This window comes from Pseudomonas sp. B19125, assembly GCF_044218855.1.
Lineage (GTDB): Bacteria > Pseudomonadota > Gammaproteobacteria > Pseudomonadales > Pseudomonadaceae > Aquipseudomonas > Aquipseudomonas edaphica.
On the sequence record NZ_CP162589.1, the window covers coordinates 170576 to 285918 of the forward strand.

Genomic DNA, 115343 nt, shown 5'->3' on the forward strand with positions numbered 1-115343 from the left:
ACCTGGGGAATTGCGGCTTGGAAGCGGCTTAAAGCCAAAAGAGCAAAGCAAACAAAGGGACGTGCGGCGCGGGGAGTTGTGAATGAGAGTGGCGATTAGCCATTTTGGGTGGGAAACGGCCGACAGTTACCGGCGAAAACGCTGGAATGGACGCATCAGGGCGACATGGGTATGATGTCGCCCGCACAAGCATCCGTAGCTCAGCTGGATAGAGTACTGCCCTCCGAAGGCAGGGGTCGTGGGTTCGAATCCCGCCGGGTGCACCAGATACAGATGAAAAAGCCCCAGGTCGAAAGACCTGGGGCTTTTTTGTGGGCGAATTTTTAAGGCTATGGCTTTAGTTATCCGGGGGGTTCGGAAGGTTGCGTTTGGCTGGGGGGCTTGGGTCCTAGAGCGACGGGGGGCTCTAGTGGCAGCCAGAAATTCTGTGAGAGGGATGGTAGTCAGGTAATGAGTTGGGTTCTGGTGTGAGTATAAATAAATCTGTCCCCATTTTTCAGAAAGAGTTGAAGAGCCCGATCTATCGAGCGCGCCGCCGTTCGGAGTTGAATGCAATGATTGAGCAACACACTCAAACGCAAACGTCCTGAATTCGATCCCACACACAGCATGCAAGCCGCCTTAGGGCGGCTTTTTCGTTTTCGATGAGATTCCCCACTAGCTCAATGGAAGTGCTGGCCATGGCGCCAGGTGAGCTGCTGAGAGCCAATTTCTGGCTGGTCCCACTGGTCGAGCTCCCGGCGCTGGATGGCGAGCCTCCACCCCGGCGCGCGCTGTTGTCCCCCCACCACACCTGCGGGCTAAATAGGCTGGATTTTCTACAGCCCTTCAAACCGTTCCAGGCCAACCCTTATCAGGGGCACAGGCTAATTTAAGCTACCGTGCAACCCCTTCAAAAACCTGCAGCCATGAGCGCTTAAGTGCAGACTTGACATAGTGCAGTTGCATGAGGCCATATTGCCAGCACAGATGATCATGCTCAGCCAGGCTTGAGCAATATTCAGAAGGCCTACTTCGCAGGGACGCATGATGATATTCAGCTTGCTATTAAGAAACTTCAAAACGTATCAGGGAATAAATTACATTGCCCTGTCGAATGGAAGTAAGTTTAGCGCTTTAGTCGGGGAGAACGGTGCGGGTAAGAGCTCAGTATTAGAGGCCTTGGACAGCTACTTCAACGGTTCGGAATGGAATTTTAACCATACGCTTTCCAAAGGATTTCAAGAGCGCGAACCATTTGTTTGCCCTGTTTTTTTGATAGAAAAATCAAATTTTCAAATACCCGTCCATCGGTGGCTGCTAGAAAAATTAAGTGAAACATCATGGAAAGCAAAACCTACAGACTTCAACCCTTCAGGCAAAATTCATGCAGAGCTTTTTTGCCAGCAGCGCCAAGAAGTAATTAAGCTAGGCTTTAAAGAAAATACTCACTATCTCTTTCCATTTGGGATTCAAAAAACGAGCAGAGCTGCGACTACAACGCCTTACTTTTCTATTTTTGAAACTTTAAAAGACTACGCAGCCTTTGAAAAATACGCTTCATATACTGATGCATTAATTGAGCTGCAGAAACTCATTCATAATTATTACAAATTTATATACCTCCCATCCGAGCTAGACTTCAAAGAACACACAAAACTTGAAAGCCGAACGATGCAGGCATTGCTCGGTCAAAAAATAGACAAAATAGTTCGACACTTTATTGACAAAAATATTGTCACCGATATCAATACAAAGCTAAGCGAGTTTTTAGACGGCCTTTCTGAAAGGCTAATAATTTATGAATACCGAAAACCAGCTTTAAAACAAAGCCTAGTCAATCTAACTCACTTCACAGAAACAATTATAGAGTCTTATTTCGGTTCAAAAGTATTAAATAAGAAAGTAGGAAAAGATACTGTACCTGTCGCGGACTTAAGCTCGGGAGAGAAAAGACAAGCGCTTATAGATGTCGCGCAAGCATTTCTCACATCTTCTGCGCACAACTCTAACCAGCAGCTTATATTAGCTATTGACGAGCCAGAGTTATCGCTACACGTATCGGCCTGCTTTAGCCAATTCGAAAAGTTAAGAGATGTAGCGGAAAGTGGTGTGCAGGTTATGGTGACCACTCATTGGTACGGTTTCATGCCGATAGTTTCAAATGGCGTGGCTGTGTACTGCCCCAAGACTGATGGTGGTCCGGTATTAATTGATCTCAGATGTTTTAGAGAGGACATTAAGAAGCTAAGGCAAATCACGAGCGGTAGACTTCCAACAGAACTTGAGTTAAAAGGCACAAATGACCTCGTGCAGTCCATAGTTGCGTCGATCACTGCCAGCGATTATAAATGGGTGATATGCGAAGGCTCAGCCGACAAAATCTATTTAGACCACTATTTGAAAGATGAAGGCTATCTGATCGTCGCAGTAGGAGGCAGCCCCGCATTAAAAAAAATCTACACTTACATAGAACTGGCGCTGATAGATGCGAGAGATGACATCAACGGCAGCGTTTTCATGCTGCTTGACACCGACAAAAAATACGAAAGATTCGACACAAAAGATTCAATAAAATCGATTCAGATCCGAAGGGTAAAAAACAATGAAGAAACACAACGAACAGAGTTAATTACCACGGGCAACAACGATTTTCATCCGGCCACAGTCATTGAAGACACTTTGATTCCTCGATTTTTCCTTAAAGCTCTCGAGAGTTTAAAGGACGAAGCCCCATATGCGGCATTAGTAAGTAAATTAGTAAAAGGTTTGAAATCTCAGGATGAGGAGATGCCTCCATCATTTGCATTGAATCTGCGTCGACTAGAAATAAAAACACTCGACGACTTATTCGAAATGGCTGGCTTTAAGGTTAAATTTGCTCTTCGATACATTGAGTTAGCAGATACCAAAGAGCGCCCTGCATGGATGAATGGGATTACGGACTTTTTATCACCAAAAACAATTAATTCCAAACCTGCGATTCGTAGAAAGAAAGCAACTAAGCGAGCTTAGCATCTTATTTCAGATCGCAATAGGCGTCACATTTTAAATTTCCTTCTGGGTAATTGTATGCTTCGCGTATTAGAAATAGAGCACGACGGAAAAAAAATTGAACTATTACCGGGTCATTTAAGCTTTTCTGAAAACAACACGTACACAGTCCTAGTAGGAAAGAACGGACTTGGCAAGAGCAGATTATTAACAAATATTGCAAAAGCACAAACTCGCGATTTTTATGACTTAAATTATTACAGCGAGTATGAATTATCTAGCTTAGCTAGTGGGCGACAGCCATTTGTCATTGCAGTATCCACAAGCCCATTTGATAAATTTCCAAGCCCTAGAAACAAGAGACATAGCACTCCCAATAATTACAAATACGTTGGAATGCGCGGTGAGGGAATGTTCTCTGCATCTTCCGCAGTTTCTCTTATTTCTTCGGCGTCCAAAGGGCTACTTAATAAATTATTAAACCAGCAAAACAACGCCAACTTAATTGATGTATTTGGCTCGCTTTCATTCTCACCCAATGTGAGCTTCATATTCAAGCCTGCTTTTCTGCGATATAACGAAAAATGGGAGTCCAAAACCAGGTTAAATCACTACACCCCGATAGAAACGGATGACTCTTCCGACATATTGATGCTGGATGAAAGGTACGCCAAAAACTTCCACTCTCTTGACACAGAGACAAGATCCACAGCAACGTATGCCATGAGTAATTTGGCGAATTACTTCACCGAACGCAAAGCACTGACGCTTGATGTCGACTTCATTACAAACGAGTGTTTTTTAAGTGGCGAACTCACATATCCGCACATAATCAACTCAATTCAAACCCTAATGGATCTTGGACTAGTAAGACTCATAGACCTCCAGCTTCACAAGGATGGTTATGGCGAGCTTAACCTAAGAAGAGCAAGCTCCGGCGAGCAATGTTTGCTTGTTCTTATGCTTGGAATCGCAGGCCATATAGAAGATGGCTCTCTGATCCTTATAGATGAACCTGAAATCAGCTTGCATCCACGGTGGCAGGAAGAGTTTATGCGCCTACTGACATCAGCATTTGAGGGATACAAACACTGCCATTTTATAATAGCCACCCACTCGCCCCAAATCATTTCTCGAATGAACAGTGTAGACTCCTATGTCTATTCTCTGAGCAAAGGAGAGCTCTATGAATCTAGTTATTTCAATAATAAATCCGCCGACTTCCAGCTAGCAGAGCTTTTTGATGCGCCAGGATTGATGAATGAATATATTTCAAGAGTTAGCTTCAACCTAATCGCGAAGCTGAGAACCAATAAGAAAGTAGATGCCATAATGTACGCCGAACTGCAGCGGCTAACTGAAACACAACTTCAACTGAGCCCACTCGACCCAACAGTTCAACTCATAGACTCTGTACGCGAGCTGTATAATTACTATGCCTGCAATTAATAACTCCGTCGTTTTTAACGAGCTAAACACCAAAAAAATTAAAGCGATTAAAAAAGAACCTGGTTACAGCCATGCTCGATGGAAAGACGACGATCTCGAAGAGATCAGGCGAGAGGTCAGAGATTTTTACAGGGTTGAGCAGCGCCTCAACTGTGTTTATTGCCTCAATGCTGTCACAGCACGGTCTGCACTAGGGGCCCATATAGAACATATAGTATCAAAGTCCCAATATCCCCAATTTATGTTTGAGCCCAAAAACCTGTGCGTAGCTTGCCCAGACTGTAACGAATATAAAAGTCAGCGCGAAGCGTTTGCAGACGCCGCCATGAGAACAAATCCTCGCAGAAAATATCCGACCGACATAAAACAGTACAGGATCTATCACCCTCACTTCGACGAATACGGAAAAAATATACTCAAAGCAGGACATCTTTATTTTGAGGTTAGTCCCGCTGGGGGATACACGATATATATATGTAACCTAAACCGATTCTCGCAGCAATTTGGTGTATCAGAAGAGCTCCTCAACATGCTAACCGTTATGGCTGAGGCACAGAGATTTCATCAAAGGTAAACGCCATGCAGTGGTGAGCATGTGGTGGATACTCGCGTTTGAGTTGAGAATTTGTATCCTTCCATGTATCCCCAAAGCCTCACAAGTTATTTAATTTCATATTTTTCAATTGGTTAACCAAAGCGTTCGAATCCCGCCGGGGCACCAGACACACACAAAAAAGCCCCAAGTCGAAAGACCTAGGGCTTGTTTGTAGGCAATTTTTTGCATGCCTCGCGTTTCAAGTATCCAAAACCTCCAAATAATCGACCTGCGGTGTAAATAAATCTCTGCCCATTTCCCCCCAGCGCCTTTCCAGGCAAACGATGCTCAAAATGTCGGAGCGGGCTTGCTCGCAAAGACGGAGTGTCACCCAATACATGTATGACTGATACACCGCCTTCGCGAGCAAGCCCGCTCCCACATTTTTGGCCAAGTTGCTTTCAAAACTCCATTAAAAAGCCCACCACCGAGTAGTCGGTGGCGGGCTTTCTTTGAAGGCATTTATCGCTTCTGCAACGCCTCCAAACGCGCCGGCAAGTCTTCCTCGGGGAAGCGCTCATGCAGCGTCAACAGCTTTTCATCCGCCGCTTTGGCTTGCCCCGCCAACCGCAGGCTCACAATCTCCCGCAGCCCTTCCTCCAGTGACGGCAAAGCCAGCGGTGCGCGCTTACTGAGTTTTTCTGCCGGCTGATCGGCAAACGCACCGAGGGCTTCAGCCTGAACCAGCGCGTGCTCAACTTTCGGCGCTGCTGCCATCCGCGCCATAGGTGCGGGCGCAGGCGCGGCATACATCTGTGGCGCCGGCGCCGCGGAAAACGTTGCGGTGGAGATCTCCGGCTGCGACACGGGCACGCGCATCACTACGCCGATCATCAGTGCTACACCGGCGACGGTGGCGAATGCCATTTGCCAGCGCGGTTGGCGGCAGGCTTGCAGCCAGCGTTGCCACAGGCTGGGTTGCGGCTTGGGGGCTTCGCGGCGGGCGGTGGCGAGGATGAAGGCGTCGAGGGACGCAGGCGGTTCGCCGGTGCTGTGTTGACGAAAGTGCTGGATCAGCTCGTCGTCAGGTGTGTGTGGGGAGTGGTTCATACGAGTATCTCCTCGGCCAGCAGGCGGCGCAGTTTCTGCTGGGCGTAACGCAGGCGGCTTTTTACGGTTTCCAGCGGGGCGCCGGTGAGGGCGGCGATTTGCGGCACTTCGAGGTCGCCGTGCAGGCGTAGCAGGAAGACTTCGCGCTGGTCTTCGGGCAGGTCTTGCAAAGCGGCGTCGAGGCGCGCCTGGTCGCGGCTCAGGCTCAGTTGCTGCTCAGGGCCGGCGCTGTCGTCGGCCTGGGCGTGCAGTTGTTCGTCGTAGCTGTCGTGCAGCGGGTTGTGGATGCCGTGCTTGCGCCAGTGGTCGATCAGGCGGTTGCGGGCAATCTGGAACAGCCATGTACGAAAACTCGCCCGGCCCTGTGGCTGGGTGGTGCTGCGGATCAGGCTGAGCCAGGTTTCCTGGTACACCTCTTCGGCCAGTTCGGCCTTGTTGCTCAGTGACACCAGGAACCGGTAAAGGCCTCGGCGGTGCCGCGCGTACAACACCTCGAACGCGGCAGCGTCGCCGGCTCGGTAGCGGCCCAGCAGCGATTCGTCGCTGGGTGAGTCATCTGGAACGGCCATGTAGGTAGCGAACTCCTTTTGATGGATCGATGCAAATTTACCGTGGGAGCTGGCTTGCCTGCGATGCAGGCGACTCGGTACATCCTGTACACCGAGTTGCTGCCATCGCAGGCAAGCCAGCTCCTACAGTTGGTTGTTGCCATGTTCGGGATCAGTGTTTGAGGCTCTGCGCCACTTCCACCAGTTGCACGAACTCGTTGCGCAACCCGAACGGGTCATCGCCACGGGCCGAGCGGGCCAGTGCGGCGGTGTCTTTTAAGCTCATGCTGCCAGTGTAGCGGCCATCGCCCTTGAGCTGTTGGGCGAAGGCGGCCACTGACGCCGCGAAGCGCAGGTCGGCGCTGGCCTGGGTGGTTTCGTTGCGGATGGGCCGTTCAATCAGTTGGCTGGCACCGCCCGCCGCCGGTTTGTAGCGTACGCGCAGCATGGCCAGCTCAGCGGAGGTGTTTTCGGCCGCAGGCGCGGCGGCGTAACGCAACGGCTCCAACCAGCCCTTCTCGCCCTTGGGCACAATTTCGTACAGCGCGGTCACGGTGTGCCCGGTGCCAATTTCACCGGCGTCGACCTTATCGTTGTTGAAATCCTCACGTTTGAGTGCGCGGTTTTCATAACCCAACAAGCGGTATTCGCTGACCTGGGCGGGGTTGAATTCCACCTGCAACTTTACATCCCGCGCCACCACCGCCAGGGTCGAGCTGAGCTGGTCTACCAACACTTTGCGGGCTTCGCGCAGGTTGTCGATGTAGGCGTAGTTGCCGTCGCCGGCGTCGGCAAGCTGCTCCATCAGGTGCTCGTTGTAGTTATCCACACCGAAACCCAGGGTGGTCAAGGACACGCCGCTTTTGCGCTGGTCGACGGCCATCTGCTTGAGGCTGTCGAAGTCGCTGACGCCCACATTGAAGTCACCGTCGGTGGCCAGCAGGATGCGGTTGATGCCCTTCTCTATAAAGCCGGCACGGGCCATCTGGTAAGCCAGCTCGATGCCGGAGGCGCCTGCCGTTGAGCCGCCGGCGGTGAGTTGGTCGATGGCGTTGCGGATCTTGGTTTTGTCGCGCCCGCTGGTGGGTTCAAGCACCACACGCGACTCACCGGCGTAGACCACCAGCGACACACGGTCTTGATCACGCAATTGGTCCACCAGCAATTTCAGCGTGCTTTTCACCAGCGGCAAGCCTTCACGGCGGTCCATGGAGCCCGACACATCCACCAGAAACACCAGGTTGGCTGGCGCAAGGTCTGCCACCGCGCGGTCGGACGCTTTGATGCCGATGCGCAGCAATCGCGTGTGCGGGTTCCACGGTGTGGCGGCGACTTCGGTGGTCACGCCAAAGGGCGAGCCATCAGTGGGCAGCGTGTAGTCATAGGGGAAATAATTGAGCATTTCCTCGAGTCGAACGGCGCCGTCAGGTGGCAGCCGCCCTTGGTTGAGGAAACGTCTCACATTGGCGTAGCTGCCGGTGTCGACGTCGGCGCTGAAGGTCGAGACCGGGGTTTGTGCAACGCTGTAGACCGGGTTGTCGGGCAGGTTCTGGTAGCGTTCGTGAGGCTCGGCCCGATAGGCCAAAGCCGCGGCGTCGCGCATGGGCATTGGCGCGGCCATCAATACAGGCATCGCTGCCTGCTTGCTCAAGGCACCCTCAGTCTGAGGCTCGGCGGGCGCGGGAGGCTTGGCCACCTCTCTGGACGATGAAAGCCCACAGCCGGCCAGCGAAGCCAGTACGGCAACCGCAACGCTGCAGACAAGGGGACGCAGCACTAAACGAGCATGTGACATGGCGCAGAACCTCAACAGTAAATAATCCGTTCATAGGTTCAGACGCAAAGCACTTCGGGTTCGGGTTAAATCCCGGAATTTACGCATACAACACGCTTACCCTACAGAGTACCAAGCCATCGGGCGTCAGCTGGAAGCATCGAGCCCTGTAGGTCACTCAACGATGCCGAGCCCGAAACAACTTACGATTACCGAGAAACTCCAGAATGCTCTTAACAAAAATACTCACACTGTAAGCAATTCTATATTTCCAGAAAAAACACGTTAAACACAAACGACATATCAGCTTTCAACAAGACGCGTAATGCTTGGGGAACCCGACTCTTTGACACGAAATTTAAAAACCGAATAAACATAACAGCCGTTGCAAACCATGTCATACCGGCCTGTTGACACACACTAGAAATAAATACTCTATTGGAAATTAACTTATAGGGTGCGAAGGTATTTCCAGCACACGGACATGCACTTCCCTACACAAGGAATAGGCCAACAACAAGAACATGGATTACTCTTATGAGAATCGACTTGCGCCCGTCTGTTTTCCAGCAACCCAACTACAGCCAACATTTTCTGCGCCCGCTTATTCAGCCTTTTGCCCAACCCTATCTCAACCACCCGGTCTTCAGACCTTTCGTGCAGCCATTTCTCAAACACCCCTTCGTGCGTAAGTTCGTACAGCCCTTTACTCAGCCACCCACTCGGCGGCCATTTAATCCAACCACAACAACCAACCCGACGACATTCGACACCGCCACCAAACGCTACTGGGACGGCAAAGATCCAACTCTGCGCGCCAACGACCCCTACGCGGCTAACCTCAATGTGCGCTCTTTCGATGAGCGCCAGGCAACCAACAATCTCACTCGGGAAAACCTTAAGTGGCATGACAAAAATGCCGATGGCAAGGTCTCTGTTTCCTACTCGTTCAACAGCGCCGCCTGGCAATTCGATGGTCGCCAGAGAGAAATGGCACGACGTGCCATGCAGTCATGGAGCGATGTGTCCAATCTCTCCTTTGAAGAGAATGGGCCACGCACAGAAGGCAAAATGTCATTTGGCATATCGAACGCCGTCGGCACCGCCGTAGGCTATTACCCAAGCAACCATTACCAAGGAGGCAACACCCTGTATAACCCCACCAGGGTCACGCGCCACGACTTGATTCATGAAACGGGTCACGCCCTGGGGTTGTCGCATACCGGCAACTACGATGGCGGCTATGACGAGAACCGAAGGAGTCACGTACAGGATTCCCAGGCTCATAGCGTCATGAGCTATTTCGGGGCGGCACTGAGCGGCAAAAGCCATGGCGGCGCCCAACCAGCATCAGCCATGATGGATGATATTTCCGCCATCCAGGCGCTTTATGGCGTCAATCGTCAAATCCGTCAGGACAACACCACCTACGGGTTCAATTCCAACAGCCAGCGCGACTACTACACCCTCAATTCCAACCGGGACACTGCCGTGTTCTGCATATGGGACGGCGGTGGCAACGATACCCTGGACGTTTCCGGCTACCGTTCCAACCAGACCATTAATCTCAAGGCCGGCTCGTACTCCGATGTCGGCGGGCTCAGGGGCAATGTTTCCATCGCTCGCGGTGTGGTCATGGAAAACGCCATCGGCGGCTCAGGCGATGACGCGCTGATCGGCAACGATGCCGATAACCGGCTCACCGGCGGCGCGGGTGGTGACCGGCTGCGCGGAGGCGGCGGCGCGGATACGTTTGACTACAACAGTGCCAGTGACTCCACGCCCGAAAACCCCGACACGCTTATGGATTTTGTCAGCGGCACCGACAAAATCAATGTAGCCGTGGCCATGAAAAACGCCAATGTCGCCGCCCTGGCCTTCGTCAGCGAGATGACAGGCAAGGCAGGTGAGACGGTGCTCACCTACGATGAACAAAGCGGCAAGGGCAACGTGGCGATTGACCTGACGGGCGACGGCAAAGCCGACTTGCTGATCCGCACCTATGGACGCGTCACAGCAGAAGACATTGTCGCCTCCAAAAACACCCCATCCCACCATCAACAGCCTGACGCCCCAACCACTCGATCCGCAATCACGCCACCCCGCCAATCCCATCGTTCAGTCACACACACTTACGAAAAGGCCAGTGATTCGAGCTATCACAACGCCGACTTGATCGAAGACTTTGTCAGCGGCAAAGACAAGATCAACCTCACCGACCTGGTAAAGAACACCGGCACACCGCTGCGGCTTGTCGATGCCTATACAGGCCGCATTGGCGATACCGTGGTTAAGCTCAACTCCCGCAGTGGCCGATATTTTGTGGGCGTGGACTTTACGGGTAATCGCCAGACCGACTTTCTGGTCAAAAGCACTCAACTAATAAAACCCGAGGACATTATGGGTTTGACTGCAAACTTCCAAAGCCAAGCCAGGGTATTTTCGCGCAGGTAGTCACCTCGAAGGTTTAACCCTATCAACCCCTGACACCATCGTGTTTTCCCATGAGCGTTAACGTTCACACCTCCGCTCGCCTATTAAAAGGATTCAAGTAGATGCTCTCTGTTGATAACAAGCCTTATACGGCGCTTGCATTATTTGAGCCTGCCCATCAACAACCGGGTGCTGTAAAGGACCAGCCATTGGCCTCCTACACCACCGACCGCGCCGCCAGGCACCTGCTGCGCACCAACCGGGAAATGGGATTGAAGTGGCAAGACCATAACCGCGACGGCGTCATTGATATTGCCTACGAGTTCTTCACGCCGGATGAGCCACACCGGGTCAGTCATGTACCCAAGGGTGCCAATGAATTAAATGAACAACAAAAGAAACGGGCGCTTATATCGATGCAAGCCTGGGCGGATGTCACCCGTATAAAGTTCTCACATAAAGGCGCGAGTACCGAGGGGCGACTGACCCTGGGTCTTTACGAGGGTAACGAGGAATCCTATGCGACCCTGCCCTTTCCCAAGAGCTTCAAAAAAGGAGGCGAGGCATGGCTGGACTCAGGGCATGCACAACCCAGGACTGACCGTTACGACCAACATGTCATGGCTCACGAAATTGGGCATACCCTGGGCCTTGACCATACCGGTGACTATACCCAGCAACCCGCCACGCGCGACTACTTGGAGGACACTCAAGCCTACAGCGTGATGAGTTACAACCCCGAGATCAGAAGTGGTCAGAACTTCTCAAAAAACGCACAGTGGACCCATTACTCGGTGGCGCCCCTGATGCATGACATTGCAGCTATACAGGCCGCCTACGGCGCCAACTACCAGACCCGTCGCGGCGATACCGTTTACGGTTTCAACTCCAATACCGAGCGTGATTATTTCAGCCTGAAGTCCGCGCGGGACGCACCGGTTTTTTGCATATGGGATGGTGGTGGCAACGATACGTTGGACTGTTCCGGTTTCAATCAGAAACAAACCATCAACTTGAACGCCGAAGCCTTCTCTGATGTGGGCGGTATGAAAGGCAACGTTTCCATTGCCAAGGGCGTGACCGTGGAAAATGCCATTGGCGGCAGCCATGACGATACGTTGATCGGCAACAACGCCAACAACCGCCTCAAGGGCGGGGGCGGCGCAGACACGTTGAGGGGCGGCGGCGGCGCGGATGTTTTTGTCTACGACAAGGCCAGCGATTCAACCGCTGCGGGTGCTGACCTGATCACCGATTTTGTCAGCGGCCGAGACAGGATCGACCTTACCGGGCTGAGCCAGAGCACCCGCACTCAGCTGCGACTGGTCCACACCTACTCCGGCCGCGCGGGCGACACGATGGTGAGGTTCAACGCCTACAGTAATCGGTACTTTGTCGCCATTGACCTGACCGGAAACGGCCAGACGGACTTCCTGCTGAAAAGCACGCGGTTGATAAGGCCCCAGGATATCAGTGGGCTGATGACCTCACGGCCTATCTTCGGATAACCGCACTGTCGCACCAGGGTTCAAAGTCGACCCTGAACACGTGTGAAAAACGGTCATTCGCGGTGGCCGTTTTTTCTGATGCAGGGCGAAAATTCAGCCCAGGACTGGGCATTGGCTTAACCCTGTGTAGGAACACTTTACCTGCAAGAAAAACGACTTACTCGGACACACATCGGGCTTTGGAAAGTGACGCCAACACTGGCAACTTCACACTTAGCAAAAGGGAACCTGCCTGCCTCACCAAGAAGGAAAAGTGCCAATACCCCGTGAGAATAACGACCTTGAGAATTAATCCTGTAACGCCGATGTACAAGCCTTATTCGAGCAGCGCTCAGTCAGCCCAAAGCCCTGCACACCGCCGCTGGGACGCCCCGGTGGCCCGTTCTCTCAGCGGCCATGGGGGCAACTATGACCCGACTCAACGCTCGGATGATCCCTACACAAGTAGAGCTGACAGGCCGTCATTTAATCAGCGTCAGGCCGTTGAGCAACTGACGGGGGGCAGGTTGAAATGGCAGGACCGAAACCAAAACAACAGGACCGAGATTTCCTACAACTTCACTTATGAACAGGGTCTTGGATTCAACGACTACGAGAAACAAGAAGCACGGCGCGCCATCCAGTCCTGGGGCGATGTGGCGAACCTGACGTTCACTGAAAACGCCGGCCCGGCAGAAGGACGGCTGGCCTTCCGTATTTCCAATAATGTGATAGTTGCCGACGGCTACTACCCCTATAGCAACGACAAAAACGGCATCGCTGGCGATACCCGCTATCAACCGGGCTTTGTGACACGCCCCACCATAACCCACGAAATCGGTCACACGCTCGGCCTGAATCACCCCGGTACTTACAACGGCCAAAAAGACGACGCCAAACGGTTTTATGCCCAAGACTCTAAAGCCCATACCGTCATGAGCTATTACCCTGCCCAAAGCAGTGGCAAACACTTCGAGGGCAGGCCGCTGGCTCCCATGATGGATGACATCAGCGCTATCCAGCACCAGTACGGCACCAACTATCAAACCCGCCGAGAAAACAACATCTACGGTTTCAACTCCAACACCGGCAGGGACCACTACTCCCTAAGAAGCCATCAGGACGCCGCTATTTTTTGCGTATGGGATGGCGCCGGCAATGACACGCTGGACTTCTCGGGTTACGGCAATAACCAAACGATCAATCTGAGAGATGGCTCGTTTTCCGACGTAGGTGGTTATCAGGGCAACGTCTCTATCGCCCGCAACTGCCTCATCGAAAACGCTATCGGTGGCTCAGGCCACGATGTGCTGATCGGCAACGCCGCCGATAACCGGCTCACCGGTGGGGCGGGTGCGGACCGCATGCGCGGCGGCGGCGGCGCCGACAGTTTCGTCTATAACCACGCCAGCGACTCCACGCCTGCAAACCCCGATGTCATCATGGATTTCACCAGCGGCACCGACAAGATTGACCTGCGCGGGCTGGAGCGAAGGTCCAACACGCGATTCAAGCACGTCCAGGCGTTCAGCGGGCGTATCGGCGACGCGATCGTGGGCTTCAACCCGCAGACCCAGCGCCACTTCATCGCCATCGACTTGACCGGCAACCGCACAGCAGACTTCGTGGTGACCAGTACGCAAGTGATCAGGCCACCGGATGTGCTTGTAAACTGACGACAACGCGTGACACCCAACCCGCGAAGCCTTTGCAGACCCGAGCGGTCAGCAAAGGCTGTTCACGGTTGAACAGGCACTTAGTCGGTGCCGTATTTCGGGTTACGCGGGCCATACAAAATGCCGGTGCGCTGCCCGGCCGACAGCAGGCGGACACTGGCAATACCGGCAATCGGGTGCGCCGCATCGGTGGAGCTGTTGATCACCTGCTTGACCGCTGCCGAGACCAGCATGCCCACCAGGCCGCCGCCATTGTTGTTGCCTTCCTCGCTGGAAGCGCGTGCCGAGCCGGTCCACAACGTGGTGCCGGTGCGCAGGTCCACCAGCTTGGCCGAGGCCGTCACGGAGGTGTCGCTGGAGATCAGCATGTACTTGGTGCCGTAGTCGCTGATGGTGATGTACAGCGCCGCGTCCGCACCAAAAATGTCATGCAGCTTGCCCGGCGCCACGCCCTGGATATCGTTGGCGGTGGTCAGGCCGTTCTGGCGGAAGGTCTCGTCCACCAGGGCAATCGGCAGCACGTAGTAACCGGCTTCGGCCAACGGGTAGGTGACCTGCGAAACCAGGCTGTAGGAGGCCTGCACTTCCGGCGACTCATTGATGGGTGGCAGTACCAGGATCGACTTCGGCCGAGCCTGTTTGAACGCTGTGTAATCAATGGTCTTGGGCGCCGCGCAGCCGCCGAGCAATGCCAGGGCCAGCAAGGCGCCGGTGAGTTTTAACAGGTTCATTTAGTGGCAACTCCAGCCTTGGCGTTTTTCAGCAAAAAGTCCATGTACGCAGCGGACTCAGGGAACAATGCCTTCTCGGTGCGGAACTCCTGCACCATCTGGTCATCCTTGCCCATGCTCAGGTACAGCATGCCCAGGTGCGCGTGGTAACCCGGCGGGGCCTTGCGGCCGCTGGCGTTGATCTTTTGCAGATCGCGTTCCAGGGCTTCCACCTGCGCTTCCTTGGGCTCGCCCTTGAAGTACTCGTAAACCTGCGGCTGGTAGCTTTCCCATTGATACAGGGGTTGGGGCGCCGTGTGGCACCCGGCGACCGTCGCGATTGCTGTCAGCATCAGCGCCAACTTAACTGCCTTGCTCATCCGTGTAGTGCTCCTTGGCGTTGTTGTTATTAGTTGCGCGGGTTCCAGGCGCCGGCGTTGATGCCGTCTACCAGGCGGTTGATCGCTTCGCGCATGGCCAGGTCCAGAACCTTGCCATTGAGCGTGGAGTCGTAGCTGGCAGTGCCGCCAAAACCGATGACTTCACGGTTGGAGAGCGCGTACTCACCGGCGCCCTGGGTGGAATACACCACTTCGGAGGTGCTGATGTTGACGATATTCAGCGCGACTTTGGCGTAAGCCACTTGGGTTTTGCCACGGCCGAGAATGCCGAACAACTGGCGGTCGCCGGTCTCTTTGCGGCCGAACTCGGTCACGTCGCCCGTCACCACGTAGTCAGCACCTTTAAGCTTTTGCACGGTGCCTTTGATCGCGGCTTCCTGGGAGATTTCGCCCATGTTGTCGCGGTCCAGCACGCTGAAGCGGTTGGTCTGCTGCAGGTGGGTGATCAGGATGGTCTTGGCCTGGCCGCCAAGGCGGTCAACGCCATCGGAGAAGATGCCGCGCATGTAGCTGGAGCGGTTATCGAACTTGCCCACGGCAATCGGTACACGTACGCCGGAATAGGCCACGCTGGCGCTGGCAACTTGCTCCACCGGCATCGCACGGTTGCTCTCGGTGGCGCAACCGGCCACGCTCAGCAGCGCTGCGGCGGTGAGGCCCGACAGCAGAATTTTGGACAGTGTTTTCACAGAGTGCTCCTAGAGGTGAAACCAGCGCAAAGGGCTGTTATGTAAGTTATCAACGAAGTCGCGGCAATCAGATTTTGCTGAAAACGCGCGCGCGTTTGCACGCAGCCTCAACATGGAAAGTGTCGAGCCCGCCAATAGCGGTATCAGGAAGAGTGACTGCCATGCAGCAGTGCGGTTGAAACATGCGGCCCGCGGTGAGGCGGGTGGCAGGGAGAAAAGCAGAGAGGCGCATTGCTTGATTCATCCTTGAAAAATGCCTTGTATCCAGTGCGCAGCATTTTACGGGGTTGCCCTGTGTACTCAAGCGGTTTCGCTGCTGCGGGGGCGTTCGCCGCTCAACGGCATTCTGTTACGCTGCGCGCCCGCCTCAAGTTACACAGCCATCGGTCGAGACATTGGCTTGGCTTGTTCATTAAATAGGGATATTGCGTGTTGAAAACCCTCCTTGGGGCTGCGGCCCTGCTCGCGACGCTGTCGATGACCGGCTGCGTCTCTTACACCGTCACCGGCCCCATCGGCGCCCCGCTCCACCCGGCCCCCGTCAGCAGCCCGCGCAGTGCGCAAGTCGCTGATGTGACAGTGAGCGCCGCCGACGTCAACGACGCCAATAAAACTGCGATCAGCCGTTCGCTCACGGCCCAACTCAACCAGTACGTGCGCACGGCGGGTTACTTCAAGCAGGTCACTGAGTACCCGGTGCGCCTTGGCGAAAACGATGTCGCGCTGAAATTCAACATGACCTCCCTCAAAGGCCACCGTGGCGTTCACCCCGCCTACGTGCCTGGTGCCCTGCTGACGCTGACGATCTGGATCTGGGTCAACGGCCCGATTTTCGTCGACACCTTCGACGTGGCCGGCGACCTGGTGATTGTCGACCGCGACGGCAAGGAACTGGCGAGCGCCAAGCAAGAGGTCAAGTTTGAACGCAACGTGGGCCTCTACGGCCGCGAATACTGGGCCCCGACCATGGGCGCCAAACAGTTGAACGAACTGGTCGCGCAACTGCTCGATACCGCCACTGCCAAACTGGCCAAACCGTAATTTCAGGGAGCAACACATGAAAGGGTTGATCAAACACAGCCTGGTCCTCGCCGCCGTCTTGTTGACCGGTTGCGTGTCCTACTCGCAACACGAATTGCCAGCCGTGCAAACCTGGCCGCCGACCGCCGCCACACCGGCACAGAAACCCACCGCCTACGTGCGCACCACGGCGCTGAGCCAAGTCAACGGCGGCCCCGGCAATACCACGGCCGGCGCACCGGCGGCGCTGTGGGAAAAAACCGTGGCCGATGGGTTCCGCCAGTCCAACCGCTTTGCACGGGTGAGCACCGACAAGGTCGACTCGGACATCTACGCCGACGCCACGCTGTACAACAACGAACAGTTCAGCATGGCCTCGGCGATTATTACCGGCGTCACGTTCTTCATCATCCCGTCCACCGCGAAGAACACCTTCACCCTGGAAACCGTGTTCAAGGACAAGGACGGCAAAGAACTGGGCCGGGTCAAGAAAAGCGAATCGGTGCGCACCTGGATGCACTTGGTGCTGATCGTAGGCATCCCGTTCCAGGCCAATACTGGAGAAGTGGTTGAAGCACTGACCCGCAGCACGCTGGATGAGGCCGTGCAGCGCAAGTTGTTCTGACAAACACAACACCAAATGTGGGAGCGGGCTTGCCCGCGATAGCAGTGTGTCAGTCACTGGATTTATTCACTGACCCACCGCCATCGCGGGCAAGCCCGCTCCCACAGAGTCAAGTGATGTTGGCTTGCAACGCATACCGCACTGGCGATAGCTGAACTGAAAGCAAACCCAAGCTACCTGAAACACCCACATCCAAATGTGGGAGCGGGCTTGCTCGCGAAGGCGGTGTGCCAGCCAGTGCATGTATCGACTGGACTACCGCTTTCGCGAGCAAGCCCGCTCCCACAGGGCTTAAAACGCGTAACGCGCTTTGAGCATCACGCCATCGGCGTCAAAGCCACTGCGCGCTTGGCGGGTGTAGCTGGCGCCCACGGTGAAGTCCGACACCTGGTAGTTCACGCCCACACTCGCCTCGTAGCTGTCACGCGCCACCGACGCGCCGGTGGTGGTGAACGCCGCACCACCCGCCACAAAGTTGGAGGTTTGCGCGACGCGATCACCCATCAGGTCGTGATACGCCATCAAGGTCGCTTCCGGTTGCAGGCTGCCTGCGCCCATCGGCAAGTTGCCGGCCAAACGCACACCGGCACCCAACTCACCCACTTCATAACGCTGCGAACGCGTGCTCAGCGCCGCCGAAGAACCCTTCTCGTCGTAGCCGTCCATGCGCACATTGGCATAACGCGCCGCTACGCGTGGCTCGATCACCACCGCCTGCGATGGCTTGAAGCTGTAGCCGCCGATTACGCTGGCTGCCAACACGTTGCTGTCGTAACTGCCCTTGGCCGTGGTGCCCGCCACATGGCGCTTGCTGTCGTTGTCGTTATGACCGTAGCTGAGGCTGCCATCCACAAACCAGTTTTGCAGCGCCCAGTTGCCATACAGCGACAGCGCGTGGCCCTCCACATCGGTCTTGTTGCCCAGGTCCGAATGGATGTTGGAATTAAGGTAGCTGTAAGCCACGCCCAGGGTGGTGGTGTCGTTCAAACGCCCGTCCACACCCACGGCCATGCCGCTGCTGTTGGCCGAGTAACCGTTGTTACCGCCGCGCCCATCCTGGTCCATGTTGCTGCTCAAACCCTGCACCCACACGCCGCCGGTTTGATGGCCTGCGCGCTGGTCGGTAAGGCGGTTGAAGATTGCGCCATTGATAACAGTCTGCCCCGACAACGCCACATCCAGCGCGCCACGGTTGACGTCCGGCTTGAGCTGCTCGCTCACTTGAGCAAGCTGTTGCGCAGTCCCGGCGTTGGCGAGGGACTGGAACACTGGGTCGTTCTGGTTGAGCCCGCCGAGCACATCGTTCTTGAACGTATTCACCGCCGTGGCCGCTGCGGCGCTGGCACCTGCACCGGCAAGTTCCTGCTGCACTTGCTGGTTGTCTTTAACTGCGACGACAGCCTTGACCGTTTGCGCATCCGCCGAGTAGCTCAGCACGTTGAGCAGCGATGACGAACTGGCAACCGACAGGCCGTTGTTCTGCACACTGGTGGCCTGCAACAGGGTGTATTGAGTGCCGTTATTGGTGCGCGCAAAGTCGCCTGGCTGCGCACTCACCGTGAGCTTCGACGCCTGGGCGAAATTAGCCGTACCGTTGACCGACAGATACGGCGTGGTCGGCACCACGCTGTCGGCCAGGTGCATATCAATGCCCGCACCGCTGGCGACGTTAAGGTTGCCGCTGATCGTGGTACCGGGCGCGGCCAGGTTCAACGAGCCGGAATTAATCGAGACCGGCGCGATGATGCGCTGGCCGGCAAAATCAGCTTGGCCGGCGACATTCACCGCACTCAGGTTGAGCAAGTCGCCGGTGATTTTGCCGCCCGTCCAGTTCAGCGTGGCAAGGTTGGCGGCGTCGATGGCCGTGCCGGATTTGCTGCGGATCTCGCCTGCTTGCTGGTTGATCTCGAAGGGCGAAGTCTGGTCGCGGGCATTGACCAGGATCGCGGTGCTGTCGGCACTGATCAGACCCCGGTTGATAACGCCGCGCGCGCCCGACTGCGGGTTCTGGGTAAAGGTTGCCCCAGTCAGATGCACAGCCACCGCATTGGCGCCGTTGGCTTCAATCGTGCCGGTGTTGAGCAAGTAATCGAAGGTGCCGGAGTTGAACTGTACGGCCCTGGCCATACCACCGTTGACCGTCACCACACCGCTGTTTTCTATACGCAGGTCACTAGTGTCGGTTTCAACTTCAATGCCCAACGCCTCTTCGCCCGTGACGCGGATGGTGCCGGAGTTGAGGATTTTGCCGCCGACGGTCACCGGCATATTGTTATGGGTGTCCAGGATCAGGCCGTAGCCGTAGATGGAAGTGACATCAATCAGGCCGGAGTTGATCACGTCACCACCGACGGTCGTGCCATTGAGGTACATGCCCTCGCCGTCACTGTCCGACCCCGGCACGTCAACGGTGACGATAGTTCCGGAGTTGATCACGCTGCCGCCGATGTTCGCGGCGCCCACCTCAAAACCTTCGGCCCAGGTCTGGTTGGTGAGCCTGATCGTACCGGCCTGGATGACATCACCGGTGATCGTGCCGCCACGGGCCCGCAGATCAGAGTCCAGCGCGCCATCCACTACAAAACCACGGATGTTGAGGCCACTGCCATCGATGTTGTAGTCGGCGCGGTTGATCAGCGAACCCTGAACATTGGTCTCGGCAACACTGGCCCCATCGACATTACGCTGGGTAGCCACCACATTGCGCGACCCGACCAAGGTGACAGGCTCGTTGAACACCTGGCCTTTCCACTTGTTCTGGCCGCTGCTCACGTCGAATTCCACCGCAGCAACATGCGCGGCGCCTGCGCTGACCATCAGGGCCAGCAGGGTTTTCTGGAACGGCTTACGCTTCATTTCAAACTCCATGAACTACAGTCAAAGCCGCCAATACGCCCGGCGGCTGTAGGTGTGCTGAGCGAGGGACCAGATGATCCGAATGTATTCCCCCAAGGCGCCCTGCTGAACCCCAGGCGCGAGCAATCGCACCGCAGCCGGTGGTGGCAGAAAAGGGATTGGGGAGGCGAAGTTCACATTAATCCTTAATGTCGTTTTAAAAACGCTGCAGTCCATGCAGCCCGACCGGTTGCGGGTGGGCGGGGTAAAGACCCGGACTTGAGGGAAATGGTTCCTTTTGCGGTAGGACGCTTCCCCAAACTACCGAGGGTTTGCCTGATATCCGTGAGCGGACGGCGGAATGCGTTGGGGGTGGTGGGGTTGGGGATCGGCGAAAGGGGGTTGAGTCAGGGCGTTGGTGCCTTGCGTGGGTTTGGGTGGGGGGCTTATAGTCCGGCCCGTCGCCCATATGGCGATCAGGTTTGGCGACCTGACAACAGAGTGCAAAAGCAACCCGCTTCTATGCAGGTGTTTTTGCACCCGCAAAGCTGTGCATGTTATGGCGGCTGTGCGCGGGAGACCCTCGGGTCTGCCGGTTACTCTGTTCCGGTTCGCCAACCTGCGTACAGCTGCCACCCATTCGTTTGGCGACGAATGCGTGGTGGCTTAATCCACCAACAGAGTACTGAAAATGAACCAATACATGCCCCTAACGGGCCACGACTGCACCGTCCCCGCTCTGCTTATCGACACCAGCGCACCCCTCGACGTACTCCACGACGCCGCCGCGTACCGGATTCGCGCCGTCACGCAACTGTTGGAAAACCTGGCCTTCCGCGAACAGCTCAGCAGCGATGCTGTGGTGCTTCAAGACTTCGCCCAACTACTGGCTATACCGCTGCGGGATGGGTGTGATTTGCTGGATGTCATTATTCGCAGGCTTAACAGCGTCAACTGACCGCGACAGGGCGGCTGACGAGTTGCCCTGTTAACGGTGAGGCAGTGAATAGGTGCGGGCCACGCTTGGGCAGTAAAAGTGGCCTGTCGCCTATGCAGCCTTGGCGCTGCGCGAAAAGCATGAACAGCTGCCGGCCCAGCCCGCCAGTTACCTTTATTTTCTCCCGCAACTATTCGACGGAACGTGTGCGATAGCACCCGGCGTCTCCAGACCAGAGAGCAGTCGAATCACGCCACCGCACTGCCAGTCTTGCCTCTGTAGGTACGCCTCATAATCTTTACCCGCCTCAGGAACAAATACACGGGCATCGGGCACACAAGACGCCTCGGCGGCAACCATCTTCATCACAACCACGGACGGCACACCCGCAGGGATCACAAACTCGGCATAAGACTCGCCATAGCTCAGGTGCTCGCTCCTCCAGGAAGCGGGCATTCCGACACTTCGCTTGGTGTGTTGCCCCAAGGTGGAATTGACCTTATCCGCAACCGTATAACCGTAGGCAAAAAGAGGTTCTTTACTCGACGCGCAGTCTTGTCCGGGGTTGATGGCGACAGGCAAGCCGTTATTCCCAAAAAGACGGATGCGTGCGGTGGTGGCCTGGTCGTAGGGGATAGGCTTCTCATAGCGCGCAGAGCCGCAGCCACTCAGCAATAGAGCTGAAAAAAGGGTCAACAAAAGTATTTTCAAGACGACTCCTAGGCTTACACATCAAGCGGTTATAGGCGAAAAGGGGGCAGATTTATTTAAGCAACAAAGGGCTCTGAAAATTAAATAAATCCTTCCCATTTCTCTACTGATTGTTTCCCCACTGTATAATATGCAACGGGATATCCGGCAGTAAAAACCTAGGACGGCGAGCCATATAAACCCCTAACTGGATAAGAGCTTACAGCTTAGCCGCCCTTCAACAGGCCAACAGAGTGGAATAATTACAAAAAATAAATCATGTTTTTAAAGAGCAACTCTGCTCAACTCTAAAAAAAAAAACCGTGGTCTGACCCCTATTTCACTCGGTTCTGACTGGTCTTAGTACCAGATCCGCCCCCCTCAACCCTGAAGTAAGCGACAGCTTCTGAAGGACCGCCTTTTGTACCTCTTAAACCGCTAAATAACATTAGCGTTCCGCACGTCGCTCAACCATAGATTTTATATATTTAAGCTGTTCTAAGATAAAGTCAGAAAAGCTTGATGCTAACACCTCGAACCCATCCAGCTCCGAACTAACCTCTACGACCTGCCAATTATTCTTTGCGTCAAAACCATATAGCACATCACTCGAATTCCCGCCAATTATGTAAATCCCTTCATAACCTTCAATTTCCCGACCGCATATAGTTGAATATTTTTCCGGACCATCATCAACATAAAATGCAGCGTCTAGCTCACCGAATCCAAAATCCGCAAGAAATTCAAGATAATCCGCAGGCACACTGTTTCGATCCGATTCTTCAACACCACTTAGTATGGCATCAACATTAGAAATACAGTCACCATAATCCCCCTCAAAAAGCTCAGCGGATGTTATTTCGTCTATAAACTTTCGAATTTCTACTGAATTTTTCATAGTCACTTACCCTTGAAAAGGGGACAGATTTATTTCCTTAACAACGGACTCGGAAAATCAAATAAATCTGTCCCCTTATTCCGGCCGTTTTTTTATAATCAACTGCTCAACCACCTCAACAGCAGTCCGCTTGTTCCCATTATCAAACAGATGCCCGCCTGCAATATCCCTGATCATTGATCCAGCCTTATTATAAAAACCATCATAATTGGCAGCATTTGCAATGGCCGTATCGACTTCTCTGAATGAAACTGAACCGCCAAACTGTGAATTTATAGCAGTAATGTCGTCTACACTTAAGCCGACCTTGAAACCACCAAGACCTGTTCCACTTGGAAGGTTTGGCGCTGAACTTAAGCCACCAGTCGCTAGATCATCTACTTTTCCGACAGCGCCACCAGTTGTTTTTGCACCTAATCAGTATTTATGGCTACTTTAAATTTACACCACATTGGAAACTCGCCAGAAAACACAAAAAAATCATCAACGTATTGCAAGCCTACCGCCTCTAAGCGCCGAGTAAGTTCATCCGTCGCCTCTCCTCCAAAACAGGGCCCAAAGGAAACCAAATCAGCACTCATATCAAGTGGCGCATCAAACTCAAGCACCGCTGACAGCCTATCAATATCTATAAATTTAGATAACAACGCTTGCCGACGAATAACGATCCCATATTCAACAATATTAATAAAATTCATGGTGTCACCCCTGGAATTTTTATGCCATCAGGCACATTAATCTTAACGTTATAAATAGGTGAACTCTTGAAAATAGGGGTCAGACCACTATTCTTCTCAAAAAATAAATTACATTTTTAAGGAATAACTCAGCTAAACTCTAAAAAATGAATGACCCCTATTTTATCTTTTCTCTACTCAACGGCAAATTAGATACAGCTTAGAGCGCAACTCATCAAATCTGTCATTCTTTGCCTTTAGAAGTTTACCATCGTGATAAAGCACAATATCGCTTAAAGAACCACAACCACCATACATCCTTAGTACCGCACTATATAAAACAGTCGCTTCAGACTCACTATAGCTACCGACTCGCCGCAGGCCTTCGGCCCAGCCCCGAATTCCCGCCATATCGAGCAAGGTAGCCATCTCCTCAAGAACCAGTACAGCACTCTCATAGTTATTCATTTTACGGCCTCGCGTCCAAAACCTTTACTCCTTCAATCGCCCCCTATTTCCTCCCGGCGCAAATCTGCTCCCAGCCTTTCACGATGGTGCCGGTGTACTTGCCACAGGTCGCCCCTTCCAAATTCGCGTCGAGCGCGTCGCGCTCAGGCGCAAGCCATACCGTGTCGGCCAAGTACACCGCGCCCGCTGCCAGCAGCAGAACCACGCCCACGCGCGTCGCCATGTAGCGCGCAGTGGCCCGAGGCGTGCGCAAGCGCTCGAACACAAACGCGAACAGCAGCCCAATGCCACACATCAGGAAACCACCCAGCGCCGCTCCGAAAGCGCCGGCGGTGGAGCTGTCGAAGGAGCGCCACGCCAACATACAAACGCTGGCACTGACGAACATCAGCAGCAGGCACAACCCCTGTACCAACCGCCATCCGACTACCGCTAAATCTGCCATCTGAACCTCACGTGTCATGGGAACTCGTACCGATATGCGCCGGCTCATTCAAAAAACGTGGTCTGACCCCAATATCTTTCTTAAAGGTGGCTTGTCACTACTCCTTTACACCATCAAACCGAAAATGGCCTGCCCCTATTTCACGCTCGATCTTATATACCTGTCACAGATTTCAGAGTACTTAATGGTCATAGAATTAACATCATCAACAACACAATTCCATTTTTTACCAAACTCGTACGCCAACCATAAATACATCTCTATCGACCCTTTTGAGTGTCCCAACTGTATTTCAATCATTGTCCTCGGCGTGGCACCCAACAAAGATTCCCAATCGAGAATATCTTGCGCATCATAAAAACCTATGAGCTTTTCGGAGGTAAGTAATGACACATACAAAGTGGCCTCATCCCAGCTCAATACTCCACGACTACGTTTACCCGCGCTGACGATTCCACCTACAGCGTGGAGAAAATCAGCGAAAGTGTCTTCGTCAATTGCCACATCCGATATAATTGATGCTGAGTTGCTCACAACCATAACCCCGCTTTTTTTGGTTCCATACTCGAATAACTCTTCGACGCGAATGAAAAGGGCGGAAAAGTGGACAGATTTATTTAAGTAAAAAAGCACTCGAAAAAGTAAATAAATCTGTCCCCTTTTTCCAATAACCGCAAACAGCCTGCCCCTCAACTTTGAGAGTCATAGCCGCCCCTTGGTTTTTTCCAGCAATATAAGCTTGCTGTATAACTCCAACTTCAGCATGTGCAGTTGCCATATTTGCATTTGGCAAAGGTTTACTAGATGACTCTATTTTTGTATTTACACGATCAGCTATGAGTGTCGGCTGATCAGCTTTTGCTTGAGAGCCGGGCCTCGCCGTCTGGTTAACATCAGTGAACGCCTGACCACCAATCTTACCTTCCGCCGTTACTTTCGGAGCAGTAGCTTTTGGACCTAGCCTTTCTCAACCTTTTTTTAAACGCAGAATCATTATTCAACTGAAAGAAATTATTCTTTTTTCTAAGAAATCGATAAAGTTCTTCGCATACAAACTAGAAGTTTTATCAGAAAGTTCAAGCCTATAAACAGGATACTCCCCATCATTAAGACCATCGTCCGTGGCAAAATAAAATGATTCCCCTGCACCCGGCGGTTCGCAGATAAATAGCCTCTCCTTCCCACACAACCCATTTCGACCGTTAACGATTGACATATAAACGATATCACCCCCCCTTACACTATCAAAATCCATTTCGTAGATACTATAAATCTCCTCCCCAGATATTTCCCCGCCAGAATAACACTTCAGCCACCATTTATAGCTATCAGGCAACTTCAACCCAATACGAGCTTCAGCTTTATAAATCCACTCATCAGCAATCCCGTCACCATAATCAGCAAACTCAACGAAATCCGACTCTTTAATAAGATTAATGATTCTCGAATAATCCACGCCTAATTACTCCCCGCTCCGAGCCCGCAACTTCCAATACTCCGACTGATAAGAATTAAACTCTTTAGCCTGCTTTGTCAATGTTTTTGCATTCAAATCCGTAGAGGAAAATAGGGGTCAGACCACTATTCTTCTATTCTCTTAACTCATACTTTTTTGGGCGTCCTGACACACCCTGCGAAACTCTTTTACCTAATGCGTGCGCGATCTCGGACGCAAACTTCTGATCGCCCAAAACATAATTACCGTTTGTAGAAGATCGGATTTGTTCTATCAGCCCAGGTGAAAGTCGATCATTGAATAAAGACCGGTAAGCTTCGGCTCGTTGCGCGCTGCCGCTACCTAATTCGCTATAAGCCGCATGCGGGCTTATAAAGCCTGACAGCTCGCCCTGTGCGTTTGCCCTATAGCTGGTCCAGCGATAGTCGCCCGGATGAATAACCATACCGGCTCTAACCGGGTTCATTTCGATATATCGATAGCAAGCTAAAACATAGTTTTCTTGTTGAACCAAACATGAACGGAAACGGCCTTCCCACAACGTACCCGTTCGTTGATATGTTCGATTGACATATTGAACGTAGCGCTGCCCAAGCCCCTTCATAAGCAGCCCAGCCCCTGCGCAGCAGGTGGGAGTCAACAACAAATGAACATGATTTGTCATCAAGCACAATGCGTGAACTTTACAGCCATAAAATTCAGCAAGCATGGCTAATGTATCAATGTAAAAAATATAGTCTTCATCTGAGTAAAAACACGCAGACCGATTGTTTCCCCGTTGAATAATATGCAACGGGATATCCGGCAGTAAAACCCTAGGACGGCGAGCCATATAAACCCCTAACTGGATAAGAGCTTACAGCTTAGCCGCCCTTCAACAGGCCAACAGAGTGGAATAATTACAAAAAATAAATCATGTTTTTAAAGAGCAACTCTGCTCAACTCTAAAAAACAAAACCGTGGTCTGACCCCTATTTCATGCTGCTCAACTCTAAAAAACAAAACCGTGGTCTGACCCCTATTTCATGCGTAAAAAATTAACTTTTGCTTCGCAAGCTCTAGCGGTATGGAATGCATTACTCAGCTCCTTTTTTCGAAGGGTATGCCGGGAGAGCTGACCTAGGACCGCCCGGATTATATCTAAATCCTCCTGGCATATGCGCGTCCAAATGCCGTGGGATCCCTCAGGGTCTGCCCCCTATTTCCCTTCAAACTCGCCGCTTAATTATCAAGGATAAACAAAGTCTATACTAATTTTAACTTCAACTAAATCCAAGGTCACCTCACAGCCACTCCACGCTGGCAGCCCTCCTGTAAGTTTATTCTCAACATACCAACTACGCAGCTCTGTTAAAAGAGCTAAAATATCTGTATTGGCTCGCCCGCCTGCCGTGAACCAGGCAACGTTACCTTGTTTATCAATGTAGTCATACTCATACTCACAGCTATCTAGCTCTTGGGAGAGCTGTGCACGCATTATAATTTTACATGCTCCATCGGGAGCAATCTGAAATAAAATGCTCCCAATGTCATTGTAGATATCATCATCACTACGCATCAATTTCCACCCGGTGAGTTTTTAAATACAATCTCTTTTGGACGAGCACCGCCTATTGAATACTCCACATTAAAGCTATCTGGCCGAACACTTTTACCAGAATACACAGGCTCAATCTTCAGAATCCCTCAGGGTCAGACCACTATTTCCTCTATTTATTTTTTTTAGCTATCATCAGTGCTCTATCAATCATATCGGAGGTAATGTAAGGCACAAATCCGAGCCTGTCGCCCTTCCCAAAGCTCTGTTTATATTCATCCAGACGTACCGTATCACCAGCCAGTGCTAGAGCCGCCAAATGGCGAACTGGCATTGCACCTTTAGCATCTGTTGGTAGCACTCTATAAGCGCTCAACCCCTCGTCAATACTCTGAGAGCGAGCCCAAGACAACGCCTTCTCAGACAGCCTAATAACATCATCTTCAGAAAAACTAGACAATTTCTCCGGAGCTTCATTACTAACTATGATCGGAGCATTACTACCGCCATCACCCATTATAAAAGAAGCGGCCTCCGAGAATTCCTTTGAGGAGATGGAGGGCATAAGCGAAACCCGGAAATGGTCCGAGCGCTTACCAACAGATGGGATGACCTGAAGCTGAGCCTCTCCGACGTCAGTGACGCAAAAATAATCACCAACTTCATCTTTGCTACAAGTCCATCCCAGTTCCTTCAAGATTGAAACCACATCTTTTTCTTTCATTACTTAGCACCAGGGAACTTCATAAGTTCAATAGGAATGCCATTAGGATACCCTCGCTCCTTTAACGGCACACCCGGTTTCAGGCCAAAGCTTTCAGCCACTTTACCCCTAGTGGAAATAGGGGTCAGACCACTATTCTTAAATTTTTAACACCCAACTTTTCGGGCGTCCTGACACACTCGGTGAAACTCTTTTACCTAATATCTGCGCAATCTCTGACGCAAACTTCTGATCGCCCAAAACATAATTGCCGTTTGTAGAAGAGCGAATTTGTTCTATCAACTCAGGTGAAAGCCGATCCATGAATATTGACCGGTAAGCTTCGGCTCGTTGCGCGGCGCCGCTACCTAAGTCGCTATAAACTGTATGAGGGCTTATAAAGCCTGATAGCTCGCCCTGTGCGTTTGCCCTATAGCTGGTCCAACGGTTGTCGCCCGGATGAGCAACCATACCCGCTCTGACCGTGTTCATTTCAATATATCGATAGCAAGCTAAAACATAGTTGTCTTGTTGAACCAAACAGGAGCGGAAACGGCCTTCCCACAACGTACCCGTTCGTTGATATGTTCGATTGACATATTGAACGTAGCGCTGCCCCAGCCCCTTCATAAGTAGGCCAGCCCCCGCGCAGCAGGTGGGAGTCAACAACAAGTGAACATGGTTTGTCATCAAGCACAATGCGTGAACTTTACAGCCATACAATTCAGCAAGCACGGCTAATGTATCAATGTAAAAAATATAGTCTTCATCTGAGTGAAACCACGCAGGCCGATTGTTTCCCCGTTGAATAATATGCAACGGGATATCCGGCAGTAAAGCCCTAGGACGGCGAGCCATATAAACCCTTAACTGGATAAGAGCTTACAGCTTAGCCGCTCTTCAACAGGCCAACACAGTGGAATAATTACAAAAAATAAATCATGTTTTTAAAGAGCAACTCTGCTGAACTCTAAAAAATAAAACCGTGGTCTGCCCCCTATTTCCCCTTTATGCAACAGTAACCTTATCGCCATTAACCGACTCAAATACCGCCCCCACCACTCCTGCTGCCTCAAATCGAAGTTTCACATCTTCGCTCACTACAATCGCACCCAAATATTTTTTAATCCTAAAAATATGAAAAGCACCTACTTTTGACTCATCTATGGCCAAATTATAAAACGCGCGGTATTGACCAGCCATGTCTGGGCGCACAGGATCATTCACTGAAAACTTTGTAAACCTTGAAGACTCTTCATCTACACAATCTATTTGTGTTTCTATGATCATTAGAAAATAATTTTGCGAAACGTGTTTCCCTTCGATATCAACGGGCTCGAAGACCACATTTTGATAAGGTTGATCGACTTCAGACAAACCTATGAGTGAATTTCGAGCTCTCTCACTCAGAACAGGAACACTCGCATAGCCCGCTAGAGAATAATCAATTTCAACGCCGTCGAACCTGACATCGAGCGTATATCTGCCAGGCTCCATGAAATTAAGGGGTGGATTACTAAAGTTCCAATTATCCACATGCCTCACATCGCCGAGCACCCACTTTTCGGAAATAGAAAGATCCTGACGCAGCAAATAATATTTCATATCAATCCCTAGTCAGCCACTTATTAACTTCACTACCCACTATCACTGCTTCCTTTTTAATTCCATCCAACGTCTTTGTAACAGCCGATTTATAGGCTGGTGTTCCAGGCGCTAAGCCTTGAGTAGCCTGTTCCAAACTCCCATATACATACTGGTGATACTCTATGGGGTGCGGCCCTCTATGCCCTGGCACCGCAACTAAATTTTCAGTTGCTCGATTAATATTAAGATCTGCCCCATCAAAGAAGCGCTGATACTCCTTTGTCCAGGCGATCTGCCCATTCGCACCAGAAGTACATTTATTAGTACAAATATGATGTATCGGAATCGACTCATAGTTAACTGGTGCACTAACGTTGGTTCTTCCGCCCTCTAACGTGACATATCCCCCACTATTATCTCGGTACACGGGCTTACCATCGGCAGTATAACGCCCAGTTGAGTTGTACAAACCACCTCGGGGCCCTTCGACGGTGGCAGTGCCATCTGCGTTTCGAGTCAGGCGATATTCACTTGGTACCTTAAACTCAGGTGAAGGTAAAGCCAGCGGTCTGGTGGGCGATATTTCTCCTATCGTTTTTGCACCCTGAATCTCATTACTGGCGCTGCTAATCAGCTTCGATGCTTCGCTGATATCGCCCCTGTTCAGAGCTTTGCGTGCCATTTTCAAGGTGCCGGAAATAATCCGTTCACCTGGAATAAGTGATGCTGCTACCTCAAGGTAATCAAGTGCACTCTCAGCCTCCGCTACGCTTTTAACTGTGCCGACAACTGGTACAAAATTTGCGCCTTCTGACAGGGCATCTTTGAGCTCTTCACGCCGCTGAGTATACATCTTGACCGAGCACGCTTGCTCACTCATGCCAGCGCAGTTTTGCTCCTTGTAGTGTTGGTTTTCTGCTTTGACGCGGTCTTCAGCCTGCTGCTCAAGTGTCTTATGTGCGGCTAATGCTTCTGCAATATCACTGAGGGAGTTGTTCTCCACCGCATTGCTTCCCGCCTTTGCCCCAGTAACCGCACCGCCCAGATCACCACCAGCAATCCCCCCAGCCAACCCTGCTGCTAGACCCGAAAGTGCAACAACCGTCTCTCTCTCCTCCTCCGTCAACTCGATTGTCTTCCTGCCCGGATACAACTGATGGGCGATGAATTCACCCGTCGCCGCTCCCGCAGCCCCCGCTCCCGCAGAGTTGCCTTGCGCCTGCGCCACCACCGCACCCAATACGGCATGCGCCATGGTGTTGAGTACAGCGTTGTCTCCGGTGGTTTTCCTGATGACTTGCGCCATGTACGGCGCCGACGCGCCCGCAATAGCGGAACCGATATCGCCTCCCACCAACCCTTGCAATGCTGCTGTCACCGCCTGCGCTACACGTGGGTAATTGCCGCCGACCCCGTAGTCCGCCATGATCCGTTGATAAGCGTCAGTGGCAATCAGTTGTTTCTTGTAGGCATCGACGTCCTCTTTTTTGGCATCTTTTCCAGGGTCCTTGATGCCACGCTTATCAAGTTCAGCACGCGCCTCTTTATCAGCATCGATCTGGCCTTGGGTTCGAACGATGTCTACTGCCTGAGTACCAATATCCGCAATCAACTGCACCTGCCGCAGGCGCTTCTGCTCTTTTTCCTTATCAAAGATCGGGCTGATGCTGCCGTTGGCGTGTTCAACATCGTGGCTCAGCGTTGCAACGTCCTGCTGCTGTTTAGCAGGGTCGCGGATGTCGAGGGTACCGTTGGAAATGGCCGATGAGGTGGTGCCGCTGTCACTGTCGCCATGATTGAACGCGATCAAGCTGCCGGAGGGCAGGTTGCTGATGAAGGCGTTCGCTCCGCTTGCGCCACTGCTCACACTGGCGCTCTGCAACTGGCTTGTGTACTCAGCCTTGTTCTTTAAAACGCTCCATCCCAGCGTGCCGGTGCTCAGGCGGTTTTTGTCCGGCGTGGCTGTGCTGCCGATCACGCTGCCATCGAGTTGCGTGTGGTTGCCTACGTCAATCTGGTAGCCGCCCTTACCGCCGAACAGGCCGGTTTGCTCCTGCACACTCTGGTATTTGGAGTCGATCTTGCTTTTACTGATGCTCAGGTTTGCACTGCCGCCGGTGCCGATGATGGCGAAGCTGACGCCGCCACTCACATCCGTCTGCTTGGACTTGTAGTTATCGGTGTCTTGCAGACTTTGCAGCGTAAGGTCGCGCCCCACAGTAGCGGTAATTTTGTCTGCGCTGACCTGCGCGCCCTTCAGGGCGGTGTCTCGGCCGCTGATCAGGCTGACCTGTTTGCCCGCATCCAGGGTTGTTTCCGTCCAGGTGGTGCCAGTGCCCTTCTCGTTACCGGTGCCTTTGTTGGCATTGGCGAAAATGCTCAGGCCGCCGCCTTCGGAACCCACGCCTAGGCTGATACCTACCGCACCACCACTGCTGCTATTTTTGCCATCAAGTTTTTGGTTATTCGCCGCAGCTTCCAGGCGAATATCGCGCTCCGCCGCCAGCCGCATCTCATTACCGGCCTGAAGCTTGCTGCCTTGAACATGGATGTCACCTGCGGCCCCAGGCGTACCGTTGCCGTCCGCCACGATGGTGAGGTTGTTGCCGGCCGTCAGGCTGCTGCCCTGGCTGAGTGTCTGCTCCTGGGTCTGTTTGGAATCGGATTTTTGCGAACCCAGGGAGATGCTGATCCCCACAAATTGCGACGCGTTAGCGCCGGTCATGCCGCCATTCTGCTGCGCCGCTTGCCACGCTTGCACGCCAGTCAAACCCGCCTTCACACCCTGCAGCGCCGAGAGGCGGCCGTCGTCCTCGTTCTTGGCTTGCTTGGCGGTCTTATAAGCGGAGTCCACCGCGCTACCCACGGTGCCGGACAACGCCAGGGTCAAACCACTGGTTTTGCTTTTGGAGGTCTGCTCGCTGCGGTTGTTGTTCTCGGAAGCCAGGATGCTGACATTTTGCCCAACCAGGCTGATGTCCTTACCAGCAACCACGTCAGAGCCGCGAATGGTCAGGTCTTTGCCAGCCTGAATATCCACGCTGCCCAGCACACTGCCGATGTTGCTGGCCCGGGTGGTTTCGGTGCTGCTGGTGAAGGTGTTCTGGTTGCTGCTTGAGCCCAACGTCACGCCGATGCCGCCGCTGCTCATCAAGCCCGATTTTTTGGTCGAGGACGAATGGCTTTGTTCAAAGGTTTCCGTTGCCCCATCAATCACCACATTGCGACCGGCAATCAGGCTGGTGGCGTTGGTGGAAACCACGTCGCTGGCGGTAGTGCCGATGTCACGGCCAGCACGCACGACCACGGTATCAGCGCTGATGGAAGAGCCCTGCTGGCTGATCTGGTTACTGCTGTCGATGCGCGTTTTCTGGCTGCTGGACAGCAACCCTTTGCTGGTTTTGGTTTTGCGGTAATAGCTGTAGTCGCTGTCTTGCGCGGCGTTCAGCGCCAGGTCATTGCCTGCGTACAGGTAGGCTTCCTTGCCGGCACTCGCACGGCTGGCGCTGACCACGAGGTCGTTGCCGGCACTGAGGGAGAGGTTCTCACCGGCAACCAGCGAGGTGCCCACTTGCTGAACGTGGTCTTCCTGGCTGGTGACCTTCTTGGAATTAAACGCCGAATGCTGTTCATTCGCCGCCGACGCCAGGTTCACATTGCCCTTGGCTACCAGCGCCAGATCACGCGTGGCATTCAACTGGCTGCCAATGGCGCTGATGTCCCGCGCAGCCACCACCTGGAAGTCGCGACCGGCCTCGATCACGGTGCCGTACTGGTTTGCGCTGCTGCTGCGCATGTAGGTGCTGACGGCATTGGCGTTGCGTTGTTCGGCGGTGGCCAGGTTTACATCGCGCCCGGCTTGAACGCCCAGGTCGGCGCCGCTTTTGAAGGCGCCGCCGGTGCTGTTGACGTCGCGGCCGGCTTGCAGGGTCAGGCTGTTGGCGGCCTCGATGCGCGCAGCGTTGTCAACGAAGTCGGTGCGCTCGGTGCGGTAGCCGCTGCTGCTCTGGTGGCTGGTGACGGTGCGTTCGTTGAGCACATCGCCATTTACCGCGCGCACGCTGACGTCGCGCCCGGCGATGATGCCGCCGGCGCGGTTGGTGAGGGTGTTGCCGGCGAGCAGGTCGAGGCGGTTGCCCGCTTGCACGAGGCCGCCGTTGACCATGTTGCGCCCGGCGCTGGCCGCCAGGTTGTTGGTGGCGCGCAGGGTGCCGACGTTGTTGAGGTCGGTGCCGCTGACCAGGTTCAGGTCGCTGCCGGTGATGAGTGCGCCGTTGGGCGCCAGGCGGTTGTTGGCCTGGGCCAGGTAGAGCACGGGCACCAGCACTTGCTGGCCGGCGACGGTGGCGTTTTCCATCCACACGATGTCGTGGGTCAGGGCCGCCACTTGCTCGGCGGTGAGGCTCACGCCTACGGCCAGGTTTAGCGCCTGTTTGGTGCCGATGGCGTTGTCCATCAGGTACTTGAACATCGCTGTGTCGCTGGTCTGGCCATCGATGAAGCGCTGGCCGGTACGGGCGATCACGGCTTGCTGGATCAGGCGCTGTTCATACAGGCCGTCACCCAGGCGCTTTTGTGCCTGGTCCGGGTCGTAGCCCAGTTTGGACAGCATGTAATCGGAGCTTAAGAACTGGCTGAGGTTGGTCAGCAGCGGGTTGGTTTCGATCAGGTATTTCTGTGGGTTGGAGACGAACTGGCTGTCTGGCAGGCCTTGCACGCGGTTAATCACCACGCCGTCGGCCGAGGTGCCGCTGCCGGGCACGACCGGGCCGGTCACCGGCGTGCGGTCGACGCTGCCGCCGCCCAAGGTCCAGCCTTGCGGGCCGGTGCTGGCAGGCGCGCTGGCGCTCTGGCCACTGAGGCGGAACAGCCCGCCCTGGCCGGTGGGCAAGGTGAAGCCGGGCAGGCTCAGCGGGTTGATCTGCTGTTGGGCCAGGTCCGGCGGCAGTTGCTGGTTGAGGGTCACGCGGGTGGAGTAACCGGCTGCGCCACTGGCACCGGTGGCGTCGGTGGTGGTTTTGGCACCTGCGCCGATGTAGCTATAGCCCAGGCGTACCACGCTGTTGTCGATGCCGGCTTGCGCTTTGACGTCTACCGCGCCGCCTGCCTGAATCACGGCGGCGTAACGTTGGTCATCGCTGGCGATTTTGGTGACTTTGCCGAACTGGGTGCGCTCGATCTCCATCATGCCGATGAAGTTGGCCACGGTAGCTTCAAGGCCGCCGAGGTCATTGGGATTGTAACCGGCGCTTTTGTACCAGTATTTGTTGGTGAGTGCGGCGGCGGCACTGAACCAGCCTTCAGGGTGCTTGGTGCGCTTTGACGTGAAAAGACGATAGGTCTCGGTCTCGCCGGTTTCGATGCCGGTGTTGACCAGGTTGTTCAGGCGCGCGGTGAAGTTACCGCCGGCCGCGATCGAGCTGCTGCTGTTGAGCAGGTCGCCGCCCGCCAGGGTCATGTTACCGCCCGAGGTGATGCTCGAACCGGCACTGGCGGCGGTCACTTCCAGTTTGTCGCGTGTCACCAGTTCCCACACGTAGTTGCGCGGTGTGCCACCGGCGTGGCAGTCACCGGCGTTGACGTACTCGATGCACGTGCCTTGGGTGGCCGAGGCTGTGTAGACACCCGCATCGTTGACGTCGAGTACCGCCCGTTCGTTTTTGATCGAGTTGGCGGACAAGCTGAGGTTGCCGTCACTCTGGATCGTGGATGAGCTGTTGAGGATGCTGCTTGCCAGGCCGCCCTTGCCGTCGCGGTCGACGCTGAGGTTGCCCAGGCTGTAGACGTCGGCGTAGCTGTTGTTCAACGCGTCCACACGCAGGCTCATGTCGCCGCCGCTGAAGATCAGGCCGTGGTCATTGAGCAAGGCGCCGGTGGTGGCGACCAGTCGCTGGCCGCTGCCCAGGGTCGCGTAGTTGTTGAGTGTGCCGGCGTTGACCACCAGGTCGGTAGCGGCGGTGAGGCGCCCGCGGTTGTTGAGCGTGCCGGCGATGTTGGCGGTGGTGACGCCGCCGCCGGCAATGCTGGCCGTGTCGCTCAGGCTGGCTTGTGCGGCATTGAGGTTGAGGTTGCCCAGGCTGCTGATGCGCCCGCTGCTGTTGAGGGCGCCGCTCAAGGTCAGGTCGAGCGCGCCGTCGCTGGCGATCAGGCCGTGGGTGGTCCAGTTGGCGCCATTGCCGATAAAGCGTCGCGCGCCGAGCAGTTGGCCGGTGGCGGTCTGGTCGAGGCTGTCGACGTTAACGGTGAGTTGCCCGGCCTGGATCACGCTGCTGTTGGTCCAGTTGCCCTGGGTGATGGTCAGGTCGCCACGGGTGACCAGGCTGCCGCCCACGTCGTTGAGGTTGGCCGGGGCAATGCCGAAGTTGCCGGTGCCCACGTGCAGTACGTTGCCGCCCAGGTTCTGGAAGCTGCCGGCGTTGAGGGTCAGGTCGTTGTTGGCGGTTTCCAGCACGCCGTTGCGGTTGTCGAACAGACCGCCGATGGCGAATTCGGTGGTGCCCGCCGTGCCCAGCGCACGCAGGCGCCCGGTCTGGTTATCGAGGCTGGCCGCGCGCACCTTGAGGGTGCTTTCGCTTTCGATGATGCCCAGGCGGTTGTTGAGTGCGCCGCTGAGGTCCAGGTCGATCTGTTGGCCGGCGATCTGGCCGTCGTTGTCGCCGCTGTTATCGAAGTCATGCCCGACCACGCGCATCAGGCCTTTGGCATACAGCCCGCCGTTGCGGTTGTCGAAGTTGCCGGTGGTGACCAGTGCGTTGCCGCCCTGCGCCGCGATGCGCCCGCCATAGTTGTCCATGCTGCCGGCTTGCAGGTTGAGGCTTTGCCCCTGCATCACGCCGCCCTGGCGGTTGTTGTTGAGGTCGTAACCGTTGCGCAGCACGCCGACCACTTGGGTTTGCAGTGCGGCCTTGAGGCTGGCGAGGGTGCCGCCACGGTTGTCGAGGCTGGCCGCGTTGATATTCAGGTCACCGGCCTGGGCGATCAGTTTGCCGCTCTGGTTATCCAGCGTGTCGGCCACGTTGGCGGTCATGCCACCCTGGCTTTGCACGGTGCCTTTGCCATTGTCCAAGCGGCTGGCGGTGAGCAGGAGGTCGGCGTTCTGGCTGTAGATCAAGCCGTCGTTGCCGTTCTGTACCAGGCCGCTGGCGGTGAGGCTCAAGCGGTCGTTGGCGGCCAGGGTGCCACGGTTGCGGTTATCCAGGCCGACAGTCAGCAGGGTCAACAAACCTTGGCTGGCGATCTGGCCGCCCTGGTTGTTGATCTGCGCTGCGCGGCTGATCAGCAGCGGGCCGCCGCTGGCCAGTTTGCCGCTGGTGTTGGTCAGGGTCGCGAGCAGGTCAAGGGTGGTGGCGGTGCCGCCACTGATGCTGCCGGCGCTGTTGTCCAGGTTTTGCGTAGTCAGGCTCAGGGCCGCGCCGCTGTCGATCACGCCGCCCTGGGCGTTGTTCAGCAAGCCGCCGACGGTAAGCGTCTGCCCGGCCGCGCTGGAGAGTACGCCTTTGTTGCTGTTATCCAGTTCGCCGGCATTAACGGTCAGCGCTTTCTGGCTCACCAGTGCCCCGCCTGCGCTGTTGAGCAGGCTGGCGGTCAGCGTGGCATTAAGGTCGCCGTAACGGCTGGACAAGGTGCCGCCGTTGCGGTTGTCCAGGTTCGCGCCGCTGACCGTCAAACCCTGCCAGCCGGACATCAGGCCATTCTGGTTGATCAGGTTTTCGGCATTGAGCACCAGCAGGTTATTGCTGATCAGTTTGCCGTTGCTGTTGTTCAACGTGCGGCCGCTGAGGTTCAGAGTTTGCGCGCTGGAGAGTTCGCCTCCCTGGTTGCTGAGGTCACGCAGGTGGTTGATGGAGAGGTTGCCAGCGGTGGTGATCAGGCCACCCGCGTTGTTCAGGTCGCCGGTGGCGGTGCCGAAGTCCAGGGCAATCGCGCTGCCCAGCAGCGAGCCGTTCTGGTTGTCCAGCGCGGCGCTGTTGAGCGTCAGCGTATTGCTCGCGTTGAGCAGGCCCTGGTCGCGGTTGGTGAGGCGGCCAGCCACGTTGAGCAGCGTGTCGCCACGGCTGGTGAGGGTGCCGCCGCTGTTGTCGAGGTCGGTGGCGTGGGCGTCAACCGAGGCGGCGGCAATCATGCCTTTGACGTTGGCCAGGGCCTGGCCGATGCGCAGGGTCAGCGCGGCGTTGCTCAGCAGTTTGCCGCTGCTGTTGTCGAGGTTGTCGGCGGTGAGTGTGAACGCCTGGCTGCCGGAGATTTCGCCGCCCTGGTTATGCACGTTCTTGAGGTTGTTGAGCATCAACAGCGGCGCGTTGATCAGCCCGCCCTGGTTATTGAACTCGCCACGGTGCAGGTCCAGCGTCAGCGCCTCGGCGCTGGTGATCTGGCCGCCTTGCTGGTTGTTGAGGTCGGCAGTGCCAAGGGACAGGGCCTGGCGCGCACTCAGGGTGCCGTTCTGGCTGTTGTCGACGCTTGCGGCGTTGAGTATCAGGCTGCCATCGGTGACCAGCCGCCCGCCTCGGTTGTCCACCGCGCCGAGTGCGCTGAGGGTCAGCGGCCCGGCGCTGGAGAGCGTGCCGCCGCCGTTGGCCAGCGTGCGCGCGGTGATGCTCAGCAGCCCTTCGCTGCTGATCAAACCCTGGTTGCGGTTAAGCAGTTGGTCGACATTCAAACCTGCACCGGCGCCAGCAATCAGCAGCCCGCCGTCGCTGTTATCCAGTTGCGTAGCGGTCACCACAACGCCCGCACGGCTGGACAGCTCGCCGTTACGATTGTCGATGTTGGCGACATTGACCTGCACACCACCCACGCCTGCGACCAAGCCTTTTTGGCGGTTGTCGAGGCTATTACCGGCCACGCTCACCGTGCCTTGGCTGGTGACCAACCCGGCTTGGTTGTTGAGGCTGCCGACGTTGAGGCTGAGCGCATTGCCCGCCGTGATCAGGCCTGCGACGTTATCGAGGGTCGCGACCGTCAGCGCTGCAGTGTCGAGGCTTGAGAGCTCACCGCCCTGGTTATGCAGCTCACCGACGACGACGGTCAGCGGCCCGTTGCTGGTGACCAACCCACCTTGGGTGTTCTGCAGGCGATCAGCGGTGATGGCCAGGCCGCCGTTGCTGAGAATGCGGCCTTTGTTCTGGTTATCGACTGTGGCAGCGGTAATTTGGGTGTGTTGTTTGGCACCCAGTGTGCCGCCCTGGTTGTTCAACGCTTGGGCATCCACGCTCAACGCGCGGCTGGCAATCACACTGGCGCCGGTGTTGGTGACGGCCTTGCCGCGCAGGCTCACATCGCCTGTGGCGTTGCGAGTGTTGTCGGCGTTGACGCCGGCTTCGATGATGTCGCCATTGGTCAGCGTGCCGCCGCTGGACAGCGCAATGCGGTCACGGGCGGCCAGGCTCTGGCGGTTAGTGAGGTCGCCCTGGGTGTTCACGTTAAGGGCTGTACCGGCATACACCGGCCCTTTGGCGTCCAGGCTTGCGGCGTTGATGTTGACCGCGCCGCTGGCGGCGGTTTGCGCCATGCTCAAATGCCCATTGGCATCGAGCTGGATATCACCACCACTGGCCGCCAGCGTGCCGTCGAGCTTCACACCCACACCGGCTTCGGTGCCCACCAGTTTGATTGCGCCGGCGTACATGCCGCCCAAGGCGCTGGAGTCGATGGCCAGCTCGGGTTTGGTGCTGCCGTCGTCGGCACGGGCGGTGGCTTTCAGGCTTTTGGCGTCGACGTCGTTGCGCCCGGCGACCACGGCCAGTTCACGGGCGTTGATTTGCGCGTTGATCTTGGCCGAGCGGGTGATGATTTCGAAGCGGTCGACGTTGCTGGCGTTCAGGCCTTCGCCGTCGATCGTCACGGCGCCGCCGTCCACCTGGTAATGGTCCAGACGACCGACGTTGTCCATCACCGGTTTGCCGGTGGTCAGGGTCACGTTGGGCGTGTTGATAAACCCGCAGCCGCTGCACGTGATGCCGTAAGGGTTGGCGACGATGACTTTGGCCGACTGCCCCGCTACTTCGGTGTAACCACGCAGCTGGCTCGGGCTGCCGCCGTTGACTTCGTTGAGGATAACGTTGGCCGCGCCGCCCTTGAGGTTGGGGTTGCCGACGATGTAACCGCCCAGTTGGGTGTTCTGCAGCGCGCCAGTGGCGTTGTTGAGGATCACGCCGTTGGGGCCGACGTTGTAGTCCTTGAACTGGTTGTGGGACAAGCCACTGCCATTGGGGGTGGCGATGTTCACCACCGGCACGCCATTGCCGGCCTGGCCGACGCTGGTGGCCGGGTTGCTCACCACAATGCCTTCGGCCTGGGCCAGCAACGGCTGCCAGAACAGCGCGTTGACCAGGATCAGCACCAGGCCGCGCTTGGGCAGGCCGAAGAACGCGTCGTGGCGCTTCAAGGCAGCAGAAGGTTGGCGGGCCAGAAAGGCAAAGTGGCGAACATCCATGGTCAAATTCTCGTTGCAGCGGGGCGTTGAATTACAGGAAGAAATCCATGCGGAAGTAGATCGGCGCTTCACGCTCGGTCACCACTCCAGGTCTTTCTAACGAGTGGGCAAACGTCACGCTGGTGCTGACGTATTTGCCACGGGCGAACAGTTCCACGGAGTTGCTTGAAACGCGGCCGTGGTTGTCACCGTTGTAACGGTCGTTGCGGATCACGCCCTGGTCGTAACCGAGGCTGGTGCCGTATTCGGCGAAGGCCGGGCGCAGCCATTCCAGGGTGACCGGGCGCGCCCAGCGCACTTCGTTGCGCCAGTAGCCGCCGCTGTCGCCGGACAGTTGCTGGTCCTTCAAACCGCGCACCGACGACGAGCCGCCGAGGCTGATGCGCTGCGGCGAGAACAGCACGTCTTCACTGCGTTGACCGGTGGCCAGGCTGGTGAAACTGAACGACTCGCCCCACAGGCGAAACGGCTGCAAATAGCTGACCGTGGCAGTGTATTTACGGTAATCCGGGGTGGGCGTGAGGTTGCCAAACTGATCGCGGTGCTGGTCGTCACGCTGGGCGTCAAAGGCGCCGATGCCGTTCTGTACGCCGAGGTCGATGTTGACGAAAGCATTGCCGATGCGCCGGCCGTGGTTGATACCAAACTGCAACTCACTGAGGCGGTTGCTGCTGATTTCGAGCTGGGCGTCGTTGACGTAGTTGTTGGTGCGCAGGTGAGCCACACCCACGTTGACCGAGGTTTTGCTTACGTCATCGCGGTGAATCACGCGCTCTGCGCGCAGTTGGTGGTTCTGGCTGTCGCCCGACTGCTTGAACTTGAAGGTGTCGGTGTAACCCAGCGCGCGGTAATCGCTCTCGCTGTAGGTGTAGGTGAAGTTCCACCAGCCCCACGGCACGTTGTAATAGAGCAGGGTGTTTTTCGAGGTTTTCTGGTGGTCGCTGATGGCGTCGTGGCCACCGCGCAGCACCAGTTGGTCAGCCAGGCCCAGCGGGCTGTCCCACTCCAGGCCCGCGCCCCATTGCTGCTCGCCGGTGCTGCGTTGCCCGTCGTTGTTGCGCGACAGGCTAGCGCGCCAGGGCTTTTGCGGGGTGTTCTTGACCACCACGTCGCTGCCGCCCACTTGCTTGCCGGGCGTCAGCTCCATTTGCGCCTGTTTGGACGGCAACCGGTTGAGCTGGTCCACCAGTTGCTCGACCTCGCGCAGGTTCAGCGCCTCACCGACCTTGCCGGGAAACGCCATGGCCAGTTCACGCTCGGTGACGTTGCTGCCTTCGGCGCTGCGCACCGCTTCGAGTTTGCCTTCGACCACCAACACCTGCAGATGGCCACTGGAGAGGTCTTGTTGCGGCAAGTAGGCGCGGCTGGTGACGCGGCCTTTGGCGATGTAATAGTCGGTGATGACCTTGAGCAGCTCATTGAGCTGCGAGACGCCCAGGCATTGGCCTACATAGGGTTTGAGCAGCAGCGTGCGGTCGCCGGCAGGCAGGCTGTCGGCGCCTTTGAGTTCGATGTCTTTGATCGGGAAGCAGCGGGTGTCGGCAGGCGTAGCCGGTGCCTGTGGCTTGGCTTCATTGCCGGGCAGGTCCTGAAGCTCTTGCAGGCGCCGGCTTTGCTCTTCCAGCAGGCGGTTCTGCCGATCGCGGATCAGGTCTTGATCCCCAGGCGTGGGGGCGGCGGTGGCCGTATTCAGGCTCAGGCAGGCGAGCATGAAAGTGCACAGCAAGTACCGAGTCCGTGGCGATAAAAAAGACATGTTCGATCCATCGAAAATCAAGGGGCGGCAAACTACCATCGAACTAGCGCTGGCCCAAGAAACCGGGACAGTTGCACATTCGTGCTTATTACATCCGCAACACATTGATTGTTAACAATAAAGAGTTATCACAAAGAGATAATGGCGGCCGTTAGAAGTTTTATTCCGACCAGCGGCAACTCTTTTGATATTAATTCGGCAAACAATTTAGCAAATGCCATTATTTAGCCATCAACTACTTGCCGAGTTAGGTTAGTGCAGGGGAATAGCGAAAAGTTCGCGGTGTTTTTGTGAATTGGATCCCATTTATCGGAATTCCAAGCGACGCAGATGGAATGTGGGAGCTGGCTTGCCTGCGATGGCGGCGTGTCAGGTATTGATTGGTTGCTGGCCCACCGCTATCGCAGGCAAGCCAGCTCCCACAGGGGTCTTTGGTGTCTTTCGGAATTTCTAGCCGGCGTCTTTGCCTTTTTCCGCGCCGGGCACCAGGGTCAGGCCGGGGCGCTCCACGTCGCGGGAGACGTGGGACTTCACATCCTCGACACCGCCGTCTTCGTCGTTGTGGATCACCAGCACGCCCGGCTTGCGAAACTGCTCCAGGTGGCCGTCGCCCAAATTGAAACTCTCACTCAGGTTTTTGTCGCTCAGCGCATTGGCTTCGGCGCGGCGCTGGGCGAACTTGCGCCCACGGCGTTGCTGATAGCGCGCCCAACTGATCAGGATCACCGCGTTGAACAAGGCGATCCACAGGTAGATCTGCAAGGTGTTGAGCGCGGCGAAAATCGGCGCCTCAATACGTGGGCCGCCGTGGGTTTCCAGCATGGCGCCGATACCACGCGCGAGCAGCCAGATCAGGCCGCCCCACGCCAGCAGCGTCAGCAGCACGTCGATGATCCACATCACGGTGTTTTGGCGAGTTCTGACCAGCTTCATGGTCACGCCTCCTCTTCACTGGGTTTGATGCCGCGGTCCGGGCTGACCCAGCGCGCGCGTTTCTGGTGCTGGTTGAACAGCACCTTGGGAAAGCTGACCAGGGTGGTGAGCAGGCTGACCAGCCAGAACACCATCGGGTACCACACGGTCCAGAACAGGGTTTTCCACAGGTCCTTTTCATAGCGCCGGTCGATCAGGATACTCACCGCGAACTGCAGCAGGCACACCATCGCCAGCACCAGCCCGGTAAAGGCCGGTGGCACCAGGGAATCCACGGCAATCGCCTGCGGCAGTACCACGAACTTGCCCACGCCCCAGAAGATCACCGAGAGCAGGAAGGTGAAGGCCCAGCCGGTGGACAGGCAGTACTCGAACAGCAGTGGCCACAGGTAGCGATGGCGCCATTGCCAGATGCCTCGGATGTTCTTGAACAGCACCTCGGCGCCGCCCTGGGCCCAACGCAGGCGCTGTTTCCACAGGCCGCCTACGGTTTCGGGCATGAGGATCCAGCACAGGGCACGAGGCTCGTAGAAGATCGCCCAGTGGTCCAGTTGCAGCTTCCAACTCACGTCGATGTCTTCGGTGATCATGTCGGTGGACCAGTAGTCGATGCGGTCCAGCGCCTTCTTGCGAAACGCCACCACCACACCCGACACCGTGAAGATCCGCCCGAACACGCGCTGGGTACGCTTGATCAAGCCGATAATCGAGGAGAACTCGCCCACCTGCACGCGGCCGATCAAGGTTGAACGCGTGCGGATGCGTGGGTTGCCGGTCACGGCGCCCAGGCGCGGGTTGTCGAGCATCGGCGCGACCATGTAGGCCGCTGCGTTTTTGTCGAGCAAGGCATCGCCGTCGATGCACACCAGGTACTCACTGCGCGCCGCCACGGCGCCCATGCGCAAGGCCACGGCCTTGCCCTGGTTTTGCGCCAGGTGCAGCACACGCAGGCGTGGGTGTTGCAAGGCCAGGGCGTCGAGCACGGCAGCGGTGTTGTCTTTGGAACCGTCGTTGACGGCGATGACTTCGATATTCGGGTACAGCTGGTTCAGGGCCGCATGAATGGTGTCGGCGGCGTTATCGCCCTCGTTGTAGCAAGGGATGATGATCGAGATCAGCGGGTTGCCGGCCAGGGTCGGCGCCGGCGTGTCTTCCTTCCACGGCCAATGCCGCTCCCAGTGCAGCCAGAAGTACAGCCCGCCGGCGATCCACAGCGCCGACATGAACAGCGGGTAGAAAAACACGAAGTCCATCAGGAACTGCCCGGTGACCAGGAAGATCAGGCCCAGGGGCACACCCAACACCAACGCCAACACGAATAAAGCCAGGATTCTGTCGAACATGATCAAGGGTTCCACTGGTTGGAAAGGGCCGGACGAACTGTCTTCAGGTCCGGCGAATTTTCCAGGAAGTTATCCGGGTAGTAGCCAAAGCTCTTGACCCCCTGGCGTTTGAGCACGCCCATCCATTCGGCCATCTGCGCGCCATTGATATCCGGCGCTTCTTTGGTCCGCCAGTCTTTGGCTTGCAGCTCGAACACGGTTTTTTCCAGCGCGCCGGGGCGCGCCTTGACCGTGGCGACGAGTTTTTCCAGCCAGGCGTTGGAGGTTTTCAGCTCCTGGCCTTCCATCAATGGCATGGCCATGGGCGCAGTCCAGTCGTAGGCCTGGAGGAAGTCGTCGAGGTTCTGCGCGAACCAGGCTTCGCTGGCCGGGTTGAGCATCGGCTCGGCAAAGATATTGCGTGCGGTCGCCACTTGTGGACCACCGATGGCGCGAACCTTGGCGGTCAGCTCGTTGGTGAAGTCGATCAGGTAGCGGCTCTTGAAGCGCGTCCAGCGTTGCATCACTGCAGGGTCTGCACGCAGCGCGGCAATGCTGCCCGGCAGGCCGTTGGCGGCATAAGCCTTGAGCGCAGCGGGGCTGGCGTCTTCGAAGTCGGAAAGCACGGCGTCGTCGTGGTACAGCACACCGTCGATGGCATTGTTGCGCGCCAGGTCTTCATAGATCTCGCCGATGATCTTGCGCACCTGCGGGTCGAACGGCGACAAGCGTTTGTATTGGTCCGGGTCGGTGCCGACCTGGCCGGTTTGCGGGTCCCAGCGGGTCACACGCGGCAGCTTGGGGTCGAGGGCGAAACTCAGCACCGGCATCCAGGCATACACAGCCGCGTGGGCACGGGTGTGCAACTGCCAGGAGACGCGGTTGAACAGGTCGGCGCGCACCGGCAAGTGGCGGTTAGGGAAGTACAGCGAGTGCACCAGGCCGTCGCCTTTGGGGTCGGCGAAGGCTTGCAGGAATACAGTGCCCGCGCCCATGTCCACCACACGTTGTACAAGCTGGTCGAGGTTGCGCGCTTGTTGGGCCGGGTCGGGGTCGTAAACGTTGTCGAGGTCCACGTGCAGCACCCGCAGCGGTGCCTGGGTTTGCACGGCCACCATGCTATTGGCGAAATGCTCGCCGTCCGGGTCCGAAGCCACCAGGAAGCGCGGGCTGTTCATCAGGTTGCCGAGGCTGTCGAGGCCGTCTTCCAGGGTCAGCGCCATCTGGTAGCCCTGCTCGCCGACAATCGCCAGCGAGGTGCCTTTGGCGGCGCCGTAAGGCCACACCCACACCCGAGGCGCCTTGCCGGTCACGCTGCGGATCTTGTTAGTGATCGCCGCGACATCAGCCCGCATGCGCGCATCGAATTTGGCTTGGTCTTCATAACGCCCGGTGGCCGGGTCAAAGCGCAGGCTGGTCGCCGCCGGCTCCAGGTTGCCCTGGGGGTTGGCCAAAATCCCTTTGTGGTTGTTGTCGGTGTGCGCGGCGATTTCCACCAGGCCCGACTGCGACACTTCACGAATCTGCTGCCAGGTGAGGAATTCCCCACGCGGGCGCGGCGAGCCGGCGAAGTCGACCGGTTGATTGAGCGGCGTATCGATCCAATACCCCACCGGCGCCAGCAAGGCTGGCCAGTGATAGGCACGCAGAATCGGCATCACGCGGGTGTAGAAGCTGGAATAGCCGTCATCGAAACTGAGCATGATGGCTTTGGGCGGCAACTCGGGGCCGCCGTTGCGTGCCGCCAGGATCTGGTCGACGCTGACCGCCTGGTAGCCGTTCTCGCGCAACCACGCCAGTTGTTCGATCAAACGCTCGGTGCGCACCGCCACCACCGCCTGGTCGGGGTCGCGATCCTCGACATCGTGGTAGGCGATGCCCAGGAAATGGTTTTTCGGCCACGGCGCTTCGTTGGCCAGTATCGGCCGCTCGGCGGGTGGAGTGAAAGGCGCGGGTTGCTGGGCACAGGCACTGGCCAGCATTACACCCAGGACCAACAAGCAACGGCAAAGGACGGTCATGGTCAGGCTCTTTTAGAAACGGTAAGTGAGGTCGACGAGCAAGCGCAGATCGCGTTCGCGATCACCGTCATAAGGTCGGCTGATCAGGCTCAGGTTGGCGCCCACGTCCAGTACATCGTTCCAGCGAAAACGTTGGCCATAGCCGATCAAACCGACGCCACCGGTGGAATAATCCCGTTGGCTGTACGTACCTGCACCGAGCTGGAACTGCTGACTCCACTGAGTCTCGTAGCGGTGATAGAGCACATGATTGACCGTGACCGTGGGCAACACGGTGAAGTCGGATTTGGGGTTGAAGTACACCGTGTCTTCTTTGGTGTTGTGGCTGGTGCCGACTTCCAGGCCCAGGTCTACCTGCACGCCGGGCGCGCTGTAGACGCCCTCGCGGCCAGTCAGTACGGCTTCGAAGCGGTTGTTGCCATCGCTGAAGTGGGACGGGCTCAGGGCCAGTTTCCACTCGCGGCTTTCATTCGCGCGCCAGCGAATAAAGCCACTGCCGCCGTTGGCGGTGACATCGGCATTCAACGCTCGCAGCGGCGTGGTAGTCAGCAGGTAGCCGAGGCTGCCGCCGTACTGCCAGTTGTCGTTGATGTCGCGGGCAATCGACACGGCCGCACCCTGCTTGGAGCCATAGCCGTAGGAGTGGTTGGACACTTCGGCTTCCAGGGTCATGTCGCGGGTGCGACGCTCCACACCGACGCGCTGCCAACGGTGTTGGCCGGTGCCTTCACTGAAATCGGCGGTGGCGTAGCCGGCACCGGCGAACAGGCGCCAGTCTTCATCGATAGGCGGCGTGTAGAGCACGCTTTCGATGCCCCAGTCACGGCTGCCGGCCACTGCGCCGGCGTTGTTGTTATTGCCGCCGCCGTAGCTTTTTCCGGTGTAGGCCTCCACGCGCAGCTCGGCCATGTCGTGTACATCCCGCAGACGGCTCAGGCGCTGCACTTGGCGGCTGTCCGGGTTGCGGGCCAGCACGTCATCGGTGAGCACGTCCATTTGCCGCCATTCCTGCAGGTCCATGGCAGTGTAGGCCTGGCTGACTTCCAGGCCGATATCCCGCGGGGTCTGGGCTTCGGTTTCCTTGAGGATGCCCTCGGCGCGGCGTGGCAGGTCGCGGGCGCGGTACATGTCGGCCTGGGCCAGGCGCAAGCCGACATTGCCGGGAGCTTTGGCCACCAACGCGTCCAGGCCGGCTTCGCTGCCCGGCAGGTCACCGCCGTAGACGCCGGCCTGGGCCGACAGCTGTTGCGCGTCCATCCAGGCGTCGTTGGGGTTACCAATGGGCAAGCCCTTGAGTTCGACTCGAGGTTTCTGGCTGGTGGCGAGGCTGTTGGCGACTTCGCGCGCGTCGGCGCCTTTGTCGCTTTCCTGCAAGGTGTAGAACAAGGCCGTGGTGTCTTCGACCCGATCATCGGGTTCGGCATCGGCAGCGCTGATCACCTCGCGGTACAACGGCTCGGCTTTTTCCGGCAAGCGCTGGTCGAGGTAAGACGCGGCGACCCAACGCAGGGCATAGGTCGGCAATTGCACGCCTTCGCTCTTGAGGGTTTCGTAGTCGCGGATCACATCGGCGGTGCGTGCCCGCGCCTTGAGGGCACCCAGGCGGTCGATGCGCCAGCGCACCACATCATCATGGGCACTTGGGTCCGGGGTCCAGCGCGCGAGCAGTTTGTCGTAGTCATTGAGGGCGCGGTCGGCAACCACGTAGCGTTCTTTTTCGGTGCGGGTGGCGAACTCGGCCATCCGCACGCGCTCGGCGGCGAGGTCACCTTCGAGGCGGCGCTGGGTCACCGCGTCGAGCAGGCCCGGATGTTTGGCCGACAGGCGCAGCGCCGGCTCCGGCAGGCGGGCCTTTTGCAGGGCGACGATGTATTCGCGGACCACTTCAGGCTTGTCACCGGCGCGAGTAAAGGCTTGGTCGAACTCGAACAAGGCGTCGTAGTTCAAGCCTGCGCGGGTCAGCGCATAACCCAGGGCCATGCGGCGGTTGGGGTCATTGGGTTGCGCCGCCACCAGTGCGCGCAAGCGCTGCACGGCCGTCGTGGCCTGGCCGCCGTCGGCCTGGGTCAGCGCCTGGCCCAGCTGCAGGTCGACATTGCCCGGTTCACGCACCAGCGCTTGCTGGTAAACCGCCAGAGCCTGCGGCCACTGCTTTTGGTTGCGATAAGTGCGCGCCACCGTGGCCAGCGCCTGGGTGGTGAGGTTGCGATTTTTGCCTTGGGCCTCGTAGACCTTCAACACTTCGGCGTCTTGCCCTGCCCAACCGGCAATCACCAGGTGATCGCTGATCTGGCCAGGTGTCTGGCGTTCAGGCGGCAGTTGGCGCAATTGGGTCAGCGCGGGAGTGAAGTTGCCGTTACGCGCCTGGATAATCAGCGCGTCATAGGCTGGGTCGGCGAAGGCAAGGCTGGGCGTCAGCAATTGGCTGCATAAGGCGGCCCCAACGAGCAGGCGCAACCGGCCTGAAGCACTGGTGGGTAGTGTTCGCAGCATATCGTGAGCTTCCTTACACACGGAAAGCTATAACGATAGGTGGTCCTGAGCAAAACGCATCAGGGTGCCGGCGTCTCGTGACCCGGCCTAGCTTTCCTGTAGGAACTATCTCTTAGGAAAGTAGAGAAATGCCCAAATCAGAACAATTGTTCAGAATTATCCAACCGCAGAAAAACCAATGGAGGCCAAGGCTTGCCTGAGCTAAGCAGCCACAGCCGGCCTGTATGCCGGTTGTTTGACTGCCGCTTCAGGTAAACCCGCGCCTCCAATATTTATTTCTTACCGATGTAAGAAATCTTACTGCGCGCCGCTGACCGCACCCGCTTTGGCCATCACAAAGCCAATGAATTGCTCCACGGTCATCTTCTGGCCATTAAACGTCACTTCGTTGTTGGCGTAGTGCAGCTTGGAAACCACGTCAGTACCCACCAGGGTTGCCAACTGAGTACCAACGGCCATGCCACTGACCATCTCGGCCGCCATCTGTGATTGCTGTTCGATGGCTTTAGGGTCGGTCACACCGCCCACTTCCGCTTGCAGGGCAGCGACGTCGCCGATCATTGGCTTGGACAGGGTCAGGTTGGCATCCAGCAGCGCGATAACCTGCTTGCCCAGCTCAACCGGTGGCAATTCCATCGAGGTGGGTTTGGTCAGGTCTACCACCAGGTTGAATTTGCTTTCACCGTGGGTGGTTTTCAGCGACAGGTTTTCCACTGCCACTTGCGGCTTGGCGGCCAGCACCTGGTTGACGTTGGCCTCGGCCAGGGTCTGCTCGGCTTCGGTCAGTTGCAGCTCAGGCACCGGTTGGCCGGCAGCCGCGGCGGCTTGCACCGGCTGCATCTTGTCCTGGTAGAGCTTGGTCAGCACCAGCATCGCCGGGATGTCGATGTTCTTCATGCTCAGGGCCATGGCGGCCGAACCTACAGGTTTACCCTGGTAGCCGATTTCGTCGATCTTGTAGTCAACGCGGCCTGCCAGGTTGTTGTCCTTGGTTTCGCTGGTGTCTTTTTGCTCGAAACCCTTGAGGGTCAGCACGGCTTTCTGCGGGCCGAAGGTGACTTTTGTGTCGGTCAGCTCAACGGTGTTTTGCCCGGTGTAGAAACCGAAGGTGGATTTTTCCAGGTTGCTGGCCACGGTCAGGCCGGACAGTTCGGCTTCAAGCGGCTGGCCATTGGCGTCGATCACGGCAACCTTGAGGCTGTTCATGTAGCCGCTGGCCTTGACCTTCTGGCCTTCGGCGCTGCTGTCGAAGTCCAGGTTGGCGCCCGAGAAGCTCACCGAAGACTTGTCGTCCTTGATGTCCAGTGGCAGCAATTCGACGTTGCCGTCGACCGAGCGGTTGTAGCCGATATTGGCCACGCCTTTGAGCGGCGACACGTCTTTGCTGGCGGCGAACCATTTTTCGGTGGTGGCGTTCTTTTCCAGCGCATAGTGACTGGTGGCCATGACCGGCAGCCACTTCAGCGTCACCAGGCGCGAGAACGGCAGCGGGCCGTGTTCGATATGGTCGACGAACAGCAGCTCAGGGTTCGGGTTTTCTTCACCGAACACGCTGCCTTGGCCTTTGAGGCGGTAGTGCGCGGTGCTGCTGAACAGGCCACGATCCAGGGACACCAGCTCCAGGTTCACCGTGCCATCGACGCCGGCCATAGAGGTCTGCAGTTCTTTGTTGGCGTTCTGGATGGCAGTTTGCAGCACCGGCTCCAGTTGCTTACCGGTGTACCAGGCGCCGCCTGCACTAATGGCGCCGACGGCGACAACGAAACCCAAGAAAACAACTGCTGGCTTATTCATGAAGTGACCTGATCAAATCCTGTGAGAAGTGGGCTGTCTTCCTTGAACCCCGAAGGGGTTGGCTCAAGCCCGCCGAAAACGGGGGAAGATTAGCACTGGCGGCCGATAACGGCCCAGCTTTTCAGAGAGGTCAGGTCAGCGGTTGGTTCACGAGTATTCCAATTCAACCTCATCGAGTTGGTGATCGAAACTCTTCAAGCGTGCGGTCCAGGTGTACACCAACACCTCAAACTCGCGGTGTATCACTGTGTTGCTGGGGGTATCGGCCTTGGGGTCGCAGAAGTCCAGCTGGTAGCGTTCCCGCGCCATTTGCGTAGCCACGTCGGACAATTCCCGGGCGTTATTGAGCCAATGCCTACCGTCGGCGACCTGTTGGTCGAGCAGCACACATTGTTTTTTCAGGGCCTCGAGGCTTTTTTCCAGCGGCGTGCCGGTGAGCTCGCCCATGACTTCCTGGAAAGTACGCCCGGGCTGCCAGTAGCTGCCCCAGAAATAGCGGTCGAATACGGTTTCGACGCGGCGCAGAGCAACCTTGGTGTCCCAGATCGCCACGCGGGTCTTGCCTTGTTGAAGCAGCTTTTTCTTCACCCGTTGATTTTGATAGGACGCCCAGGCCACCACGCCGATGGACAACGTGCCGATCACCAGACAGGCGCTATCGAGAAACACCATGGCCTTGTCGAGTTGGTGGGCAAGCATGACGCCGTAGAAATAGGCAGCCGATAGCAACACCAGTGCGAAAAGCACGCACCAGAAAGCGGGAGCATAAGGGTTTTTCATTATTGGAATCCCCATGAGCAAACGCGAACTTTGTCAGACGGGCCTCACGGTGGCCCGCCTGTCAAAGCATAGCTTTTCGCTCAGGGTTTGCCGGGTTGTGACGCCTGCGTTCGTCCGCTTTCCCAACCGCCGCCCAAGGCCAGGAACAGATCGATCTGGCTCATGGCAACTTGCGTGTTGGCCGCTGCCAGCTGTGCACGTACATCGGTGTAGGTGCGAGTGGCCTGCAGGTCGGCCAGGAACGAGGCACGGCCGGCCTGGAAGAAGCGGTGCGTCTGCTCCGAGGCTTCCTTGGCGGACGCACCGGCGTCGGCCAGGGCGTCGCGGCGTTGCAGTTGCGCGGTGTATTGCGCAAGGCCGGTCTGGGTTTCGCGGATGGCATTGAGCACCACGCCGTCAAAGTGCGCCAGGGCGCCCTGGGTCGCGGCTTCGGCTTCGTGGATACGTGCGCGGGCACCGTTGGTCGGCACTGTCCAACTGATCAGCGGGCCAAAGCCCCAGCGATTGGTCGCTGGCGTGCCGAGGTCGTCAAGAATGCCGACCGTGCCCACCGTGGCGCCGATGCTGATGTCCGGGTACAACGCACCGGTGGCCACGCCGATACGGGCGGTGGCAGCCGCCAGTTGGCGTTCGGCCTGGCGCACGTCGGGGCGGCGCTTGAGCAGTGCTGCGCCGTCGCCCACAGGCAGCAATTGGGCGATATGCGGCAGCTCGGCGCAGGTGCCGGTGCCTGCGGGCAGTTGGTCCACCGGTTTGGCCAGCAGCATCGACAAGCGGAACAAACCCGCCTGACGCGATGCTTGATAGCGCGGGATCTCGGCGCGCAAGGATTTGTATTGGGTCTGCGAGCGGGTCACCTGGGTTTCGTCACCGCGCCCGGCGTCGCGCAGGCGCTGGGTGAGCTTGGTGCTCTGGCCTTGCAGGTCGAGGGACTCATTGGCAATCGCCAGCTCTTCATTGGCCGCGCACACCTGGGTGTAGGAGCGCACCACATCTGCCACCAGGGTGATGCGCGCAATATCGGCGGCGGCCTGGGCCGCGTCGGTGCTGGCCTGGGCACTCTCGATGCCACGCTGCAAGGTGCCGAACAGGTCAAACTGGTAGGACGTGCTGATGCTGGCGCTGCCGATGTTGGCCACCGGGACTTTTTCCGTCAGCAAAAACGCTTCGCCCGATTCCTGTAGGCGCTGGGCTTCCGCCTTGGCGCCAGCACTCCAACCGCCTGCGGATTCAGCCTCTTGGGTCTGGAAACGCGCGCGTTGCAGGTTAGCGGCAGCCACGCGCAAATCGGTGTTGGAGGCCATGGCCTGGCGCACCAGCTCATCCAGGCGCGGGTCGTTGTACAGCTTCCACCAATCGGCCGGCACCGGCGTCGACACCACGTTGTTGCCCTCGCCCGCGATCTGCCCTTGCAGGTCGCCACGGTTGATGGCGGACGTTTCCGGCAGCTTGTAATCCGGGCCTACCACTTGGCAGGCCGACAGCAGCAAACCCAGCGCAGCGGTTGCCAGCAGCTGCTTCATGGTTTTTCTCCGTCTTTGACCTTATCGCCGATGATCGACACCGTGGCCGTGCGTCCGGCGATCATACGAAAGTCCGCCGGCACATCATCAAAGGCAATACGCACCGGAATCCGTTGGGCCAGGCGCACCCAGCTGAACGCCGGGTTGACGTTAGGCAGCAGGTTGGAGCCGCTGGTGCGGTCGCGGTCTTCGATACCGGCGACGATGCTCTGCACATGGCCACGCAGACGGGCGTTGTCGCCGATCACGCGGATATCCACGGCCATGCCGACGTGGATGCCGTCGAGCTTGGTCTCTTCGAAATAACCGTCGATGTGGAAGGAATTGCTGTCCACCACCGACAGCACCGGGCGCCCGGCGGTGACGAATTCCTGGTTGCGCGGTGCACGGTCGTTGACGTAACCGTCCACGGGGCTGCGGATCACCGAGCGGTCAAGGTTGAGCTGGGCGGCGTCCACGGCCACTTGCGCCTCGGCCAGGGCCGATTGGGCACGGGCCACGCGCGACTGGCTTTCTTCCAGTTGTTCGCTCGGCACCAGGTTGCCCAAACCACGGTTGCGCTTGTACTCGCGGTTGGCCTGGGCCAGGGTTTCCTGGCGGTCGGCCACGGCGGCCTGGGCTTGGCGCAGGGCCAGCTTGAAGCGGTCCTGGTCGACGGCGAACAGCACCTGGCCCTTGGTCACCAACTGGTTGTCGCGCACGTCGACTTGCTGGATCAGCCCGGACACGTCCGGGGCGATCTGCACGATGTCGGCACGGATATGCCCGTCACGGGTCCAGGGCGCAAACATGTAGTACATGACCATGCGCCACACAACGACGACAGCGAAGGTCACTATCAATAACGTCAGGACGACACGGCCGATGGTCAAAAAAGGTTTTTTCATGTCATGAGGTATCGACTGAGTGAGTCCACGGCGCCCAGTAACAGCGCGTAGAGCCCCACATTGAACAATGCCCGGTGCCAGACCAGGCGATAGAAGTGAATGCGCGTCAACAACCCGTGCACCACCAGAAACAACACATACGTAATGCCCATCAGCACCAGCAGCGTGGGCAGGAACACCCCGCTGATATCCAGATCACCGATCATAAAGGCGCTCCATCAGGCAGCGGCGCTTGCATTTCGGTGCCGCCAATAAATTCCACGCCGGGCAGCAACGACAGGCGCAGGCCGGCCAGTGCGTGCAGCAGATGCAGGCGGGTGTCATCTTCGTCTTGCAGGCCTTGCCCGTTGAGGGCGCGGCGCGTGCGGTCGAGGGTCATCAGCAGACCGCTGGGCGCGGGCAAGCGTTCACCGGCTTTAAGGCAGGCCTTGAAGTAACCGCCCACGCCTTCCACCACTTGGTTGAGCAGCACCCGTGGCACACCGTAGATGCGTGGCGCGTAGGCCAACAGGTCAAGCAGGTTCAGCGCCACGCGCAAATCGCGCAGGGCGCTGCCGGTGTCCTGGCCGATCAGGCCCAGGCGCGGCAGGTGCTGCATCAGGCGGTCGAGCATTTGCACAGCCATGTGGCGGTGTTCGGCCAGGGTTGCAGGCTCGGTGAGCGTTACGATGTCGCGCCAGCTGAAACGCGTCAGGCGCTTGGCCGCCAGTTCGGCGCCGAACGGCCGTGCGACCAGCGTCCACACAAAGGCGAACAGCAAGCCCACCGGCCCGGCCAGGTTGACGTTGGCGAAGTTGAGGAAGTCCGCGTCGTAGGCGCCCTGGATGCTGATAAACGAGGAGGTGTTCACCAGCGTCAGCAGCATGCCCAGGTAAAAACGCGGCTGCACCGTGAGCGTGCCGATGCAGATAAACGGCACGGCAAACGCCAACACCAGCATGGGGAAATCATGCAGGTTGGGCAGCACCAGAAACAGATACAGGCTGGCAAACAGCACCGACATGGCGGTCCAGAAAAAGAACCGGTAGATCTGCGGCGCCGGGTCATCCATCGAGGCAAAAAAGCTGCAGGCCACGGCAGCCAGAATCACTGCGCTGCCGCCGTCGGTCCAGCCCAGCAGAATCCACAGCACCGAGGCGACAATGATCGCGGTAACGGTGGAAAACGCCGAGTAGAACATCAGGCCACGGTCGAGGAACGGCGTGAGCCGGCCCAGGCGCCAATGGCGGTAGACGGCGCGCCAGGTGTCCTGGCTTTCGCACTGGATGGCGGCTTGCAGGCTGCGACAGTCTTGCCACAGGTCGACCCATTCGCCGAGGCGATACAGGGCGTTAGAGAACAGCAGCGTGTGGCGGTCGTCCAGTGCTTCGCCCTGTGGCTGCGCGGCGTCGATCTTGTCGCGCAACACGCGCCAGCGTTCCAGGGGCGCCTGCTCGGTGGTGCTCTCCAGCCAGGCGTTGGCGTCTTGCAGCAACGGCGTGAACCGGTCGAGAAACTCGGGGGCGCGGTGTTCGATCGCGTAGACCGCATCGTCCAGCGCGTCGATCACCGGCAGCAGGTGAATCATGCGCCCGCGCAGTTCCTTGGTGTTGCGCACCGTCTGTGGCCGAGCGCCTTCGTGGGGCAACTGGCCGATCATCAGTTCCAGGGTGTTGAAGGTGGCGACCATGCCGCCGCGCAAGGTGCTGATTTCTTCGGGCGCAACGTTACGGGTCAGAAAGCGCTGGCTATAGACCTGGGCGTCGGCAAACCACTTGGCCACCGAGCCATCAAACACCGGCATCAGGCGCCGCGGCCAGAACATTGCGCCTACTACGGCGGCCACAGCAATGCCGAGGAAAATCTCTTCGGTACGCGCTTCGGCCACATCCCACACCGCCAGCGGGTTATCCACTACCGGCAAGGCGATCAGCGGCAAGGTGTAGCCGGCCAACATCAGCGCGTAGCTGTTGGCGGTACGCAGGTGCAAAGACAAAAACAACAAGGTGCCGGTCCACAGCGCAATGATCACCACCAGCAGGTACGGCGTCTGAATAAACATCGGCACAAAAAACACCGCCGCCGCCGCGCCCATGAAGGTGCCGATGGCGCGGTACAACGCTTTGGAGCTGGTAGGGCCGACAAACGGGCTGGAGACGATATACACCGTGGCCATCGCCCAATACGGACGCGGCATTTGCATAAGCATGGCGATGTACAGGGCGATCATCGAAGCGGCGAAGGTGCGCACGCCGTAGAACCAGTCGCGGGCCGGCGGCATGCCGGTAAAAAATCCGTTCAAGAGGTCGCCTCAGCCGCCTCGAAGGCCTGCAGTACACGCAACGCCGCTTCAAGGTCGCCGTGGGCGATGTCCGCCAGCACTTCCTGGCGCAGGCGCACCAGTTGCACTTCCACCGCCTGCACCAACTCGCGGCCGCGCTCGGTGAGGCTCAAGGCCTTGGCGCGACGGTCATGGACGTCTTCGGTACGGCACACGTAACCGTCATGGCACAGACGATCAAGCAGGCGCACCAACGACGGGCTTTCCATGCCGGATGCCTGGGCTACTTTCACCTGGTGCACACCGTCGCCCAAGCGGCCGATCATCAACAGCGGCACGGCGCAGGCTTCGGAAATACCATAGCTCACCAGCGTGGTCTGGCAGATTTTGCGCCAGTTACGGGCGCCCACCACCATGCTGCTGCTGAGGTTCATATGGAGCTGTTCGAGGGTTTGGGACACTGGATTGTTCGCATACAGTTAGTTTGCTAACTATCAATATGGTGGATGGATCCAAAGCCGTCAAGTTTTGAAACACTTTTGTGATGGGTGGTGGGGTTGTGGGTAAGTAAAGCGCGTTTGAGCGAGAACGTTAGATTTGCGGCAGAACAAAACACTTGTGGGAGCTGGCTTGCCAGCTCCCACATTTAGTTCAGTGTTGTCTTCAGGCTGGCTGTTCGGCCTGAGCATCCAGGCGGCGCTGGATTTTGATCGTTCCCACGCTCTGCGTGGGAATGCAGCCCAGGACGCTCCGCGTCCGCTATTGAAGGGGTGACGCAGAGCGTCACAGGAGGCATTCCCACGCGGAGCGTGGGAACGATCGACCCTTACACCCCGCGCCCTTCCCGCAGTAACAGATTCAGCTCATCCACCACTTCAGCCCAATCCGCATCGTCGAGAATTTCTTCGCGTAAAAACGCCTTCTGGCCGGGCGTCCAAAAGAACGCATCCGCGAGGTGTAACTCGGGCTTCAGCGGCGAATGCACCGCCACAAACCTCTCGATACTTACCGGGTCATGCGGCAGGCCGAGCTGTTTGAACAGTGACGGCAAGCTATGCACAGGCGATTCCATGGCAGGCTCCTTGGAAGGTGGTTTTCCTGAGTCTAGCCCACGCGCCCGCCAGGCTGACGGCGAGGGGAACTCGCCGTCAGTGCCGCTCGCTTACTTGACGACCGCGCGTGGCACCGGCGTGGTGATGTTGCCGGCAGCCCACGCCGACTCGCGGCTGGCCAGGGCGGTGGCGATGGCTTGTACGCGGTCCGAATCCAGTTGTTCGGGCAGTGGGTCGAGCCCGGCGCTGGCGAAGATCTGGCCGTAGGCGTTGCGCAGGTCGGCATAGGCCAGGTCGCGGCGCAGGTCGGCTTGCAGGGTGTTGAGTTCGCCCTGGATCAGGTCGAGTTCGCCCAGGCCGGCAGCTTCGTGGCGATTACGCAGTTGGGTGAGGATTTGCCCGTCGATGTTGGCCAACTGGTCGTTGGTCTTGAACTGGCGCACGGCGTCCTGGTAGTTGGCGTTGGCTACGTAGATTTGCGCCAATACGGCGATGGACATCGCCTGGCGCCGGGCGGTGGCGACTTCTTCACCGGCCTTGGCGACGTCGATGGCGGCGGGTGCGGAGATCACGTTGAACAGGTTCCAGGTGATCTTGGCGCCGTAATCGGCCCAGCGGTTGTCGGTGAGGAACGAGTTGCTGTCGTAATGCCCACCGGCCGAGAACTCCAGGCCAGGCAGCAGGCGCAGCATGGCTTTGCGGGTTTCTGCGGCGCTGATGCGGGTTTGGTAGTCCTGCTCGCGCAGTTCGGGGCGGTTGGCCAGGGCTTCCTGCTCCAGGCTTGCCAGGTTGACCTTCAGCTCAGGCACGCTGTAGTTATCCGGCGTCGCCAGCTTGAGGTCGGTGCCCATGGGCAGGTTGATCAAGGTGGCCAGTTCAGTCTTGGCCAGGGAAAGAGCGCGGCGCTGTTCCTGCAATTGGCGCGTGGCTTCGATCAGCGAGCGCTGGTAACCGAGGGCCTGCACCGGATCGCCAATGCGCTGTTCGCTCATGCTCTGGCTGTTGCTCTGGGCTTGGTCGACGCGGGCCATCAAGCTGTCGATCTGGCCCAGCAACCGCTCGGCCGCCACGGCGCGCCAATACGCAGAGCGCACGTCCTGGACAATGGTGTTGATCACCTTGCGCCGGCGCTCCTGGATGATCAGGCGCTGGTCGCCTTGCTGCTTGGCGCTGATGTAGCTGACGCCGAAGTCGAGCACGTTCCACACCATGGTCAAATCGGCTACGCGACGGTCGCGGTCCTGGGAGGTCGAAGGTTCCAGGGACTGCGTGCCGGTGAGCACGCTCTGGCTGCTGGAGGCGTTGGTGTTGTTGCGCCCGGCATAGCCTGCCGACAACGCCATGCGCGGCAACATGTCAAAACTTGAGAGGTCCGATTGGCGTTTGGCCAGGGCCTCTTCCATCACTTTCAAACGGCCTTCGAGGTTGTATTTCACTGCACGGGCCATGGCCTGGTGCAGCGTCAACGGGCCACTCAACGGCTCCTGGTCCTTGTACATGCCTTGCAGATCGCTGCGGGCTCGCTGCTCGCTGACACTGCGTTCAATCGGCTCACTGGTGACCGCGCAACCGCTGATCGCCAGCGCCAGCAAGCTGGCGCCGAACAACTTATGACCTGTTTTCATCCGTGGACTGCCCCTGTTCCTGCGCCTTGATTTAGTGTGTTCAAGCCTGCATTTCGCTGATGCCGACTTGTTGCAGTGCGTGCGCCAGGTCAATCACCTGGCGTTGCTCGGTGTCTTTGATCTGCTGCAATTGCTGGCCGAGGGTTGGCGCGCCAAAGACGCCGCGCAGCCCATGCGCCGGATCGCCCTGGCCTTTGATCGATTGGCTGTCGAACGCCTTGAGTGAGCTGTCGTCACCGCCAGTTTCACGGTTGAACAGGCTCGACAAGGTGCTGGACCCGAACACCCCGCCATCGCCGCCGCCAAAGCCTAAAAAGCCTTTGCCGGAACCGTCGCCGACGTTATCGCTGCTGGTGAACACCTGCGCAATAAAACTCGGGCTGGTGGCGCCGCTGTTGATGAATATATCGCCCAGCGGGCGCATGCCGTCGCCCAGTACGCGCTGCTCAAACAGCGGCGCGAACGTCAGCGGTGAGCCGAGGTTGCCGGTGGGCGGGGTGAAGATGCCCGGTTGCAGCGGCAGGTACGTCGTGTTGAGCACAGGCCTTGTAACGCCGCCGGTCAAGGTCAGCGGATCGGCCGTGACCGTAACGCTGTTGATGGCATAGGCATTGGACTGGCTGATGCCCTCACCGGCGTTGCCAGCCAGGTCACGGATCGTGCTGTTGTCGACACTGATGACATTGCTGCTGTCATTGACGTTGTTGTTTGGTGTCAGGGTCGCGGTCCAGTAGTAGCCGCCCTCACCACTTTGCAGGTTGGACAGGCTACCGTTCTGCACCTTCAGGCTGGACAGGTCGAAGCCGCGCACGGGTTCGCTGAACCAGATGAACACCTGCGTGCCCTGCCCGGCCTTGAGCTGGGTATCCGACACTTCGATGTACACCTGCGGGCCTTGGGTATCGACGGCAAAATAGCTCGAGTAGGCATACGTGTTGGCTGACGAGTTGCCTGCCGCATCCGTTACCCCTTTGCCATCCAGTACCACCGTGTCATACCAGTTCTGCAGATGATCTTTGGGCGTCAGCGTGGCGGTCCAGGTGATGCCGCCATCGACACTTTTCAGGTTGCTCAACACGCCGCTGGCGACACTCAGGTTATCCAGCTTGAGGCCCGACACTGCCTCATTGAATGTGATCGTGACGTTGGCCGTTTCGCCGCTGGCGAGTTCGGCCTTGTCGACCACAATCGTGGCGGTGGCCGGGCGGGTATCGATCGCGTAGCTGTTCGACGTACTGGTCCCCAGGCCCGCGTTGCCGCTGAGGTCATGCACCTGGGTATTGTCCAGGCTCACCACGTTGCTGGTGTCTTCGATATAGCGCTGCGGTGTGAGCGTAGCGGTCCAGGTGATGCCGCCGTCCACGCTTTTCAGGCCGCTGAGCCAGGCGTTCTGCGCCTGTGGGCTGTTGTAGAACTCAACGGCTTCACTGAAGGTAATGGTCACTGTGGCCTTCTCGCTGCCGCCCAGGCTGGTCTTGTCGACCACGATGGTGGAGGTCGGGCGTTGGGTATCGACCGTGTAGTTGCGCGAAGTGGTGATACCTGCGCCGGTGCTGCCGCCGTAGTAGGTCACGCCGGCGTTGTCGAGCCGCACCACGTTCTGGGCACTGGTGGTATTGGCAAATGGCGTCAGCGTGGCCTGCCAGCTGATACCGCCGTCATTGGTGCGCAGGTTGGAGAGCACGCCGTTGTCGGCGCTAAGGTCGCTCAGGTCAAAGTTGCTGACCGCCTTGTTGAAGTAGATAGACACCGTGCTCGTTCCACCGACCGCCAAACGCTCGGAGCTCAGGTAAACATTGGAACTGAGCGGTGTGTGGTCGACCGTGTAAGCGATCATTGAGCTGGTATCGAACGAGTAGTTGGTATTGCCGGCCAAGTCTTTGACGTAAGCCAGGGACAAACCAATCAGGTAGCTTCCCGAGGAACCCGCGCCCGGCGTCGGCGTCAATGTAGCCTGCCAGGTCACGCCACCGTCGAGGCTGTAGAACGGACTCAATGTGGCCGCTTGCAGGTTGACGATTGCGCGGTTGTCGAAGCCGGTGACCGGCTCGGAGAAGGTTACGGTGACGGTGGCGGTCTCGCCCGGTTCCAGCAACTTATCGGACAGCGTCCAGGTATACGTGGGTATAACTGTATCGACTGCAAAAACCGGCGACACCGCGTTCACAATCCCTCTATTGCCAGCGGCATTTTGAACGCTGCTGGTGTCCAGGGTGACCACATTATTGGGGGCTGTCACGTTTGCATTCGGCGTGAATACCGCGGTGTAAAGCGAGTCGCTGTAACGGATAAATTGGCTGAAGGTGCCATTGGGGGCCTGCAGGCTGCTCAGGTTGAACCCGTACACCGCCTCGGAGAATCGCACCGTTACAATCTGTATTTCGCCCTTACCGATGACCGTGTCGTAGAGCTCGAGCGTCGCCGTAGGATGTGAAGTCTGGATGTTGAACACATTGGAGTTGGTCCAACCCGAACCGTCGTTGCCGGCAAGGTCCTTCACGCCGTAGTTATTCAGGGCAATTACATTGCTGTTGGCCTGGATGCCATCGATGGGTGTAAATACCCCAGTCCAGGTGCGCCCGCCATCGCTGGACGTCATTGTGCTGAGGCTACCGTTGCCCACCATCAGGTCACTGTTGTTGAACCCCGTCACCGGCTCCGAGAAAGTTACGGTAACGAGGCTGGTGCCACCGGCGGTCAAGAGCGGGTTGCCAATCACGATGGTGGCGGTTGGCGGCTGGGTGTCGATGCTGTAGCTGTTGGAGTCGGTGGTGCCCGTGCCCGCGTTGCCCGCCAGATCGTTGACGCCGTTGTTGTTCAGCGTGATCAGGTTGCGGGTGGCGGTGACACCGGCAGCCGGCGTGAACATTGCGGTCCAGGTGATGCCGCCGTCGCTGCTGCTCACCGCGCTCAAGGTGCCGTTGGCGAGGGTCAAGTCGGCATTGGTAAAGCCTGTGACCGCCTCGGAGAACGTCACCGTCACCTGAGTCGACTGGCCGACGGCAAGCGTCGGTTGTGCGACCACGATAGAGGCGGTTGGGCGCTGGGAATCAATCGCGTAGTTGTTGGAGTCGGTGGTGCCAGCACCGGCATTACCCGAAGCGTTTTGTACGCCACTGTTATCCAGCGTGATCAGGTTAGTGGTGTCGGAGATATTGCTGGTCGGGGTGAAGCTTGCCGTCCATGTGATACCGCCATCGCTGCTGCTGACCGCGCTCAAGGTGCCGTTCGCAATGGTCAGGTCGGCGTTGTTGAAGCCGGTGACCGCTTCGCTGAAGGTGATGGTCACCAGGGATGTCTCGCCGGCTTTGAGAACGTTATTGGCAACCACGATGCTGGCGGTCGGCAATACCGTATCGATGGTGTAGTTGCCGGAGCTGGTCGTACCGGTGCCTGCGTTACCCGCAATATCGCTGACGCCGCTGTTGTTCAGGGTGATCAGGTTGGTTGTGTCCCGAACGCCGACCGTCGGCGTGAAGGTCGCGGTCCAGATGATGCCGCCATCGCTGCTGCTGACTGCACTCAAAGCTCCGTTGGCGACGCTCAGGTCGCTGTTGTCGAAACCCGTCACCGCTTCGGAGAAGGTCACCGTGACCAGGCTGGTTTCACCGGCACTCAAGGTCGGGTCGGCTATCACGATGGTCGCGGTGGGCCGCTGGCTGTCGATTACATAGTTGTTGGAGTCGGTGGTGCCGCTGCCGGTGTTGCCGGCCAGGTCTTGCACGCCGGTATTGTCCAGGCGCACGACGTTGCTGGTATCGGTGATGCCGGCGGTCGGCGTGAGGGTCGCGGTCCAGGTCACGCCGCCATCGCTGCTGCTGACTGCGCTCAAGGTGCCGTTGGCGACCGTCAGGTCGGCATTGGTGAAACCGGTCACGGCTTCGCTGAAAGTAATGGTCACCAGCGACGTCTGGCCGACGCCGAGGGCCGCATCCGCGACCACGAGGGTGGCGGTCGGGCGTGCCGTATCAATGGCGTAGTTGTTGGAGTCAGTGGTGCCAGCGCCCGCATTGCCCGAGGCGTTTTGTACGCCGCTGTTATCCAGCGTGATCAGGTTGGTGGTGCCGGTGATATTGCTGGTCGGCGTGAAAATCGCCGTCCAGGTGATACCACCATCGCTGCTGCTGACCGCGCTCAAGGTGCCGTTGGCAACGGTCAGGTCGGCGTTGGTGAAACCGCTCACCGCTTCGCTGAAGGTGATGGTCACCGGTGACGTCTCGCCCGCTTTGAGGGTGGCGTCGGAGACGATGATGACGGCGGTCGGCAAGAGGGTATCGATGGTGTAGTTGCCGGAGTTGGCCATGCCGGTGCCGGCGTTTCCCGCAATGTCGCTGACGCCGCTGTTGTTCAAGGTGATCAGGTTGGTGGTATCCCGCACGCCAACCGTCGGTGTGAAAGTCGCGGCCCAAGTGATGCCGCCATTGCTGCTGCTCACCGCACTCAAGGTGCCGTTGGCAACGCTTAAGTCGCTGTTGTCGAAACCCGTCACCGCTTCAGAGAAGGTCACCGTGACCAGGCTGGTTTCACCGGCACTCAAGGTCGGTTCGGCAACCACGATGGTCGCGGTCGGGCGCTGGGTATCGATGGCGTAATTGTTGGAGTCGGTAGTGCCGCTGCCGGCGTTGCCCGCCAGGTCAGAGATACCGGTATTGTCCAAGGTGATGAGGTTGGTACTGTCGGTGATGTTGCTGTTTGGCGTAAAGGTCGCAGTCCAGGTGACGCCGCCGTCGGCGCTGCTCACAGCCGTCAAGGTGCCGTTGGCGATGATCAGGTCGGCGTTGGTGAAGCCGGTGATCGCTTCGCTGAAAGTGATGGTCACCTGCGAGGTAGCGCCGATTTTCAGCACATTGTCGGCCAGCACAATCGTTGCCGTCGGCCGTTGCGTGTCGATCGCGTAGTTGTTGGAGTTAGTGCTGCCCGTGCCGATGTTGCTGGCCCCGTCGCTGACGCCGGTGTTATCCAGGGTGATCAGGTTGGTGGTATCGGTAATGTTGCTGGTTGGCGTAAAGGTCGCGGTCCAGGTGATGCCACCGTTGCTGCTGCTCACGGCGGTCAAGGTGCCGTTGGCGATGGTCAGGTCGGTATTGGTGAAACCTGTGACCGCTTCGGAGAAGGTAATGGTCACCAGCGAGGTTTCGCCGAGCTTCAATGCGTTGTCAGCGACCACAATGGTTGCGGTAGGCCGCTGCGTGTCGATGACGTAGTTGTTGGAGTCGGTGGTGCCGGTGCCGGTGTTACCGGCCGCGTCGCTGACGCCGTTGTTGGCCAGGGTGATCACGTTGGTGGTGTCGGTGATGCCGGCGGTGGCCGCAAGTGTGCCGGTCCAGGTTACGCCGCCATCGCTGCTGGCAAGCCCGCTGACGGTGCCGTTGGCAACAGTAAAATCAGCCGAGGTAAGGCCGGTGACGGCCTCGCTGAAGGTGACGGTCACCAGGGATGTACCGCCGATGTTCAGCGCGGTAGTGGCCACCACGATACTGGCGGTCGGCCGCAACGTGTCGATGCCATAAGTATTGGAGGTGGTAGTGCCGGTGCCCGCGTTGGTTGCAACGTCGGTATAGAGAGCGTTGTCCAGCGTCACCACGTTGCCACTGCTGGTGTTGCCGGCGTTCGGCGTCAGGGTAGCGGTCCAGTGAATATTGTCGCTGGTGGCCAGGTTGCTCAATGTACCGTTGGTGGCCGTCATGTCGGCCAGGCTGAAACCGGATACAGCTTCGCTGAAAGTAATATTGACCGTTGAGTTGACCGTGGTGCTCAGGGTAGGCGCGACCACTGCGACAGTCGCGGTCGGCCGTGTGGTGTCGACGGTGTAGTTGTTGGACGAGGTGGTGCCAGTGCCCGCCATGCCTGTCGCCACACTGTTGATACCGGTGTTGTCGAGAACGATGTGGTTGGTGGCGCTGGTGACGCTGGCATTAGGTGTAAAAGTTGCCGTGTAGGTGATACCGCCGTCGCTGGTGTTGACCAGGCCCAGAGTACCGTTGGCAACTGTCAGGTCGGCGTTGGTAAAGCCCGTCACCGCCTGGCTGAAGGTAATGGTCACCAGTGAGGTGCTGCCGATGTGCTGGGCGGCGTTGCTGACCACGATGGTGGCGGTCGGTGCCGGGTCGTAAGCAGTGTTCGCGGTCCCGCCAATATCGTTGTACAGGCCGTTGACTGCTGTCGGTTTATTGCCGGCCACGGCGGCGGTGGACGAGCCACCGTTGCCACTGGCGCCGCTGTTGGCCGCGCCACCTAAGGCTGCGAAGTTGCTCGCCGTGATCAATACATTGCCTTTGTTCCAGATGGCACCGACACCCAGGCCACCGTCACCGCCGTTCAGCGCCGTGCCGCTGCCACTCGCCGAGCCGCCGCCACCACCGCCGCCGGCGCCGATGTTGCCGGTAATCGAACTGGTGCCGACGATGGTCAAGGTGGCGCCGCTGGCGTTGTAGATACCGCCGGCCGCTGCGCCGCCCCTGCCACCGGCACCATTCCAGCCGGAGCCACCACCACCACCGCCGATCGACAAGCCGCCAGAGGCCGCCGTGCCGCCTACGGAACCGTTGGTGTAACCGTAGATGCCAGTAGAGCCGGCACCGCCGGTGCTCGAGCCGCCGTTGCCGCCCATGGTGCGATAGCCACCGCCCGCGCCACCCTGGTTGGCGGTGCCTGCCGTGCCGGCGTAGACACCGGTTCCGCTGCCGGTAATACCACCGTGCCCGCCGTTGCCGCCGCCTACAGCACCACCACCGCCACCGGCACCGCCGACGTCGCCACCGGCCACGCCACCACCGCCGCCGCCACCCGAGGCGGCATTCGCGGTCACGCTGACGTTATTTAAGGTCAGGTTGCCGAAGTTACTGATCCCCGCGCCCAGCAAATTGCTTGCAGTAGTCCCGCTACCGCCATTGCCGCCGTTACCCGCCATCAGTCCCTTGGTAATGACCAGGCCGTCCAGGGTCGCAGTAACCCCCGAATTGACCGTGAACACCTGGGTCTTGTACTGCCCGCTGATGGTCACATCGGGCGTGCCGTTATGGTCCAGATCGCCTTCGATGGTGAGGTTCTTGGAAATCACCAACTGCGTGTTGAGGTTGACCGTCATGCCTGCGGTGCTGAACGTGACAGTATCGCCCGCCACTGCACTGCTCAGGGCCGCGCGCAGCGAGCCGACGCCACTGTCGGCGCCGTTGGTCACGGTGATCGTCGCCAGGCTGTACTGATAACCCGACATCCCCTGGTACGACAGCGCCGTGTGGCTCTCGATCGAGCCGGTGGCAACCTCCAGTGTCCAGTCGCCGCCCGTGCCAGTGCGGTTGCTGGAGGCGGCAATATCGCGCCCGGTCAGGCTGGCCAACGAGTCGACAAAGCTGATGCCTTTGTCGCCCTCGGCGGTGTTGCAGGCATAAATCAGGATATCGCCGCCGGCGTTCATGTCCTGGCCGATCTGCGCCAGTACCGCGCTGCGGGCCGTGACGTTATCGGCCGACAGGTAGGTGCTGCCCAACCACAAATCGCCCGAATTACCGTGGGCGATGATCTGCACCGAACTCACGCCTTGGTGGCTGCCCAGGTAGTCGGCGATCTGTTGCAGGCCGTCTTTGCTGGCGTCCAGTTGCACCACCTGGGTGCCGGGAGCGACGCCTTTGAGCAAGTCGGCGGAGTCTTTGACGCGCGCATCGACAAACACCACGGTCTGCCCTGGCACGGCCACGGGCGCCGGCGTAGCGGGCGCTTCGGATTGTGCATGGGTGTCTTTGCTGGCGGTGGCATGCTCGGCCGTCGGCGCCTTGGCCGCCGCGTCGGCGGTGGCATGGCTGTCGGCCTGGGCCGCATCGGCCACGGTGGCGGCGACCGCGCCGTCAAACAGCATGCGCGGTTCGAGGAACATGATCATGGGTGTCGCCAGGGTTTTAGCGCCTGGTGTTGTGTTACGTGCCTTTCCTTTGCTCCACCACATGCTGCTCACCCGTGAGTCGAAAGCGGTTACCCGTAGAAAAAACGCGATCAGTTGATCGCGGCGTCGGCTTTGGTGCGAATGACATTGGCGGCGCTCAAAGAGCCGTCGCGCCAGAATTCCATGTGTGCGTACTGCTCGAAGAGATCAGGCGGCAGGATGGTGCGGCGCGGCTGCAGCGCGACCTTGGGTTTGACCCGATGCAAGCCGCTCATGCCCAAGGCCTCGTCGAAGTCCGGCGCATCGTAACTGAGGTTGTCGAAGTCGTGCTCGAACCACGGTTCGCCGATAAATTCGTAGACCAGCCGCATCACCCGTTCAGGCGCCTGGGACAGCAGTTCGTAGTCGACGACCAGCATAGCGTCGGCGTTTTCGCCGTAGTACGCCTCTTTGAGCGCCGACCAGGCATAGCCCACCAGGCGGTTGCGCTGGCCCAGGGTCTCAACACGGCTGTAGACGGTGTTGCGTTCAACGTCGTCGTTGAACAGCCGGGTGTTCTCAAAGGGGTTGGCGCGGTACAGGCGCTCCAGGCTGTCCATGACCCAGGCGACGTTGCGCACGCAGGCAATCACTTTGGCTTGAGGAAACAGGTCATGCAGCGCGGGCATGCGCGCGCACCACTGGCGGTTGGTGTCGAAGACTACCGGGGTAGAGGCCTTGTCGGCGTAGTAGGAATCGAACAACCCGCGCAGCAAACGGCGCCGGGTATTGGGGTCGATTACTGAACCAAACTCACTGCCGGCGCTGCATTGCCCCAGCACACCGTTGAACAAGGTGCCTACAGGGCTGCTCATACCGGCGTGAAAACGCGGGTTCTGCAGCAGGATGGCAGAGAGCAGGGTTGAGCCGGAACGCGGCAACCCGGAGATAAAGTGATACTGCAATCCCATCACCACTTAGGCGGATAAAGTCCATTTATGCGCGAAGCGTAGCTGAGGATTGCAGTGCCGACTAGTGGTCATTTGCCACTATTTGGATATTCCGTTAATGCCAATTGGATATTAACGGCAGCCCTCTGGTTGCGAGGGCTCTGGACCAGCGCATACCACGAACAGCCGCGCCCGAGCGCCACCGCCGTCCTGACGCAAAAGCTCGCGCCAGCCTTCGGGAAGCGGTGCAAAATCATCCGGTGGCTCGGTGCTGCTGATCAACCACACACGGTGCGTATCGGCGGGTATGGCCGATAGACGGTCGAGGTAAATACGCCCACCGTCCTGGTCCACCAACGTACCAAAACCATAAGCATTCGGCCGGGTTGAAGTGCCGTCGGGTTTGGGCGGCGTATAGAGCTGCAATTGGGCGTCGGTCTGGTCGTAATACACGTAGCTGAGGTACCACAACATGTCGCTGAGCACGATGCGATCGTCTTCCTGGTAATTGCGGTTGACGAACTCCACCGGCACGTTGAATTGATCATGCACATCCACCGTGGCGTTGTTCTTGAGCCCCAGCAACTCAACCCCAATAAACAACACGAACAACGCCGCGCCTAGCCACGCCAGGCGCGGCGGCAGGCGGTCGATGGCCAGCGCCACCAGAATCGGCAGGCCCAGCGCGTAGACCGTGAGGTAGCGTTCGATAAACACCGATGAGATAAACGAAACGCCGTACACCAGCAGCAGCGGCAGCAAAAAGAACAAGGCCAGCAGGCACGCCGGGCGATAACGCTCGCGGTCGCGCCAGGTGGTGAAGCCCACCACGGCGATCAAGAGCAAAGGGAACAGCCAGAACAGCGGCTGCCAGAAACCGATGCCTTCATCCTGGAGTACGAACTGCCAGATCATCGAGGGCACGGACATCAGTGAAACCGGGTCTTCCCAGCCGATATCCCCCCCGGTCTTGAGTTGTTCGACGTGCTGCACCAGACCCAGCAGGTTCGGTAGCCAAGGCAGGTACAACGCCACAATCAACGCATTGGCGCCCCACCACGACGGGCGAAGGACCAGCCGCTGGCCACGCGTTTGAGAAGGCCACAGCACTGCCAGCCATACCCAATGCACCAACACACACAGGGCAGTGAAGTAATGAGTGTAGAAACCGGCCGCCATCAACAGCACATAGGCCGCCAGGTAACGCGTGCGCTCAGGCTGGCGCACCCAGTACACCAACGCCAGCGTGGCGCCCAACAGCCACACGGCGAGCAACGAGTACATGCGCACTTCCTGGCTGTAGCGCACCGCCGTTGGGAATAGCGCCAGCAACACGCCCGCCAGCACCGCCGCGCGACGGGTGGACAGTTGCCGCGTGAGTGAGATACCCAGGCCCACCGCTAACACACCGGGCAGGGCGCTCATGCCGCGAATCGACCAGATGCCATCGCCAAACAACCCGATCCAGCCGCGCAGCATAAAGAAGTACAACGGCGGGTGCACGTCGTGGGCCGCGTGAAACCACAGGTCGTCCATGGCGTATTCGCTGAGCAACAAGCTCGAGCCTTCATCGCCCCAGATTGCCGAAGCCGTCAAGCCATAGAAACGCGCGGCCATAGCCAGCGCCAGGATTGGCACCCACCATAACCGGCTCAACCAACCGGCGCCTTCCCAGGCGGCCCAGAGGCGATTGGCTGTGGGAAATGCGCCCACTTTGTCGTCTTGCTCTACCACAGACCGTCGCACCTCAATTCCCCTAAGACCGCCCGTTACCGAGGCGAAACCTGCACATATGCAAACAAGCGCCACTCTAGGACAAAAGCCCCGGTTTCGCTCGCTGTTTTGCAACCGTCGGGCGGCGCGCAAAACCTGCGACTACGCTGTGCGATGACACCAGATCGATTGGCGTCACACACCGTAAAGCCACTACAAGGATGAACGATCCATGGAAGTATTCATCGGCACTATCCAACCCTTTGCGTTTGACTTCGCGCCCAGAGACTGGGCCTTGTGCGCCGGCCAAACCCTGCCCCTCAACCAATACCAGGCACTGTTCTCGTTGCTCGGCACGATTTACGGCGGCAATGGCGTGCAAAACTTCATGCTGCCGAACCTGCAAGGCCGCATGCCGATTGGTCAAGGCAACGGCGCGGGCCTGACGCCGCGCGTCATCGGCGAGTTCTCCGGTACCGAATCCGTGACCGCCACCCTGATTAACCTCCCGGCCCACACCCACGCCACCACACCGTTCAATGCCACCACTTCAGTACAACTGGCCATTACCGCCAGCAACCCAGTGACGACGCCCAGCGCCACCAACGCCTTTATCGGCGCTTCCGGCGGTGGGCCGGGCAGTGCTTCGATCTATTCAGACCAGCAAGGCGCCACCCCGGTCGCACTGCAGGGCGTAAGCACCGCCGTGACAGGCGGCGCGATCAGCCCCGCCGGCCAAGGCCAGCCCATGGCAACCATGAACCCCTACCTGGCGATCAACTTCAGCATTGCCTTAAACGGGATCTTTCCGTCTCGCGGTTAACCTTTGGCCGGGGCTCCTGCGTCCCGGCACTTCTGACGCGGAGCCTGTTATGTTGAACCTGGTCACTCCGGAACATTTCCGGCCATTGCTCAATCGCACCAGTGTGCTGTACTTGCCGGATGGTTCGGCGCTGCCGATTCAGGTCCAAAGCCTGACCGATGCGCCCAAAGCCAGCCTGCCGGGCAGCCCGCGCGGAGCCTTCAGGGTGTTGCTCGAAAGCCTTGCGCCTACCACGTTTGTCGACGGTTTATGCCGCTTGCCACTGGAGGGCACCTGCCTGGAGCAGGTGTTTGTGTCCCGCGAACCAGCCATGGGCCGCGACGGCCAGCGTGGTTACTTCTGCATCGTGTTCAACTGAGACGGATACCACACCAACCGCTGCGCGGCGGGCGTGGCTTCCTCCACCCGAAACCCCAGCGCCAGGTAATGCTGGCGCGCATGGGGGTTGCTCGCCCAGACCACCGTCGTCACCGGGCACACCACTTGGGTGGCAGCCTGTTGCACGCCTTGCAGCACTGCACGGCCGAAGCCTTGGCCACGGGCCGCGGGGATAAAGGCCAGGTACAACACGCGGATTTCATTGGGACCAAAATCGGCACTCAACGCGCCGATAGGAGTGCCGAGTTTTTCGACCACGTAATGCAGGGCGCCAGGAAATTGTTCGTCCATGCCCTTCTCCTGTACGTGAAATTGCTGGGCAATCACTTCGTTCACCAGCGCCTGCTCGCCGTCGATCCACTGCAAATCCGCCCGCGCCGAGCGGTAGAGGCTGTGTAAAAACGGCCCGTCACTGCTGCGTGACGGGCGCACCTCCAAGCCCTGGGCCAAGGCACCATCCTTGTTCAACATTGCGCTGCACTCCTGTCAGAAACCGCTTTCCCTCACACCCAACGCCGCGGCGCGCCGCCAGGCTACACCCAGCACTGACTCGCTGCGTCCTTGCAACACCACCATGCCGCGCAACGGCTGATGCGGCGTGTCGATAGGCTGCAGGCTTTGCAATCGCGCACCGTACTGAGCCTGCACCGGCTCCGGGCGCTGGTTTTCATCGCGGCGCACGGCAATCGGCCCGTGGTGGTCGGACGCCAGTGCCTCCTGGTCCAGGTAGGCCACGCCATTGACGTCAATATCGGTCAACTCCACCGCGATCGCCGCATGCATCGGGTCATCAGCGATAAACCGCCCGGTCGCCCCCGGCGCCACCCGCCACAACTCGGCTTCGGCGAGGTAACCGCGCAGCCGTGCGCCGTCTTCCACCACTTGCGCCAATGGGTCTTTAGGCGACAACCAACGGCCCACGCTTAATTGCGGCAGCAGGTCGCGCACGGTGCCGGCATGTGGCGCGCGTAACAGCAGGCGTTCGCGCTGGGCAGCCAAACCCCGGTATTCGGCCAGCGCCTGGGACAGGCGCTGATCGTTGATCCCGGCATCCGCTGCGGTTTCGCTGCGCCCGGCCTGGCGGCGCATCTGCAACTGCAGGATGTCGACTTCGCGGCGCACGATGCTTTGCCGCGCGTCCAGGTCCGGTGACTCCAATTCGATCAACACCTGGCCCTGGCTTACCACCTGCCCGTCCACCACCGACAAGGCCTTGACCCGCGCGGCCACCGGCGCATGCAAGGCACTCGAGCGCCCCGCTTCGAGCATGGCCGGCAACTCCACAGCGCTGCGCCACGGCAGCACCAGCGCCAGCACGATCAACAGCAAAGCCAAGCCGCTGAGCAACACGCGTGGCGCGTGAGCCTGGCTGCGGCGACTCCACCATTCGCGCCATTCCTTGAAGATCGGCAGGAAGATAAACCACACCAACTCCACCAGCATCAGGAAGATCCCGAGCAGCTTGAAGAACAGGTGATACACCGCCAGCGCAATTCCCAAAAACAGCGCCGCGCGCCACAGCCAGGCCAGGTAACCCCAACTCAACAGCCGCCGCTGCATCTTCGGCGACCAAGGCTCCGGCGCCGGTTCGCCGTAGCCGAACAGCCACTCACGCAGACGCCAACGGCACAGCGCAAAGGCACGGCCTTGCAGGTTGTCGACGCCCCACAAGTCACTGATCAAAAAGTAACCATCAAAGCGCATAAAGGGGTTGAGGTTGATCGCCAAGGTGGTCAGCCAGGTCGCGCTGGCCAGCATGAACGCCGCCGTGCGCGCCGGCCCGTCGGGCAGCAGCGACCAGGCCAGCAAGGCGATGCAGGCCAGCAGCAACTCGGCCATCACCCCGCCGGCGCCGATCATCAAGCGCGAGCGGCGGTCGTTGACCCGCCAGGCATCGCTCACGTCGGTGTAGAACATCGGCAGCAACACCATGAACGCCACGCCCATGCTTTGCACTCGGCAACCGGCGCGCTTGGCCATGAAGGCATGGCCGAATTCATGGCACAGTTTGGCAAAGAACAGCGCCACGCCGAACGCCAAGGCACCGCCGAGGCTGAACAGGTGCGGGAAGGTCGCCAGGAAGCGCTGCCAGTCACGCGCCACCAGAAACACGCCCAGGCCGAGGATGATCGGCAAGCCATAGCGCAACAAACCCGGCCCGAAACGCGCGAGCCACGGCCACGCTCGGTTGAGAAACGCGTCCGGGCGCCACAGCGGAATGCGAAAAAACAGGTACTGGTGCAGCGCTATCTGCCACAGGCTTTGCTTGCGGGCGGCGGCCTTGTAGAGGTAACTGTCGCGCTGCTGCGGGTCGAGGGCGGCGATCAGGTCGTGGGCGCGAAGGAAACTCAGCAGCTCCTCCAATTCACTGCCACCCAACGGCAAGCCCGGCTCACGGTTGGCCGCTTGCAGGACGCGTTCCGGGTCGCCCAGGGACCAGTGGCGCAGCAAGCGAATGGCGGTGGCGCCGAGTTTGAAATAGCGCCCGCGCACGGGGTCGGCCAAGGTCCAGCGCGGCGAGCCGTCCAGGGCCGCGCCGGCGCTGGACAGTTGCAGGTCTTCACGCAGTTTGGGCAGGCTCATCAGAGGCCCACGCTCTGGCGCAGGCCCGCCAGCGGCCGGCGTAACAGGTACAGCGCCAGTGGCGCGCGGTCGCCATAGATCTTAGCCGTACCACGCAGGCCGATACGCGGCGGGGCTTCATCGAACTGCGCATCCAGGCGATAAGCCAACTGGCCGCCCGGCGAGGGCTGCGCTTCGTAGGCCGCCCGCTGCAGAGTCGCCAGGTGGCGTTGCAACGGGTCACTGTCGAGGAACAGCGCGACCTGCGCATTCGGCTCCAGGGCAATCGCATCGCCCACCGCCAATTCGATGCGCAACTCGGCTTGGGCCGGGTCTGCAATCTGCAGCAGGCGCTCGCCGGTCTGCACGGGTTTGCCGGTCCAGCGCTCGGCGTCGGCAAACACGGCGATGCCGTCGCGCTCGGCGCGTACTTCGCTGCGTTTGAGCAGTTCGCGGGCGTAATCACGTTCGGCGCGTTTTTGCTCGACCCGGGCCGCCAGCAGGTTAATGCGCGAGTTGGATTCAGCATCGGCAAAGGCACGTTGGGAATTGGCCTTGAGCTCGGCTTCGGCCACGCCCAAGGCGCGCGCCGCCACATCCGCCTGGGCGGTGAGCGTGGTGCTTTCAAAACGCAGCAGCAGGTCGCCGGTCTTCACCGTTTGGTTGGGCTTGACCAGAAACTCGGCGATCACCCCATCCAACGGCGCCGCCACCACTTGCCCGGCCAGTGGCACTACTTCAGCCGGCGCCAATACTGATTGGCGCACTGGAATCAGCAGCATCAGCAGCAACCCGATCACCACCAGCACTTGACGCTTGCGGGTCAGGCGCAACCGCCACGGCTGACGCGGTTGCAGCGCGTGCCAGGCGTGGCTATAGGTGTCGCCCAACTGCGCCAGCAAGACTTGCTCAGCCGGGCTCCACGGTGTATCACGCGCCAGCCACAGGCCGCCAAACACCCGGCCCTGCGGGTCGATCAACGGCAACCAGAACACATGCCCGGCGGACAGGCTTTGCCAATCGGCCTGTATCGCGCCGCTCAACTGTTCAGCCGGGACCATGCGTGCCGTCTGGCCCAGCGCCTGCTTGTGCAACTGCGCCACCGCTTGCTCGACGAACGCCACGAATGGCGCGTTCGGGTCGACGCTGCTCACCGCCGTCACCGCCTGCACTTTGCCAGCAATCAACAGCGCCGCATGCCGATAGCCAAACAGTGGCTGGCCGTCATTGACCAGGCTGTAGGCCAGTTGCTCGGTGGTGCGCGCCGCGCGGGTCTGGCGCTCCAGCTCCAGAAACTGCGCGAACACCCGCTCGAGGTGCCCCGGTATCGGTGCGTTCATTGCAATTGCGCAAAGTGAGCGGTGCCGCTCATGCCAGCCATCAAGCCAGATGCATTGGGCAAGGTGGCGACCAGCAACAGGGTTTGGCTACCCTCGTCAATGCGCGCGCCGAGGCGTTTAACCGTGGCACTGAACGCTTGGCCGGTTTCGTCAGGGGTGAAGTCGAAGGTCTGGCCGGGCTTGAGTTTACCCATCCAGCGCGACGGCACCAGCAGGTGAATTTCGAGGCTATGGTTGTCGACGATTTCCAGCAGTGGCGCCCCGGCCGACACGCTTTCATAACGCTGGACCTTGCGCTGCACCACTTGGCCATCAAACGGCGCCAGCACGCTGCAGCGCTTGACCTGCACTTGGTACACCTGCGACTGGGCCTGGGTTTCGGTGAGCTTGGCTTCGGCGCGAGCCACTTCAAAGCGCCCCACCGAATTAAGCGCCGCCAGTTGTTTGTTGTGAGCCAATTCCTCACCGGCCCCTCGGCTGGCGGCCTGGGCAGCATTCAACTGGGCCTGATAGGCGGAGCAATCGAAACGCGCCAGAGTCTCGCCCTTTTTGAACGACTCGCCTTCGCTGAACGGCAACTCGACGATTCGCCCGGACAACTCGCTGGCCAGCATCGCCTGGTCGCGAGCCCGTAACACACCGCGTGCTTCACTGCCGTTGCCGGCGGTTGCCGCCGGTGGGTGATCCAACAGCGGATCGTCCGCCGCCGCCAGTTGCGCCACGCCCATCAGACACGATATCCCTAACACCCAGCTCCGCAACTGCACCATACGTTTACAACTCCCTGATGATGCCGGGCAGTCTAGGGCAGCAAGATCAAATTGCCACTACCCCACAGCCGACAAATCTGAATTTATTGTAGGGGGCCGCCGACGTATTTGCAGGCGTGCGTTATTATTGCGTCCTTCAAAGGACTCAGGATCAAGGACACGTCATGCGCATCGGTTTTCTGTCACCACTGACCCTGGCATTGCTCGCCAGCCTTTCCTTCCAGGCCCAGGCCAGCGGCGATGACTCGTGCTACCCCGACTGGCGGGTCTCACGCGACAGCCTTGAAGGCTGCAGCAACCTGCCCTTCCTGAGCCCGGGCAATGACAGCCGGGTCAACCTGCGCCTGTTGCTGGCGGATAAACAGGTGGCACCGCTGACGCCCAACGCATTGGGCGAGACGGACCTTGAAGAGGGCTTCGGCACGGTGCCGTTCCCGGTGTACCGCCTGACCCCGGTAGCCGACGCCGCCGATGAAAAAACCGACGTGGCACCTACGCCCAGCAAACTCGATGAGCTGCTTGCGCCGTTGGGCATTCAGCGTGAAGGCGACAAGGCGGCGGGTGACGCCTTCCTGACCGGCGAAGGCAGCCGTTGCCGCAGCAATGATGAAAGCAGTGCCACGGCGTTTATCAGCCAAGTGGTTAAAGCCGACGTGCCCGACGCGGAGCGCCAGCTGTTGGCCAAGGGCCGTGTACAGATGCTCGGCGCCTGTACCTGGGACGGTGCCAGCCTGGGTAACCCGGAGCAGATCCAGTCCACCGCAGGCCGCGAGCTGCGCACTTACCTGCAAGCCGCCGGTGACTTCTACAGTGGCCGTTTCGCTGATGCGCAGCGCGGTTTTGTTGCCGCCGCCGCCGGCAGCCTGCCGTGGGTCAAAGAAGCGGCGTTCTACATGATCGCCCGCACCGAGTTGAACCAGGCCCAGGAAAACGCCTTCGACGAATACGGCATGCCGCAATTGGAGCATGTGGATAAATCGGTGCTGGCGAATGCCGACACCAGCTTCAACCTGTACCTGAAAACTTATCCACAGGGCGAATACGCTGTCTCTGCCCAGGGCCTGCTGCGCCGGGTGCATTGGCTGGCGGGCGATACCGACAAGCTGGCCAACGACCTGGCCGCGCAGTTGAGCGCCAAACAGCGCAATGTGTCGCTGGACGACCTGGTGCAGGAAGCCGACAACAAGCTGCTCAGTGCCACCCAAAAAACTTCGGCCAACCCACTGATGCTGGCCGTCAACGACTTGATGTGGATGCGCGCCGGCAACCCGCCGCAGCTGAGCCGCGCGGCCCTGGACGCGCAAAAGCCGGTGTTTGCCCAGGAGCCGGCGCTGTACGACTACGTGCAAGCGGCGTTTGCCTTGTACGTCGAACATCAGCCCGATAACACTTTGAAGTTGCTGCCTCAGGACGTGCCCGCCAGCCTCGACTACTTCGCCTTCAGCCAGCAAACCCTGCGCGGCCTTGCCCTGGAAGCCAAGAAGGATTGGCAAGGCGCGCAAGCGCTGTGGCTGAAGCTGCTGCCCCTGGCCAAGCAACCCTTGCAGCGCGACCAGTTGGAACTGGCGCTGGCGATGAATTACGAGCGCAATGACCAACTGGCTAGCGTGTTCGCCAGCGATTCGCCGATCAGCGCCAAGCAGGTGCGCTACATCTTGCTGCGCAACATCGCAGGCCAGGAACTGCTACGCCAACAGATCACCCAGGCCAGCGACCCGGTGGAACGTGCCACCGCCCAGTTTGTGTTGCTGTACAAAGACCTGATGCGCGGCCAGTACGCCACCTTCGCCGACGACCTCAAGCAACTGCCGGCATCGGCGCCCGCCGACAAGCTCGGCACCAGCCTGGGTTATGTCTATGGCGATGGCCGCTCGCTGCAGTTGTTCCAGTGGAACGGTGATAAGGCGGAGTCCGGCTACGCCTGCCCGAGCATTGCGCAAATCGCCAGCACCCTGCAGGCCGATGGGAAAAACCCCAAGGGCTTGAACTGCCTGGGTGAGTTCATCCTGCGCAATAACCTCGATGGCATGCCACTGGACCAAGTGCGCGCCGCCGGCAGCCTGGGCAGCACCGCCTCGCTGTTCAAGGGCGAGACCTTCTCGCGGCTCGACGGTTACCGCCAGGTCATCGCCAACCCCAAGGCGCCACACAACGACAAGGCCTACGCGTTGTTCCGTGCGATCAACTGCTATGCGCGGGCCGGCTATAACGGCTGCGGCGGTGTAGACGTGGATAAATCCGTGCGTAAAGGCTGGTTCCGCCAGCTCAAAACCGGGTTTGCCGACACCGAGTGGGCGCAGTCGCTGAAGTACTACTGGTGAAACACCTGTGGCTAGGCTTGCTGCTCCTGGCAAGCCCGGCCTTTGCCGGCGTTGACGCCCGCGACTACGATGCCTTCTGGCTGTGGAGCGGGGTCACGCCGCAGCCGGTGCTCAAACAGGCGAAAACCCTGTACATCCTCCAGGGCCAGATCAACTCCACGCGCCGTGCGCCGCAATTGGGTGTGCAGTTTATCGCCCAAGGCATCAGCGTACCGCGCATCACCCAAGGCGAAGTCTGGGTGGTGTACCGCGCCCACACCCTGCACTGGCCCGAGCGCGTCTACACCCAACTGCTCGGCCAGGTGCAACGCTGGCGCGACGCGGGCAACCCGGTGGTCGGCATCCAGATCGATTTCGACGCCCGCACCCAGTACCTGCACGAATACACAGGCTTCCTGCGCGACCTGCGCCAACGCCTGCCTGCTGACCTGCGGCTGAGCATTACCGGCCTGATGGACTGGAGCAGCAACGCCGACCCGCACGCCATCGCCCAGCTCAAAGGCGTGGTGGATGAAGTGGTGGTCCAGACCTACCAAGGGCGCCACAGCATCCCGGATTACGCAGCGTATTTGCCACGCATGAACCGGCTGGGGCTGCCGTTCAAGGTGGGGCTGATTCAGGGTGGCGTATGGGAAGAGCCGGGGTATTTGAAGGGGAGTGAATGGTTTAGAGGGTATGTGGTGTTTTTGCAGAACCCTTAAATCACACAATATTCCATGTGGGAGCGGGCTTGCCCGCGATGAGGGTGCGTCAGTCAACATAACGTTGGCTGAACTACCGCTATCGCGGGCAAGCCCGCTCCCACAGTGGGTTATGTTCAGCCTGCGGGAATGGAGGCTGTCGCGGGGTAGACCGACTCCCAGCCACCGCCCAACGCCTTGTACAGCCCCACCATCGCCAGCGACACGCCGGTGGAGCTTTCTACCCACTGCTCCTGCGTGGCCAGCAGCGCGCTTTGCACGGTGAGCACGTTGACGAAATCCACCACGCCTTCGACGTACTGCTGTTGTGCGGTGCTCAACGCGATCTGGTTCTGGCGCACCGCTTCAGCGAGGCTGTCGCGGCGCAGTTGGCTGGCGTTGTAGCGGGTCAGTTGGTCATCGATCTCATGCCAGGCACGCAGTACGGTTTGCTGGTACGCCAGCGCCGCTTCCTGTTGCTGGGCTTCACGCAAATTCAACATGCCTTGCAGGCGCCCGCCATTGAACAGCGGCAGGCTGAACTGCGGGCCGAAGGCAAACGCGCGCGAGCCCCAGGAGCCGAAATCCGAGAGTTGCAGGGCCTGGGAGCCCAGGCTGCCGGACAAGGTGATACGCGGGTAAAAATCACCTTTTGCCACGCCGATACTGGCGGTGGCCGCATGCAGGCGCGCTTGCGCCTGGCGAATATCGGGCCGGCGTTCGGCCAGCTCCGAGGGCAAGCCGATGGCGACCTGGCGCGGGGTTTGCGGCACGGCGGCGTCCTTGGACAATTGCGCATGCAGCGCTTGCGGCGGCTCGCCCATCAGCAGGCTCAGGGCATTGATCAGTTGATCCTGACGCTGCTGCAAGTCGGGCAAACGCGCTTCGATGGCGGCGACCTGGGCGGCAGCTTCGGCCACATCCAGGTCGGTGGCCACGCCGTCGGCCAGGCGCAGTTGCGAGAGTTTGAGGCTGTGGCGAGCGACCTCGAGGTTTTGCTCGGTGACAGCGCGCGTATTCTGCACGCCGCGCAGCTGGATGTAGTCCTGGGCGGTTTCGGCGAGTACCGACAACAACACGGCGCGGCGGTCGTCTTCGGCGACTTGCAGGGTGGCGTCGGCGGCTTCGGTTTCGCGTTTGACGCGGCCCCAGAAGTCCAGCTCCCAGGCGGCGGAGAAGCCCATGTCCCATTGGTTGTAAGCAGATTGACCGTTGTTTTTGGACGGGTCGCTCAAGCCTTTGCCGCTGTTGCGCTGGCGCACGTAATCCCCGCTGGCGTTGACGTTGGGATAACGCTCGGCTGTGGTCACCTGACGCATGGCGCGGCTTTGTTGCAGACGGCTGCTGGCCAGTTTCAGGTCGAGGTTATCAGTGAGCGCACGACGCGTGAGGGCCGAGAGCTCTGCATCGTGAAACACGTCCCACCAACGCTCCTGCAAAGGGTCGGTCACCGCGTGGCTGGCCGCCTGACGGCCCTGGGGTTCGCGCCATTGGGTGACTTGCTGGCCTTGGGGCCGCTGGAAATCCGGGCCGACCGTGCAGGCGTTCAGGCTGATCAGGCTCAAGGTGAGCCAGGCAAATCGCTTCATTGCTGGGCCACCTCACGCGACTGCGCGACGGGCCGGGTGTCGACTGTGGCTTGCACCGACATGCCCACGCGCAGGCGTTCAATATGGGGCTGGTTCGGCTCCAGGATGATCTTCACCGGAATGCGCTGTACCACCTTGGTGAAGTTGCCGGTGGCGTTGTCCGGCCTGACCGACGCAAAGGTCACGCCGGTGGCAGGCGCCAGGCTCTCCAGATGGCCCTTGAGCAACTCGCCGTCGAGGCTGTCGACGCTGAGTTCTACGGCTTGGCCGGCATGCATATGCGACAGTTGCGTCTCCTGGTAATTGGCCACCACATAGGCCTGGGCCAACGGCACGACCGCGAGGATCTTGCTGCCCGGCGTCACATAGGCGCCGACCCGCACGGCACGTTCACCGACCATGCCGTCCACTGGCGCGACAATGCGCGTGTAGGACAGCTGATAACTGGCCATTTCCAACGCTGCCTGGGCGCGTTTTAGCCCACCTTCCGCTGCGTCTCGCTGGGCGGTGAGGATTTCCACTTGCTTGCGTTCGGCCGCCAGTACGGCCGTGGCCTTGGCCAGGTTTGCGGTTGCCTGGTTGATGCGCGTCTTGGCTTGCTGGGCGTTCTGCACGGTGCCTGCGCCCACGCCGGCGAGGTGGTTGTAGCGGTTCAGTTCGTGCTCGGCGAACGCCACTTCGGCACGGTCGGCCGCGACGGTGGCCTGAGCCTGGGCGATCACCGAGCTTTGGCGCTCCAGGGTCGCAGTGGCGTTCTTCAGCTGGGCCTGGGCGACCAAGGTGTCGGCGTCGGCGGCCTGGGCGGCAGCACGAAAATCGCGGTCGTCGATCAACGCCAGCAATTGGCCGGCCTTGACCCGCTGGTTGTCTTCCACCAGCACTTCCTTGATAAAACCGGCCACGCGCGGCGCCACCAGCGTGAAGTCGGCGGCGACGAAGGCGTCGTTGGTGGTCTGGCGCTTGTTGCCCAGCACGCCCGGCGCAACCAGATAAACCAGGACGCCGACGGCAAACACAGCGATAACGGAGACGGCAATTTTGTCTTTGCGTTTCATGAGAAGTCCTTGAGGCTAGGTCGGTGCGCGAGGCGGAAAGATCCGCGTGGGCATCCAGAAAATCAGCAGGATTAACGCCACCGCGACACCGGCCATGACGTAATAGAGGTCCGAAGAAGTCAGCACCACGGCCTGCTGGTGCAGGCGCTGGGCAAGGCCCGGCGCGTCGCCGTCGGCCAGGGGCGAGTTGCCCAGGTGGTCCACCAGCATGGTCGAATGGAAGTGCTCACGCTGGGTGGTCAGCGTGTCCAGCACGGCCGTGGCGATGACCGCAGCGAGGCCTTTGACGGTGTTGAACCAGGCCGAGGCGAACGGCCCGTCCATCGGCTGGATGCTGCCGGTAGAGAGCATCAGCAACGGCAATACGGCCATGGGTTGCCCGAAAATCTGCAGCAGGTACCAGCCATAAAAATCGTCGCGTATCCACGCCGAGGTGAGGTGCGAGCTGCCGATGCAGCACAGCACCAGCATGCTCAAGCCAATGCCCAGCACCCAGCGGCAGTCGACCCAACGCAGGTTGCACAGCGCCGCCACCAGCGGCAGCGCAATCAATTGCGGCAACGCCATCAACAGCATCACCGGCGCGGTTTGCAGTGGCCGGTAACCCTGCACCTGGGCGAGAAAACTCGAGGGAATGATGATCACCGAGGTCAGTACCATCAGCACGCCCGCCAGTACGATCAGGGCGAACGCCAGGTTGCGCAGGCCGAGCATCTGCAACTTGAAAAACGGCACGGGGTGCGACCATTCATTGAGCATGAACAGCACCAGCAACACGCCGCCGCCGATCAGCAGAAAGGTGATCAGGCCGGACTCGAACCAGTCCAGGCGATTACCCTGCAACAGGCCGATCACCAGCATGCAGATCGCCGGAAAACCCAGCAGCAGGCCGCGCCAGTTGAACTGCTTGAAGCGCTCCAGGCGCAGCGGGTCTTGCGGCAAGCCGTAAGCCACCGCGGCCATCGCCAGCAGGCACGGCCCGACGATTTGCCAGAACGCCCATTGCCAGCCGACGTATTCGGTCCACAACGCCGCCAGCGGCGTGCCCAGGCTCGGGCCGAAGGTGGCGGTGAGTGCGTAACCGGCCAGGCCGTAGAGCTTGACGTGGGCCGGCAGGAAACGCAGCGCCACCGTCATCAGCATCGGCGGCAATGCGCCGCCGGCCAGGCCTTGCACGGTTCGCAGCACCAGCAGGCTTTCGTAGTTCGGCGCAAACGGGCACAGGATGCCCAGCAAGGTAAACAGGCCGATGGCGCACAGGGTGAAGCGGCGCAGCGAAAACGTCACCGAACACCACGGCGCAAAGGCCATGGCCGCCACGGAGGTGGCCGTGTAGGCCGCAACCAGCCAGGTGCCTTCGTCAAAACCAATGAACAGTGCACCGCGAATATCGGCGAGGGCTACCTTGGTGACCATCTCGTTGAGACCAGAGACCAGCACCGCCAACAACACACCGACCAGGCCGATGATGATGCGCGGGCCGAACACAGGTGGGCTCAGGGCGGTAGGTTTGGCTGCAGCCTGGAGAGCGGGGGCAGCGAGGGATGTCATGAACGCGCAACTCGGAATTAGAAATACCCGAGCAGTTTAATGGGGCGCATACATGACAAAAAAGTTACTTATTGGAAGCTTATAAGTGCGCCAGACGCAATCCTAATGGGGTTAGGGGCAACTGCCCTGTGGTGGCGAGCAGGCTTGCCCTGCGTTGGGCTGCGAAGCAGCCCCAGTAAAGGCACTGCAGTTTTTCCTGAAACTACTCAGCGTCTGGGTTTGGGGCCGCTTCGCAGCCCAACGCAGGCGGTGCGACGATTCGACAAGCCTGCTCGCCACAAGGGTAATTGGCTGCCTTTAAAAGTTGTGTAAGCGGTGGGTCAGGCAATGAATCCCTACACAGTCAGACCGCCATCGCAGGCAAGCCAGCTCCCACATTGATCGAGTGCACTTCAGCTGGGCTGGGCTTCGAGCCAGGTGGCATGGCAGCTCTCGCGCATGGTTTCGCGCAGCCATTTATGGGCCGGGTCTTTGTCGAAGCGCGGGTGCCAGGATTGGGCCAATACCAACGTCGGCAAGGAGATAGGCAACGGGAAGGCGCGCAATGGCAGGTTCAGGCGGTTGGCGCTCAGCAAGGCTTCCTTTGGCACCGGCAGCAGTAGATCAGAGTCGGGCAGCATGAACATCGCGCCGTGAAAGCCTGGGGCGATCATTGCCACGCGGCGCTCCAGGCCTTGGGCATTCAGCGCAGTGTCAATCGGGCCACGGGCGATGCCGCGTCGCGAAATGCTGATATGGGAATAGCTGGCAAACCGTGCGGCGGTGATTTCTTCGTCGAACAGCGGGTGATCTTGCCGCGCCAGGCCAACAAAGGTGGTGGAAAACAAATTCTGTACCTTCACCTCCGGGCTGGCCGGCAACGTATTGCTCACGCGCAGGTCCAGGCGCCCTTCGCGCAGCGCGTCGTCGTCGGTATCACCTTCGGGCACAAAGCACAGCTCGCACAGCGGCGCCATGCGCTCCATGGTGTCGAACAACCGACCGCCGTACACGCCAACAAAAAAGTCATTGGCCCTCACGCTGAAGCGGCGGCGCAAGGTGCTGAGGTCTACCTGGTCCGCGGAGCGAAACAGCAACGCCGCCTGTTCCACCACGTTGCGCACCTGGCCTTGCAGCTGCAAAGCCTTGGGCGTCGGCACCAGGCCGCGACCGGCCCGCACCAGGATCGGGTCGCCCACCGCCTCGCGAATCCGCGTGAGCGTGCGGCTCATGGCCGCCGGGCTGAGGTTCATCCGCCGCGCCGCGCCGACCACACTGCCCTCGTCGAGCAAGGCGTCGAGGGCGACCAACAGGTTCATGTCCGGTAGTTGCATGCCAAGCACTCGTGAGCAGTGGGGAGTGAATTGCACGCAATCCTAGCAGGGATCAGTGGCTCAGCGCTGCATGCCCCAGCGCTTTACGGTGAGCCGCTCGAAAGTATCAAACACCAGGTTTTCCACCAGCAGGCCGATCAGGATCACCACGGCCAAGCCGGCAAACACTTTGTCGGTGTACAGCTCGTTGCGGTTCTGGAAGATGTACCAACCCAGCCCGCCTTTGCCGCTGGTGGCGCCGAACACCAGTTCAGCGGCGATCAGTGTGCGCCAGGCAAAGGCCCAGCCGATTTTCAGGCCAGCCAGGATCGACGGCAGCGCCGCCGGAATCAGGATGAACAACACAAAACGCATGCCCTTGAGGCCGTAGTTGCGACCGGCCATGCGCAGGGTTTCGGACACGCCGAGAAACCCCGAATAGGTGTTCAGCGCCAAGGCCCACAGCACCGAATGCACCAGCACAAAGATCAGGCTGTTCTGCCCCAGGCCAAACCACAGCAGCGCCAGCGGCAGCAGGGCAATCGCCGGCAGCGGGTTGAACATTGAGGTCAGGGTACTGAGCAGGTCGCGGCCCAGTTGGGTCGAGACCGCCAGCGTGGTGAGGGCAAACGCCAGCACGATGCCGATCAGGTAGCCCTTGATCAGCACCGCCAGCGAGATCCAGACCTTGCTCAACAGTTCACCGCTGAGCAAGCCGTCGAACAGTGCTTGGGAGGTCTGCAAAAAGCTCGGCAGCAGCAGGTCGTTGTTCTGGTAGCGGGCGACCGCCTCCCAGAGGATCGCAAGCACGATCAGGATCAAGCCCTTGCGCAGCCAGCCTTGCTGCCACAGGCGTTGGCGCAGGGGCAGTTCGCGCTCGACAGGGACGCTGAGCAGTGGTTCGAGGGTGACTTCAAATTCCTGGCGCATGGTTCGGCCCCTTAGTAAGCAATGCGGATATCGGCGAAACCCAACTCACGTTCGGCTTCGGGCGCTTCATCGAACAGCAGGCGATGAATGCGCCGCGCCGACGCCTGGAATTCCACACCGCCGAGGCTGTGCAGGTCGTATTGATGGCTGTGGATTTCTGCCCGCACGCGCCCGGGATGCGGCGATAACAACAGGATGCGGTTGCCCACCACCAGCGCTTCTTCGATGGAATGGGTGACGAACAACAGGGTGAAGCGCACTTCTTCCCACAGCAGCAGCAGTTCTTCCTGCATCTTGCGCCGGGTCAGGGCATCGAGGGCGGCGAAGGGTTCGTCCATCAGCAGGATTTTCGGTTGCATGGCCAGCGCGCGGGCGATGGCCACACGGGCTTTCATGCCGCCGGACAGGGTGTGCGGGTAGGCGTCGGCAAAGGCACTGAGGCCGACTTTTTCCAGGTAGTGCAGCGCGCGTTCTTCGGCTTCGCGGCGCTTGAGGGTCTTGGAGGCCAGCAGCGGGAACATCACGTTCTGTTTGACGGTTTTCCACGGTGGCAGCTGGTCGAATTCCTGGAACACCACAATGCGATCCGGCCCGGGTTCGTCGACCTTTTGCCCCAGCAGGCGAATCTCGCCTTCGCAGGGTTTGATAAACCCGGCGATGGACTTGAGCAAGGTGGATTTGCCGCACCCCGAAGGGCCGAGCAGCACGTAACGGTCGGCCGGGTCGATTTCGAAACTGACCTGGTGCGTGGCCCGCACCACACGCTCGGGCGTGCGGTATTCGAGGCTGACGTTGTCCACCGCCAACAGCGGTTTGGCGGTACTCAGGGTGCTGGCCGCGTGGCCTTGCAGGGGCGCGTTCATGTCAACTCTCTTGCCGGGAATCAGAAAGGCGCATCGCCCTGGATGGTGGTGCGAAACAGTTTGCGGCGCAGGTGGCTCGGGCAACCGGCAGCCAGGTGGATCAGCGAGCGGTTGTCCCAGAACACCATGTCGTGGGGCTGCCACTGGTGGCGATAGATGTTCTGCGGCAGCACGCTGTGAGCGTAGAGCTGGGCCAGCAGGTCGCGGCTTTCGTCTTCCGGCAGGTCGACGATACGGGTGGTGAAGCCTTCGCTGACGAACAGGGCTTTGCGGCCGTTTTCGGGGTGGGTGCGCACAATCGGGTGGACCACTTGCGCCACCTGAGCCAACTGTTCGGGCGTGAGGGTTGGGCGCCAATTGCCTTCGAATTTGGTTTCGCTGTAGCGCGCCGTGTAGGAGTGCGCGGCGCTGCGGCCTTCCACGGCTTTGCGCAGGTGCTCGGGCAGTTGGTCCCAGGCTTTGTGCATGTCGGCGAACAGGGTGTCGCCGCCTTCGGAGGGCAGCTCCTGAGCGTGCAGCATCGAGCCCAGGCTGGGCAGCTCTTTATAGGAGAGGTCCGAATGCCAGAATTTACCCGCATCACCCAGGCCGATGGATTCGCCGTTCTCGATGATGTTGGAGACGATCAGGATTTCCGGGTGGTTGGCCAGCAGGAACTGTTTGAGCACGTGGATCTGCAGCACGCCGAAGCGGCGGCTGAAGGCGATCTGTTGTTCGGGGGTGATGCGTTGGTCGCGGAACACCACGACGTGGTGATCCAGATGCGCGCGGTGGATGCGCGCGAAGTCTGTGTCGTTGACCGGGCGGGACAAGTCCAGGCCAACGATCTCGGCGCCGACGCTGCCGGGCAGTGGGCGAATCTCAAAGGATTGGGCGGTTGGGGTCGCTGTTGGAACAGTAGAGGTGGCGGACATGAGGGTACTCCCGGTCGGACAGGGGAGTGAATTTATAGGTATAAGAATGGAAGCTTAAATACCGTTAGCGAATATCGATATGCTTTAGGGTTGGGATCTGCGGTGATTTGGATGGCGCTATCGCAGGCAAGCCAGCTCCCACATTTTGATATGTGAACACATTCAAATGTGGGAGCTGGCTTGCCTGCGATGAGGTCACAACAGGCGCCGAAGATCAGCGCTCGTGCAACGCCTCGGCCCGCGCCTTGATGATCGGCTTGAGCAGGTAGCTGAGGATGCTTTTCTTGCCGGTAATGATATCCACCGAAGCCACCATGCCAGGAATGATCAGCAACGGCTTCTCGTCGGTGCCCAAGTGGCTGCGATCAGTGCGCAGGGTGATCATGTAGTAGGTGGTTTTCTTGTCTTCATCGGTGATGGTGTCGGCACCGATGCGTTCAAGCTTGGCCTTGAGGCCGCCATAGATGGTGTAGTCATAGGCGGTGAATTTGACGATCGCTTCTTGCCCAGGGTGCAGGAAGGCGATGTCTTGCGGGCGGATCTTGGCTTCCACCAGCAGGGTGTCATTGAGCGGCACGATTTCGACCATGTCGCTGCCCGGCTGGATCACGCCGCCCACGGTGTTGACCAACAGCTGCTTGACGATGCCGCGCACCGGCGAGGTGACCAAGGTACGGCTGACGCGGTCTTCCAGGGCACGGCCGGTGGACTCGGCCTTGTTCAGCTCGGTGCGGGCTTCATTGAGTTGGGTCAGGGCTTCGCTGCGGAATTTGCCACGGGTTTCGTCGATCTTGCGCTGCACTTCCTTGATCGCCGACTCGGCGCGAGGGATCGCCAGGGTGGTGGCGTCCAATTGACCGCGGGTTTCCATCTCGGCGCGCTTGAGGCGCAATACTTCCACCGGCGATACCGCGCCCTGGGCCACCAACGGCTCGGACATGTTGATTTCCTGGCGTTGCAGGGACAACTGGCTGCGGTACTGGCCTTGCTTGGAGCTGAATTCGCGCAGTTCCTGCTGGCGCTGCACCAGTTGCTCCTGCAAACCACCGACTTCGTCTTTTAATTGCTGACGGCGGCTTTCATACAGCGAGCGCTCGTTAGCGGCCTGGCTGGGCGCAGCCTTGAGCACGTCATCCGGGATGTTCAGCGGACGGTCATCCACCTGCGCACTCAGGCGCTCGACGCGCAGTTGCATGGCCAGGCGCAAGGCTTCGGTTTCGCCGGCATTGGAGACAAACCGGGTGTCGTCGAGGCGAATCAACGGCGCACCGGCTTCGACGATCTGGCCTTCCTTCACATACAGCTCGGAGACGATGCCGCCTTCCAGGTTCTGGATTTTCTGCAGCTTGGACGACGGAATCGCCTTGCCGTCGCCACGGGTGACTTCGTCGATGCTGGAAAAACCGGCCCAGGTCACCAGGAATATGAAGAACGCGATGATGGCCCAGATGGTCAGGCGGATCACCCTCGGCGCATCTTCGATCAGCGCTTTGTTGACTTCAGGCAGGGGCTGGCCCTGCAGCGAGTCGGTGCCTTTGAAGTAGCGGCCGACCGCGCTTTTGATGGAGTTAAGCAACACTGATCTGCCCCTTTTTCAACGCTTCCATAACCACGGCTTTCGGGCCGTCTGCGAGGATCTGCCCACGGTCGACCACCAACAGGCGGTCCACCAGCGAGAGCAGTGAGGCACGGTGCGTCACCAGCACCACGGTCTTGCTTTGCACCACGGCTTGCAGGCGTTGTTTCAAGCGTTCTTCACCGGTGTTGTCCATGGCGCTGGTGGGTTCGTCCAGCAGCAGGATGGGCGGGTTGAGCAGCAGCGCGCGTGCCAGGGCGACGTTCTGGCGCTGGCCGCCGGACAGGTTCTGCCCACGCTCGCCCACTTGCAGTTCATAACCTTGTGGGTGCAGGCGGGCGAATTCGTGCACGCCGGCCAATTCCGCGGCTTGCAGGACCATTTCGTCTTCTACATAGCGCGCACCGGAAACCAGGTTGTCGCGCAGGGTGCCGGCCAGCAATTGAATGTCCTGAGCGACGTAGCCGATGTTGTGGCGCAACTCGCTCACGTCGATCTGGCGTACGTCCACACCGTCCACCAGCAAGGCGCCGGAGTCGGGCTGGTACAGGCCGACGATCAGTTTGGCCAGGGAGCTTTTGCCCGAGCCACTGCGGCCGATGATGCCGATTTTCTCGCCTGGCTTGATCACCAGGTTGATATTTCTCAGCGCGGCGTTCTGCTGGTTCGGATACGTGAAGTTCAGGCCACGGCACTCAATGGCACCTTGCAGGGTGCGGCGGCTCATGGGCCGCTCTTCGAAATTGCGCTCCTGGGGCAGTTCCATCATCTGGTCCACCGAGGTCATGGTGACCTTGGCTTGCTGGTAACGGGTCAGCAGGCCCGACAGCGAGGCCAGCGGGCTCAGGGCGCGGCCACTGAGCATGTAGCAGGCAATCAGGCCGCCCATGCTGAGGTTGCCGTCGATGATCTGGTAAACGCCGAACACGATCATGATCACGCCGGCCAGTTGCTGGATGAGCAAGGTCATGTTCATCGACAGGCCCGACAGCAACTTCACGCGCAGTTCGAGGCGGCTGAGGGTGCCGATAGTCTGCTCCCAGCCGTACTGGCGCTCGCTCTCGGCGTTGTTGACCTTGACCGCATCAAGCCCGGCGAGGGTTTCGATCAGGCTGGACTGGCGCTCGGCGGCCAGGGCCATGGTCCGCTCCATAGTCGCCACCAGCGGTTTTTGCAGGGCATAGCCGATGCCCAGGGCCAGCGGGAAGGCCAATACCGGGATCCACACCAGGTGCCCGCCCAGGATGGCGATCACCAGGAAAATCAGCAGGGTAAACGGCAGGTCGATCAGGCTGGTGAGGGTCAAGGATGCGAGGAAATCACGCAGGCTCTGAAACTCATGGATATTCTGCGCGAAGCTGCCAACCCGTGCCGGGCGGTACTTCATGGACATGCCGACAATGCGCTCGAACAGCGTGGCCGAGATGATCAGGTCGGTTTTTTTGCCCGCCAGGTCCAGGCACAAACTGCGCAGGCTTTTGAGAACCAAGTCGAACAGGTAGGCGCCGCAGATACCCACGGCCAGCACCCAGAGGGTCGCGGTGGCCTGGTTTGGCACGACACGGTCGTACACGTTCATCACAAACAGCGGCGCGGCCATGGCGATGATGTTGATCAGGAAGCTCGCGGCGATGGCGTCGGTGTAGAGCCAGCGCGAACGTTTGAGCGTGTCGCGAAACCACGAGCGCGCCCGAGGGATCAGGGTGCCGTGGTTGACGTCGAATTTGTGCTGAGGCTGGGCGAAGAAGACTTTGCCGATGTAGTCATTGGCCAGCAGCTCACGCTTGATCAGTACTTCACCGCCGTCGCTTTCGCTGAGCAGGATGCGTGCTTCGTCTTCACCTTGCCAACCCACCAGCACGGTACTGCGGCCGTCCTTGAGCAACAGCAGCGCCGGCAGTGCAATCGTCGGGATCTGCTCCAGCTTGCGCTGCAACACCCGGCCTTGCAGCCCGGCACGCGCGGCTGCACGCGGCAGCAACTCGGCACTCAGTCGCTGCGACGGCAGCGGCAAACCGGTGGTGAGCATGGCCGCGCTGGCAGGTTTTTGATGCAGGGCACAGAGCGCCAACAACCCGTCCAGTAGCGGGTCGTCGTGGAGCGTGCGTGGATCATGACTGAGATGAACTCGACTGACTTCGGATTCCACGCGGCGCACTCTCGACTAACAGATGGGGCTATTGGGGTGGCTCAATTCATCCCAGGCAGTTGAACTTTAGGTTTCACGTCGTTCTGTACGACGGACGCCATCGGTGCGACCACTCCCTGGCTTTTGAGCAATTCACCCATGGTCGCCTTGATTCGATACTGAGTAAATAACTGAATGTTCTTGATCTCTTCCAGACGACGGGAAGCGGTGAACAATTCGTTCTCGCTGTCGAGCAAGTCGAGCAGGGTTCGTTGGCCGAGGCTGAACTGCTGCTGGTACGAAGTACGCACGCGGGTGCTGTGGTCGACGTATTGCTGGGCAACCGGCAACTGCGCATTTGCGTTGTTCAAGGCGTTCCAGGCCAGGCCCAGTTCTTCATTGAGTTGGCGCAAGGCGTTGTTACGGATATCCAGGGCTTGGCTGGTCTGGTACGACTTGGACTGCAAGTCGGCCTTGTTGCTGCCACCGGCGAACAGGTTGAAGCGCATGCGCACCATGGCTTCCCAGCCGTTGTTATGGCTGGCGTCGCCGGCTACGTTGTTATCGGCGTTGGTGCCAAGCTCGGCATCAAAGCGTGGGTAGAAGGTCGACTTGGCAGCTTCGTACTGGCTCTCGGCGGCGGAGATATCCGACTCGGCCGAGCGCAGGATCGGGCTGTTATCGAGCATCTGGCGACGGGCTTCATTCAGGTCCGCCGGCAGCATGGCCATAAATGGCGCTGGGCGCTCAAGCTGGTCGGGCATCTGGCCGACGGCGCTGAGGTAGTTGACCTGGGAGTCGGCCAGGTTGGTCTGCTCGGTGATCAGGTTGTTGCGAGCCTGGGCCAGACGCGCTTCGGCCTGGTCCTGGTCAGCACCGTTGCCGACACCGCGCTGGGTGCGCAATTTGATCTGGTCGTAGATGCGTTCGTGGTTGCGCAGGTTCTCTTCGGCCAGGCGCACGAATTCGCGGCGGGTCAACACGTCCAGGTAGACCTGGGCCACGGTCAAACCGGTGCGCTCGGAGGTGCCGAGCAAGGAATAAGCACGGGAGTTGACGTTGGCTTGTTGACGCCCAACTTCGCTGGACGTGGCGAAACCGTCAAAAATCATCTGTTGCAGACGCAGGCTGGACTCGCCGCGGTTGAGCGTGTCCCAGTGGTTGCCGTTTGGGCCGTTGGCGGCGCGGGTGGTGGAGTTATCGGTGCCTTCGCGACCGTAACCGGCGTTCAGGTCAACGCGCGGCAAGTAACCACCTTGAGCGGCGCGCAATTGGTAATCGGCGGCGATACGGCTGTTCACGCCGGCCTGGATTTCCGGGTGCACATCCAGCGCCTGCTGCATGGCCTGGGGCAATGTTTGGGCTTGTACGAAACCGGCGGCGAGTACGAACGGTATTGCCTTGAACAGGTTCAAACGCATTTAAAAATTCCCCAGGACTTCTTGTCTCAAATCACAGCGATTGATACCGCTGCGTCGGATAATGGCTACCGTAATGACCGTACGTCGGAAAGTTCAAAAAGCGGAACTGCTTCACACATGTAGGACGGTTCGCCGCATAAATATCAATGTGACATTACGGGGCCAATTGTTTAGGATGGCGACCATAAGGTCAATACTTTGGCATAAACTAGATAACGAATAAATCTAGCCAATTATTTGACGCCAGTAACTACTTATACTACACCCCTCCTGTTTGGCCCTCCCCCCCCCGCGAGCGGCCACATGGAATTCATCAGTAACGGATCGCCGGAGAAATCTTTAATGAGCAGTGTAGTTGCCATCGTCAAAAGCATTGTTGGTCAAGTTTTCGTTATTTCTCCGGAAGGGACGCGTCGTGTTTTAGTAGAAGGTGACCGTCTGTTCGCAGGCGACCAGATCGACACCGGCATGTCCGGCGCTGTGAGCCTTGAGTTAGCCGACGGCCGCACCCTGGACCTGGGCCGTGAAACCCAGTGGAGCGCCGACCTGCCGGACTCCAGCCTCGACCTGGCCGCTGCCGCCGAAAACGCCGCGCCGTCGGTTGCTGAACTGCAGCAAGCCATCGTTGCGGGCGCCGACCCGACCACCGACCTGGATGCTACCGCCGCCGGCGCGACGGCTGCCGGTAATGGTGCTGCGGGCGGGGGCCACAGCTTTGTTGTACTGGACGCGACGGCCGGCCGTGTCGACCCGACGATCGGGTTCCCGACCGGCCCACTGGGCCAGGGCGCCGCAACAACGACCCAACTCACGGGCGCCCAGGGCGCCGGTGGCAATGGCAACCTGGTCTTGCAGACGTCGACCCTGACGCTGAGCGCAACGCCGACCATCACTGAAGCTGGTGGTGTGCTGACCTACACCGCCACCGTCACGCAGCCGCCGATCAATGACCTGAGCATCACCCTGTCCAATGGTGCCGTGATCACCATCACCGCCGGCCAACTGACCGGCACCGTTAACGTGCCGCTGGCACCGAATGACAGCCCGTACATCGACCCAAGCCAGATCAACGTGAACGTCACCGGCACCACCGGCGGCAACAACCTGGTGCTGACGATTGACCCGAACCCGGCCGTTACGCAGATTACCGACACCATCGACACCACCACCGTCACGTTGACGGCGGGCAATACCGTGACTGAAGGCGGTCAGATTACCTATACCGCCACCCTGACCAACCCGGCGCAAACCCCGGTGACTGTCACCTTGAGCAATGGCTCGGTGATCACGATCAAGGCTGGGGAGTCGGTTGGCACTGTTGTTGTCGATACTCCGGCGAACGACGTTTACAACAATGGCTCGACTGTCAGCACTACTATTACCGGTGCGACCGGCGGCAACTTCGAAAACCTGGTACCGAGCACTACGCCTGCGGTTACTACGATCACTGATTCGATCGACACCACCACCGTCACGCTGACGGCGGGTAACACCGTGACCGAAGGCGGTCAGATCACTTACACCGCTACCCTGACCAATCCGGCGCAGACGCCGGTGACTGTCACCTTGAGCAATGGCTCGGTGATCACGATCAAGGCTGGGGAGTCGGTTGGCACCGTCGTCGTGGACACTCCGGCGAACGACGTCTACAACAATGGCTCGACTGTCAGCACCACTATTACCGGTGCGACCGGCGGCAACTTTGAAAATCTGGTGCCGAGCACTACGCCTGCGGTTACTACGATTACTGATTCGATCGATACCACCACCGTCACACTGACGGCGGGCAGTACCGTGACTGAAGGCGGCCAGATTACCTACACCGCCACCTTGACCAACCCGGCGCAGACGCCGGTGACTGTCACCTTGAGCAATGGCTCGGTGATTACCATCAAGGCTGGGGAGTCGGTTGGCACCGTCGTCGTGGATACCCCGGCGAACGACGTTTACAACAACGGTTCGACCGTCAGCACCACCATCACCGGGGCAACCGGCGGCAACTTTGAAAACCTGGTACCGAGCACTACGCCTGCGGTTACTACGATCACTGATTCGATCGACACCACCACCGTCACGCTGACGGCGGGTAACACCGTGACCGAAGGCGGTCAGATCACTTACACCGCCACCCTGACCAACCCGGCGCAAACCCCGGTAACTGTCACCTTGAGCGATGGCTCGGTGATCACTATCAAAGCTGGCGAATCTGTCGGCAGTGTGGTGGTCGACACTCCACCGAACGACGTTTACGTGAATGGCAGCACGGTGAGCACCACCATTACTGGCGCGACCGGCGGCAACTTTGAAAACCTGGTGCCGAACACTACGCCTGCGGTCACCACGATTACCGACTCGATTGACACCACGACGGTCACCTTGACGGCTCCGTCCGAGGCAAACGAAGGTGGCCAGATTACGTACACCGCTACGCTTTCCAATAAAGCGGGTACTGATGTAACGCTGAAGTTGGATAACGGTTCGACCATCACCATCAAGGCTGGCGATACCGTTGGCTCCGTGACTGTTGCGGCGCCTGGCGATGACGTGTTCATCGATAAGAGCACTCAAACCGTCAAGATCACTGACATTGCTGGCGGTAACTTCGAGAAGCTGGAAGTGGCTGGTGATGGTGCAACTACGACCATCAACGACACTATCGACAAGGTGGATGTCGTGTTGACCGCCACCACCACCGTTGGCGAAGGCGGCAACATCGTTTACACCGCGTCGCTGGTCGACAAGTCGGGTAATGCGGTGACTAACATCACCAATCCGTTGACCGTGACTCTGGACAATGGCCAGACCATTACCATCGGTGTGAACCAATCGAACGGCAGCGTGACCGTTGTAGCTCCAGATGACGTGTACAAGGGCGACCAGACCGTTACTACCGCTATCACTAACGTGACTGGCGGTGAGCACTTCGAAAACCTGGTGCCAGGTACTACGCCGGTTAGCACTACTGTCACCGACACTCCGGACACCGACAACACCACTACCGTGACGCTGACGGCGCCCTCTGCAGTGAACGAGGGTGGTCAGATCACCTATACCGCTACGCTTTCCAATAAAGCGGGTACTGATGTAACGCTGAAGTTGGATAACGGTTCGACTATCACCATCAAGGCTGGCGACACCGTTGGCTCCGTGACTGTTGCGGCGCCTGGCGATGACGTGTTCATCGATAAGAGCACCCAGACGGTCAAGATCACTGACACTGCTGGCGGCAACTTCGAGAAGCTGGAAGTGGCTGGTGATGGTGCAACTACGACCATCAACGACACTATCGATAAGGTGGATGTCGTGTTGACCGCCACCACCACCGTTGGTGAAGGCGGCAACATCGTTTACACCGCCAGCCTTGTGGATAAAAACGGCGCGGCAGTGACCAACATCACCAATCCGCTGACTGTGACTTTGGACAATGGCCAAACCATCACCATCGGTGTTAATCAGTCCAGCGGCAACGTCACAGTTGTCGCTCCAGATGACGTGTACAAGGGCGACCAAACCGTCACCACCGCTATTACTAATGTGACTGGCGGTGAGCACTTCGAGAATTTGGTTCCAGGTACAACGCCGGTGAGCACCACCGTCACGGATACTCCGGGTACCGATAACACCACCACCGTGACACTGACAGCTCCGTCTGCAGTAAACGAAGGTGGTCAGATTACGTACACCGCTACGCTTTCCAATAAAGCGGGCACTGACGTCACGCTGAAGTTGGATAACGGCTCGACCATCACCATCAAGGCTGGCGATACCGTTGGCTCCGTGACTGTTGCGGCGCCTGGCGATGACGTGTTCATCGATAAGAGCACCCAGACGGTCAAGATCACTGACACTGCTGGCGGCAACTTCGAGAAGCTGGAAGTGGCTGGTGATGGTGCAACTACGACCATCAACGACACCATCGACAAGGTCGATGTGGTTCTGACCGCCACCACCACCGTTGGTGAAGGCGGCAATATCGTTTACACCGCCAGCCTTGTGGATAAAAACGGCGCGGCAGTGACCAACATCACCAATCCGCTGACTGTGACTTTGGACAATGGCCAAACCATCACCATCGGTGTGAACCAGTCGAACGGCAGCGTGACCGTTGTAGCTCCAGATGACGTGTACAAGGGCGACCAGACCGTTACTACTGCTATCTCCAACGTGACTGGCGGCGAGCACTTCGAGAATTTGGTACCAGGTACTACGCCGGTCAGCACCACCGTCACCGATACACCGGGTACGGACAACACCACTACCGTCACGTTGACCGCGCCAAGCGCAGTCAATGAAGGCGGTCAGATTACGTACACCGCTACGCTCTCTAATAAAGCGGGCACAGACGTAACGCTGAAGTTGGATAACGGCTCGACTATCACCATCAAAGCTGGCGACACCGTCGGCACAGTGACTGTCCCTGCGCCTAGCGATGACGTGTTCATCGATAAGAGCACTCAGACCGTCAAGATCACTGACACCGCTGGCGGCAACTTCGAGAAGTTGGAAGTCGCAGGCGACGGCGCAACCACGACTATCAACGACACCATCGACAAAGTGGATGTGGTCCTGACTGCAACCACCACAGTCGGCGAAGGCGGCAACATCGTCTATACCGCCAGCCTTGTGGATAAAAACGGCGCGCCGGTGACTAACATCACCAGCCCGTTGACCGTCACTCTCGATAATGGCCAGACCATCACCATCGGTGTGAATCAGTCCAGCGGCAACGTGACCGTTGTCGCTCCAGATGACGTGTACAAGGGCGACCAGACCGTTACTACTGCTATCTCCAACGTGACTGGCGGCGAGCACTTCGAGAATTTGGTACCAGGTACTACGCCGGTCAGCACCACCGTCACCGATACACCGGGTACGGACAACACCACTACCGTCACGTTGACCGCGCCAAGCGCAGTCAATGAAGGCGGTCAGATTACGTACACCGCTACGCTCTCTAATAAAGCGGGCACAGACGTAACGCTGAAGTTGGATAACGGCTCGACTATCACCATCAAAGCTGGCGAAACCGTCGGCACAGTGACTGTCCCTGCGCCTAGCGATGACGTGTTCATCGATAAGAGCACCCAGACCGTCAAGATCACTGACACCACTGGCGGCAACTTCGAAAAACTGGAAGTTGCCGGCGACGGCGCAACCACCACGATCAACGACACCATCGACAAAGTCGATGTGGTGCTGACCGCAACAACCACCGTTGGCGAAGGCGGCAACATCGTCTACACCGCCAGCCTTGTGGATAAAAACGGCGCGCCGGTGACTAACATCACCAACCCGTTGACCGTCACTCTCGATAACGGCCAAACCATCACCATCGGTGTGAACCAGTCGAACGGCAGCGTGACCGTTGTAGCTCCAGATGACGTGTACAAGGGCGACCAGACTGTCACTACCGCCATCACCAACGTGACCGGCGGCGCGCACTTCGAGAATCTGGTGCCAGGCACCACGCCGGTTAGCACTACCGTCACCGACACTCCGGACACCGACAACACCACTACCGTGACGCTGACGGCTCCCTCTGCAGTGAACGAGGGTGGTCAGATCACCTATACCGCTACGCTTTCCAATAAAGCGGGTACTGATGTAACGCTGAAGTTGGATAACGGTTCGACTATCACCATCAAGGCTGGCGACACCGTTGGCTCCGTGACTGTTGCGGCGCCTGGCGATGACGTGTTCATCGATAAGAGCACCCAGACGGTCAAGATCACTGACACCACTGGCGGCAACTTCGAAAAACTGGAAGTCGCAGGCGACGGCGCAACCACCACCATTAACGACACCATCGACAAAGTCGATGTCGTTCTGACCGCCACCACCACCGTTGGTGAAGGCGGCAACATCGTTTACACCGCGTCGCTGGTCGACAAGTCGGGTAATGCGGTGACTAACATCACCAATCCGTTGACCGTGACTCTGGACAATGGCCAGACCATTACCATCGGTGTGAACCAATCGAACGGCAGCGTGACCGTTGTAGCTCCAGATGACGTGTACAAGGGCGACCAGACCGTTACTACCGCTATCACTAACGTGACTGGCGGTGAGCACTTCGAAAACCTGGTGCCAGGTACTACGCCGGTTAGTACTACCGTCACCGACACTCCGGACACCGACAACACCACTACCGTGACGCTGACGGCTCCCTCTGCAGTGAACGAGGGTGGTCAGATCACCTATACCGCTACGCTTTCCAATAAAGCGGGCACTGATGTAACGCTGAAGTTGGATAACGGTTCGTCTATCACCATCAAGGCTGGCGATACCGTCGGCTCCGTGACTGTTGCAGCGCCTGGCGATGACGTGTTCATCGACAAGAGCACTCAGACCGTCAAGATCACCGACACCACTGGCGGTAACTTCGAAAAACTGGAAGTGGCTGGTGATGGTGCAACTACGACCATTAACGACACTATCGACAAAGTGGATGTGGTGCTGACCGCAACGACCACAGTGGGCGAAGGCGGCAACATCGTTTACACCGCGTCGCTGGTCGACAAGTCGGGTAATGCGGTGACCAACATCACCAACCCACTGACTGTGACTTTGGATAACGGCCAAACCATTACCATCGGTGTGAACCAATCGAACGGCAGCGTGACCGTTGTAGCTCCAGATGACGTGTACAAGGGCGACCAGACCGTTACTACCGCTATCACTAACGTGACTGGCGGTGAGCACTTCGAAAACCTGGTGCCAGGTACTACGCCGGTTAGTACTACCGTCACCGACACTCCGGACACCGACAACACCACTACCGTGACGCTGACGGCTCCCTCTGCAGTGAACGAGGGTGGTCAGATCACCTATACCGCTACGCTTTCCAATAAAGCGGGCACTGATGTAACGCTGAAGTTGGATAACGGTTCGTCTATCACCATCAAGGCTGGCGATACCGTCGGCTCCGTGACTGTTGCAGCGCCTGGCGATGACGTGTTCATCGACAAGAGCACTCAGACCGTCAAGATCACCGACACCACTGGCGGTAACTTCGAAAAACTGGAAGTGGCTGGTGATGGTGCAACTACGACCATTAACGACACTATCGACAAAGTGGATGTGGTGCTGACCGCAACGACCACAGTGGGCGAAGGCGGCAACATCGTTTACACCGCGTCGCTGGTCGACAAGTCGGGTAATGCGGTGACCAACATCACCAACCCACTGACTGTGACTTTGGATAACGGCCAAACCATTACCATCGGTGTGAACCAATCGAACGGCAGCGTGACCGTTGTAGCTCCAGATGACGTGTACAAAGGCGACCAAACCGTTACCACCGCCATCACTAACGTGACCGGCGGCGCGCACTTCGAGAATCTGGTGCCAGGCACTACGCCTGTTAGCACCACCGTCACCGATACTCCGGGTACTGATAACACCACTACCGTCACGTTGACCGCGCCAAGCGCAGTCAATGAAGGTGGTCAGATTACGTACACCGCGACCTTGAGCAACAAGGCCGGTACTGACGTAACCCTGAAGTTGGATAACGGCTCGACTATCACCATCAAAGCGGGCGACACCGTTGGCTCCGTAACCGTCCCTGCGCCTAGCGATGACGTGTTCATCGACAAGAGCACCCAAACCGTCAAGATCACCGACACTGCTGGCGGTAACTTCGAGAAACTGGAAGTTGCAGGTAACGGCGCAACCACCACCATCAACGACACCATCGACAAAGTGGATGTAGTTCTGACTGCCACCACCACCGTTGGTGAAGGCGGCAACATCGTCTATACCGCCAGCCTTGTGGATAAAAACGGCGCGGCAGTGACCAACATCACCAACCCGCTGACCGTGACTTTGGACAATGGCCAGACCATCACCATCGGTGTGAACCAGTCCAGCGGCACCGTCACCACTGTTGCGCCTAACGACGTATACAAAGGCGACCAGACCGTTACCACCGCCATCACCAACGTGACCGGCGGCGCGCACTTCGAGAATCTGGTGCCAGGCACAACGCCTGTTAACACCACAGTGACTGACACACCTGGCACTGCGGACACCACAACCGTCACGCTGACCGCTCCAAGTGCCGTCAACGAAGGTGGCCAGATCACTTACACCGCCACCTTGAGCAACAAGGCCGGTACTGACGTAACCCTGAAGTTGGATAACGGCTCGACCATCACCATCAAAGCTGGTGACACCGTCGGCACCGTAACCGTCCCTGCGCCTAGCGATGACGTGTTCATCGACAAGAGCACCCAGACGGTCAAGATCACCGACACCGCTGGCGGCAACTTCGAGAAACTGGAAGTTGCAGGTAACGGCGCAACCACCACGATCAACGACACCATCGACAAAGTGGATGTAGTTCTGACTGCCACCACTACCGTTGGTGAAGGCGGCAACATCGTCTATACCGCCAGCCTTGTGGATAAAAACGGCGCGCCGGTGACTAACATCACCAACCCGTTAACCGTCACTCTCGATAATGGCCAGACCATCACCATCGGCGTTAATCAGTCGAACGGCAGCGTGACCGTTGTAGCTCCAGATGACGTGTACAAGGGCGACCAGACCGTCACTACCGCTATTAAAGGCGTCACCGGTGGCGAGCACTTCGAAAACCTGGTCCCAGGTACAACGCCGGTCAACACTACCGTCACCGACACTCCGGGTACTGATAACACCACTACCGTCACGTTGACCGCGCCAAGCGCAGTCAATGAAGGTGGTCAGATTACGTACACCGCGACCTTGAGCAACAAGGCCGGTACTGACGTAACCCTGAAGTTGGATAACGGCTCGACTATCACCATCAAAGCGGGCGACACCGTTGGCTCCGTAACCGTCCCTGCGCCTAGCGATGACGTGTTCATCGATAAGAGCACTCAAACCGTCAAGATCACTGACACTGCTGGCGGTAACTTCGAGAAGCTGGAAGTGGCGGGCGACGGCGCGACCACGACGATCAACGACACCATCGACAAAGTGGATGTGGTGCTGACCGCCACCACCACCGTTGGCGAAGGCGGCAACATCGTTTACACCGCGTCGCTGGTCGACAAGTCGGGTAATGCGGTGACCAACATCACCAACCCACTGACTGTGACTTTGGATAACGGCCAAACCATTACCATCGGTGTGAATCAATCGAACGGCAGCGTGACCGTTGTAGCTCCAGATGACGTGTACAAGGGCGACCAGACCGTCACTACCGCTATTAAAGGCGTCACCGGTGGCGAGCACTTCGAAAACCTGGTCCCAGGTACAACGCCGGTCAACACTACCGTCACCGACACTCCGGGTACTGATAACACCACTACCGTCACGTTGACCGCGCCAAGCGCAGTCAATGAAGGTGGTCAGATTACGTACACCGCGACCTTGAGCAACAAGGCCGGTACTGACGTAACCCTGAAACTGGATAACGGCTCGACCATCACCATCAAAGCTGGTGACACCGTCGGCACCGTAACCGTCCCTGCGCCTAGCGATGACGTGTTCATCGATAAGAGCACCCAGACCGTCAAGATCACTGACACTGCTGGCGGCAACTTCGAGAAGCTGGAAGTTGCAGGTAACGGCGCAACCACCACGATCAACGACACTATCGACAAAGTGGATGTAGTTCTGACTGCCACCACTACCGTTGGTGAAGGCGGCAACATCGTCTATACCGCCAGCCTTGTGGATAAAAACGGCGCGCCGGTGACCAACATCACCAACCCGTTGACCGTGACCCTGGATAATGGCCAGACCATTACCATCGGTGTGAATCAGTCGAATGGCAGCGTCACCGTTGTAGCTCCAGATGACGTGTACAAGGGCGACCAAACCGTCACCACCGCTATTAAAGGCGTCACCGGTGGCGAGCACTTCGAAAACCTGGTCCCAAGTACAACGCCGGTCAACACTACCGTCACCGACACTCCGGGTACTGATAACACCACTACCGTCACGCTGACCGCGCCAAGCGCAGTCAATGAGGGTGGCCAGATTACGTATACCGCTACGCTTTCCAATAAAGCGGGTACTGATGTAACGCTGAAGTTGGATAACGGTTCGACTATCACCATCAAGGCTGGCGACACCGTTGGCTCCGTGACTGTTGCGGCGCCTGGCGATGACGTGTTCATCGATAAGAGCACTCAGACAGTCAAGATCACTGACACCGCTGGCGGTAACTTCGAGAAACTGGAAGTTGCAGGTAACGGCGCAACCACCACCATCAACGACACCATCGACAAAGTGGATGTAGTTCTGACTGCCACCACTACCGTTGGTGAAGGCGGCAATATCGTCTACACCGCCAGCCTTGTGGATAAAAACGGCGCGGCAGTGACCAACATCACCAACCCGCTGACCGTGACTTTGGACAATGGCCAGACCATTACCATCGGTGTGAATCAGTCGAATGGCAGCGTCACCGTTGTAGCACCAAACGACGTGTACAAAGGCGACCAGACCGTTACCACCGCCATCACCAACGTGACCGGCGGCGAGCACTTCGAAAACCTGGTGCCAGGCACTACGCCTGTTAACACCACAGTGACTGACACACCTGGCACTGCGGACACCACGACCGTCACGCTGACCGCGCCAAGTGCCGTCAACGAAGGTGGCCAGATCACTTACACCGCCACCTTGAGCAACAAGGCCGGTACTGACGTAACCCTGAAACTGGATAACGGCTCGACCATCACCATCAAAGCGGGCGACACCGTCGGCACCGTGACCGTCCCTGCGCCTAGCGATGACGTGTTCATCGACAAGAGCACCCAGACGGTCAAGATCACCGACACTGCTGGCGGCAACTTCGAAAAACTGGAAGTTGCAGGTAACGGTGCGACCACCACGATCAACGACACCATCGACAAAGTCGATGTGGTCCTGACCGCCACTACCACCGTTGGTGAAGGCGGCAACATCGTTTACACCGCGTCGCTGGTCGACAAGTCGGGCAATCCGGTGACCAACATCACCAGCCCGCTGACCGTCACCCTGGACAACGGCAAAACCATCACCATCGGTGTGAACCAGTCCAGCGGCACCGTCACCACTGTTGCGCCTAACGACGTATACAAAGGCGACCAGACCGTTACCACCGCAATTAAGGGTGTAACTGGAGGCGAGCACTTCGAAAACCTGGTGCCGGGCACAACGCCGGTGAATACCACCGTCACGGACACACCTGGCACTGCAGACACCACGACCGTCACGCTGACCGCGCCAAGTGCCGTCAACGAAGGTGGCCAGATCACTTACACGGCAACCTTGAGCAACAAAGCGGGTACTGACGTCACGCTGAAGTTGGATAACGGCTCGACCATCACCATCAAAGCTGGTGACACCGTCGGCACCGTAACCGTCCCTGCGCCTAGCGATGACGTGTTCATCGACAAGAGCACCCAGACGGTGAAGATCACCGACACTGCTGGCGGCAACTTCGAAAAACTGGAAGTTGCAGGTAACGGCGCAACCACCACCATCAACGACACCATCGACAAAGTGGATGTGGTTCTGACCGCCACCACCACCGTCGGTGAAGGCGGCAACATCGTCTACACCGCCAGCCTTGTGGATAAAAACGGCGCGGCAGTGACCAACATCACCAACCCGCTGACCGTGACTTTGGACAATGGCCAGACCATTACCATCGGTGTGAATCAGTCGAATGGCAGCGTCACCGTTGTAGCACCAAACGACGTGTACAAAGGCGACCAGACCGTTACCACCGCCATCACCAACGTGACCGGCGGCGCGCACTTCGAGAATCTGGTGCCAGGCACAACGCCTGTTAACACCACAGTGACTGACACACCTGGCACTGCGGACACCACAACCGTCACGCTGACCGCTCCAAGTGCCGTCAACGAAGGTGGCCAGATCACTTACACCGCCACCTTGAGCAACAAGGCCGGCACCGACATGGTAGTCACGCTGGATAACGGTTCGAGCATCACCATCAAGCAAGGTGCGACCGTAGGCTCTGTGACCGTTGCCGCGCCTGGCGATGACGTGTTCATCGACAAGAGCACCCAAACCGTCAAGATCACCGGCACTACCGGCGGTAACTTCGAAGGCGTGACCATCACTCCGGGCGGCGCGACCACCACCATCAACGACACCATCGATGATGTGACCGTGGTACTCAAAGCCACCGGCTCGGTCGCTGAAGGCGGTCAGATTACCTACACCGCATCGCTGGTCGACAAGAACGGCGCGGCAGTGACCAACGTCGGTTCCGACTTGGTGGTAAGGCTGGATAACGGCTCGACCATTACCATCGGCAACGGCAAGTCCAGCAGCACCACCACGGCTGTTGCGCCTAACGACGCGTATGTCGGCGCCAACGATGTGAACAACAAGATTACCGGCGTAGTCAGCGGCGGCGACAAGTACGAACACCTGATCGTCGACGGCAGCACCGTCACCACCAAAGTGACGGATGTGGTCAACAACACCACCATCAGCATCACCGGCGACGCCTCGGTGACGGAAGGCGGTACTGCGCATTACACGCTGACCCTGAGCAACCCGGCGCAAACCGATGTGACCGTGACGCTCAAGTACAGCGGCACCGCCACCGACGGTTCGGACTTCAACGGCGTGTACACCGTGAAGATCCCGGCGGGTGCCAGCAGCGTGCCGTTTAACATCGCCACGATCGACGACAGGATCACCGAGCCGACCGAACAGATTGTCATCACTATCGACAAGACCACCGGCGGCAACTTCGAGAACCTGGTGGTCGGCAACGGCAGCGTCAGCACCAATATCATCGATAACGATGCGCCGCCGGTCATCGACCTGGACGCCAACAACTCCAGCGGCGCGACCGGTGCCGACTACAGAACCACGTTCACCGAAGGCACCGCCGGGCCGGGTGTGTCGATTGCCGACACCGATATCAAGATCACCGATCCGGACAGCACGATGCTGACCGGTGCGACGGTCACCCTGACCAACGCACAGGCCGGTGATGCACTGAACCTGGGCAACAGCGTCAATGGCATCATCGTCAGCACCAACAACCAGACGGGCACCATCACCCTGACGTTGTCGGGCAGCGCGACGCTGGCTGATTACATGCAGCGTATCCAGAACATCACGTTCACCAACAACAGTCACGACCCAAGCACCACGCCGCGGACCATCACCGTGACCGTGACCGATGGCGGCAACTATTCCAACGTTGCCACCACCACCGTTAACGTGGTGGCAGTCAACGATCCGCCAGTCGCCACCGGCAGCGCCGTGACCGGCACCGAAGACACGCCGCTGGCGCTGACCTGGGCCAACTTCGGCGTGACCGATGTGGATTCGCCACAAGCCAGCCTGGGCGTGAAAATCACCGACCTGCCGGTGGCCGGCAAGCTGCAATACCTGGCAGCGGATGGCACCACCTGGACCAACGTGACTGCCAACCAGACCTTCACCAAGGCCCAGATCGACGGCGGCCAGTTGCGCTTTATGCCTAACGCCAACGAGTCCGGCGCCGACGGTTATGGCGGCACCGGTGTTGGCAACAAGCAGGCTGATTATGCGCAGTTCAAGTTCCAGCCTACCGACGGCAAGGACCTGGGCAACAGCGCCACGGTGAAAGTCGATATCACACCCGTGGCCGATGCACCTACGCTGAACGTGGCCGATAACAATGTCGCCTCGACCGGTCTGATCAAACAGGGCTGGAACAGCATTGCCGGCCTCGGCACCAACGGGAACGGCGCGGCACCAGACGTACTGAAAAACGCCATCGACAACGCAGGTACGCCGAACAACACCAGTGTCGTCACCAATGTCGAGTCAGTCGACAATGTCAACGCCGGCTCTGGCTCCAAGATCTCCGGCCTGATGTACATGGAAGCTGGCAAGAGCTACACCTTCAGCGGCGTCGCCGATGACAGTGTGGTGGTCAACGTTGGCGGCAAAGACATTGCCAGCGGGCTATGGGCGACCAACAGCGGCAAATTCAGCGGCTCGTTTACGCCAACGGTCAGCGGTTACTACAGCCTCGAGATCTACCAAGCCAACCAAGCGGGGCCTGGCAGCTTTGACGTCAATCTGTCGATCAACGGCGGGGCGATTCAGAACTTGAGCACCAGCACCGTGCCGCTGTACACCGGCCTCACTGATTTGACCAACGCCGGTGTGACCGTGTCCGACCTGCATGGCAGCAACGGTGACGGTTATTACGTGGGCTACAAGCTTAACGAAGCCCAGGAAAACGGCACTGTGAAGCTGTCCAAGGTAACCACCGCGCTGACTGATACCGACGGTTCGGAAACCCTGAGCGTGAAGATCAGCGGCGTACCGGCAGGCTCGGTCCTCACCGACGCGTCCGGGCACACCTTCACTGCGACCAAAGGCGTGGGCGAAGTGAACGTCACGGGCTGGGACCTGAACACCCTGTCCATCAAGCCACCGACCTATTACAGCGGCCAGTTCAACCTGACCGTGACGTCGACCTCCACCGAAAGCCTCGGCGGTTCGGCGTCTACCACGGCGCAATTGCCAGTCACCGTGTACCCGGCAACCTACAACTCGGTGACGGGTACTTCGGGCAGCGACAACATTGTCGGCACTGACGGCAATGACATCGTCGTGGCCGATATCGGCGGCCTGAACGTGGTGCAAGGCAAGAACTACAACATCGCGTTCATGGTCGACAGTTCCGGCAGTATGAGCGTCGACTCGATCAACGCGGCGAAGGCTTCGCTGACCTCAGTGTTCAAGTCGCTCAAAGACAGCCTGGGCGCCAACACCTCCGGCACCGTGAACATCTTTGTGGCGGACTTCGATACCCAGGTGAACAAGTCGGTTGCGATCAACCTCAACGATCCAAACGCGCTGACCTTGCTCAGTACGGTGCTGGACTCGATGAAGTCCGGTGGCGGCACCAACTACGAAGACGTGTTCAAGACCACGGCCAACTTCTTCCAGAGCGGCCTGGCCACCAGCAACACCGGCGCCACGAACCTGACTTACTTCATCACCGACGGCCAGCCGACGTACTACCAGAGCGGCGAGCAGACCAACCCGACGCTGTACGGCACCGTCAAGTTCGACAACGTGGTCACGACTGCCAACTACACGCCTGGCACAACGTTCTCCACCTACATCGACAATACGCACTATTTGTCCATCGACAATTCGGGTGCCGCTCAGCTGCAGATCTACAATGGCTGGCGATGGGTCGTCACCGACCTGGGCACCGTACATGCCCAAGGTGACGGTACCTTTGAGTTGTCTAACCTGGACGGCACGGGCAACAGCACTAACTCGGCGACGCTGAGCAATGCCAAAAGCGCCTTTGCCCTGCTGGGTGGGTTGTCGCAAGTGGAAGCGATCGGTATCAACGGCGACGTCAGCCTCAACGACCTCAAGCCTTACGACACCGATGGCAAGCCGCAAAGCAACATCGATCCGAAGGACCTGGCCAACGCGATCCTCGGCCACACCGAAGCCACGCTGCCAGGCGCCGACACCATCAGCGGTGGCGACGGCAACGACATCCTCTTCGGCGACCTGGTGAGCTTCAGCGGGATTACCGGTGAGGGCTACAACGCACTGCAGGCCTTTGTGGCACAGAAAACCGGTGTGGCCGTCTCCGCGGTAACCACCTCGAACGTGCACCAGTACGTCACCGAGCACTACGCGGACTTCGACGTCTCCGGCGCCAAGGACGGCAACGACACGCTGTTGGGCGGCGCAGGTGATGACATCCTGTTCGGCCAGGGCGGCAACGACCTGCTGGACGGCGGCAAAGGCAATGACATCCTGTTGGGTGGCACCGGTAACGACACCCTGATCGGTGGGCCGGGCAACGACATCCTGATCGGCGGCTCGGGTGCCGACACCTTCGTCTGGAAGGCGGGCGACTTCGGCAACGACGTGATCAAGGACTTCAAGGCCTCGGAAGGTGACCGGATCGATCTCAAGGATCTGTTGAAAGGTGAGACGGACAGCACCATCGACAACTACCTCAAGATCACCACGGTAGAAGGTGTGTCGACCCTGCAAATCAGCAGTGAAGGCAAGCTCAACGCCGCCGGCGGCCTGGCCAATGCCGATGTGACCATCAAGCTGGAAGGCAACGATTGGTCGCACACCAGCATCAACTCGCTGATCACAGGCGCCGACCCGACCATCAAGATCGACCACACCTCCTAAGCTGTGATTTATCGGCCGCCCGCAAGGGCGGTCGATTTGCTTGGGCGATACGTCGCTGGCCCTGGCGGCCGGTTGCATCGCATACTCGCGACCATAAACACAGCATTGACCTATGCTGGTGAACGCGTGTGGCTCATTTTCGAGGGATTCTTATGTTTTACGTGCAACGTGATGCACAGGGAGTGCTGAGTCGCGTGGAGGCCGCCGCCTTTGCCGATTCGACCGAAACCCTGCCGGCCGATCACCATGAGATCCAGGCCTGGTACGCCAACGAAGTGGTGGAAACCAGCCTGGCCCAGCTCAAACAAAGTGACATGGAGATGATCCGGGTACTGGACGACTTGATTCAGGTACTGACCCGCAAGGGCGTGATCAGCGTCACCGACCTGCCCCCGGCGGCCCAGGCCAAGCTGATGGACCGTAACCATGCACGGGAAGCGCTGGGTGGGTTGAGCCATCTGATCAATGATGAAGAGACTGGGTTGATCTGATTTCTTAAAGTCGAACCGGATCGAAATGTGGGAGCTGGCTTGCCTGCTCCCACACAAGCCCGCACACACATTGGATTTGCATCACTTCCAGGGAGCAGGCTCACCAATCAACTGCCCCTGCACACCGAAAATCCCCATCTCGCGAATCACCTTCAATTCACCTTCGGTCTCCACGCGCTCGGCAATCAACGGCAAGTCGATGCTGTGGGCCGCGCGCTGGATCGCTTCGATAAACAGGCGTTTGTCGCTTTCCTGGTCGATGGCGCGGATGTAGCTGCCGTCGATCTTCAGGTACGCCAGGCCCAGGCGTGCCAGGTTGCCGATCATGCTGAAGCGCCCACCAAAACGCTGCAGACTGAGGGAGAAGCCCAACTCGCGCAGGCGCTGGGTCAACTGCTCCAGCAGAGCCTGCTCGGGTAATTGTTCTTCGCCGATCTCCAGGGTCAAGCGCGGGCCGAGGTTGCTGTGCTGGCGCAGCAACTCGACAATCCGGTTCAACGCCTGGGCGTCCTGCAAGGTGGCCGCCGAGAGGTTCAGCGCCAGGCTGTGCGTATGGCTGGACATCTGCTTGAGCACGTGTTCGAGCATCAGTCGGTCCAGGCGTGCAGTCCAGCCGAAACGCTCAAGCCACGGCAGGAAACGCCCGGCCGGGATGGTGTGGCCGTCGTCATCCTGCAAACGCGACAGCACTTTGTAGTGCAGCACCAATTGCGGGTCCTGGCTGGCGACAACCGGCTGGAAGTACAGCTCAAAACGCTGGTGGGTAAGGGCCTGGTCCAACAGCGTGTGCCAGGCATGGTGATCGTCACCGACACTGGCGGCGGCGCTGTGGTCCAGGCACACCCAACTGCTGTCGCCCTGCCCTTCGGCCTGGGCCAAAGCCTGGTCAGCCAGGGTCAGCAATGCCTGGGGCGAATCACCGTGGTTGAATGGCGCAAGGCCAATGTAGGCCACCGGCGTGACGTCACTGGCACTGGTGGCCTGCAGGCTGAGCAGGGTGCTTTCAAGGTTTTGTGCCAATTGCAGCGCTTCTTCACGCACCAGCCCGGGCGCCAGCACCGCGAACTCACCACCACGAATACGGGTGACGAGATTGTGGGTTTCCGGGTAAGGCTCACACTGGCGCAACAATTGTTCGCCAACCGCTTGCAGCAACTGGTCGGTGCGCTGGCCACCCAGGCGTTGGTTAAGGCCGGCCAGGTCCTTGACTCGTAGCAGCAGCAAGTAACCGGAATTGGTGTCTTCCGGGTTACTGACGCGGGCGTTGAGCTGCATCTCGAAATAACGCCGGTTGGCGAGGCCGGTCAGGTTGTCTTGATAGGATTCAATGCGCAATTTTTCACTGCGCTCGGCCTGCTCCTGGAACAGCGCCTTGAGTTTCTCGACCATCTGGTTCATGGCCTGCACTACGCGCCGCAGTTCCGGCGTGCGGGGCAGATCCGGCAGGCTGAGAAACTCACGGCGGGCGATGGCGTGGGACTGTTTGACCATGTAGTCCAGCGGCTTCAACTGCCGACGAAGCAGCAATGCACCGAGCACCGCACTCACCGCGCCGCACAGCAGCAACCAGCCCAGGCTGCCCAGGGCGCTTTGCCAGAGCTTGGCCAGGGCGAACATCGGGTGGCTGACCACCTCCACGCGCGCCGCCTGCTCCCAGCCGCGGTTGACCAGTGCATCGCCGCCGGCCGGTTCAAGGCCGATCAGCTTGACGAACCAGTTGGGCACGCCGTTGTTGTCCGGGATGCCGCTGCGTTCGACGATGGTTTTGTCGGTGGCTAAATCCACCACGCGGATGCTGGCGTAATAGCCACTGTCGAAAATCGAGCTGACCAGCAACTCCACCATCGCCGGGTCGTCGATATTGGGCGTCAGCGACAATGCCAGCGCAGTAGCCGCGTCCTGTGCATGGGAGCGCAATTGGTTGACGTATTGGGTGCGCGAGCTTTCCAGGCTGACCATGAAGCTGCCGCTGAAGGCGACCACCAGGAACAGACAGATTGCGATCAATAGTTGTTTGAACAGTGACATCCGATCAGTTACTCCTAGTTGGCAGGCTCGGCCGGGAAGCCTTCCGCACGCATTTTTTTCAACACATCCTGCCAACGCGACAAGCGTTTGGTATCACCGACTTTCTTGTTGCCCTTGGCGCCGGGCAGGTACAAGCCCTCGGCGTTGAATGAGTACACCGGCACCAGGTCGGTACGGCGGGTGGCCGGCAGGATCTCATCCATCAGGCTGTCGAGCACCAGCGGGATGGCATCGGGCGTCGGGTAATACGTCAGCACCATGTGCGCGCGATTCTGACGCAAAGCCTTAACGTAAGTAATGCGCAATTTGTCGCTGGAGACGCCCAGGTGGCGCAGGCTGAAATACTTGGCGATTGCGTAGTCCTCGCAATCTCCTGCACCCTTCCACAGCGCTTCGATGGGGGTTTCCCAATAGTCGACCACGTGCCAGAGGTCGATGTCTTCTACGTAGCTCATTTGCTTGTTGAAGAACAGGTTGACGACCTTGAGCTGCTCCTGTTCATCGACCTTCTTTTCAGTCGCCAACAGGCGCTGCCAGGCGTCGATGCGCTGTTGGCCCTCGCCGAGCGGCCCGTACAGAGCCGTGGCTTTGCGGCTGATCTGCGAGAAATCCCAATCGGCATGCAGCCCGCCGGGCATCAGGCCAGCGAGCAAAGTCGCTGAAAGTAGCCAGCCGACTATTCGAGAGGGAATAAAACTTACCGCCAAGGCGTTCAGTCCGTGAAGGGAGACGGAATTTCAGGGATGGTGAAGCTTCGATCAACAAAAAACAATGGCACAGTGCAATCATTCATGAGGGGTTCGAGTTTATAAACACCGTTTGTGGGACTCACAAAGTTCCGCCTGTAAGCCCTTACAAACTGAAACTTTGGCTGTTTGACAAGCGCGCGACCCATCTCTAGTGTGCTTTGGATCCAATTAGACACACTCCATTCAAGAAGGGAGGATAGCGTAACCGTGACGCAGAAGCCGAACCCATTAAGCAGCATCAAAATCAGCGGGCCTATTCCCGCCCATCTTGCACGCGCCGTTATTGAAGAAACGTTGCGCAATGCCATTCTCGACGGCAGGTTGCCCTGTGGTACCGCGATGCGCCAGCAAGAATTGGCCAGCCTGTTCGGCGTCAGCCGCATGCCCGTGCGCGAAGCCTTGCGCCAGCTGGAAGCCCAGTCCTTGCTCCATGTGGTAACCCACAAAGGTGCTGTGGTTGCGCCGTTGATCCAAGACAATTCGGCCGAGACCTATGCCCTGCGCATGTTGCTGGAATCCGAAGCGCTGCGCCTGTCAATTCCGTTGCTCACCGACGCAGACATTGCCGAGGCTGAAGCCTGCATCAATGCGTTGGAACAAGAGCGTGACTATGCCGAGATTGGCCGGCTCAATCGTCTGTTCCACATGGCGTTGTATGGCAAGGCGCCCAACCAGCGGTTGCTCAATCTGGTTGCGCACGGCTTGAATGAGGAGGAACGCTTTCTGCGCTTCAACCTCGAAGCGATGGGCCTGGGCGAGACATCCCAGGAAGATCACCGTGAATTGCTGAACCTGGTGGTGCACAAGAAAGTCGACGAAAGCATCCTGACGCTACGCAATCACCTGATGCGCGGCATGGAAGTGATCAATACCTACCTCGATAGCCTTGAGGGCACCGCAAAAAAAACTTCACAGTAAGGGTCTACACCGCCCTTTCTTGCCACGTTAACGCTATGGGGTATCTATCCTCTCAGGAAGCGCCCCATGTTTATGCGCCACGCTGAGATTAACATTCAAATAAGCCCACGCTTGTTAAAGAAACTTCTCACACACTTGCACACTACTTGATCACGACTAGTTGCTTCCCGCAAAAACATTTAATACTTTCATCAGTTTATCCAAACGTTTAATCGGATTATTATCTTTCACCCATAAAAGAACACTTCATTCGGCAGTGCCAACCTATGTCAGGTTAGCGCTGTACGCGTGGCTTGCCTAAACGCAGGCCATCCGCTTTTCATTACAAAACCCCATTACTGTTTCCAGAGCAGTCGCAACAACTTATAGGCGTCAACCATGCATCAACATTTGCTTGAACAAAAAAAACTACAGCTATGCAGCCATCCGTTATTTGCAGAAATAACTTCACTTAACAAGTTACAAATTTTTATGGAGCAGCATGTATTTGCTGTTTGGGACTTCATGAGCTTGGCTAAACGCCTGCAGCAGGATCTGACATGCATGCAATTGCCGTGGCTGCCACCCGTTGACCCGCAGAGCGCACGCCTGATCAATGAAATAGTGCTTGGCGAAGAGTCAGACGAACATCCAACGCGTGGCCACTGCAGCCACTTCGAGCTATATCTGGAGGCGATGACCGAGACCGGCGCAGATACCTCAGCCATCCAACGCTTCATTGAACTGCAGCGCCAAGGCGTCCAGGCAGATGCTGCGATGCAAAGGGTCAATGTACGCCCTGGCGTAACGCGCTTCGTCAGCAGCACCTTGCAGATCGCGCTGAACGCGCCCGCACACTGTGTGGCAGCGACGTTCCTGCACGGCCGCGAGAGCGTCATCCCATCGATGTTCGAACGTATTCTGCAGGGCGACGCCTTCATGGCGCGTCAGGCACCGTTGTTCTGTCACTACCTCAGCCGTCACATCGAACTGGACACCGAGGATCATGGCCCAGGTGCAGAGCAGTTACTCCAGCGCTTGATCGGTGCCGACCCCAAGCGCCAACGCGAAGCGGATGAAACCGCCATCAGCGCCATAGAAAACCGCCTCGGTTTCTGGGACGACGTACATGCCTCCCTACACGAGGTGCGACCATGAACTCCGCAGACTACCGCTCGTTTGCCGAAGATTGGGAACGTCGCGCCACCATCCGCACGCGCCCCCGGCGCCTGCTGGAAAACGACGATCGCTTGATCTTTCCGCTCTGCCGCCAACCCTTGGTGCTAAACGCAACTTTTGTCGAGCATTGCCCGCAGTGGCGCGACTTCGTGTTGACGCAAAGTTTCTACAAATTCATTAATGACGTGGTGATCTTCGAAACCGAGATCGTCGACAAGACCGCCCGCAGCATTGCCAAGAATCGCTTCGCACTGCCCTTCCCCCTTGCCTGTCGCATTGATGCGATGACGGTCGTGGTCGATGAGGATTACCACGCGCTGGTCGCGTTGGACTTCCTGCAACAGACCATTGAACTGACCGGCATACAACCGCTCGAGCTGCCCACGCAAATCGAACTGAGCCGGGCCTTGCCGGCCGCCCAGGCGCTTGCCCCGCAACACCTGCACGACGCTGTAGCGTTGATTGGCGTGGCCATCGCCGAGAACACCGTCACCCACGATGTAGCGGCGTTTGCCAAGGACGATAGCGTCAAACCTTCGATTCGCGGCTTGATGGCCGACCACTTGTTTGACGAGGGGCGTCACGCCCAGTTCTGGACGCAGCTGGTGCGTCTCTACTGGCAGGCGGCTAGCCCGGCAGACCGCGACAGCATCGCCGCAGTCCTGCCGACCTTCTTGACCCACTACCTGACCAACACGCTGCACAAAGGCTTCGACCTTCAGCTTGTCGAGCACCTGGACGTAGGCACCGACATCCGCCAGGCACTACGCGACGAAGTCACGGCCCTGCACTTTCCCATCACCCGCCAGCACCCGCTGCTCGGCAATATCATGGGGTTCCTGCATAACAGCGGCGTGCTGCACACACCAAGCGTCGCCCGCGCGTTGAGCGACTACCTGCCCGAGTCGGGGAGGCAGACATGCGACGTCTGAGTATCGGATGGGCCGGCACCAGCCACGCCCTGATTGCGCTGAAGCAAGTGCTCGAAGAATACGGACACGCCAGCGTGACACAAGCCTTCGACCTGTTTATCGAGGACGGCACTCAAGCGCCGCTCGCATACTGTGCCGCAACCCGATGGTTAAGCCTGCGGTTGGGTATCGGCCCGGTGTACGAAGGCGGCCTGCCCTCACTGCAGTTACGCTGCTATGACCGTGACCAACGCGTGCTGGCGGTACATAACGTTGCCGAGGAGCCCAGCGGCAACGGCCAGCGATTGCGCCGGCAGGCGACAAGCTCACTCGTGGAGTGGGCCACCTCGCTGGTCAGCGGCTTCTCGAGGGACGCGGGCTTTTTTGCCGCCAGCAGCACCATTAACCTCTGGCCTGAACAAAGCTTGCACGGACTGGATGCCCTTGCGTTTATGCACCGGTTCAATCGCACCGACCAGCCAGCCTTGTTGCTGGCTGCCCAGGTGCCGATGATCGAGCGATTGCAGGCCGGTCTGCACGCCTTCGCCGAGCGCCCGGCGCTGAACATCGCGGGTAGCGTGTTGACCTACCGCCAATTGCAGCTTCGCGCCTTGTCGATCCAGCAACGCCTGCACCCTCTACTGGAAGGCGTTGAGACGCCGGTGGTTGGCGTGTGCCTGGAAAAGTCCGTCGAGTTGTATGCCAGTATTCTCGCAGTACTCGGTTGCGGCGCGGTGTATCTGCCACTGGCTCCGGATCATCCGCCGCAACGCCAGCAGGCCATGCTGGAACACAGCGGCGCCAAGGTATTGCTGGATGACGGCCGACACCCTTTGCGCGAGCAGTTCACGACACTGAGTGTCGGCAATATTGACTCCAACCACGCCGACATCACGCAGCCATTGATACAACGCCGCCCCGACATCGACGCTCCGTGCATGGTGCTGTTCACCTCGGGCACCACCGGCCAGCCCAAAGGCGTACTACTGAGCCAGGGCAATCTTGCGCATTTCACCAGCTGGACCGGCGCCAGCCTGGCGTTGGATGAACACAGCCGTGTCCTGCAGTTTTCGCCACTGAGTTTCGACTCATCACTGATCGATATCTTCCCGGCCCTGATCGCCGGTGCCGAGTTGATCGTCCCAACCGAAGAGCAGCGGCGCGACCCTCAGCAACTGGTCGAGTTGATTCGCCAACAGCGCATCAGCCATGGTTTTTTGCCGCCGGCGCTACTGAGCATCCTGCCGTTGGATCAGCCCCTGGGCCTGACCCATCTGGTGACCGGCGGCGATGCCTGCGAACCCTATGTGATCGAACGGCTGGCGGGCCAGTGCCAGTTGCACAACCTCTACGGCCCTACCGAGACCACGGTGCTGGTCAGCCACCGGACGTTGCGCCCCGGTGACAGCAATCGCAACGTGGGGCGCCCCATTGCCAACAGCCAGGTGCTGATCCTCGATGACGCGCTGCAACCGGTGGATGAGCAGGTCATGGGCGACCTTTACATCACAGGCCCTGGCGTAGGGCTGGGGTATGTGACCACGCCGCCGCCCGGGGGCAACCCGTTCGTTGAGCTTACGTTGCCGGGCGGCCAAGCGCTGAGGGCCTACCGCAGCGGTGACCGGGCCAAATGGACGGCGGACGGTATAGAGCTGGGCGGACGACGGGACGATCAGGTGAAAAT

At 58.8% G+C, this 115343-nt stretch carries 72 protein-coding genes and 1 tRNA gene (1 of these 73 cut by a window edge); 19 read left to right on the forward strand and 54 right to left on the reverse strand.

Annotated features, from left to right (window positions below):
* Positions 1-189 precede the first annotated feature (189 nt).
* The 3 genes from AB4P96_RS00815 (at position 190) to AB4P96_RS00825 (ending at position 4422) form a co-directional block, all read left to right on the forward strand.
* Positions 190-266: transfer RNA gene (locus AB4P96_RS00815), tRNA-Arg, on the forward strand.
* Between the two features lie 763 nt (positions 267-1029).
* A complete protein-coding gene (locus tag AB4P96_RS00820) occupies positions 1030-2994 on the forward strand; it encodes an AAA family ATPase (protein WP_395600422.1) in 1965 nt (654 codons plus the stop codon).
* Between the two features lie 57 nt (positions 2995-3051).
* Positions 3052-4422 carry an AAA family ATPase gene (locus tag AB4P96_RS00825; protein ID WP_395600423.1) on the forward strand — a complete coding sequence of 457 codons (1371 nt, stop codon included), beginning with the start codon at positions 3052-3054 and terminating at the stop codon, positions 4420-4422.
* 1057 nt (positions 4423-5479) lie between these two features.
* On the opposite strand, the gene AB4P96_RS00830 is transcribed toward AB4P96_RS00825, so the two are convergent.
* From AB4P96_RS00830 to AB4P96_RS00840, 3 genes are all read right to left on the reverse strand, one after another.
* Positions 5480-6067: a hypothetical protein gene (locus AB4P96_RS00830; protein WP_395600424.1), complete on the reverse strand. Its 588-nt coding sequence runs from the start codon at positions 6065-6067 to the stop codon at positions 5480-5482.
* Positions 6064-6636 (reverse strand): RNA polymerase sigma factor, encoded by a 573-nt coding sequence (locus tag AB4P96_RS00835; protein WP_395600425.1) that lies wholly within the window; start codon positions 6634-6636, stop codon positions 6064-6066. Before AB4P96_RS00835 ends, AB4P96_RS00830 begins: the two co-directional genes overlap by 4 nt.
* 151 nt (positions 6637-6787) lie before the next feature.
* A complete protein-coding gene (locus tag AB4P96_RS00840; RefSeq protein WP_395600426.1) occupies positions 6788-8410 on the reverse strand; it encodes a von Willebrand factor type A domain-containing protein in 1623 nt (540 codons plus the stop codon).
* 516 nt (positions 8411-8926) lie between these two features.
* Here AB4P96_RS00840 and AB4P96_RS00845 point away from each other — a divergent pair.
* From AB4P96_RS00845 to AB4P96_RS00855, 3 genes are all read left to right on the forward strand, one after another.
* Complete coding sequence (locus tag AB4P96_RS00845; protein ID WP_017136677.1) at positions 8927-10843, forward strand: M10 family metallopeptidase C-terminal domain-containing protein; 1917 nt, start codon at positions 8927-8929, stop codon at positions 10841-10843.
* A gap of 101 nt (positions 10844-10944) precedes the next feature.
* Positions 10945-12330 (forward strand): M10 family metallopeptidase C-terminal domain-containing protein, encoded by a 1386-nt coding sequence (locus AB4P96_RS00850; protein ID WP_395600427.1) that lies wholly within the window; start codon positions 10945-10947, stop codon positions 12328-12330.
* A gap of 374 nt (positions 12331-12704) precedes the next feature.
* The gene (locus AB4P96_RS00855; protein ID WP_395600428.1) at positions 12705-13985 is read left to right on the forward strand and encodes a M10 family metallopeptidase C-terminal domain-containing protein; all 1281 of its coding nucleotides are present in this window, start codon (positions 12705-12707) and stop codon (positions 13983-13985) included.
* An 80-nt stretch (positions 13986-14065) separates the two neighbouring features.
* Here the strand turns inward: AB4P96_RS00855 and AB4P96_RS00860 are convergent, their stop codons facing one another.
* The 3 genes from AB4P96_RS00860 to AB4P96_RS00870 are packed head-to-tail and all read right to left on the reverse strand — an operon-like array spanning position 14066 to position 15785.
* The gene (locus tag AB4P96_RS00860; protein WP_017136674.1) at positions 14066-14716 is read right to left on the reverse strand and encodes a DUF799 domain-containing protein; all 651 of its coding nucleotides are present in this window, start codon (positions 14714-14716) and stop codon (positions 14066-14068) included.
* Positions 14713-15075 carry a DUF4810 domain-containing protein gene (locus AB4P96_RS00865; RefSeq protein ID WP_017136673.1) on the reverse strand — a complete coding sequence of 121 codons (363 nt, stop codon included), beginning with the start codon at positions 15073-15075 and terminating at the stop codon, positions 14713-14715. Before AB4P96_RS00865 ends, AB4P96_RS00860 begins: the two co-directional genes overlap by 4 nt.
* A gap of 29 nt (positions 15076-15104) precedes the next feature.
* Positions 15105-15785: a CsgG/HfaB family protein gene (locus AB4P96_RS00870; protein WP_017136672.1), complete on the reverse strand. Its 681-nt coding sequence runs from the start codon at positions 15783-15785 to the stop codon at positions 15105-15107.
* Positions 15786-16214: 429 nt separating this feature from the next.
* On the opposite strand from AB4P96_RS00870, the gene AB4P96_RS00875 reads away from it, so the two are divergent.
* Together AB4P96_RS00875 and AB4P96_RS00880 are read left to right on the forward strand one after the other, a co-directional pair.
* Complete coding sequence (locus tag AB4P96_RS00875) at positions 16215-16826, forward strand: hypothetical protein (protein WP_017136670.1); 612 nt, start codon at positions 16215-16217, stop codon at positions 16824-16826.
* Between the two features lie 16 nt (positions 16827-16842).
* Positions 16843-17430, forward strand: coding sequence for a hypothetical protein (locus AB4P96_RS00880; RefSeq protein ID WP_177032307.1), 588 nt, complete (start codon positions 16843-16845; stop codon positions 17428-17430).
* Between the two features lie 291 nt (positions 17431-17721).
* On the opposite strand, the gene AB4P96_RS00885 is transcribed toward AB4P96_RS00880, so the two are convergent.
* The gene (locus tag AB4P96_RS00885; protein WP_058422560.1) at positions 17722-20286 is read right to left on the reverse strand and encodes an autotransporter outer membrane beta-barrel domain-containing protein; all 2565 of its coding nucleotides are present in this window, start codon (positions 20284-20286) and stop codon (positions 17722-17724) included.
* A 682-nt stretch (positions 20287-20968) separates the two neighbouring features.
* Between AB4P96_RS00885 and AB4P96_RS00890 the strand changes: the two genes are divergently transcribed.
* Positions 20969-21223: a hypothetical protein gene (locus tag AB4P96_RS00890; protein WP_017136667.1), complete on the forward strand. Its 255-nt coding sequence runs from the start codon at positions 20969-20971 to the stop codon at positions 21221-21223.
* 153 nt (positions 21224-21376) lie between these two features.
* Here the strand turns inward: AB4P96_RS00890 and AB4P96_RS00895 are convergent, their stop codons facing one another.
* From AB4P96_RS00895 to AB4P96_RS01045, 31 genes are all read right to left on the reverse strand, one after another.
* Positions 21377-21913 carry a hypothetical protein gene (locus AB4P96_RS00895; protein WP_236375512.1) on the reverse strand — a complete coding sequence of 179 codons (537 nt, stop codon included), beginning with the start codon at positions 21911-21913 and terminating at the stop codon, positions 21377-21379.
* A 427-nt stretch (positions 21914-22340) separates the two neighbouring features.
* Complete coding sequence (locus AB4P96_RS00900) at positions 22341-22790, reverse strand: SMI1/KNR4 family protein (RefSeq protein WP_186617845.1); 450 nt, start codon at positions 22788-22790, stop codon at positions 22341-22343.
* Between the two features lie 413 nt (positions 22791-23203).
* A complete protein-coding gene (locus tag AB4P96_RS00905; RefSeq protein WP_099549568.1) occupies positions 23204-23488 on the reverse strand; it encodes a hypothetical protein in 285 nt (94 codons plus the stop codon).
* Positions 23489-23665: 177 nt separating this feature from the next.
* Positions 23666-23935, reverse strand: coding sequence for a DUF6966 domain-containing protein (locus tag AB4P96_RS00910; protein ID WP_186617843.1), 270 nt, complete (start codon positions 23933-23935; stop codon positions 23666-23668).
* Positions 23936-23978: 43 nt separating this feature from the next.
* Positions 23979-24380, reverse strand: a complete 402-nt coding sequence (locus AB4P96_RS00915) for a hypothetical protein (RefSeq protein ID WP_236375501.1) — start codon at positions 24378-24380, stop codon at positions 23979-23981.
* A gap of 135 nt (positions 24381-24515) precedes the next feature.
* Positions 24516-24920 (reverse strand): hypothetical protein, encoded by a 405-nt coding sequence (locus AB4P96_RS00920; protein WP_186617839.1) that lies wholly within the window; start codon positions 24918-24920, stop codon positions 24516-24518.
* 73 nt (positions 24921-24993) lie between these two features.
* Entirely contained in the window at positions 24994-25158 is a 165-nt protein-coding gene (locus AB4P96_RS00925) for a hypothetical protein (RefSeq protein WP_186617837.1), read from the reverse strand.
* Between the two features lie 219 nt (positions 25159-25377).
* Positions 25378-25836 carry an SMI1/KNR4 family protein gene (locus AB4P96_RS00930; protein ID WP_186617835.1) on the reverse strand — a complete coding sequence of 153 codons (459 nt, stop codon included), beginning with the start codon at positions 25834-25836 and terminating at the stop codon, positions 25378-25380.
* 133 nt (positions 25837-25969) lie between these two features.
* Positions 25970-26668, reverse strand: coding sequence for a transposase (locus tag AB4P96_RS00935; RefSeq protein ID WP_186617833.1), 699 nt, complete (start codon positions 26666-26668; stop codon positions 25970-25972).
* Between the two features lie 396 nt (positions 26669-27064).
* Positions 27065-27394, reverse strand: coding sequence for a hypothetical protein (locus AB4P96_RS00940; protein ID WP_017135223.1), 330 nt, complete (start codon positions 27392-27394; stop codon positions 27065-27067).
* A 151-nt stretch (positions 27395-27545) separates the two neighbouring features.
* Positions 27546-28097, reverse strand: a complete 552-nt coding sequence (locus tag AB4P96_RS00945) for a DUF6990 domain-containing protein (RefSeq protein ID WP_186617831.1) — start codon at positions 28095-28097, stop codon at positions 27546-27548.
* A gap of 138 nt (positions 28098-28235) precedes the next feature.
* Positions 28236-28934, reverse strand: a complete 699-nt coding sequence (locus tag AB4P96_RS00950) for a transposase (protein ID WP_186617829.1) — start codon at positions 28932-28934, stop codon at positions 28236-28238.
* 150 nt (positions 28935-29084) lie between these two features.
* A complete protein-coding gene (locus AB4P96_RS00955; protein WP_186617827.1) occupies positions 29085-29681 on the reverse strand; it encodes an imm11 family protein in 597 nt (198 codons plus the stop codon).
* Between the two features lies 1 nt (position 29682).
* Positions 29683-40095 carry a hemagglutinin repeat-containing protein gene (locus AB4P96_RS00960; protein WP_395600429.1) on the reverse strand — a complete coding sequence of 3471 codons (10413 nt, stop codon included), beginning with the start codon at positions 40093-40095 and terminating at the stop codon, positions 29683-29685.
* 31 nt (positions 40096-40126) lie between these two features.
* Positions 40127-41851: a ShlB/FhaC/HecB family hemolysin secretion/activation protein gene (locus tag AB4P96_RS00965; RefSeq protein WP_395600430.1), complete on the reverse strand. Its 1725-nt coding sequence runs from the start codon at positions 41849-41851 to the stop codon at positions 40127-40129.
* Between the two features lie 450 nt (positions 41852-42301).
* Positions 42302-42784 carry a poly-beta-1,6-N-acetyl-D-glucosamine biosynthesis protein PgaD gene (pgaD, locus tag AB4P96_RS00970; protein WP_099549572.1) on the reverse strand — a complete coding sequence of 161 codons (483 nt, stop codon included), beginning with the start codon at positions 42782-42784 and terminating at the stop codon, positions 42302-42304.
* Between the two features lie 2 nt (positions 42785-42786).
* Positions 42787-44127, reverse strand: coding sequence for a poly-beta-1,6-N-acetyl-D-glucosamine synthase (gene pgaC, locus AB4P96_RS00975; protein WP_017136591.1), 1341 nt, complete (start codon positions 44125-44127; stop codon positions 42787-42789).
* Positions 44128-44129: 2 nt separating this feature from the next.
* A complete protein-coding gene (gene pgaB, locus AB4P96_RS00980; RefSeq protein WP_017136592.1) occupies positions 44130-46127 on the reverse strand; it encodes a poly-beta-1,6-N-acetyl-D-glucosamine N-deacetylase PgaB in 1998 nt (665 codons plus the stop codon).
* A 12-nt stretch (positions 46128-46139) separates the two neighbouring features.
* A complete protein-coding gene (gene pgaA / locus AB4P96_RS00985; protein ID WP_017136593.1) occupies positions 46140-48620 on the reverse strand; it encodes a poly-beta-1,6 N-acetyl-D-glucosamine export porin PgaA in 2481 nt (826 codons plus the stop codon).
* A 297-nt stretch (positions 48621-48917) separates the two neighbouring features.
* The gene (locus AB4P96_RS00990) at positions 48918-50414 is read right to left on the reverse strand and encodes a YdgA family protein (RefSeq protein WP_017136594.1); all 1497 of its coding nucleotides are present in this window, start codon (positions 50412-50414) and stop codon (positions 48918-48920) included.
* A gap of 147 nt (positions 50415-50561) precedes the next feature.
* Positions 50562-51194, reverse strand: coding sequence for a hypothetical protein (locus AB4P96_RS00995; RefSeq protein ID WP_026013660.1), 633 nt, complete (start codon positions 51192-51194; stop codon positions 50562-50564).
* A gap of 80 nt (positions 51195-51274) precedes the next feature.
* Positions 51275-52717: an efflux transporter outer membrane subunit gene (locus tag AB4P96_RS01000; protein WP_395600431.1), complete on the reverse strand. Its 1443-nt coding sequence runs from the start codon at positions 52715-52717 to the stop codon at positions 51275-51277.
* Positions 52714-53604: an efflux RND transporter periplasmic adaptor subunit gene (locus AB4P96_RS01005; RefSeq protein ID WP_017136597.1), complete on the reverse strand. Its 891-nt coding sequence runs from the start codon at positions 53602-53604 to the stop codon at positions 52714-52716. The genes AB4P96_RS01000 and AB4P96_RS01005 overlap by 4 nt, the downstream gene beginning before the upstream one ends.
* Entirely contained in the window at positions 53601-53810 is a 210-nt protein-coding gene (locus tag AB4P96_RS01010; RefSeq protein WP_016969155.1) for a DUF1656 domain-containing protein, read from the reverse strand. Before AB4P96_RS01010 ends, AB4P96_RS01005 begins: the two co-directional genes overlap by 4 nt.
* A complete protein-coding gene (locus AB4P96_RS01015; RefSeq protein WP_138449632.1) occupies positions 53807-55885 on the reverse strand; it encodes an FUSC family protein in 2079 nt (692 codons plus the stop codon). The genes AB4P96_RS01010 and AB4P96_RS01015 overlap by 4 nt, the downstream gene beginning before the upstream one ends.
* Complete coding sequence (locus tag AB4P96_RS01020; RefSeq protein WP_017136599.1) at positions 55882-56298, reverse strand: MarR family winged helix-turn-helix transcriptional regulator; 417 nt, start codon at positions 56296-56298, stop codon at positions 55882-55884. Before AB4P96_RS01020 ends, AB4P96_RS01015 begins: the two co-directional genes overlap by 4 nt.
* A gap of 392 nt (positions 56299-56690) precedes the next feature.
* On the reverse strand, positions 56691-56936 hold the full coding sequence (locus AB4P96_RS01025; RefSeq protein ID WP_017136600.1) for a DUF2789 domain-containing protein: 246 nt from the start codon (positions 56934-56936) through the stop codon (positions 56691-56693).
* Between the two features lie 90 nt (positions 56937-57026).
* Positions 57027-58541, reverse strand: a complete 1515-nt coding sequence (locus AB4P96_RS01030; protein ID WP_017136601.1) for a TolC family protein — start codon at positions 58539-58541, stop codon at positions 57027-57029.
* Positions 58542-58581: 40 nt separating this feature from the next.
* On the reverse strand, positions 58582-66483 hold the full coding sequence (locus AB4P96_RS01035; protein ID WP_395600432.1) for an Ig-like domain-containing protein: 7902 nt from the start codon (positions 66481-66483) through the stop codon (positions 58582-58584).
* Positions 66484-66530: 47 nt separating this feature from the next.
* Positions 66531-67370: a sulfotransferase gene (locus AB4P96_RS01040; protein WP_017136602.1), complete on the reverse strand. Its 840-nt coding sequence runs from the start codon at positions 67368-67370 to the stop codon at positions 66531-66533.
* A gap of 111 nt (positions 67371-67481) precedes the next feature.
* Entirely contained in the window at positions 67482-69095 is a 1614-nt protein-coding gene (locus AB4P96_RS01045; RefSeq protein WP_176991656.1) for a glycosyltransferase family 39 protein, read from the reverse strand.
* Between the two features lie 199 nt (positions 69096-69294).
* Here AB4P96_RS01045 and AB4P96_RS01050 point away from each other — a divergent pair, with 199 nt between their 5' ends.
* Both AB4P96_RS01050 and AB4P96_RS01055 read left to right on the forward strand, forming a co-directional pair.
* Positions 69295-69885 carry a phage tail protein gene (locus AB4P96_RS01050; RefSeq protein ID WP_017136604.1) on the forward strand — a complete coding sequence of 197 codons (591 nt, stop codon included), beginning with the start codon at positions 69295-69297 and terminating at the stop codon, positions 69883-69885.
* 49 nt (positions 69886-69934) lie between these two features.
* Complete coding sequence (locus tag AB4P96_RS01055; protein ID WP_017136605.1) at positions 69935-70243, forward strand: hypothetical protein; 309 nt, start codon at positions 69935-69937, stop codon at positions 70241-70243.
* Here the strand turns inward: AB4P96_RS01055 and AB4P96_RS01060 are convergent.
* Genes AB4P96_RS01060 through AB4P96_RS01075 form a run of 4 tightly spaced genes read right to left on the reverse strand, consistent with a single transcriptional unit; the run spans position 70219 to position 74935 of the window.
* The gene (locus AB4P96_RS01060; protein WP_169988644.1) at positions 70219-70734 is read right to left on the reverse strand and encodes a GNAT family N-acetyltransferase; all 516 of its coding nucleotides are present in this window, start codon (positions 70732-70734) and stop codon (positions 70219-70221) included. The genes AB4P96_RS01055 and AB4P96_RS01060 overlap by 25 nt on opposite strands.
* Positions 70735-70749: 15 nt before the next feature.
* Positions 70750-72846 carry an HlyD family efflux transporter periplasmic adaptor subunit gene (locus AB4P96_RS01065; protein ID WP_176991655.1) on the reverse strand — a complete coding sequence of 699 codons (2097 nt, stop codon included), beginning with the start codon at positions 72844-72846 and terminating at the stop codon, positions 70750-70752.
* Positions 72846-74165 carry an efflux RND transporter periplasmic adaptor subunit gene (locus tag AB4P96_RS01070; protein ID WP_395600433.1) on the reverse strand — a complete coding sequence of 440 codons (1320 nt, stop codon included), beginning with the start codon at positions 74163-74165 and terminating at the stop codon, positions 72846-72848. The genes AB4P96_RS01065 and AB4P96_RS01070 overlap by 1 nt, the downstream gene beginning before the upstream one ends.
* Entirely contained in the window at positions 74162-74935 is a 774-nt protein-coding gene (locus tag AB4P96_RS01075) for an efflux RND transporter periplasmic adaptor subunit (protein WP_026013662.1), read from the reverse strand. The genes AB4P96_RS01070 and AB4P96_RS01075 overlap by 4 nt, the downstream gene beginning before the upstream one ends.
* A gap of 164 nt (positions 74936-75099) precedes the next feature.
* On the opposite strand from AB4P96_RS01075, the gene AB4P96_RS01080 reads away from it, so the two are divergent.
* Together AB4P96_RS01080 and AB4P96_RS01085 are read left to right on the forward strand one after the other, a co-directional pair.
* A complete protein-coding gene (locus AB4P96_RS01080) occupies positions 75100-77256 on the forward strand; it encodes an outer membrane assembly lipoprotein YfiO (protein ID WP_395600434.1) in 2157 nt (718 codons plus the stop codon).
* Positions 77253-77957, forward strand: a complete 705-nt coding sequence (locus tag AB4P96_RS01085) for a DUF3142 domain-containing protein (protein ID WP_099549584.1) — start codon at positions 77253-77255, stop codon at positions 77955-77957. Before AB4P96_RS01080 ends, AB4P96_RS01085 begins: the two co-directional genes overlap by 4 nt.
* A 116-nt stretch (positions 77958-78073) precedes the next feature.
* Here the strand turns inward: AB4P96_RS01085 and AB4P96_RS01090 are convergent, their stop codons facing one another.
* The 10 genes from AB4P96_RS01090 to AB4P96_RS01135 all read right to left on the reverse strand — a co-directional run bounded on the left by AB4P96_RS01090 (position 78074) and on the right by AB4P96_RS01135 (position 91255).
* Positions 78074-79525: an efflux transporter outer membrane subunit gene (locus tag AB4P96_RS01090; protein WP_099549585.1), complete on the reverse strand. Its 1452-nt coding sequence runs from the start codon at positions 79523-79525 to the stop codon at positions 78074-78076.
* A complete protein-coding gene (locus AB4P96_RS01095) occupies positions 79522-80580 on the reverse strand; it encodes an HlyD family secretion protein (RefSeq protein WP_395600435.1) in 1059 nt (352 codons plus the stop codon). The genes AB4P96_RS01090 and AB4P96_RS01095 overlap by 4 nt, the downstream gene beginning before the upstream one ends.
* A 15-nt stretch (positions 80581-80595) precedes the next feature.
* Entirely contained in the window at positions 80596-82131 is a 1536-nt protein-coding gene (locus tag AB4P96_RS01100; RefSeq protein ID WP_017136614.1) for an MFS transporter, read from the reverse strand.
* 392 nt (positions 82132-82523) lie between these two features.
* A complete protein-coding gene (locus AB4P96_RS01105) occupies positions 82524-83444 on the reverse strand; it encodes a LysR family transcriptional regulator (RefSeq protein WP_017136615.1) in 921 nt (306 codons plus the stop codon).
* A 60-nt stretch (positions 83445-83504) separates the two neighbouring features.
* Entirely contained in the window at positions 83505-84353 is an 849-nt protein-coding gene (locus AB4P96_RS01110) for an ABC transporter permease (RefSeq protein WP_017136616.1), read from the reverse strand.
* Positions 84354-84364: 11 nt separating this feature from the next.
* The gene (locus tag AB4P96_RS01115; RefSeq protein ID WP_017136617.1) at positions 84365-85216 is read right to left on the reverse strand and encodes an ABC transporter ATP-binding protein; all 852 of its coding nucleotides are present in this window, start codon (positions 85214-85216) and stop codon (positions 84365-84367) included.
* Positions 85217-85236: 20 nt separating this feature from the next.
* Positions 85237-86130, reverse strand: coding sequence for a TauD/TfdA dioxygenase family protein (locus tag AB4P96_RS01120; protein WP_395600436.1), 894 nt, complete (start codon positions 86128-86130; stop codon positions 85237-85239).
* A 214-nt stretch (positions 86131-86344) separates the two neighbouring features.
* The gene (locus AB4P96_RS01125; RefSeq protein WP_017136619.1) at positions 86345-87709 is read right to left on the reverse strand and encodes an HlyD family type I secretion periplasmic adaptor subunit; all 1365 of its coding nucleotides are present in this window, start codon (positions 87707-87709) and stop codon (positions 86345-86347) included.
* A complete protein-coding gene (locus tag AB4P96_RS01130; protein ID WP_026013663.1) occupies positions 87699-89855 on the reverse strand; it encodes a type I secretion system permease/ATPase in 2157 nt (718 codons plus the stop codon). Before AB4P96_RS01130 ends, AB4P96_RS01125 begins: the two co-directional genes overlap by 11 nt.
* Before the next feature lie 41 nt (positions 89856-89896).
* The gene (locus tag AB4P96_RS01135) at positions 89897-91255 is read right to left on the reverse strand and encodes a TolC family outer membrane protein (RefSeq protein WP_017136621.1); all 1359 of its coding nucleotides are present in this window, start codon (positions 91253-91255) and stop codon (positions 89897-89899) included.
* Between the two features lie 342 nt (positions 91256-91597).
* Between AB4P96_RS01135 and AB4P96_RS01140 the strand changes: the two genes are divergently transcribed.
* Both AB4P96_RS01140 and AB4P96_RS01145 read left to right on the forward strand, forming a co-directional pair.
* Positions 91598-107404 (forward strand): LapA family giant adhesin, encoded by a 15807-nt coding sequence (locus tag AB4P96_RS01140; RefSeq protein ID WP_395600437.1) that lies wholly within the window; start codon positions 91598-91600, stop codon positions 107402-107404.
* A 152-nt stretch (positions 107405-107556) separates the two neighbouring features.
* The gene (locus AB4P96_RS01145; protein WP_017134430.1) at positions 107557-107895 is read left to right on the forward strand and encodes a hypothetical protein; all 339 of its coding nucleotides are present in this window, start codon (positions 107557-107559) and stop codon (positions 107893-107895) included.
* A gap of 81 nt (positions 107896-107976) precedes the next feature.
* On the opposite strand, the gene lapD is transcribed toward AB4P96_RS01145, so the two are convergent.
* Complete coding sequence (gene lapD / locus AB4P96_RS01150) at positions 107977-109923, reverse strand: cyclic di-GMP receptor LapD (RefSeq protein ID WP_395600438.1); 1947 nt, start codon at positions 109921-109923, stop codon at positions 107977-107979.
* 14 nt (positions 109924-109937) lie between these two features.
* Positions 109938-110561 (reverse strand): cysteine protease LapG, encoded by a 624-nt coding sequence (gene lapG / locus AB4P96_RS01155; RefSeq protein WP_370589355.1) that lies wholly within the window; start codon positions 110559-110561, stop codon positions 109938-109940.
* A 318-nt stretch (positions 110562-110879) separates the two neighbouring features.
* Here lapG and AB4P96_RS01160 point away from each other — a divergent pair, with 318 nt between their 5' ends.
* The 4 genes from AB4P96_RS01160 to AB4P96_RS01175 form a co-directional block, all read left to right on the forward strand.
* Positions 110880-111590 carry a GntR family transcriptional regulator gene (locus tag AB4P96_RS01160; protein ID WP_017134433.1) on the forward strand — a complete coding sequence of 237 codons (711 nt, stop codon included), beginning with the start codon at positions 110880-110882 and terminating at the stop codon, positions 111588-111590.
* A gap of 378 nt (positions 111591-111968) precedes the next feature.
* Positions 111969-112727 carry a DUF3050 domain-containing protein gene (locus AB4P96_RS01165; protein WP_017134434.1) on the forward strand — a complete coding sequence of 253 codons (759 nt, stop codon included), beginning with the start codon at positions 111969-111971 and terminating at the stop codon, positions 112725-112727.
* Entirely contained in the window at positions 112724-113680 is a 957-nt protein-coding gene (locus tag AB4P96_RS01170) for a diiron oxygenase (protein ID WP_177034685.1), read from the forward strand. The genes AB4P96_RS01165 and AB4P96_RS01170 overlap by 4 nt, the downstream gene beginning before the upstream one ends.
* Positions 113668-115343 carry the start of an amino acid adenylation domain-containing protein gene (locus tag AB4P96_RS01175; protein WP_395600439.1) on the forward strand. Its footprint extends 1699 nt past the window's final position, so the window shows 1676 of its 3375 coding nt (coding positions 1-1676); its start codon is at positions 113668-113670; its stop codon lies off the right edge, out of view. The genes AB4P96_RS01170 and AB4P96_RS01175 overlap by 13 nt, the downstream gene beginning before the upstream one ends.

Bases quoted from the DNA above. Each gene is read 5' to 3' on its own strand.
- AB4P96_RS00820 (WP_395600422.1), top strand. From the start codon at position 1,030: ATGATATTCAGCTTGCTATTAAGAAACTTCAAAACGTATCAGGGAATA.
- AB4P96_RS00825 (WP_395600423.1), top strand. From the start codon at position 3,052: ATGCTTCGCGTATTAGAAATAGAGCACGACGGAAAAAAAATTGAACTA.
- AB4P96_RS00830 (WP_395600424.1), bottom strand. From the start codon at position 6,067: ATGAACCACTCCCCACACACACCTGACGACGAGCTGATCCAGCACTTT.
- AB4P96_RS00835 (WP_395600425.1), bottom strand. From the start codon at position 6,636: ATGGCCGTTCCAGATGACTCACCCAGCGACGAATCGCTGCTGGGCCGC.
- AB4P96_RS00840 (WP_395600426.1), bottom strand. From the start codon at position 8,410: ATGTCACATGCTCGTTTAGTGCTGCGTCCCCTTGTCTGCAGCGTTGCG.
- AB4P96_RS00845 (WP_017136677.1), top strand. From the start codon at position 8,927: ATGAGAATCGACTTGCGCCCGTCTGTTTTCCAGCAACCCAACTACAGC.
- AB4P96_RS00850 (WP_395600427.1), top strand. From the start codon at position 10,945: ATGCTCTCTGTTGATAACAAGCCTTATACGGCGCTTGCATTATTTGAG.
- AB4P96_RS00860 (WP_017136674.1), bottom strand. From the start codon at position 14,716: ATGAACCTGTTAAAACTCACCGGCGCCTTGCTGGCCCTGGCATTGCTC.
- AB4P96_RS00865 (WP_017136673.1), bottom strand. From the start codon at position 15,075: ATGAGCAAGGCAGTTAAGTTGGCGCTGATGCTGACAGCAATCGCGACG.
- AB4P96_RS00880 (WP_177032307.1), top strand. From the start codon at position 16,843: ATGAAAGGGTTGATCAAACACAGCCTGGTCCTCGCCGCCGTCTTGTTG.
- AB4P96_RS00885 (WP_058422560.1), bottom strand. From the start codon at position 20,286: ATGAAGCGTAAGCCGTTCCAGAAAACCCTGCTGGCCCTGATGGTCAGC.
- AB4P96_RS00890 (WP_017136667.1), top strand. From the start codon at position 20,969: ATGCCCCTAACGGGCCACGACTGCACCGTCCCCGCTCTGCTTATCGAC.
- AB4P96_RS00900 (WP_186617845.1), bottom strand. From the start codon at position 22,790: ATGAAAAATTCAGTAGAAATTCGAAAGTTTATAGACGAAATAACATCC.
- AB4P96_RS00905 (WP_099549568.1), bottom strand. From the start codon at position 23,488: ATGAATTTTATTAATATTGTTGAATATGGGATCGTTATTCGTCGGCAA.
- AB4P96_RS00910 (WP_186617843.1), bottom strand. From the start codon at position 23,935: ATGAATAACTATGAGAGTGCTGTACTGGTTCTTGAGGAGATGGCTACC.
- AB4P96_RS00915 (WP_236375501.1), bottom strand. From the start codon at position 24,380: ATGGCAGATTTAGCGGTAGTCGGATGGCGGTTGGTACAGGGGTTGTGC.
- AB4P96_RS00920 (WP_186617839.1), bottom strand. From the start codon at position 24,920: ATGGTTGTGAGCAACTCAGCATCAATTATATCGGATGTGGCAATTGAC.
- AB4P96_RS00925 (WP_186617837.1), bottom strand. From the start codon at position 25,158: ATGGCAACTGCACATGCTGAAGTTGGAGTTATACAGCAAGCTTATATT.
- AB4P96_RS00935 (WP_186617833.1), bottom strand. From the start codon at position 26,668: ATGGCTCGCCGTCCTAGGGTTTTACTGCCGGATATCCCGTTGCATATT.
- AB4P96_RS00940 (WP_017135223.1), bottom strand. From the start codon at position 27,394: ATGCGTAGTGATGATGATATCTACAATGACATTGGGAGCATTTTATTT.
- AB4P96_RS00945 (WP_186617831.1), bottom strand. From the start codon at position 28,097: ATGAAAGAAAAAGATGTGGTTTCAATCTTGAAGGAACTGGGATGGACT.
- AB4P96_RS00950 (WP_186617829.1), bottom strand. From the start codon at position 28,934: ATGGCTCGCCGTCCTAGGGCTTTACTGCCGGATATCCCGTTGCATATT.
- AB4P96_RS00955 (WP_186617827.1), bottom strand. From the start codon at position 29,681: ATGAAATATTATTTGCTGCGTCAGGATCTTTCTATTTCCGAAAAGTGG.
- AB4P96_RS00960 (WP_395600429.1), bottom strand. From the start codon at position 40,095: ATGGATGTTCGCCACTTTGCCTTTCTGGCCCGCCAACCTTCTGCTGCC.
- AB4P96_RS00965 (WP_395600430.1), bottom strand. From the start codon at position 41,851: ATGTCTTTTTTATCGCCACGGACTCGGTACTTGCTGTGCACTTTCATG.
- pgaD (WP_099549572.1), bottom strand. From the start codon at position 42,784: ATGAAGCTGGTCAGAACTCGCCAAAACACCGTGATGTGGATCATCGAC.
- pgaC (WP_017136591.1), bottom strand. From the start codon at position 44,127: ATGTTCGACAGAATCCTGGCTTTATTCGTGTTGGCGTTGGTGTTGGGT.
- pgaB (WP_017136592.1), bottom strand. From the start codon at position 46,127: ATGACCGTCCTTTGCCGTTGCTTGTTGGTCCTGGGTGTAATGCTGGCC.
- pgaA (WP_017136593.1), bottom strand. From the start codon at position 48,620: ATGCTGCGAACACTACCCACCAGTGCTTCAGGCCGGTTGCGCCTGCTC.
- AB4P96_RS00990 (WP_017136594.1), bottom strand. From the start codon at position 50,414: ATGAATAAGCCAGCAGTTGTTTTCTTGGGTTTCGTTGTCGCCGTCGGC.
- AB4P96_RS00995 (WP_026013660.1), bottom strand. From the start codon at position 51,194: ATGAAAAACCCTTATGCTCCCGCTTTCTGGTGCGTGCTTTTCGCACTG.
- AB4P96_RS01000 (WP_395600431.1), bottom strand. From the start codon at position 52,717: ATGAAGCAGCTGCTGGCAACCGCTGCGCTGGGTTTGCTGCTGTCGGCC.
- AB4P96_RS01005 (WP_017136597.1), bottom strand. From the start codon at position 53,604: ATGAAAAAACCTTTTTTGACCATCGGCCGTGTCGTCCTGACGTTATTG.
- AB4P96_RS01010 (WP_016969155.1), bottom strand. From the start codon at position 53,810: ATGATCGGTGATCTGGATATCAGCGGGGTGTTCCTGCCCACGCTGCTG.
- AB4P96_RS01020 (WP_017136599.1), bottom strand. From the start codon at position 56,298: ATGAACCTCAGCAGCAGCATGGTGGTGGGCGCCCGTAACTGGCGCAAA.
- AB4P96_RS01025 (WP_017136600.1), bottom strand. From the start codon at position 56,936: ATGGAATCGCCTGTGCATAGCTTGCCGTCACTGTTCAAACAGCTCGGC.
- AB4P96_RS01030 (WP_017136601.1), bottom strand. From the start codon at position 58,541: ATGAAAACAGGTCATAAGTTGTTCGGCGCCAGCTTGCTGGCGCTGGCG.
- AB4P96_RS01035 (WP_395600432.1), bottom strand. From the start codon at position 66,483: ATGTGGTGGAGCAAAGGAAAGGCACGTAACACAACACCAGGCGCTAAA.
- AB4P96_RS01040 (WP_017136602.1), bottom strand. From the start codon at position 67,370: ATGGGATTGCAGTATCACTTTATCTCCGGGTTGCCGCGTTCCGGCTCA.
- AB4P96_RS01050 (WP_017136604.1), top strand. From the start codon at position 69,295: ATGGAAGTATTCATCGGCACTATCCAACCCTTTGCGTTTGACTTCGCG.
- AB4P96_RS01055 (WP_017136605.1), top strand. From the start codon at position 69,935: ATGTTGAACCTGGTCACTCCGGAACATTTCCGGCCATTGCTCAATCGC.
- AB4P96_RS01060 (WP_169988644.1), bottom strand. From the start codon at position 70,734: ATGTTGAACAAGGATGGTGCCTTGGCCCAGGGCTTGGAGGTGCGCCCG.
- AB4P96_RS01065 (WP_176991655.1), bottom strand. From the start codon at position 72,846: ATGAGCCTGCCCAAACTGCGTGAAGACCTGCAACTGTCCAGCGCCGGC.
- AB4P96_RS01070 (WP_395600433.1), bottom strand. From the start codon at position 74,165: ATGAACGCACCGATACCGGGGCACCTCGAGCGGGTGTTCGCGCAGTTT.
- AB4P96_RS01075 (WP_026013662.1), bottom strand. From the start codon at position 74,935: ATGGTGCAGTTGCGGAGCTGGGTGTTAGGGATATCGTGTCTGATGGGC.
- AB4P96_RS01080 (WP_395600434.1), top strand. From the start codon at position 75,100: ATGCGCATCGGTTTTCTGTCACCACTGACCCTGGCATTGCTCGCCAGC.
- AB4P96_RS01090 (WP_099549585.1), bottom strand. From the start codon at position 79,525: ATGAAGCGATTTGCCTGGCTCACCTTGAGCCTGATCAGCCTGAACGCC.
- AB4P96_RS01095 (WP_395600435.1), bottom strand. From the start codon at position 80,580: ATGAAACGCAAAGACAAAATTGCCGTCTCCGTTATCGCTGTGTTTGCC.
- AB4P96_RS01100 (WP_017136614.1), bottom strand. From the start codon at position 82,131: ATGACATCCCTCGCTGCCCCCGCTCTCCAGGCTGCAGCCAAACCTACC.
- AB4P96_RS01105 (WP_017136615.1), bottom strand. From the start codon at position 83,444: ATGCAACTACCGGACATGAACCTGTTGGTCGCCCTCGACGCCTTGCTC.
- AB4P96_RS01110 (WP_017136616.1), bottom strand. From the start codon at position 84,353: ATGCGCCAGGAATTTGAAGTCACCCTCGAACCACTGCTCAGCGTCCCT.
- AB4P96_RS01115 (WP_017136617.1), bottom strand. From the start codon at position 85,216: ATGAACGCGCCCCTGCAAGGCCACGCGGCCAGCACCCTGAGTACCGCC.
- AB4P96_RS01120 (WP_395600436.1), bottom strand. From the start codon at position 86,130: ATGTCCGCCACCTCTACTGTTCCAACAGCGACCCCAACCGCCCAATCC.
- AB4P96_RS01135 (WP_017136621.1), bottom strand. From the start codon at position 91,255: ATGCGTTTGAACCTGTTCAAGGCAATACCGTTCGTACTCGCCGCCGGT.
- AB4P96_RS01140 (WP_395600437.1), top strand. From the start codon at position 91,598: ATGAGCAGTGTAGTTGCCATCGTCAAAAGCATTGTTGGTCAAGTTTTC.
- AB4P96_RS01145 (WP_017134430.1), top strand. From the start codon at position 107,557: ATGTTTTACGTGCAACGTGATGCACAGGGAGTGCTGAGTCGCGTGGAG.
- lapD (WP_395600438.1), bottom strand. From the start codon at position 109,923: ATGTCACTGTTCAAACAACTATTGATCGCAATCTGTCTGTTCCTGGTG.
- lapG (WP_370589355.1), bottom strand. From the start codon at position 110,561: ATGCCCGGCGGGCTGCATGCCGATTGGGATTTCTCGCAGATCAGCCGC.
- AB4P96_RS01165 (WP_017134434.1), top strand. From the start codon at position 111,969: ATGCATCAACATTTGCTTGAACAAAAAAAACTACAGCTATGCAGCCAT.
- AB4P96_RS01170 (WP_177034685.1), top strand. From the start codon at position 112,724: ATGAACTCCGCAGACTACCGCTCGTTTGCCGAAGATTGGGAACGTCGC.